100 protein-coding genes and 2 pseudogenes (2 of these 102 only partly in view) are annotated in these 115343 nt (G+C 70.6%); 60 read left to right on the top strand and 42 right to left on the bottom strand.

The window, feature by feature from the left end:
- The 13 genes from J3A75_RS04490 to J3A75_RS37200 form a co-directional block, all read left to right on the top strand.
- Positions 1-254 carry the 3' portion of a hypothetical protein gene (locus tag J3A75_RS04490; RefSeq protein WP_209650961.1) on the top strand. 151 nt of this gene lie to the left of the window's left edge, so 254 of the gene's 405 nt are visible here — the last part of the coding sequence; the start codon falls outside the window, past its left edge; its stop codon occupies positions 252-254.
- Positions 164-1117 (top strand): MipA/OmpV family protein, encoded by a 954-nt coding sequence (locus tag J3A75_RS04485; RefSeq protein WP_122160880.1) that lies wholly within the window; start codon positions 164-166, stop codon positions 1115-1117. The genes J3A75_RS04490 and J3A75_RS04485 overlap by 91 nt, the downstream gene beginning before the upstream one ends.
- A 325-nt stretch (positions 1118-1442) precedes the next feature.
- Positions 1443-1859 carry a MucR family transcriptional regulator gene (locus J3A75_RS04480; RefSeq protein ID WP_312892336.1) on the top strand — a complete coding sequence of 139 codons (417 nt, stop codon included), beginning with the start codon at positions 1443-1445 and terminating at the stop codon, positions 1857-1859.
- 328 nt (positions 1860-2187) lie between these two features.
- Positions 2188-2847 carry a response regulator transcription factor gene (locus J3A75_RS04475; RefSeq protein ID WP_122160881.1) on the top strand — a complete coding sequence of 220 codons (660 nt, stop codon included), beginning with the start codon at positions 2188-2190 and terminating at the stop codon, positions 2845-2847.
- Positions 2844-4139 (top strand): sensor histidine kinase, encoded by a 1296-nt coding sequence (locus J3A75_RS04470; RefSeq protein ID WP_122160882.1) that lies wholly within the window; start codon positions 2844-2846, stop codon positions 4137-4139. The genes J3A75_RS04475 and J3A75_RS04470 overlap by 4 nt, the downstream gene beginning before the upstream one ends.
- Before the next feature lie 92 nt (positions 4140-4231).
- Positions 4232-5008: a hypothetical protein gene (locus J3A75_RS04465; protein WP_122160883.1), complete on the top strand. Its 777-nt coding sequence runs from the start codon at positions 4232-4234 to the stop codon at positions 5006-5008.
- Between the two features lie 68 nt (positions 5009-5076).
- On the top strand, positions 5077-5484 hold the full coding sequence (locus J3A75_RS04460; protein WP_122160884.1) for a histidine kinase: 408 nt from the start codon (positions 5077-5079) through the stop codon (positions 5482-5484).
- A gap of 29 nt (positions 5485-5513) precedes the next feature.
- Complete coding sequence (locus J3A75_RS04455; RefSeq protein ID WP_238247516.1) at positions 5514-6296, top strand: hypothetical protein; 783 nt, start codon at positions 5514-5516, stop codon at positions 6294-6296.
- A 29-nt stretch (positions 6297-6325) separates the two neighbouring features.
- Entirely contained in the window at positions 6326-7105 is a 780-nt protein-coding gene (locus tag J3A75_RS04450) for a hypothetical protein (protein ID WP_122160885.1), read from the top strand.
- A 263-nt stretch (positions 7106-7368) separates the two neighbouring features.
- Positions 7369-9021, top strand: a complete 1653-nt coding sequence (locus J3A75_RS04445) for an anti-phage dCTP deaminase (RefSeq protein WP_209649735.1) — start codon at positions 7369-7371, stop codon at positions 9019-9021.
- A complete protein-coding gene (locus J3A75_RS04440) occupies positions 9018-9560 on the top strand; it encodes a hypothetical protein (protein ID WP_163006059.1) in 543 nt (180 codons plus the stop codon). The genes J3A75_RS04445 and J3A75_RS04440 overlap by 4 nt, the downstream gene beginning before the upstream one ends.
- 540 nt (positions 9561-10100) lie before the next feature.
- The gene (locus tag J3A75_RS04435; RefSeq protein ID WP_209649733.1) at positions 10101-12404 is read left to right on the top strand and encodes a hypothetical protein; all 2304 of its coding nucleotides are present in this window, start codon (positions 10101-10103) and stop codon (positions 12402-12404) included.
- Positions 12405-12586: 182 nt separating this feature from the next.
- Positions 12587-13699 carry a hypothetical protein gene (locus J3A75_RS37200; RefSeq protein ID WP_163006060.1) on the top strand — a complete coding sequence of 371 codons (1113 nt, stop codon included), beginning with the start codon at positions 12587-12589 and terminating at the stop codon, positions 13697-13699.
- A gap of 680 nt (positions 13700-14379) precedes the next feature.
- Here the strand turns inward: J3A75_RS37200 and J3A75_RS04425 are convergent.
- A complete protein-coding gene (locus J3A75_RS04425; protein ID WP_122160891.1) occupies positions 14380-15951 on the bottom strand; it encodes a MarR family winged helix-turn-helix transcriptional regulator in 1572 nt (523 codons plus the stop codon).
- Between the two features lie 64 nt (positions 15952-16015).
- Positions 16016-17326, bottom strand: a complete 1311-nt coding sequence (locus J3A75_RS04420; protein WP_122160892.1) for a hypothetical protein — start codon at positions 17324-17326, stop codon at positions 16016-16018.
- Positions 17327-17701: 375 nt separating this feature from the next.
- Between J3A75_RS04420 and J3A75_RS04415 the strand changes: the two genes are divergently transcribed.
- Positions 17702-18046 carry a hypothetical protein gene (locus J3A75_RS04415; protein ID WP_122160893.1) on the top strand — a complete coding sequence of 115 codons (345 nt, stop codon included), beginning with the start codon at positions 17702-17704 and terminating at the stop codon, positions 18044-18046.
- Positions 18047-18250: 204 nt separating this feature from the next.
- Here J3A75_RS04415 and gyrB read toward each other — a convergent pair whose 3' ends face one another.
- The 5 genes from gyrB to J3A75_RS04390 form a co-directional block, all read right to left on the bottom strand.
- Positions 18251-20695 carry a DNA topoisomerase (ATP-hydrolyzing) subunit B gene (gene gyrB, locus J3A75_RS04410; protein ID WP_012317341.1) on the bottom strand — a complete coding sequence of 815 codons (2445 nt, stop codon included), beginning with the start codon at positions 20693-20695 and terminating at the stop codon, positions 18251-18253.
- A 179-nt stretch (positions 20696-20874) separates the two neighbouring features.
- Positions 20875-21837, bottom strand: coding sequence for an aldo/keto reductase (locus tag J3A75_RS04405; protein ID WP_024827729.1), 963 nt, complete (start codon positions 21835-21837; stop codon positions 20875-20877).
- A gap of 5 nt (positions 21838-21842) precedes the next feature.
- Positions 21843-22487, bottom strand: coding sequence for an MBL fold metallo-hydrolase (locus J3A75_RS04400; RefSeq protein WP_012317339.1), 645 nt, complete (start codon positions 22485-22487; stop codon positions 21843-21845).
- Between the two features lie 89 nt (positions 22488-22576).
- Positions 22577-22960: a hypothetical protein gene (locus tag J3A75_RS04395; protein ID WP_012317338.1), complete on the bottom strand. Its 384-nt coding sequence runs from the start codon at positions 22958-22960 to the stop codon at positions 22577-22579.
- A gap of 65 nt (positions 22961-23025) precedes the next feature.
- Positions 23026-24693, bottom strand: a complete 1668-nt coding sequence (locus tag J3A75_RS04390) for an alpha-amylase family protein (protein WP_024827731.1) — start codon at positions 24691-24693, stop codon at positions 23026-23028.
- Positions 24694-24849: 156 nt separating this feature from the next.
- Between J3A75_RS04390 and J3A75_RS04385 the strand changes: the two genes are divergently transcribed.
- Positions 24850-27885 (top strand): penicillin-binding protein 1A, encoded by a 3036-nt coding sequence (locus J3A75_RS04385; protein WP_012317336.1) that lies wholly within the window; start codon positions 24850-24852, stop codon positions 27883-27885.
- A 28-nt stretch (positions 27886-27913) separates the two neighbouring features.
- Positions 27914-28975 (top strand): hypothetical protein, encoded by a 1062-nt coding sequence (locus tag J3A75_RS04380; RefSeq protein ID WP_063111006.1) that lies wholly within the window; start codon positions 27914-27916, stop codon positions 28973-28975.
- A gap of 13 nt (positions 28976-28988) precedes the next feature.
- Here J3A75_RS04380 and J3A75_RS04375 read toward each other — a convergent pair whose 3' ends face one another.
- A complete protein-coding gene (locus J3A75_RS04375; RefSeq protein ID WP_012317334.1) occupies positions 28989-29207 on the bottom strand; it encodes a hypothetical protein in 219 nt (72 codons plus the stop codon).
- 268 nt (positions 29208-29475) lie between these two features.
- Between J3A75_RS04375 and J3A75_RS04370 the strand changes: the two genes are divergently transcribed.
- A complete protein-coding gene (locus J3A75_RS04370; protein WP_012317333.1) occupies positions 29476-29724 on the top strand; it encodes a hypothetical protein in 249 nt (82 codons plus the stop codon).
- A gap of 175 nt (positions 29725-29899) precedes the next feature.
- Positions 29900-30538 carry a hypothetical protein gene (locus tag J3A75_RS04365; RefSeq protein WP_012317332.1) on the top strand — a complete coding sequence of 213 codons (639 nt, stop codon included), beginning with the start codon at positions 29900-29902 and terminating at the stop codon, positions 30536-30538.
- A gap of 15 nt (positions 30539-30553) precedes the next feature.
- On the opposite strand, the gene J3A75_RS04360 is transcribed toward J3A75_RS04365, so the two are convergent.
- Positions 30554-31132 carry a polysaccharide biosynthesis/export family protein gene (locus J3A75_RS04360; protein ID WP_024827735.1) on the bottom strand — a complete coding sequence of 193 codons (579 nt, stop codon included), beginning with the start codon at positions 31130-31132 and terminating at the stop codon, positions 30554-30556.
- 189 nt (positions 31133-31321) lie between these two features.
- Here J3A75_RS04360 and J3A75_RS04355 point away from each other — a divergent pair, with 189 nt between their 5' ends.
- Positions 31322-33535, top strand: a complete 2214-nt coding sequence (locus J3A75_RS04355; RefSeq protein ID WP_070998382.1) for a GumC family protein — start codon at positions 31322-31324, stop codon at positions 33533-33535.
- Positions 33536-33548: 13 nt separating this feature from the next.
- Here J3A75_RS04355 and J3A75_RS04350 read toward each other — a convergent pair whose 3' ends face one another.
- The gene (locus J3A75_RS04350; RefSeq protein WP_234741264.1) at positions 33549-34700 is read right to left on the bottom strand and encodes a GNAT family N-acetyltransferase; all 1152 of its coding nucleotides are present in this window, start codon (positions 34698-34700) and stop codon (positions 33549-33551) included.
- Between the two features lie 273 nt (positions 34701-34973).
- On the opposite strand from J3A75_RS04350, the gene J3A75_RS04345 reads away from it, so the two are divergent.
- Positions 34974-36035, top strand: a complete 1062-nt coding sequence (locus J3A75_RS04345) for a polysaccharide deacetylase family protein (RefSeq protein WP_029358503.1) — start codon at positions 34974-34976, stop codon at positions 36033-36035.
- A gap of 24 nt (positions 36036-36059) precedes the next feature.
- Here J3A75_RS04345 and J3A75_RS04340 read toward each other — a convergent pair whose 3' ends face one another.
- Both J3A75_RS04340 and J3A75_RS04335 read right to left on the bottom strand, forming a co-directional pair.
- Entirely contained in the window at positions 36060-36716 is a 657-nt protein-coding gene (locus J3A75_RS04340) for a DUF2155 domain-containing protein (RefSeq protein ID WP_012317327.1), read from the bottom strand.
- 128 nt (positions 36717-36844) lie between these two features.
- Positions 36845-37261: an NADH:ubiquinone oxidoreductase subunit NDUFA12 gene (locus J3A75_RS04335; protein ID WP_012317326.1), complete on the bottom strand. Its 417-nt coding sequence runs from the start codon at positions 37259-37261 to the stop codon at positions 36845-36847.
- A gap of 513 nt (positions 37262-37774) precedes the next feature.
- Here J3A75_RS04335 and J3A75_RS04330 point away from each other — a divergent pair.
- Complete coding sequence (locus J3A75_RS04330) at positions 37775-41506, top strand: vitamin B12-dependent ribonucleotide reductase (RefSeq protein WP_029358504.1); 3732 nt, start codon at positions 37775-37777, stop codon at positions 41504-41506.
- A 278-nt stretch (positions 41507-41784) separates the two neighbouring features.
- Here J3A75_RS04330 and J3A75_RS04325 read toward each other — a convergent pair whose 3' ends face one another.
- Entirely contained in the window at positions 41785-42180 is a 396-nt protein-coding gene (locus J3A75_RS04325; protein WP_070998381.1) for a tautomerase family protein, read from the bottom strand.
- Positions 42181-42304: 124 nt separating this feature from the next.
- On the opposite strand from J3A75_RS04325, the gene J3A75_RS04320 reads away from it, so the two are divergent.
- The 7 genes from J3A75_RS04320 to J3A75_RS04290 all read left to right on the top strand — a co-directional run bounded on the left by J3A75_RS04320 (position 42305) and on the right by J3A75_RS04290 (position 50867).
- Positions 42305-43189: a LysR substrate-binding domain-containing protein gene (locus J3A75_RS04320; protein WP_070998379.1), complete on the top strand. Its 885-nt coding sequence runs from the start codon at positions 42305-42307 to the stop codon at positions 43187-43189.
- 356 nt (positions 43190-43545) lie between these two features.
- Entirely contained in the window at positions 43546-43929 is a 384-nt protein-coding gene (locus tag J3A75_RS04315) for a tautomerase family protein (RefSeq protein ID WP_070998377.1), read from the top strand.
- Positions 43930-44207: 278 nt separating this feature from the next.
- Positions 44208-45419: an ABC transporter substrate-binding protein gene (locus J3A75_RS04310; RefSeq protein WP_012317321.1), complete on the top strand. Its 1212-nt coding sequence runs from the start codon at positions 44208-44210 to the stop codon at positions 45417-45419.
- A gap of 102 nt (positions 45420-45521) precedes the next feature.
- A complete protein-coding gene (locus tag J3A75_RS04305) occupies positions 45522-46394 on the top strand; it encodes a branched-chain amino acid ABC transporter permease (RefSeq protein WP_010682997.1) in 873 nt (290 codons plus the stop codon).
- Positions 46395-46432: 38 nt separating this feature from the next.
- On the top strand, positions 46433-48481 hold the full coding sequence (locus J3A75_RS04300; RefSeq protein WP_209649731.1) for an ABC transporter permease subunit: 2049 nt from the start codon (positions 46433-46435) through the stop codon (positions 48479-48481).
- On the top strand, positions 48474-49196 hold the full coding sequence (locus J3A75_RS04295; RefSeq protein WP_024827743.1) for an ABC transporter ATP-binding protein: 723 nt from the start codon (positions 48474-48476) through the stop codon (positions 49194-49196). The genes J3A75_RS04300 and J3A75_RS04295 overlap by 8 nt, the downstream gene beginning before the upstream one ends.
- Positions 49197-49511: 315 nt before the next feature.
- Positions 49512-50867 carry a hemolysin family protein gene (locus J3A75_RS04290; RefSeq protein ID WP_083374475.1) on the top strand — a complete coding sequence of 452 codons (1356 nt, stop codon included), beginning with the start codon at positions 49512-49514 and terminating at the stop codon, positions 50865-50867.
- Positions 50868-51303: 436 nt separating this feature from the next.
- Here the strand turns inward: J3A75_RS04290 and J3A75_RS04285 are convergent, their stop codons facing one another.
- A complete protein-coding gene (locus tag J3A75_RS04285) occupies positions 51304-51555 on the bottom strand; it encodes a hypothetical protein (protein ID WP_012317316.1) in 252 nt (83 codons plus the stop codon).
- Positions 51556-52340: 785 nt separating this feature from the next.
- Between J3A75_RS04285 and J3A75_RS04280 the strand changes: the two genes are divergently transcribed.
- Both J3A75_RS04280 and J3A75_RS04275 read left to right on the top strand, forming a co-directional pair.
- Complete coding sequence (locus J3A75_RS04280) at positions 52341-52598, top strand: hypothetical protein (protein ID WP_012317315.1); 258 nt, start codon at positions 52341-52343, stop codon at positions 52596-52598.
- Positions 52599-52742: 144 nt separating this feature from the next.
- The gene (locus J3A75_RS04275) at positions 52743-52994 is read left to right on the top strand and encodes a hypothetical protein (protein WP_012317314.1); all 252 of its coding nucleotides are present in this window, start codon (positions 52743-52745) and stop codon (positions 52992-52994) included.
- Positions 52995-53202: 208 nt separating this feature from the next.
- Here J3A75_RS04275 and J3A75_RS04270 read toward each other — a convergent pair whose 3' ends face one another.
- On the bottom strand, positions 53203-53487 hold the full coding sequence (locus J3A75_RS04270; RefSeq protein ID WP_012317313.1) for a hypothetical protein: 285 nt from the start codon (positions 53485-53487) through the stop codon (positions 53203-53205).
- A 318-nt stretch (positions 53488-53805) separates the two neighbouring features.
- Here J3A75_RS04270 and J3A75_RS36360 point away from each other — a divergent pair.
- Positions 53806-54015 (top strand): annotated as a pseudogene (locus tag J3A75_RS36360) (MOSC domain-containing protein); the annotation flags it as partial.
- Between the two features lie 88 nt (positions 54016-54103).
- Here the strand turns inward: J3A75_RS36360 and J3A75_RS04265 are convergent.
- Positions 54104-54544 (bottom strand): annotated as a pseudogene (locus tag J3A75_RS04265) (FAD-dependent monooxygenase); the annotation flags it as partial.
- A gap of 388 nt (positions 54545-54932) precedes the next feature.
- Here J3A75_RS04265 and J3A75_RS04260 point away from each other — a divergent pair.
- The 3 genes from J3A75_RS04260 to J3A75_RS04250 all read left to right on the top strand — a co-directional run bounded on the left by J3A75_RS04260 (position 54933) and on the right by J3A75_RS04250 (position 57564).
- The gene (locus J3A75_RS04260) at positions 54933-56555 is read left to right on the top strand and encodes an adenylate/guanylate cyclase domain-containing protein (protein WP_209649729.1); all 1623 of its coding nucleotides are present in this window, start codon (positions 54933-54935) and stop codon (positions 56553-56555) included.
- A gap of 227 nt (positions 56556-56782) precedes the next feature.
- Positions 56783-57397, top strand: coding sequence for a hypothetical protein (locus J3A75_RS04255; RefSeq protein WP_209649727.1), 615 nt, complete (start codon positions 56783-56785; stop codon positions 57395-57397).
- A 26-nt stretch (positions 57398-57423) separates the two neighbouring features.
- A complete protein-coding gene (locus J3A75_RS04250; protein ID WP_085985305.1) occupies positions 57424-57564 on the top strand; it encodes a LacI family transcriptional regulator in 141 nt (46 codons plus the stop codon).
- A gap of 26 nt (positions 57565-57590) precedes the next feature.
- Here the strand turns inward: J3A75_RS04250 and J3A75_RS04245 are convergent, their stop codons facing one another.
- Entirely contained in the window at positions 57591-58124 is a 534-nt protein-coding gene (locus J3A75_RS04245; RefSeq protein WP_012317310.1) for a TetR/AcrR family transcriptional regulator, read from the bottom strand.
- A gap of 167 nt (positions 58125-58291) precedes the next feature.
- On the opposite strand from J3A75_RS04245, the gene J3A75_RS04240 reads away from it, so the two are divergent.
- The 5 genes from J3A75_RS04240 to J3A75_RS04220 all read left to right on the top strand — a co-directional run bounded on the left by J3A75_RS04240 (position 58292) and on the right by J3A75_RS04220 (position 65133).
- Positions 58292-59452, top strand: a complete 1161-nt coding sequence (locus J3A75_RS04240) for an efflux RND transporter periplasmic adaptor subunit (protein WP_070998375.1) — start codon at positions 58292-58294, stop codon at positions 59450-59452.
- 25 nt (positions 59453-59477) lie between these two features.
- Entirely contained in the window at positions 59478-62636 is a 3159-nt protein-coding gene (locus J3A75_RS04235; RefSeq protein ID WP_070998373.1) for a multidrug efflux RND transporter permease subunit, read from the top strand.
- A gap of 117 nt (positions 62637-62753) precedes the next feature.
- Entirely contained in the window at positions 62754-64043 is a 1290-nt protein-coding gene (locus J3A75_RS04230; RefSeq protein WP_234741259.1) for an MFS transporter, read from the top strand.
- Positions 64044-64052: 9 nt separating this feature from the next.
- A complete protein-coding gene (locus J3A75_RS04225; protein ID WP_063111015.1) occupies positions 64053-64793 on the top strand; it encodes a phosphatase PAP2 family protein in 741 nt (246 codons plus the stop codon).
- A 172-nt stretch (positions 64794-64965) separates the two neighbouring features.
- Entirely contained in the window at positions 64966-65133 is a 168-nt protein-coding gene (locus tag J3A75_RS04220; protein ID WP_164891327.1) for a hypothetical protein, read from the top strand.
- Between the two features lie 18 nt (positions 65134-65151).
- On the opposite strand, the gene J3A75_RS04215 is transcribed toward J3A75_RS04220, so the two are convergent.
- Positions 65152-66933, bottom strand: a complete 1782-nt coding sequence (locus J3A75_RS04215) for a M23 family metallopeptidase (protein ID WP_245364374.1) — start codon at positions 66931-66933, stop codon at positions 65152-65154.
- Positions 66934-67634: 701 nt separating this feature from the next.
- On the opposite strand from J3A75_RS04215, the gene J3A75_RS04210 reads away from it, so the two are divergent.
- Complete coding sequence (locus J3A75_RS04210) at positions 67635-67964, top strand: CsbD family protein (RefSeq protein ID WP_012317303.1); 330 nt, start codon at positions 67635-67637, stop codon at positions 67962-67964.
- 613 nt (positions 67965-68577) lie between these two features.
- Positions 68578-68838 carry a hypothetical protein gene (locus J3A75_RS04205; protein WP_012317302.1) on the top strand — a complete coding sequence of 87 codons (261 nt, stop codon included), beginning with the start codon at positions 68578-68580 and terminating at the stop codon, positions 68836-68838.
- A 64-nt stretch (positions 68839-68902) separates the two neighbouring features.
- Here J3A75_RS04205 and bcsS read toward each other — a convergent pair whose 3' ends face one another.
- Both bcsS and J3A75_RS04195 read right to left on the bottom strand, forming a co-directional pair.
- A complete protein-coding gene (bcsS, locus tag J3A75_RS04200; protein ID WP_012317301.1) occupies positions 68903-69718 on the bottom strand; it encodes a cellulose biosynthesis protein BcsS in 816 nt (271 codons plus the stop codon).
- 162 nt (positions 69719-69880) lie between these two features.
- Entirely contained in the window at positions 69881-72310 is a 2430-nt protein-coding gene (locus J3A75_RS04195) for a response regulator (RefSeq protein WP_070998367.1), read from the bottom strand.
- Between the two features lie 435 nt (positions 72311-72745).
- On the opposite strand from J3A75_RS04195, the gene bcsA reads away from it, so the two are divergent.
- From bcsA to bcsN, 5 genes are read left to right on the top strand one after another with little or no spacing between them, the layout of a single operon-like run.
- The gene (bcsA, locus tag J3A75_RS04190; protein WP_209649723.1) at positions 72746-75130 is read left to right on the top strand and encodes a UDP-forming cellulose synthase catalytic subunit; all 2385 of its coding nucleotides are present in this window, start codon (positions 72746-72748) and stop codon (positions 75128-75130) included.
- A gap of 5 nt (positions 75131-75135) precedes the next feature.
- Positions 75136-77724 (top strand): cellulose biosynthesis cyclic di-GMP-binding regulatory protein BcsB, encoded by a 2589-nt coding sequence (locus J3A75_RS04185; protein ID WP_053620694.1) that lies wholly within the window; start codon positions 75136-75138, stop codon positions 77722-77724.
- Entirely contained in the window at positions 77721-78875 is a 1155-nt protein-coding gene (locus J3A75_RS04180; RefSeq protein WP_029358354.1) for a glycosyl hydrolase family 8, read from the top strand. Before J3A75_RS04185 ends, J3A75_RS04180 begins: the two co-directional genes overlap by 4 nt.
- Positions 78860-80869, top strand: a complete 2010-nt coding sequence (locus tag J3A75_RS04175) for a hypothetical protein (RefSeq protein ID WP_029358352.1) — start codon at positions 78860-78862, stop codon at positions 80867-80869. The genes J3A75_RS04180 and J3A75_RS04175 overlap by 16 nt, the downstream gene beginning before the upstream one ends.
- Positions 80866-81834: a cellulose biosynthesis protein BcsN gene (gene bcsN / locus J3A75_RS04170; RefSeq protein ID WP_070998365.1), complete on the top strand. Its 969-nt coding sequence runs from the start codon at positions 80866-80868 to the stop codon at positions 81832-81834. The genes J3A75_RS04175 and bcsN overlap by 4 nt, the downstream gene beginning before the upstream one ends.
- An 18-nt stretch (positions 81835-81852) precedes the next feature.
- Here bcsN and J3A75_RS04165 read toward each other — a convergent pair whose 3' ends face one another.
- The 5 genes from J3A75_RS04165 to J3A75_RS04145 form a co-directional block, all read right to left on the bottom strand.
- On the bottom strand, positions 81853-82182 hold the full coding sequence (locus tag J3A75_RS04165; protein ID WP_053620650.1) for a hypothetical protein: 330 nt from the start codon (positions 82180-82182) through the stop codon (positions 81853-81855).
- A gap of 88 nt (positions 82183-82270) precedes the next feature.
- Positions 82271-83782, bottom strand: a complete 1512-nt coding sequence (locus J3A75_RS04160) for a DUF2336 domain-containing protein (protein ID WP_070998363.1) — start codon at positions 83780-83782, stop codon at positions 82271-82273.
- A complete protein-coding gene (locus tag J3A75_RS04155; RefSeq protein WP_070998361.1) occupies positions 83779-84861 on the bottom strand; it encodes a lytic transglycosylase in 1083 nt (360 codons plus the stop codon). The genes J3A75_RS04160 and J3A75_RS04155 overlap by 4 nt, the downstream gene beginning before the upstream one ends.
- Before the next feature lie 89 nt (positions 84862-84950).
- Positions 84951-85580, bottom strand: a complete 630-nt coding sequence (locus J3A75_RS04150; protein WP_012317291.1) for a flavin reductase family protein — start codon at positions 85578-85580, stop codon at positions 84951-84953.
- An 11-nt stretch (positions 85581-85591) separates the two neighbouring features.
- Complete coding sequence (locus tag J3A75_RS04145; protein WP_024827764.1) at positions 85592-86155, bottom strand: nitroreductase; 564 nt, start codon at positions 86153-86155, stop codon at positions 85592-85594.
- Between the two features lie 153 nt (positions 86156-86308).
- Between J3A75_RS04145 and J3A75_RS04140 the strand changes: the two genes are divergently transcribed.
- Positions 86309-87226 carry a hypothetical protein gene (locus J3A75_RS04140; RefSeq protein ID WP_012317289.1) on the top strand — a complete coding sequence of 306 codons (918 nt, stop codon included), beginning with the start codon at positions 86309-86311 and terminating at the stop codon, positions 87224-87226.
- 31 nt (positions 87227-87257) lie between these two features.
- On the opposite strand, the gene J3A75_RS04135 is transcribed toward J3A75_RS04140, so the two are convergent.
- Positions 87258-88145 carry a DMT family transporter gene (locus tag J3A75_RS04135; protein WP_083374256.1) on the bottom strand — a complete coding sequence of 296 codons (888 nt, stop codon included), beginning with the start codon at positions 88143-88145 and terminating at the stop codon, positions 87258-87260.
- A 265-nt stretch (positions 88146-88410) separates the two neighbouring features.
- On the opposite strand from J3A75_RS04135, the gene J3A75_RS04130 reads away from it, so the two are divergent.
- Positions 88411-88809 (top strand): PRC-barrel domain-containing protein, encoded by a 399-nt coding sequence (locus J3A75_RS04130; protein ID WP_012317287.1) that lies wholly within the window; start codon positions 88411-88413, stop codon positions 88807-88809.
- Between the two features lie 77 nt (positions 88810-88886).
- Here the strand turns inward: J3A75_RS04130 and J3A75_RS04125 are convergent, their stop codons facing one another.
- Positions 88887-89129, bottom strand: a complete 243-nt coding sequence (locus tag J3A75_RS04125) for a hypothetical protein (RefSeq protein ID WP_029358344.1) — start codon at positions 89127-89129, stop codon at positions 88887-88889.
- A 290-nt stretch (positions 89130-89419) separates the two neighbouring features.
- On the opposite strand from J3A75_RS04125, the gene J3A75_RS04120 reads away from it, so the two are divergent.
- The gene (locus tag J3A75_RS04120; protein WP_029358342.1) at positions 89420-89914 is read left to right on the top strand and encodes an HD domain-containing protein; all 495 of its coding nucleotides are present in this window, start codon (positions 89420-89422) and stop codon (positions 89912-89914) included.
- Here the strand turns inward: J3A75_RS04120 and J3A75_RS04115 are convergent.
- A complete protein-coding gene (locus J3A75_RS04115) occupies positions 89851-90918 on the bottom strand; it encodes an alpha/beta hydrolase (protein ID WP_159392699.1) in 1068 nt (355 codons plus the stop codon). The genes J3A75_RS04120 and J3A75_RS04115 overlap by 64 nt on opposite strands.
- Positions 90919-91119: 201 nt before the next feature.
- On the opposite strand from J3A75_RS04115, the gene J3A75_RS36355 reads away from it, so the two are divergent.
- From J3A75_RS36355 to J3A75_RS04090, 6 genes are all read left to right on the top strand, one after another.
- Entirely contained in the window at positions 91120-91347 is a 228-nt protein-coding gene (locus tag J3A75_RS36355; protein ID WP_012317283.1) for a hypothetical protein, read from the top strand.
- A gap of 288 nt (positions 91348-91635) precedes the next feature.
- Positions 91636-92097, top strand: a complete 462-nt coding sequence (locus J3A75_RS04110) for a DUF2231 domain-containing protein (protein ID WP_070998357.1) — start codon at positions 91636-91638, stop codon at positions 92095-92097.
- Entirely contained in the window at positions 92094-93434 is a 1341-nt protein-coding gene (locus J3A75_RS04105) for a PQQ-dependent sugar dehydrogenase (RefSeq protein ID WP_063111020.1), read from the top strand. The genes J3A75_RS04110 and J3A75_RS04105 overlap by 4 nt, the downstream gene beginning before the upstream one ends.
- A gap of 40 nt (positions 93435-93474) precedes the next feature.
- Positions 93475-93681 carry a hypothetical protein gene (locus J3A75_RS04100; protein ID WP_029358337.1) on the top strand — a complete coding sequence of 69 codons (207 nt, stop codon included), beginning with the start codon at positions 93475-93477 and terminating at the stop codon, positions 93679-93681.
- A gap of 119 nt (positions 93682-93800) precedes the next feature.
- Positions 93801-94058, top strand: a complete 258-nt coding sequence (locus tag J3A75_RS04095; protein WP_012317279.1) for a hypothetical protein — start codon at positions 93801-93803, stop codon at positions 94056-94058.
- Between the two features lie 75 nt (positions 94059-94133).
- Entirely contained in the window at positions 94134-94292 is a 159-nt protein-coding gene (locus J3A75_RS04090) for a hypothetical protein (protein WP_164891328.1), read from the top strand.
- Positions 94293-94298: 6 nt separating this feature from the next.
- On the opposite strand, the gene J3A75_RS04085 is transcribed toward J3A75_RS04090, so the two are convergent.
- From J3A75_RS04085 to J3A75_RS04035, 10 genes are all read right to left on the bottom strand, one after another.
- Entirely contained in the window at positions 94299-94442 is a 144-nt protein-coding gene (locus tag J3A75_RS04085) for a hypothetical protein (protein WP_159392698.1), read from the bottom strand.
- 333 nt (positions 94443-94775) lie between these two features.
- Positions 94776-96464 (bottom strand): methyl-accepting chemotaxis protein, encoded by a 1689-nt coding sequence (locus tag J3A75_RS04075; protein WP_053620659.1) that lies wholly within the window; start codon positions 96462-96464, stop codon positions 94776-94778.
- Positions 96465-96723: 259 nt separating this feature from the next.
- Entirely contained in the window at positions 96724-97221 is a 498-nt protein-coding gene (locus tag J3A75_RS04070; RefSeq protein ID WP_043072984.1) for a DUF3617 domain-containing protein, read from the bottom strand.
- Between the two features lie 214 nt (positions 97222-97435).
- Entirely contained in the window at positions 97436-98704 is a 1269-nt protein-coding gene (locus J3A75_RS04065; RefSeq protein WP_043072983.1) for an MSMEG_0569 family flavin-dependent oxidoreductase, read from the bottom strand.
- Complete coding sequence (locus J3A75_RS04060; protein WP_012317273.1) at positions 98701-99915, bottom strand: MSMEG_0565 family glycosyltransferase; 1215 nt, start codon at positions 99913-99915, stop codon at positions 98701-98703. The genes J3A75_RS04065 and J3A75_RS04060 overlap by 4 nt, the downstream gene beginning before the upstream one ends.
- A complete protein-coding gene (locus tag J3A75_RS04055) occupies positions 99912-100907 on the bottom strand; it encodes a sll0787 family AIR synthase-like protein (protein WP_024827774.1) in 996 nt (331 codons plus the stop codon). The genes J3A75_RS04060 and J3A75_RS04055 overlap by 4 nt, the downstream gene beginning before the upstream one ends.
- Entirely contained in the window at positions 100904-101446 is a 543-nt protein-coding gene (locus J3A75_RS04050; protein ID WP_175654113.1) for an MSMEG_0567/Sll0786 family nitrogen starvation N-acetyltransferase, read from the bottom strand. Before J3A75_RS04050 ends, J3A75_RS04055 begins: the two co-directional genes overlap by 4 nt.
- Entirely contained in the window at positions 101446-102549 is a 1104-nt protein-coding gene (locus J3A75_RS04045; protein WP_012317270.1) for an MSMEG_0568 family radical SAM protein, read from the bottom strand. Before J3A75_RS04045 ends, J3A75_RS04050 begins: the two co-directional genes overlap by 1 nt.
- Positions 102503-103579, bottom strand: coding sequence for a Nit6803 family nitrilase (locus J3A75_RS04040; RefSeq protein ID WP_024827777.1), 1077 nt, complete (start codon positions 103577-103579; stop codon positions 102503-102505). The genes J3A75_RS04045 and J3A75_RS04040 overlap by 47 nt, the downstream gene beginning before the upstream one ends.
- 69 nt (positions 103580-103648) lie before the next feature.
- Positions 103649-104131, bottom strand: coding sequence for an MSMEG_0572/Sll0783 family nitrogen starvation response protein (locus J3A75_RS04035; RefSeq protein WP_012317268.1), 483 nt, complete (start codon positions 104129-104131; stop codon positions 103649-103651).
- 359 nt (positions 104132-104490) lie between these two features.
- Between J3A75_RS04035 and J3A75_RS04030 the strand changes: the two genes are divergently transcribed.
- Both J3A75_RS04030 and J3A75_RS04025 read left to right on the top strand, forming a co-directional pair.
- A complete protein-coding gene (locus J3A75_RS04030) occupies positions 104491-105930 on the top strand; it encodes a PLP-dependent aminotransferase family protein (RefSeq protein WP_070998353.1) in 1440 nt (479 codons plus the stop codon).
- A gap of 454 nt (positions 105931-106384) precedes the next feature.
- Positions 106385-107203, top strand: a complete 819-nt coding sequence (locus tag J3A75_RS04025; protein WP_209649721.1) for a hypothetical protein — start codon at positions 106385-106387, stop codon at positions 107201-107203.
- Positions 107204-107255: 52 nt separating this feature from the next.
- Here the strand turns inward: J3A75_RS04025 and J3A75_RS04020 are convergent, their stop codons facing one another.
- From J3A75_RS04020 to J3A75_RS04005, 4 genes are all read right to left on the bottom strand, one after another.
- The gene (locus tag J3A75_RS04020; protein WP_024827780.1) at positions 107256-107732 is read right to left on the bottom strand and encodes a bleomycin resistance protein; all 477 of its coding nucleotides are present in this window, start codon (positions 107730-107732) and stop codon (positions 107256-107258) included.
- 141 nt (positions 107733-107873) lie between these two features.
- Complete coding sequence (locus J3A75_RS04015; protein ID WP_244632900.1) at positions 107874-108671, bottom strand: hypothetical protein; 798 nt, start codon at positions 108669-108671, stop codon at positions 107874-107876.
- Positions 108672-108751: 80 nt separating this feature from the next.
- The gene (locus J3A75_RS04010; RefSeq protein ID WP_024827782.1) at positions 108752-110539 is read right to left on the bottom strand and encodes a glycosyltransferase; all 1788 of its coding nucleotides are present in this window, start codon (positions 110537-110539) and stop codon (positions 108752-108754) included.
- A complete protein-coding gene (locus tag J3A75_RS04005; RefSeq protein ID WP_070998350.1) occupies positions 110539-112236 on the bottom strand; it encodes a hypothetical protein in 1698 nt (565 codons plus the stop codon). The genes J3A75_RS04010 and J3A75_RS04005 overlap by 1 nt, the downstream gene beginning before the upstream one ends.
- 215 nt (positions 112237-112451) lie before the next feature.
- On the opposite strand from J3A75_RS04005, the gene tnpC reads away from it, so the two are divergent.
- The 3 genes in view from tnpC to J3A75_RS03990 are tightly spaced (at most 31 nt apart) and all read left to right on the top strand, a layout consistent with a single transcriptional unit that may run on beyond the window.
- Complete coding sequence (gene tnpC, locus J3A75_RS04000) at positions 112452-113732, top strand: IS66 family transposase (RefSeq protein WP_209649719.1); 1281 nt, start codon at positions 112452-112454, stop codon at positions 113730-113732.
- A gap of 31 nt (positions 113733-113763) precedes the next feature.
- Positions 113764-114759, top strand: a complete 996-nt coding sequence (locus J3A75_RS03995) for a glycosyltransferase (RefSeq protein ID WP_012317261.1) — start codon at positions 113764-113766, stop codon at positions 114757-114759.
- 31 nt (positions 114760-114790) lie between these two features.
- A protein-coding gene (locus J3A75_RS03990; RefSeq protein WP_070998348.1) for a glycosyltransferase crosses the window boundary here: on the top strand, positions 114791-115343 show its start. Its footprint extends 2651 nt past the window's final position; the window shows 553 of its 3204 coding nt (coding positions 1-553); its start codon is at positions 114791-114793; its stop codon lies beyond the right edge, outside the window.

The raw sequence follows: 115343 nt of genomic DNA, 5'->3' as shown, positions 1-115343 counted from the left end.
ACATGCCCGACTTGGACCTGACGCCTACCGTCATCCGCGGGCGGCGGTCCTGCCCGATCCCCGCGCCCGGGCGAAGTGCCGACTGCGCGGCCGCCGCACTCCGGCTCTGCAATGAGCAGGGCTTCCTGTCGGGCCAGGAGTTGGACATCGAATCCGGCCAGGTATGCAGGGGCACGCAGTTGGGTCTTTGGGGCGGACAACCCGGAACCCCGTGCAAGTCCAAGAACTGGATCACCGAGGCGGTCTGCTGGTAATGGATCGGCCTGCCCTCCCGCCGCGGTGCGGCCAGCGGCGTCTGGCCGCGTTCTGCCTCGTCGGCGCGTTCCTGAGCCGACCCGTCTCGGCCGCGGACGCGGGAAGCAGCTACGCGCTCCCGCCGGCCGGCGCACAATCGCGCATCGTCTCCCTCGGCGTGTTCTCCCTATACGGGCCGAGGTATCTCGGCGCGGAACGCGACGGGCCATTCGCATACCCGACGCTCGGCATCCGTCGTCCCGACGAGCCCTTCGCCCTCGATTCGCCTGACGACGGCTTGAGCTTCACGGTCCTTGATACGTCGCGTCTCAAGCTCGGGCCTGTCGCGAGCCCGCGCCAGGGTCGCGATGCGGGTGTCGACCGCCGCTTCGCCGGCCTCGATCACGACCCCTGGGCCATCGAGGCCGGCATCTTCGTCGACTATTGGCTGCTGCCGGACCGGTTGCGGACGCGCGCCGAGTTGCGCCACGGCCTGCGGGGACGGGACGGCTTCGCCCTCGATCTCTCCGCGGACCTGTTCGAACGAACCGGGCGGTTCACACTCTCCATCGGTCCTCGGCTGGGCCTGCTGGACGCCGCCCTGGCACAATTGCAGTTCGGGGTCAGCCCGGCCGCGTCGGCGCGCACGGGGTTCTTCGCACCTTACGCGGCCTCCGGAGGGCTGCAGACCGTCGGCTTGAGTTCGGCCGTCGCCTATGACTGGTCGGACGCATGGCGAACGACGCTATATGGGCGCTACGACCGCCTCGTCGGGGACGCGGCTGCCAGCACGATCACGCAGCGTCTCGGAGCCGTCGACCAATTCACGGCCGGGCTCGGGATCACCTACTCCTTTCGCAGCGACCTGCCATTCCTGCCGTGATGTCAGTGGCGGCCGGCTCGCAGACTGTTCTCGCCCCAGTCAGCGGCGCTGGACCGTCTCGCCCGGGACGGCGCCGTCACGTTCGCGAGCCTCGGTCGCACGGCTTTCTTGGCAATGACGTCTCGACCGCCACCACAGGTCCAAGTCAATCATCCCATAGCCTGCTCGACCGTATCTCAGCCGAAGATGGAGGCAGCATCGAGGGACGAGCTAGCTGCAGGTTTATGCAGCAAAATGGTGCAAAATAAAACTAACCCCCAATCATAGTTCCTGCCAGGCTCATCGCAAGCAGAAATACAGATTAACAGATCTTCCACTGTCGGGAATGCGCAAGATGCCAAGATTTCATCTCACAGACACCGAAGCGCGCACGTATTTCACAACCAGCATAGTTTGCGCCTATGTGCGAAACAATGCCGCCCCACCCCGTGAGTTGCCTCGCCTTATCGCATCCGTCCATTCGGCCTTGACGGGCTTGTCGAGGCCCGTCGGAACGGCGTTCGAACGGCCGCCGAAACGCTCGCCGGCGGAGGTGAGAAGTTCGATCACGCCGGATGCGCTCATCAGCTTCATCAACGGCAAGTCCTACGCGATCCTCAAGCGGCATTTGGCGAGCCATGGATTGACCCCCCGCTCGTACCGGGAACGCTACGGCTTGCCTGATGACTATCCCATGGTGGCGCCGCAGTATTCGAAACGTCGGTCGACGCTGGCAAAGGCGATCAGGTTGGGCCAGAGGTGAAACCATCCGAAAAAGATCGTCTGCGCCGCATTCACGGCGCGGGCATCTCCAGTAATGCGATTCCGGGTCGCCCAGCGCCGCCCCCCTGATCGGGGACGGCGCGGGGCGAAAGGCGTATCGGCGGTGCCGGCCCCCTGTGCGCCCGCGCACCGCTACCTCGGGCCCAGCCCGCGATGGTCCTTCGGTCGCCCGTTGAGCGGTCTTGCCGTCGATGATGTCGAGCTGCAGGCTGGACCGGTCCATGGCGGGGATCCGCACCCGTCGCGGCTAACCGAGCGGTGACGGCATGCACGCCGCCGCGAAGGTTCCGACACGAACGAAGCGACCGATGCGCGTGCTGCTGATTGAGGACGACCGCATGATCGGCGAAGGGCTGTCGCACGGCCTTGCCGCGGAAGGCTATTCCGTCGACTGGGTGCGCGACGGACCCACGGCCGAAACGGCGCTGCGGGTCGGCGGCCATGCCCTGGCCCTCCTGGACCTCGGACTGCCGGGCGCCGACGGCCTGCAGGTTCTCAGGTCCGCGCGGACGGCGGGCAACGACACGTCGGTGCTCATCATCACAGCGCGGGACGGACTCGACAGCCGCGTCGTCGGCCTCGACCTCGGGGCCGACGACTACCTGGTCAAGCCGTTCGAGATGCGCGAGCTGCTCGCCCGGATGCGGGCGATCCTGCGGCGCCGCGCCGGTCGGGCGACCGGGCGGCTCGTGGCCGCCGAGACAGAACTCGACACGGAGAGCCATGTGCTATCCCACGCCGGAACCGTCGCGGTCCTGTCGGCGCGCGAATACGCCCTCATTCACGCGCTCATGGAGCGACCGGGGCGCATTCTCTCTCGGGCGCAGATCGAGGAACGCATCTACGGGTGGGGCGAGGAGGTCGAGAGCAACGCGGTGGACGCCCTCATCCTCACGGTCCGCCGCAAGGTCGGCAAGGGCGTCATCCTCAACGTCCGCGGCGCAGGCTGGATGGTGCCCAAGCCATGAGGGCCGCCTCCCTGCGCCGCACGACGCTCGGCTGGATGACCGCCCTGCTCGCCGGTATCGGCTTGGCCGCGATGGTCGCGGCCTATAGCCTCGCGCGGATCGAGGCGGCCGATTTCCTCGATGGGCAGTTGCGGCAGGTCGCCCTCAACGCCGGTCCCGGCCTCCCGGATGCGGACGCGCCGCCCGCCGCCGACCAGGACCCGGAGGACCAACTCGCCGTCACCATCTGGAAGGACGGGCAGGTCCTGCGCGACGACCGCGGCGTCGACGTCCGCCATCCCGGCCGCACGGGATACGCGAACGTCGTCATGGGCGGCGAGCTCTGGCGCACCTACACGACCGCCAACGGCACCACGACGGTCCGGGTCGCCCAGCGCGACGTCGTGAGGGCCGAGTTCGCACGCAACGCGGCGCTCGGCGCCGTGGCCCCCCTGCTGCTCCTCGTCCCGCTGTCGTGGATCGTCGTCGGCTGGGCGATGAACCGGGCGCTCGGGCGGCTCGACGGCTTGGTGCATGACCTCGCCGGGCGCGGCGCCGCCGCCCAAGGCCCCTTGCCGACGCGCGGCGTGCCGACGGAGGTGGCGCCCCTCGTCGAGGCCATGAACGGGCTCATCCTGCGCCTGCAGACCGCTCTGGCCGCCCAGAAGCGGTTCGTCGCCGACGCGGCGCACGAACTGCGTACGCCGCTTGCCGCGATGCAGATCCAACTCGACTCCCTCGGCGGCCCTGCCAGTGGCGGGGGCGACGCGCGGCGTATGGCGCTGGCGGACGGCCTCCGGAGGGCGAACCGGCTGGTGGATCAACTGCTCCGTCTCGCCCGGCTCGACGACGGTGGCGAGGCCCGTCCTGCATGCGTCGCCCTCGGCCAACTCCTGCTCGACTGCGTCGCCGACCACGTCGTGCTCGCCCGGCGCAAGGACATCGACCTGGGCGTGCATATCGAGACACCCGCCACGCTTCACGCGTCGGAGGATGAGGTCCGCGTCCTGTTCGCCAACCTGGTCGACAACGCCCTGCGCTACACGCCGTCGGGAGGGCAGGTCGACGTCCGTCTGCTGAACCGGGACGGTGCGTGCGTCGTCACGGTTCGGGACACCGGCTGTGGGCTGCCGCCGGGAAGCGAGGACCGCCTGTTCGACCGCTTTTTCCGGGCCGCGCCACCGGACGTCGAAGGCACGGGGCTCGGGCTCGCCATCGCCCGCCGCATCGCGGAGCGCAACGATCTCGGCCTGACGGTCGAGAACCGGCGGGACGGCTGCGGGACCGTCGCAACGGTCAGACTGCCGACTTGAGGCGGAGCCCGCGGCTCCTTCGGACGAAGCTCATTCTGCCCTCATTCTGGCTCGCTATCACCGGCTCCGACCATGACGGACGGGAGACGGGGATGAGCGAGATCCAGCGCCAGGTCTTGAACAAGGTACCGGAGGTCACCGCGGCCTTCTGGGTCATCAAAATACTCTCCACGACCGTCGGCGAGACCGGCGCGGATTACCTCGCGGTGAACGTCGGCCTGGGTGCCGCGGCCACCACCGCCCTCACGGCCGGCCTACTCGCGGCCGTCCTCGCCCTGCAGGTGCGGGAGCGGCGCTATGTGCCATGGACCTATTGGTCGACCGTCGTCCTCGTCAGCGTGGTCGGCACGCAGGTCACCGACATCCTGACCGACAAGCTCGGCGTGAGCCTCTTCGTCAGCACCGGCGTGTTCGCGGCCGCCCTCGCCGCCGTGTACGCGCTCTGGTACGCGACCGAGCGGACGCTCTCGATCCACGCCATCGTGACGCGGCGCCGCGAGGCGTTCTACTGGCTCGCCATCCTCCTGACCTTCGCGCTCGGCACGGCCGCGGGCGACCTGGCCACGGAGGCGCTGGGGCTCGGCTTCAATCTCGGCGTCGTCATCTTCGGCACGATCCTGGCCGCCCTCGCCCTCGCCCGGCGCCTGGGCGCGAACCCGGTGACTACCTTCTGGCTCGCCTACATCGTCACGCGCCCCCTCGGCGCATCGCTGGGCGATCTGCTGTCGCAGGCACGGGAATACGGCGGCTTCGGCTTCGGCACGGCCTCCACCAGCCTCGTCTTCTTCGCCATCATCGCCGCCCTGGTGACGTCCCTGAGCCTTGTCTCCGGACGCCCGGGCGAGCCGACCGGACATCGGCGGGCCTGACCCTCCGCCGCCTCGCGCATCCCCATCCTCCAGTCCTTCCAACGCCGCACGACACGGACTCAACGACCATGCGAAACATCCTCCTCGCCGCCATCGCCGCGACGGTCATCGGCGTCACGGCCGCCCCCCTGGGCCTGCTGGCGATGCAGGACGCCGCCGTCGGAGCGACGCCTACCGCGATGGCGGCGTCGAAGCTCGGCGACCTCTCCAAGTTCCGGACCATCGTCGTCGACGTGAAGGCGATGGCCGACCGGGGCGACCTCGCCGCCGCCAAGGCGCGCATCAAGGACCTGGAATTGTCCTGGGACGCGTCCGAGGCCGGCCTGAAGCCGCGAGACGCCGCCGACTGGCACGTCGTGGACAAGGCCATCGACCGCGCCCTCGACGCGCTGCGGGCGTCGAATCCCGATCCGGCCGCCTGCCGTCGCGCGGTCGACGACCTGCTCGCCATCATCGACCAGACCCACACCGCCTGAGCCGGCCCTCGCTTTCCCACGGCAGCCCGATGCAACCGACCGAGCGACCCGGACACATCGAACCCGCCAAGGTGCCCGAAGCCACCGCCGGGTTTTGGGCCATCAAGATCGTGGCCACGACCCTGGGCGAGGTGGGCGGCAACGCCGTCACGTTGACGCTTGGCCTCGGCTATCTCGCCGGCACGGCGATCTTCGGATCCGCCCTGGCGGTGCTGCTCGCCGCCCAGGTCCGGGCGGACCGCTTCCATCCACTCCTGTACTGGTCCGTGGTCACCGCGACCACGCTCGCCGGCACGACCCTCGCCGACTTCTGCGACCGGTCCCTCGGCATCGGCTACGCGGGCGGGTCCCTGGTGCTACTCGGATCGGTCGCTGCGACCCTGATCCTGTGGAAGCGCGCGCTCGGCACGGTCGCCGTCGAGACGGTGCGATCCCCGCGGGCCGAGGGTTTCTACTGGGCCACCGTCATGTTCTCCCAAACGCTCGGCACCGCGCTGGGCGACTGGATGGCCGACAGCAGCGGGCTCGGGTACAGCGGGAGCGCCCTCCTCATCCTCGTCGCGCTCGCCGGGGTCACGGCCCTCCATCTGCGAACGCGCGTTTCCAGGCCGATGCTGTTCTGGACGGCGTTCGTCCTGACGCGGCCGCTCGGCGCCACCCTCGCCAACTCGCTCGACAAGCCGGTCGCTTCCGGCGGCCTGGGCATCGACGACATCACGATCTCCGGGCTCCTCGCGCTCGTCATGGCCGGGCTCGTCCTCCTCATCCCGCAGCGTGCCGGTCGCAGGGCGGCCTGCGCCGACGCGCCGTGAGGTTTCCCCTCGAACAAGGAGCAGGTCCGATGGACGACCGTCACGAACGCGCCCTAAGCAAGGTACCCGAGGTCACGCTGGGATTCTGGGTCGTCAAGATCCTGGCCACCACGCTCGGCGAGACCGGCGGCGACACCGTCACCATGACCCTCAATTGGGGTTACCTGGCCGGCACCGCCCTGTTCGCCGTGCTGCTGGTCGGGCTCGTGGTCGCCCAGATCATGTCGAAGCGGTTCCACCCGGTCCTGTACTGGTCCACGATCGTCGCCTCGACCACTTTTGGCACGACGATGGCGGACTTCGCCGACCGCTCGCTCGGCATCGGGTACACCGGCGGGTCGACCCTGCTCCTCGCCTGCCTCGCGGCCGTGCTCGGGCTCTGGTACGCGACCGAGGGCACCGTGTCGGTGGACACGGTCTCGACCCCCCGGGTCGAGGCGTTCTATTGGGGGGCGATCACCTTCTCGCAGACGTTGGGCACCGCGCTCGGCGACTGGCTCGCCGACACCGGCGGCCTCGGCTACGAGGGCGGCGCCCTCGTCTTCGGGGCGGCGCTCGCGGTGGTCATCCTCCTGTACTACCGGACCTCCGTTTCACGGGTCACGCTTTTCTGGGCGGCGTTCATCCTGACCCGACCGCTCGGGGCCACGGTCGGCGACTTCCTCGACAAGCCGGTCAGCGACGGCGGCTTGAACCTGAGCCGGCCCCTCGCCTCGGCGGTCATCGCGGCCTTCATCGTCGCCCTGATCGTCCTGCTGCCGCAGCGCGCGGGTCAGCATCCGGGCGTCGACGCACAGGCGTCGCCATGACCCGACACCTTTCCGCCGGAGCGCACGACGGCCAAGGATCGCATCACCCGCCCGCGTGACCGGTCCAATGAGGTCGGCTCCACGCTTCACGTTCGCACTTCAGCGTATGACCGGTTGGCCGTGGAGGGCAGAACATGTCGTCGGACGGAGAGGGCAGCGGAGACAACCTGGGATGGCCACTTCACAGCCCAGGGCCGCCGTGTCATCTCCGCGGCGTTCGATCAGTGCGACCGTGACCACGGCATTCCGAGAGTCGACCCCCAATGGCCGATGCAGCGACAGCCGGACGTTTGCCAACCGCGGCCGGCCCGCGCCCGGGCGAGACGAGCCAGAGCCTGCTTCGGAGCTTTCGCGCGAACGAGCTCTTCATCGCGGTCGTCGGACCGGGAGGTTCCGGGGCAGGCCGAGCCGCTCAGATCGTCAAGGAATTCCTTGAAACGCAGTCGGTCGGGGACGGCGGATACGAGGTCCGCATCGTCAAGGCGAGCGCAGAGATCAAGGCCTGGGCCAGGAACAACGGCCGCGACCTCGGCCCGGTTGGCGGTCGCAAGACGCTCGCCGGCGTCGTGCACATGCAGGATCTGGGCGACGCGATGCGGCTGGCCTTCGACGACAATGCCGCGGTCGCCCGCGCGGTCGTCGCGCGCATCCGCGCCCTCCGCGCGGAGGCGAGCGGCAGGCCGGAGGGCGAGATCGACGGGAAGCCTCGTGCCTACATCATCGACTCCCTGCGCCATCCTGCGGAGGCGCATCTCCTCCGCAGGATCTACCAGGACGCCTTCACGCTCGTCGGTGTCGTATGCGACGACGATGCCCGCCATGGCCGACTGACCCGGGAGCTGTTCGACTTCAACGACAGGGGCCGTCAGGAAACGCGCCGGGCGGTCACGGCCTTCATGGACCGGGACGGCGATGCGCCGGAGAGCCACGGCCAGCACGTCGTCGATACCTTTCACGAGGCGGATTTCTTCGTCGACAATTCGAAGGATGCCGGCGACGATCCGAAGAACACCGGGATGAACGAGCCGCTGCGGCGCCTGGTGCGGATCCTCACGGCGTCGGAGGTCATCCGGCCGAACGTCGCCGAGACGGCGATGCATCAGGCCCATTCGGCGCAACTGAGGAGCGCTTGCCTGTCGCGGCAGGTCGGGGCGGCGCTCGTGGACGCGAAGGGAAACATCGTCGCGACCGGCACCAACGACGTGCCCAGGGCGGGCGGAGGGCTTTACGGGACCGATCTCGACGGGGAGGCCTCCGACCATCGCTGCGCGTTCCGGCCGGACAAGTTCTGCAGCAGCAACCGCGAGCAGAACGAGATCATCGGCGAACTCATCGACAAGTACCCGGCCCTGGCCGAGGGGAAGGAGAAAGTGCGGGCGGTGGCCGAGCTTCGGCGCACGAAGATCGGCGGGCTGATCGAGTTCAGCCGGGCGGTCCATGCGGAGATGGACGCGATCCTGACCGCCGCCCGGACCGGCACCTCGCCGAGGGGATGCCGTCTCTATGTCAGCACCTTCCCCTGCCATTACTGCGCCCGGCATATCGTCGCCGCCGGGATCGATGAGGTGCAGTACATCGAGCCCTATCCCAAGAGCCGGGCGATCAGCCTCCATTGCGACGCCATCACGACGGCTGTGGACGGCTGGGAACCGCCCTCGGGCGTGCAGGGTTCGGGAACTGTCGTCCCCGCACGGCCCGGTGTTCCAGCCTCCACGGCCAACGCGAAGGTCCTGTTCCATCCGTTCGTCGGGGTCGCACCGAGGATGTACGCCCGCGCGTTCCTGAAGGACCGTGACTACAAGGACAAGCTGACCGGGGATTACCGGGTCGGCGAGCCGGTTTGGGGTGGTCACTCGGAGGTGCTGCGGGTACATTATCTGGATCTCGAATCGGGCCTGGGAGCGCTGCAAGCGTGAGCAAACCACTCCTCCGCCTCGTCGAGACAACATCCTGGGAGAGCGAGGGTTTTCCGGGGTCGTCGACGCCGGTGCGGCAGCTCTCGCTCTTCGACCATCGCCCCGTTCGCCGGGTTTCGTGCCTGCCCATGGCCGAGGTCCACGGCGTGACGTTCAAGCGTGCCGTTTTCATGAGCCCGCACGCGCTGGTGGTCGATGCCCGGCTCTACCCGTACTTCGATCTTCCCGGGTTGAGCAGACCGTCGGTCTTCCGACTGTTCGAAGACCTGTCATGCCGTTACCTGCACGTGCCGATAGACCTGCGTCCGCCAAGGGATCAGTCGGCCCGATGGCAGCGGCGACAATCCGTGCGGGAGGCGATGGCGCGTGTGGTCGGACAGGACGGCAATCCGATGCGGTCTTCGACCATCGTGTTGGTCAACCGCCTACCCGACGTCGATGTCCTCGACGAGACCCTGCGCGGCGTGGTCGGCGACGGGGACCCTATCTGGAAGGTTCAGCCTCACGACGCGCTCGCCCTCACCGGCAACGGCAGCTGAACTAACCGAGGCGCTCCGAAACGCGCTGGCCAAATCGTCTGAGCGATACCGGCCGGTGATGTCCGAAGCGGCTGCTCAGGCCCCCAAGGCCGGGTCATTGTCGCCACGGGGCTAGTCTTCGCATTCCAGGATGTGACGCCCGCACGACCCCGACGCCATACCGGTGCCGTTGCCCTAGCGAGCGATTTTCGACGCCCCCGTGGCGATGACGACCGGGGGGCGGGCCGAAACTTGGACTTTCCTCTCGGCGTATTCACGGCGGCTGCGGGACCTGGCGGTGCGGTCGGGGGCCGTGGTCCGGCACGTGCCGACCTGCCGGTTGATCGATGACGCGGTCGCCGCTCCGGATATTGGGTTGGGCTTATCCGAGATCCGCCAAGGCCGGAGGGCTTTCTCTCAACGCTCGCGCGACGTGTCGAAGGTCGGCGTACGGGTTCCTTGGTTTTGACCGCTCCGGGATTTTGACCGCATAGGGTGTGGACGGCCGCGCGGCAGGACGGTTGCGGCTCGTCTGGACGCGACCGCCGGGTATAGTGCGGCATGGCTTTCCGTCCCGGCGAAAGGGTCCGCCCGCAGCTCGCCCTGAACGCAATCCGCGTCCTGACGCCTCCGGGAACGATCCCGGCCTCGGTGGTCCCGTTCGACCGTGCGCTGCTCCACGCCTACCTCGACCGGTCGGAGAACGACGTGTTCGCGACGCGGCACGACGAGACGGACATGGCGGTCGTGCCCCTCACCGCCGGGGCGCACCTCCCGACGGACAGGACGGAACTGCCCGCGGCCGAGCACCTGCGGCTCGTGTCGGCTTTGACCCGAGAGGCGGTCTTCCGTTTGCTCGCGGCCTCTCCGGAGGCTGACCTCCTGATCCGCAGGAGACCGCCCACCGTCGCCGGCAAGAGGGAGAACGTACTCGCGGACGACATCGGCCTACCCGATTGGCTGAAGAAGCGGCTGGTCCTGGAATTCGACACGCGCATCCTGCGACCGCCCCGGGGCGATGCCTTCGTCGTCCTCACCTGCTCCAAGCGGCTGCGCACGATCATCGACGCGTCGTGTCGGACCCTCCTCGAACTCGGCGTGCCGCTGACCGGTGTGGCGGTCTCGTCCTGGCGCGAGGATCCCGACCCGAAGGTATCGCGGCGGCTCGCCTACGCGGGCCGCGTCGTCGAGGTCGGGCAGGATACGCTGACGCTGGACGATCATGGGGCAGGCCCGTCCGTCGTGTCGAGCGAGGAGGTCTTCCTCGAACCCACGCGCGCCAACTTCAACAAGGTGGTCGAGGTCATCACGCAAGGGCGTTCCGAGCGGGCGTTCAAGGCGGTCCAGAAGGCCGAGGCGGAGTGGCATGGCGGCAGGCGGACCATCGAGATCGTGCATGGGGTGCTCAACCAGCTCGGGAATCGGTCGATGAACCTGGCCGACGGCGTTCCACTCCGCCTGGAGGAGCTGATCGATCAGGCCGTCGACGCAGGCGCCTTCCCGCCCGCCGAGGCCGTCTGGCGGCCGAAGCTGTCGTTCGACCCTGTCCATTCGCCCGAGACCTCGAACAGCTGGAAACAGCAGAGCCTCGACCGCATCGGGCCGTTCGACCGGCAGACGTTCGAGCCGAAGAGGCCGCGCATCGCTGTCCTTCACGAGGCCGGTCGTCGTGACGAGGTCGCCGCGGCGATCCGGGATTTCCTGCACGGCAGGCCCGACATCGCGAGCGACACGGGTCTCGTTCCCCACGGCCGCGGGCTTCTCGGCCGTTTCAGGCTCGACGAGCCCGAGGTCCGTTACTTCGAGGCCGCCGGTCGCGGCGGCCCGGCCTATGCCGAAGCCGCGCGGGCCGCCCTGAGGGATGCGGCGGCGCGCGACGAGCCATTGGACCTCGCCATGGTGCAGGTGGAGCGGGCCCTGCAGGAACGGCCGCACGCGGATAGCCCGTACTGGATGAGCAAGGCGACGTTTCTCAAGCGGGACGTGCCGGTCCAGGCGCTCTCGACCGAGATGCTGGGCCTCGACGCGTTCGGGTACGCGAACGCGTTGGCCAACATGAGCCTGGCGACATACGCCAAGCTCGGCGGCGCTCCCTGGCTGCTGGTCGCGCGCTCGCCGACCGACCATGAACTCGTCGTCGGGCTCGGGTCGCACACGCTCAAGGAAGGCCGTCGCGGAGCCGGCGAGCGGTTCGTCGGCATCGCGACGGTCTTCTCCAGCCAAGGCCACTACTTGCTGGACGCCCGGACCGCGGCGGTTCCGTTCGAGGCCTACCCGGCCGCTTTGAGCGAGAGCATCGTCGACGCCATCGGGCGCATCGGTCGGGAGGAGGCTTGGCGTCCCGGCGACGCGGTCAGGCTCGTCTTCCACGCGTTCACGCAGCTCAGCCGGGAGACGGTTCAGGCCGTCGAGACGGCGGTCGCCGGGATCGGCGCGACGAACGTCAGCTTCGCGTTCCTGCACGTCGTCGAGGATCATCCGTTCACGATGTTCGACCGCGCCTGGCCCGACGGCAAGGGAGCGTTCGCGCCGGAGCGGGGGCAGGCGGTGCGGTTGAGCGAGAGGGAGTGGCTCCTCTCGCTGACGGGGCGCAAGGAGGTGAAGGCGGCCGCGCACGGCCTGCCCGGTCCCGTGCTTCTGCGCCTGCACGACAGCTCGACGTATCGCGACATGGCGGTCCTCGTGCGTCAGGCGTCGGATTTCGCGTTCCATTCCTGGCGGACCTTCGGGCCCTCCGGCCTGCCCATCCCACTCATTTACGCCGACGAGGTCGCCAAGCAGCTGTCAGGCCTGGAGCGGACGCCGGGTTGGGACACGGATGCCGCCGAAGGCGGTCGCATCATGAGGAAGCCGTGGTTTCTTTGAGCGACGGGCCCGGTGTCGCCGACGTCCGAGCCGGCCTCGCCGCCGCCTCCCGTGAAGAGGACGCGTCCCCCCTCGTCCGGGCCTTTCGCGCCTGGGTCCTCGGAGACGCGGATCCGCTGGGGGATCTCGCCGCGGCTGCGGCGACGGCCCTTGGGTTGCCCGGCGGGCGCTCCGCCGGGCACGTGGCGATCCTCGGCTACGCCGCGACCGATCCAAGCCTTGCCGGGACATACCGCGAGGCGTTCCGCGAAGGGGTCGCGTGGCTCGGGGCGCGAAGCTGGTTCAGGCCGCATCTGCCGCCGACCCTTGAGGCCGACGGCCTGTCCGGCCTCGGCCTCGCGCTGGGCGTGCACCGCCTGCTCGACCGCCGGGATGCCGCGTGGCTCGGCGCGCTGGTGGTGCGCGGCGCCGCGGCCGCCGGGCTTTCGGAGTTCAACCGTTCCCTGATGGTCGCGGCGGCACACAACCTCGAAGCGCCCGCGCGGCGCGACCTCGCGACGATGCTGCCTGAAGCGAGGGTCGCGCTCGCCGACCTCGGCATCGTTCCGGCTGACCCGGAATGCCGAGGGCCCGCTTGGCGCAACGCGTTGCGCTACGAGCCCGCAATGGCCGGCCCGGCGCAGGCGGCGCTGTGCCTCCGGGCCTTCGACGCCCTGTGCGCGACTAACATGCCGGCCCGCATCGGGCGCCTCGAACCAGGGGACGTCCTGCGGGTGCTGCGGGGCGTCGAGCGGTCGTTGCGGCTTTGGACGTGCGAGGAGCGACCGCGCACGCCCAGGTCGCGGCTTGTTCGTTGGGACATCGAGAACGAGTACCACGTCCAGAACATGCTCTGGGCGATTCTGGCCCCGCTTTTCCCGGACCTCAACGCGGAGGAGTACACGCCGCCGGTCGGGCACAAGAACCCTCGGATGGACCTGACCGTACCGAGCCTGGGCCTTGTCATCGAGGTGAAGTTCGTCCGTTCGGGCGTATCGTTCGCCAAGATCGTCGAGGAGATCGCGGCCGACGCGGCGCTCTATCGCGTGGACCCGAAATGGCGCGTGCTGATCCCGTTCGTTTGGGACGACTCGTTCCGCACGGAGGAGCACCCGAAGCTGATCGAGGGCCTTCGTAAGCTTGAGATGGTCCACGACGCGGTGGTGGTCCCGCGCCCCGGCAAGATGGGGAGGGATGCCGGGGACCGCATTCGTCCCGGGCGGACCGGGACCCGTCGCGCTTCGAAAGCGGGCGCACCCGGGATCGGCGTCATCTCGCGATGCTCGGATCCCGAAGCATCCGAGCCCCTGCCCTGACCGGGCAACCGGAACCCCGGGGCCTTACCGGATCTCGAACGGCCCTAGGCGGCTGCGAGCGACGGGAGCAGATGGACGAGCCGCTTGGATCTCTCCGGGCGGCTCGGAGGCGACCATTATCGGGACTCCCCGGGTGTCGTCCCAGGATATAAGCCCGGTTCTCCAGGATGTCCCGCCCGAACGCGGCGAGGCGGCTCTCGAACGCCTCCGTCAGGTCAGCCCGCCCGATGACGGCGTGGTAGTTCGCATCAGCCTTCCACCTGCCGAGCGGCTTGGCGATGTCGCTGAATGGCCCCCTCCCGAGCTCCTTATCGGACAGGGCGGACGGAGGCCGTCTCATCCAGCCCGCCGGGTTGTGCATCCCTCACCCCCGATACGTCGCGCCGCCCGGGCCTCGTTCCGGGTGACCATACCTGCCGTCCCCGACCGATTGGTGGATACCCATATGGAAGGGTCGGTTACCCGGATAGTAGGTCGAAGGGATGTCGCCGCCGCCGAATTCCAGGCCGGTGTAGAACCAACGCCCGTCCCCCTGCCCGAACATCTCCTGGGCCAACGTCGTCATCCAACTTACCACGTCGAACCATGACGAGGTCGGGTTGGGCCCGCGGGGGCGGCATGCGCCCCTAGGACCGGGACCAGGCTTGCCGGCACGGGTACAACGACCATGCCCGCGGGCCCTAATCCGACGCCTCCCGGGCGTGCTCCACCCCGCGCGGCACGCTCATCCGGAATTCCACGCCCCGGTCGTGCGAATGAAGGCCGGTGACCCGGACCTCGATCCCCGGCTGGGCCCAGGTCTCCGCGAAGGCATCCATCGCCGCCGCGTCGATCGGCGTGAACGCTCCCGACCGCGACCCTTGGCACTCCCGGGACGGATGACCGACCCCGTGGACCACGACGTTCCGGTCATCCCGATCGATGCTCAACTCCACCGCCCCACATGTGGTCAGCAGGAAATGGCTGAGCGGCTCGACCAGCGCCACGTAGTCGGCCTTCTCGGTGCGCAGCCACTCCGGATACTCCACCGCGACCTTCGCGTTCGTCAGGGCATAGGTCGACTTGACCACGTCCTCGAAGATGGCGCGACCGTCCAGGTGACCGAGGACGTGATACCGCGGCGACAGCATCCGCACGTCCAGGAGGTTGTCGAGCGCCTCCTTGATCGCCACGATCTGCCGATATGGCCTGTCCTCGGCCCGATGCGCGACCCGGGCCTTTCCCCAAGCCCCCGCGTGGACGAGCCTGGCCATGCTGCCCAAGCGGCCGACCGCACGCTCCCGGACGACCTCGACCGAGAGTTGCTGGCGTCGCAGGCGCTTCTCCGCCGCGGCGGCCGCAGCCTCCGCCTTGGCGAGCGTCTCCCGCAGCCCGGCCACCTTCGCCTCGCCGGCCGAGATCCGCATCTCCGCCTCGGCGAGCGCCAAGTGGAGGTCGCTGACGTCGACCCACACGGACGCCGTCCCGCCCTGGACTTCCCCGAACTCGACGCGACGGGCCCAACTCCTCTCGGCGGTCCGTACGTCCACCGGACCGGACCCGCGCGACACCGAAGCGGTCGCCACCTCGGCCGGCGTGCCGATGGCCTCCTCGAACCCGGGATTGGCGGCCGACAGGATCCCGTCGTCGGTCAGGACGCAGATCCCGATGCCGCGGGCCTTCCAGAGGGCCTCGGGCCGCACGTCGCAGGCCCTCCCCGCCAGCTTCGCCACGGCCGCCTTGCCGGCTTCCGTCAGGTACAGCTCGGCCTCCCGTCCCGACCTGTCGCGACGGACCAGCCCATGCCCCTCCAGCATCGTGAGCATGCGGGACAGGTTCGATTGACCGAGCCCCGTCGCCTCCAGGACCGCCGCCCGGCTCGTCGGCCCTACGTTCCCGGCCAGCAACCGCAGCACCTCCGCGACGTGGCGGCGCCCGAGAACCTCGTCGACCGGCTGCGCCTCCAGGAACCGGGCCGTGCGCCCCACCAGGTCGCCGAGCGCCGTCACTTGGTGGGCGACGGCTTCCGCCCCGCCCCGGCGCAGCAACACGCTCGCACGGCCGCAGACGTCGAGCCACTGAGCCGTCTCGGAGCCGGGCGTCCGATCCGAGACTAGGCGCCAGACCACCTCCTGGAGCGCCAGGTAGACGCCCCGGGCGAACTTCGGCGCGTCCTCGGCGAGAAGCTCCCTCACCAGCGCGAAGGCGTCCGACGGGCCGATCTCGCCGAGGGTGATCTCCTCCAGCCTTCGCTGCCTGAGGTCACCGCGCATGGGCATCTCCGATCTTTCACGAAGTTTCACATTGGAGCTTGCAACGCACAAGTCAACGCGGCGTCTACGTCAGGATCGGATAGACGCTGAAAGATTGTGAAACGACGAGCTCGGCTTCGGTACGCTCGACGACGCGCTCCGGGGCCGCCAGGACGAAGCCCAGACCCCCGTCGTCCCGCTTCGGATAGACCTGCTGGACCACGAAGCTCCTGGTGTCGAAGCTGACCTGGAGCTGATGGGCGGCGCTCAGGTGATCCCGCATGGTCCGCCAGTCGCCGCACGAAGGTATGATCATCCAATCCACGTCCAGCTCCGTCAGGACAGGCGTCGCCTTCTGGCAGAAGTCGAGGCACACGCCGAACCCGTACAGCCCGCGCCGGGTCACCAGGATCTCCAGCACCTCGCCCAGCTCGATCCGTTCGTGGCGCCCCTTCTCGTCGCGGTACGGGAAGAGCTTGCGGAACCGCAGGAGCTCCTCTCCGGCGGCGCCGTAGACGACCGCCTCATTCCAGGCGTCCTCCCCGTAGCGCTCGTGCCACGTGCCGGCGACGACGAGGTCGGGACCCGGCACGGCCTCCCCGGCGCGGTTCCACGCGGCCGCGGCGAGCGTCGCCGGCACGACCTCCCGCTTCTCCGGCATCAGCGTCAGTTCCGGGAAGACGTGGGCGAAGCACCCGCTGCGCGCGGCTTCGACGATGTCGGCCCTCACGATCTCCGGCGTCGGCCCGACCGCCTCGCGCGCCAGGAAGTGCCGCTCGTCGGCCTCGTCCTCCGGGAGCACGTCGAAGTCCGCGAACAGGGACGCCCCGAAAGACATGGCAGCGTCCTCAAGCCCCACACGGGGGTGAACGGTGAAGTGCACCGGCAGGCCCCTGATGACCTCCGGGATGATGCGGAAACGCAGCAGGGCCCGCCGGGTGAACGGCCGCGGCAAGGCGCCGGGCAAGTAGGCGGGCCGCCATGCGCTGCGCGGCACCGGGACAAGGAAAAAGCCCTCCCCGTCGGCCTCGTGGTGCCAATCCTCGTTCGGGTCCCGGACCGGCCGCCCGGTATCCATCTCGGCGATCTTCCGCTCGGCGGCGCGAAGCCAGCCGCCCAATCCGGTCAGCCGTTCCGCGTCGCTCCCGCACCCGCTCAGGTCCAGGGCACCCGGCGCCACGCCGCCGATGGCGTAGGCCGCGTCGCCCGCGGCCACGATGTCGGCCTCCGGCAGGGTCCCGTAGGCGCCTTGGACAGTCACCGGCGCGAGCGGCAGCAACGTCCAGGCGCGCACGAGCGCCTGCCGCCACGTGGCCGGGTCGTCGCCGTCGATGCCGAGGGCCGCCGAGACCTGTTCGATCTTGGCCAGCCAGGCCGCTCGGGTCAGGCTCTGCATGTGGGCCTCCGGCGGATGGGGGCCGGAGCGGTCGCTCGGGCGCGGGGATGCGGATGCGCGAACTGCGCCGTACGAGGAGGGGACATGTTCGGGCTGGGCGGTCGGGGGGAGCGCGTCATCACTGCGGCGGCAGCCGGCGTCAAGCCCGTCCGCAGCCGCGGCGGACCGCTCGCCATACGCGCTCCACCGTCGGGTCGCCGCGGCACCGTGGTGGGATGTCCTCGGCAGACCGACGCTGCCATTCCTGATCGATCCTGCTCACGGCGCGCCCGCGGCACCACTCGGGTGACGCACGGGATCCTCTATGGCCGCTCCGCCCTCCCCGGCCGGATTACCCTCCGATACGCGTTGGCTAACAGATGGAAGGAGCGCCGGGTGCTGCACGCCGCCTTCAACGTGGCCCTCATGCTGTACTGCCACGACAAGAAGTTGCCGCACCCCGGATTCGTCGTGTTGGACACGCCCCTGCTGACTTACCGCGAGCCGATGGACGAGAAGCATGGGGACTTGGCCGACGACGAACTCGCGATCAAGACGACCAGCCTCAACAAGCGCTTCTCTGCGCACCTTGCCGGGATCGCAGCCATCGGTCAGGTCATCGTGCTGGAAAATACGGACCCGCCGGCCGACATCGAGCCCCTCGGTGCTGTGACGACCTTCACCAAACGCGTCGGCGGCGACACGCGCTATGGCTTCCTCACAGTCGATTGGCCGCCCTGAAACGCCGCCCGGCTCTCACGGTGTGGGCGAGAACTGAACTACGCAAGCCGAGCCATCGATTGACAGTGGCGAACATCTCTGAATCAATGGCCTCGCGACCGCATTGCGAAAGCCGAACAGTCGCGAGGGACAGGCTTCTCAGTAAATCAGGACAAGTTACTCGTTCGTAGGGTCAAGATCTACTGAGAAATTACAATGCACGCCTCAAACGTCCAGATTCGCGACGCTCAGTGCGTTCTCCTGGATGAACTCGCGCCGCGGCTCGACGACGTCGCCCATCAGCTTCACGAACAGGTCGTCGGCGTCGGTGACGTCCTTGACCCTGACCTGCAGCAGCGAGCGCACGTCGCGGTCCAGGGTGGTCTCCCAGAGCTGCTGGGCGGTCATCTCGCCGAGGCCTTTGTAGCGCTGGAGCTGCAGGCCCTTGCGGCCGAAGGCCATGACGGCCTCGAACAGGGCCACCGGCCCGTGGAGCACGGTCTCGTCGGACTTCCGCATGAGCGTGGCCGGCTCGCCGTAGATCTCCCGGAAGGCGTCGGCTCGCTCGGAGAGGCGCCGGGCCTCCTGCGAGGTGATCAGGCCGGCGTCGAGGATCGAGACCTGGCGGACGCCCCGGAGTGTCCGGCTGAGGCGATAGCCGCCCTCGAACGACTCGCCCTGCCAGCCCCGCTCGATCTCGTCCGCGATGGCGTCGAGCCGGCGGGCGGTCATGTCGGCCAGCACCTCGGCCTCGCCCGCCCGCGACGCCGCCTCGGCATCGAAGGCCCCGGCGAGCACCGCCTGCTCGACCACGGAGCGGTCGTAGCGCGTGTGCAGGCCCTGCAGGATGCTCCGGAACGTCCGGGCCTCCTCGACGAGGCTCTTGAGCTGCGCGCCGGCGAATTCCGCGCCGGATGAGAGGCGCAGGACAGCGCCCTCGGTGCCCTGGTCGATCAGGTAATCCTCGAGGGCGCGCTCGTCCTTCAAGTAGATCGCCCGGCGGCCGCGCTCGGCTTTGTAGAGCGGCGGCTGAGCGATGTAGAGGTGGCCGCGCTCGATCAGCTCCGGCATCTGCCGGAAGAAGAAAGTCAGCAGCAGCGTGCGGATGTGCGAGCCGTCCACGTCCGCGTCCGTCATGATGATGATGCGGTGGTAGCGCAGCTTCTCCGGGTTGAAGCCCTCCCGGTCCGTGGAGGAGCGCCCGATCCCGGCGCCCAGCGCCGTGATCAGGGTGCCGATCTCGGCGGAGGACAGCATCCGGTCGGCGCGCACCCGCTCGACATTCAGGATCTTGCCGCGCAGCGGCAGCACGGCCTGGAAGGTCCGGTCGCGGCCCTGCTTGGCCGAGCCGCCGGCGGAGTCGCCCTCCACCAGCAGGATCTCGCACTTGGTCGGGTCGCGCTCCTGACAATCGGCGAGCTTGCCGGGCAGCGAGGCGATGTCGAGCGCGCCCTTCCGGGTCACGGTCTCGCGCGCCTTGCGGGCGGCCTCGCGGGCGGACGCCGCCAGGACGACCTTGCCCATCACCGACCGCGCCTGGCTCGGATTTTCCTCCAGCCACGTGGACAGGCCCTCGTTGAGGACGTTCTCCACGGCCGGGCGCACCTCGGACGAGACGAGCTTGTCCTTGGTCTGCGACGAGAATTTCGGGTCCGGCACCTGCACCGAGATCACCGCGGTGAGGCCCTCGCGGCAATCCTCGCCGGTCAGCGAGACCTTCTCCTTCTTGGCGATGCCCGAAGACTCGGCGTAGCCGGTGACCTGACGAGTCAGGGCCGCGCGGAAGCCGGCCATGTGGGTGCCGCCATCCCGCTGCGGGATGTTGTTGGTGAAGGGCAGGACCGTCTCGTTGAACGAGTCGTTCCACCAGAACGCGACCTCGACGCGGATCCCGTCGCGCTCGGAGCTGACGACCACGGGGCTGGTCATCCCGTCGATCGGCTTGCGGGAGCGGTCGAGGTACCGGACGAAGGCCTCGATGCCGCCCTCGTAATAGAGCTCCTCGCGCTTCTTCTCGGCGTGCCGGGCGTCGGTCAGGACGATGCGGACGCCGGAATTGAGGAAGGCGAGCTCGCGCAGCCGCTTCTCCAGCGTCGCGTAGTCGAACTCGATCATCGTGAAGGTCTCGGTCGAGGGCAGGAAGGTGACTTCCGTGCCGCGCCGGCCGTTCCCGGGTCCGATGACCTCCAGGGGCGCCACGGCGTCGCCATGGCGGAACTCCATCGCGTGCTCCTTGTCGTTGCGCCAGATGCGCAGGCGCAGCCACGACGACAGGGCGTTCACCACCGAGACGCCGACGCCGTGCAGGCCGCCGGAGACCTTGTAGGAGTTCTGGTCGAACTTACCGCCGGCGTGCAGCTGGGTCATGATGACCTCGGCCGCCGAGACGCCCTCCTCCTTGTGGATGTCCACCGGGATGCCGCGCCCGTTGTCGGAGACGGTGCAGGAGCCGTCGGCATTGAGGGTCACGGTGACGAGGTCGGCGTGGCCCGCCAGCGCCTCGTCGATGGCGTTGTCCACCACCTCGTACACCATGTGGTGGAGGCCTGAGCCGTCGTCCGTGTCGCCGATATACATGCCGGGCCGCTTGCGGACGGCGTCGAGGCCCTTCAGCACGCGGATGGATTCCGCGCCGTAGACGGCGGGCTCGGTCTGGGGGGTGTCGGCCATGAACTTCCTCGGGCAGGCGGGCCTGATCGCGGCGGTGGCAGATGCGCCGTCGGGCGCCCGCGCCTGAACTCTCGCTTGGTCCGCCTGATATAGGGGTTCCGCGTTGAGATTGCACGATTTTACGGGTCCGCGGTTGGCCCGTCCCGTCGCTTTTGTGACGCCCGCCGCTTAACGCTGCGTTAGCCCTCGATGCCGCCCGCGCTCGCCGCATCCAGGCGGTCGATCGCCTCGGGCGCGAGGGTCAGCCGGACGGCGCCGAGGAGCTCGTCGAGCTGCGCCACCGAGGTGGCGCTCGCGATGGGCGCGGTGATGCCCGGGCGGGCGATGATCCAGGCGAGCGCCACCTGGGCCGGGCTGGCGCCGCAAGCCTGCGCGACCGCGTCGAGGACGTCGAGCAGCGCGAGGCCGCGCGGGTTGAGGTACTTGGCCACCCGATTCTCGCGCGCGCGCCCCGCCGCGTCCCGGGCGCTCCGGTACTTGCCGGTGAGGAAGCCGGCCGCCAGGGAGAAATAGCCGATCACGCCGATCTGCTCGGCGCGGCAGAGCGGCTCCAGCTCGGCCTCGTAGCCGCGCTGGGCGAGGCTGTAATCCGGCTGGAGGCACTCGTAGCGCGGCAGCCCCGCTGAGGCCGCGATGCCCAGCGCCTCCGCGAGCCGCGCCGCCGTGTAATTCGAGGCGCCGATGGCCCGGACCTTGCCGGCCGTGATCAGGCGCTCGTGTGCCCTGAGGGTCTCCTCCAGCGGCACCGTCGCGTCGTCGAGATGCGACTGGTAGAGGTCGATCCGGTCGACCCCGAGGCGCCGCAGCGAGGCCTCGCAGGCCCGCTCGATATGGGCCGCCGAGAGGCCTTGGCCGGCCCCACCCAGATCCATGCCGACCTTGGTCGCCAGCACGATCCGGTCGCGCGCACCCGGCCGGGCCGCGAGCCACTTGCCGATCACCGTCTCGGACTCGCCCCCGACGTGGCCGGGGGCCCAGCGCGAGTAGACGTCGGCGGTGTCGATGAAGTCGAAGCCGCTCTCGACGAACCGGTCGAGGATCGCGAAGGACGCGGCCTCGTCGGCCGTCCAGCCGAAGACGTTGCCGCCGAGGCAGAACGGCGCGACCGTCAGGTCGGAGCGGCCGATGCGGCGCCTGTCCATGCGCGTCAATCCTGCAGGAAGGGGTTGGACACGCGCTCCGCGCCGAGGGTGCTGGTCGGTCCGTGGCCGGGAATGAAGGCGACGTCGTCGCCCAGCGGCAGGACCTTCTCCTTGATGGCGTGGATGAGCTGCTCGTGGTTGCCGCCGGGCAGGTCGGTGCGGCCGACCGAGCCCTTGAACACCACGTCGCCGACGAGGGCGAAGCGCGCGTCCCGGCTCACGAACACGACGCTGCCGGGCGAGTGGCCGGGGCAGTGGAGGATGTCGAAGGCGAGCCCGCCGACCGTTACGGCATCGCCCTCGTCGAGCCACCGGTCGGGTGTGACGGGTCGGGCGGCGCCGAGGCCGTAATTGGCCGCCGTCTCGGGCAGGGAATCGAGGAGGAACTTGTCGGCCTGATGCGGACCCTCGATCGGCACGCCGAGGCGCTCGCGCAGCTCGTCGGCGCCGGCGGCGTGATCGACATGGCCGTGGGTCAGCAGGATCTTCTCAACAGTGACGCCCTGCTCGCGGATCGCCGCCTCGATCCGGTCGAGATCGCCGCCGGGATCGACCACGGCGCCGACCTTGGTCGCGTCGTCCCAGATCAGGGTGCAGTTCTGCTGGAAGGGCGTCACCGGGATGATCCCGGCGCGTGGCGTACCTGGCATGTCGTCCCGCGTGTTGGCAGCGTCGCTCCCGACGCTCTCGGCCCGAGTCTACCGCAGAACGCGGGTGGGCGGCACCCTGTGCGAGACGCTCAGGCCACGTCGCCCCTGTGGCGGCGCAGGCCGTCGTGAAGCGCCAGCGTTTCGGTCATGCCGAGCGCCCGCGAGCTCCAGCGGGTCTCCACGGCGTTGACCTGCGTGAACCGGTCGTGGGACCGTCCGCCATAGGCCCCGAACAGGGTTTTCCCCGCCTCGACGGTCCCGTCGCCGCGCGCCGTCTCGTCCGGCCGGTCGATCCGGTAAGACGGCGTCGGCGATCGGCCGGTCACGCCGATCCGCACCCAGGCGTCGCCGTAATGCTTCTGGCACATCCGCATGGTGACGAGCACCTGGCGCAGGTAGTCCTCACCGTCGGCGAGGTCCGGCAGGACGTCGGCGATCGTCGCGTCCGGGGGGTAGTGCTTCGTCCGGGCCATGTCCCACCTCTCGGAGGTGTCCTACCGTGTCGGCCGGCCGAGGGCGAGCCGGGCCCCGGTTTCCCTCACGCCGGCCGCCGCTTCAGCAGCGCGTCGAGCCCGCCGACGCGGAACCAGTGGTAGCCGTACCCTTCCATGAACAGGCAGTGGCGGCCGTCCTCACCGACCTCGCTGCGCGAGCCGGTGAGCACGTCGACGAGGATGTCGTGCTCCGGATCAGGGGATCCCGACGCCATCGCGACCTCGACGGGCTCCGGCGCGAGGTTGTGGACGCACAGGATGGCGTTACCGCGCCATTCGTAGCGCAGTGCCAGGACCGAGGGGCGCCCCGTCTCCATCGCGACGACGTCGCCCCAGCCAATCTCCGGCGCCTCCTTCCGCTGCCGGATCATGCTCTGCATCCAGTTGAGCAGCGAGCCCTCCTCGTGGCGCTGATCGGCGACGTTCACGTGCGCGTAGCCGTAGGGCCCGTGATCGATCAGCGGCAGCACGGTCCGTTCGGCTGTCGAGAAGCCGCCCTGGTGCTCGCTCGTCCACTGCATCGGTGTGCGGGCGCAGTCGCGCTCGGGCAATGCCAGCTCGTCGCCCATCCCGATCTCGTCGCCGTAGCGCAAGACCGGCGTTCCCGGGAGGGTGAACATCAGCGAGTAGGCGAGCCGGATGCGGCGCGGGTCGCCCGCCAGCATCGGCGCGAAGCGGCGACGGATGCCGCGGTCGTAGAGTTGCATCCCCTTCTCGGGGCCGAAGGCGTCGAACACGCTCTGGCGCTGCTTGCCGGTGAGGCGCCCCAGGTCGAGCTCGTCGTGATTCCGCAGGAAGATGCCCCACTGGCAGGAGAGCGGACGGGGCTTCGTCTGCTCGATCGCCTTGACCAGGGGCCGGGCATCGTGGGCCGCCAGGGCGTAGAAGGTCGCCTGATTGACCTGGAAATTGAACATCATGTGCATGCGGTCGGCGTCGTCGCCGAAATAGTCGAGGTCCTGCTTCGGCAGGATATTGGCCTCGGCCAGGATGATGGCGTCGCCCTGGCGCCACTGGAGGAACTCGCGCAGGTCGCGGAGCATCTCGAACTGCTCGCGAGGCTTGCCGCCGACATGGGCGCCCTTCTCGGCGATGACGAAGGGCACCGCGTCCATGCGGAAGCCGGAGACGCCGAGCTGGATCCAGAAACCCATGATCTTCAGGATCTCGGCGAGCACCTCCGGATTGGCGGTGTTGAGATCCGGCTGGAAGTTGAAGAAGCGGTGGAAGTACCACGCCTTGGCCTTCGCGTCGTAGGTCCAGGTGGTCTCCTGCACGCCCGGAAAGACCATGCCCTCGTCGGCGGTCGCCGGCCGCTCCTTCGACCAGACGTACCAGTCGCGGTAGGGCGAGTCCGGGTCGGACCGCGCCGACTGGAACCACGGGTGCTGGTCGGAGGTGTGGTTGACCACGAGGTCGATGAGGACGCGCAGGCCCCGCTGCTTAGCGGCGTGCGCGAAGGCGACGAAGTCTCCGAGCGAGCCGTAATCCGGATCGACGCCGTAATAGTCGGCGATGTCGTAGCCGCCGTCCTTCTTGGGCGAGGGCTGGAACGGCATCAGCCAGACCGCGGTGGCGCCGAGTCCCTGGATGTAGTCCAGGCGTCGCTCGAGTCCGGCGAAGTCCCCGATGCCGTCGCCGTTGGCGTCCATGAAGGTGCCGACCGACAGGCAGTAGATGATCCCGTTCTTGTACCACAGGTCGTTGATCATGGGCCCCCCGGCGTCGTCGCGCCTGACGAACGTGGGAGCCGGCCAAAGCGTTGCCGTTCGGCGTCACCTTAAATCAGCCGCGTTGTGCACGCCCTGTTCAGGCGCGCTCCCGAAAGGTCCGCGCCCGCCCCGTCGCGTCCCCCGAACCCGGCCCGTATGAACGCCATCCTGATCAAGCTGTTCGCGACTGCCCTGACGCTGAGCCAGGTCACGACACGGCCGGACGCGGTCCGGACGCAGTTCGATCCCGCGACGGACGGCCCGGAGGTGGTGCGCCTGTTGCGCGACGGCTGCGCCCACATGCGCAAGGCGTTCGACATCGAGGACATCAATCTCGATGAGTTGATCACCACCGCGATGGAGGATCCGTCGACGGTCGCCGGGCCGGCCGCGCCGAAGATCCTGCACGGGCTCGATCTGAACGAGCTGAACACGAGCTACAAGCAGTTCTGCAAGGGCGAGAACCCGGCGAACTCGCCCTTCGACGCGAAGGCTGTGATCGAGTTCTACGACAACGCCACCAAGGACCTGCCCAGCGCCGAGGCCCTGCGCGACAAGGCCCTGCCGGGCATGACCCGGATCCTCGACGGCGCCGGCAAGCCCTTCGCGGAGGCGTCGGAGCCGAACGGCCGCCGCATCGTGGTGCCGATCACCGCCGTCCCGAACCTCGTGCAGAAGGCCTTCATCGCCGCCGAGGACAAGCGCTTCGAGACCCATCACGGCATCGACGAGCGCGGTGTGATCCGCGCCTTCATCGCCAACCTCGCCTCGCCGGGGCGGCCTGCGGGCGGCTCGACCATCACCCAGCAGGTGGTCAAGAACCTCTCGGTCGGCGACGACGTCACCTACGAGCGCAAGATCCGCGAGATGATCGTTGCGTCGCGTCTGGAGCGCATCCTCACGAAGCCGCAGATTCTCGGGCTCTACCTCAACGGCATCTATCTCGGCCGCGGCGCCTACGGCATCGAGATGGCGGCGCAGAGCTATTTCGGGAAGCCGGTGGGACAACTGACCCTGCCGGAGGCGGCGCTCCTCGCCGGCATGCCCAAGGGGCCGAACTTTTACAGTCCCGACAAGTATCCCGACCGGGCACGGGAGCGGCGCGCCTACGTGCTCGCTCGCCTCAAGGAAGAGGGCACGATCACCGAGGCCGAGATGAACGCGGCGATCAAGGCCGATCTCGGCCTGAAGCCGATCGAGACCGCGCGGCGCGATTCCGGCTTCTACGTGGTGGACTTCCTCAACCGGGAGGCCCGCACCTTCGCGGGGGTGGATTCGCTGACTTCCGGCTCCCTGACCGTCCGCTCCACGATCAACGCGGGCCTGCAGCGCGCCGTCGAGGAGGCCCTGCAGGACGGCCTCGCCAACTACGAGCGCGGCACCGGCCGGCAGGTCTTCACGGGGCCCGAACTCAACCTCGCCGACAGCGTCCGCCGGATCCAGGCCGCGACCCCGGCACCGGAGGCCTCCGCCTCGGCCGCGCCGGCCGTCACCGGCGCGCGGCCGGAGGCCGCGAAACTCGACGCCAAGCCGGACGCGAAACCGCGCCGCGGTGAGAGGGTCGCGGCCGTGCCGCAGAAGAAGCCGGCGTGGCTGCTGGCGCTGGAGAGCGCCCGTCCGGTGCTCTACGACGTCCACTGGCCGCTGGCGGTGGTACTGGAGACCGGCCGCGGCGGCACGAAGGTCGGCCTGGCCGACGGCCGCACCGCCTTCCTCGACCCCGGCATCGCCCGCGGAAAGCTGCAACTCTACGACGTGGTCCGGGTGAAGATCAGTGCCGGCAAGGGCGGCCCGCGCGCGCAGCTTCGCGTCCGGCCGACCGTCCAGGGCGCGGCCCTGGTGATGGAGAACCGGACCGGCCGGATCCTCGCGATGGCCGGCGGTTTCTCCTATCCGCTGAGCCAGCTCAACCGGGTCACCCAGACGGTGCGCCAGCCCGGCTCGACCCTGAAGCCGCTGACCTATCTCGCCGCGCTTAACGCCGGGCTGCAGCCGAACACCCTGGTGATGGATTCCGCCGTGACCCTGCCGCCGATCGGTGGGACCGGCGATTCCTGGTCGCCGAAGAACTACGAGGGCGGCGGCTCGGGACCCACGACCCTCCGGCGCGGCCTCGAATTCTCCAAGAACCTCGTCACCGCCCGGCTCCTCCAGGGCGGGATCGCCCCGAAGGCACCGGCGAGCCTGAAGCGGGTCTGCGACATCGCCCTCGAGGCGCAGATCTATGCCGAGTGCGAGCCCTACTATCCGTTCGTGCTCGGCGCACAGCCGGTGCGGATGCTCGACCTCGCGGGCTTCTACGCGGCGGTGGCCAACGAGGGCGCGCGTCCGGCCCCCTACGCGCTCGAGTCGGTCGAGCGGGACGGCAAGCCCCTCTACACGCACGCGATCAAGGAGCCGGTGCGTATCGCGTCGGCGGACCGTGTGGCCTTCTACCAGCTCAAGACCATGCTGCAGGGCGTGACCCAGCACGGCACCGCCGCGGCGCTCGCGAAGGTCTCGGCCTACGTCGCGGGCAAGACCGGCACCTCCGAGAACGAGAACGACGCGTGGTTCGCCGGGCTGACCAACGAGATCAGCGTCGTGGTCTGGGTCGGCTACGACAACGCCGACGGCACCCGCAAGACGCTCGGCCGCGGCCAGACCGGCGGCCACGTCTCGGTGCCGATCGCCTCGGCGATCCTGCAGGCGGCCTGGGCGAACGGCGTCGCCAAGACGCCGCTGCGAGGCCCCTCCCCCGAGGCGCGCCCGTTCATCGCCGACCTGCCGATCGACCCGCGCAGCGGTGTGCGGGTCGCGGGCGGCGGCTTCCTCGAGCATTTCCGCACCAGCGGCGACGGGCAGATGGCGGACACGCAGTACCGCCTCGTGCCCCGCGAGACGCTCTACGCCATGCGGCCCGACGCGCAGGACGGCGATCTCGCGGGCGCCGACGACGGCGCGAGCGTCGCCGGCGACTACTACGGCAACATGACCGGCGAGCGGCCGCGGGCCGACTTCCTGGATCCGTTCGGCGAGCGTCCCGCGCCGCGCAGCCGCCGCGCGCAGGGCGATGTGGATCTCTACGGGCAGGATCCCTACAAGCCGTGGCCGGGGCAGACGAGTCGCTCGCCCTTCGGCGGGGATGACGACGTGCGCCGCCCGCGCCGCCGCGATCCCGACTACCTGTTCGGCGAAGACCCCGGTTACTGACAGCCCTCCCCGACAGACGAGTATCCCGTTGCGCCAGCAGCTTCCCGCGGCCCTGGCGGCCGCCCTCACGGTCGCGCTCCCGGCCTCCTCGGCCCGCGCTCAGACGCCCGCCGCCAACACCGCCCCGGCGCCCGGGCCGGAGCGGATCAAGGAGGTGCCCTCCGTCACCGCCGTCGATCCGGCAGCGATCAAGCCGGGCCAGATCCTGTTCACCGACCACCGCGACAACCCGTCGGCGCCGGAGAACGGCCTGATCCCGTATCTCGACTGGCTGAAGGCGCGGCCGGCTGAGGCGGCGGCGCTCGCCCCCTATCCCGGCTACAAGGAGCCGGACTACACCGTGACGGTGAACGGCGTGACGAAGCCGCGGCACGAGACCCTGAAGGTCTACGTCGCCGAGGGACGCTTCGTCGTCCCGCGACCGCCCGAGGCGATCGACCTCCAGGCCTTCGCCAACCTCGCCTTCGTCCAGAAAATGGATCCGGCGATCAAGCACCACACCCTGGCGGTCGCCGACGTGACCCCCAACAAGGATCCGGCCGCCGCCTTCGCCAAGCGGCCCGACCGCGCGTGGTGCGAGGGCGCGGGCGCCTGCATCGAGTCGCGCTACGACCTGGAGGGCAAGCTGCCGCTGGGCGTGAAACTCGCCAACAAGCTGGAGGAGGGCTCGGCCAAGAAGATCGCCGAGTTCGTCTCGTTCCAGAGCGAGCTGCGGGTGCTCGGGCCGGACCAGGGCGACCGGCTCAGGGCGCTCACGAAGATCGATACCGCGGTGACCGGCGGCCTGGAGCAGACGATCTTCTGGGTCAACCAGATCCTGCGCTTCGGCAAGTTCCTGGCCGTGCTCCAGCCGATGCCGAACGACCCGACCAAGACGGTGGTCACCGCCTACATGGCGCTGGCGATCAAGGGCGACGTGCTCGACCGCAAGGCAGAGTACGCCCGCGTGCCCGTGCTCAAGAACCTGCTCCCGGCGCAGGTGCTGATGGGTAATTCCAGCTTCAACACCGGCAATTCCATCAGCGCCGGCCTGCCGGTCTACGCCCGCAACCGGATCGCCACCTTCGCGGACGCGCTCACCAAGCGGTGACGCGCCGCGCGCCTCACATTCCGCGGTTGCCGATCGTCGGCAGCGTCGGCTGGGTGTAGGCGCGGTTCACGTCGCGGCGGGTCTGCGTGCCGTTGGTGTTCCCGGACGCCCGGTAGTTGTCGAGGTTGAAGGTCTCGGCGAGGCCGCTGCGGGTATCCGGGCCCTCGCTGGTGGTGCAGGCGCAGAGGCCGCCGAGGGTCAGCGCGGAGAGGGCGAGAAGGGTCAAGCGCATCGTCGATCCTGAAAGCGGGCCGTGGCCGGGCCGTACCCGGCGAGGGCCGGACCGAACCCTCACGGGGCGTCTGGCGGCATGGTCAGCGCGGCGGAGCGTCCGTCAAGGTCGCGCGCAAGATGTAAATCGGTTCTGCCGTCTCCGATGCGCAGCGGCCACGGAAAATGCACCACACGCCGGGATTGCGGCGGATAGGGGCGGTCATTCGTGTTGAGTCCGGTCCTCTCCCCCTGGCGAATCCCGGTCGTTTCGGGCGACAACCCACGCGATGAGCAACGTCTTGCCCTTCCGTCCGCGCCCGACCGTCACGCGTCTCGCTCGCTGCGAAGTTGTGACCGTGGCCGGTGATCTCCTCGCCCTGCTGGAGCAGCTCGAGGATGTGAGCGCCCGCGCCGCCGCGATGGGGCGTCCGGCGATCGAGGTCGAGCGCACCGTGCAGCACCTCCTGGATGCGGTGAGCGCCGTCGAGCGCGCACTCGACTGCATCGGCGAGGGCGAGCAGTCGGCGCCGGGCTAGCCCGCGTTCTCCGCGCCCAAACGCGCCGCGATGGCGTCGTCGGAAGCGTCGAATCCTGCACCATCGGGCCACTGCCCGTCGTTCCTGAGTAGACGCTAAATCATCCGGAACCCTCCAGTACGCCTTGCGGTTGAGGGTCGGATGCTCACGTCGGGCGTCGGTTCCGGAGGGTGCTATGAGGCTTCGCACGAGCAGCTTGCTGGCCGTCATGGCGGCCGGCGGTCTCCTCGCCGGAACGGCGATGCGCGCCCAGGCCGCTGAGGTCGGCTTCCTCGAGATGCTGTTCGGCGCCCGGCCGCCCGCGCAGCAGGCCCAGCCGGCCCCTGCCCCGGCGCCCGCCTTCGAGGGCCGCGCCTTCGGCCGCCACGCCACCCCGCGGCTCGGGGCGGCGCGCCGACGTTTCCAGACCCGCTACGCGGCGCTCCCGCTCAAGATCCGCGTGAAGGAGCGGGAGATCAGCGAGCGCCAGACGCCCATCGACATGAAGGCCGGCGCGACGGCGGCGCTCCTCAAGGATGAGACGCTGCGGCCCGGTGACATCGTGGTTCTGAATACCGGTGCCCGGGTCTTCACCGGGAATCCCGAGAAGCGCCACGCGATCCGGGACTTCGAGCCGGTTCAGAACTCGCGCTTCGTGAGCCGGGGCACGCGGAAGGTCCTGGCGGGCCTGTTCACGCCGGTCGGTGCGGTGCCCGCGCAGGAGGCGCGTCGGATGATGGCGCGCGCGCGTCAGCCGATGCCCGAGGTGGCGACGCCGATCCCGGCGCAGAAGACCGCCATGCGGGTCATCAACCCGTGGCAGAGTGGCCAGTGACCGTCGGGGCGCCGCTCAGAAGAATCGTTCCTTGATGACGATCGTGTCACCCGGTCGGACCGCGTAGGTCATCGGCACGATCCCGGAGATCAGCGAGCCGCCTGCATCGCGGGTCAGGACAGCGTAGTCCCGCGCGGCCCGGGGGCCGAAGCCGGCCGCGATCGCGACCGCCGTCTCGACGGTCATGCCATTCACGAATGGGTACTGGCCGGATGTCGTGACCTCCCCGAGGATGTAGAACGGCCGGTAGGCGTCCACCTCCACGGTGACGTGCGGCTCGCGCACGTATCCGGCGGCCAGCTTCGTCTCGATCGCCTTGGCGGCCTGCGCGGTGGTCTGGCCGCCGACCTGCACGGTCCCGATCAGCGGCATGGCGATGCGCCCGGCGCCGTCGACCGCGTAGATGTTGGACAGGTTGTCCTGGCCGAACACGATCACCCGAAGCTTGTCGCCGGCCGCCAGCGTGTACCGCGCCGCGATCGAGCCCGTGCCGGTGGCATCGAGCTGATCGGTGCGGAAGCTCGGTCGCAGGCAACCGCCGAGCGCCAGAGTCGAGCCGAGTGCGAGGAGCAGAGCGCGCCGGTTCATCACCATCGCCGTCATGGATGCAGTTGCGGGATCATCTAGGCCGTTAAGGTTAATGAACCTTGATCGCCGTTCGGCCGGCATTGCCCCGCCACCGGTCCCCGCGCGCCTTAACTCTTGAGCAACCTTAACATCCACTAATGGCGGCGGGACGGCAGTAATGCCTGTTCGGTTTGTCTCCGCGTTCAGAGCGTCCGCATGTCCACGATCCGTCAGCGCTCGATCTATGCCGTGCCCGGACCCCAGCCGCGCGCCGAGGAAGGCCTCGGCCTCGCGCAGCTGCCGCGGATCCTGCGGCGCTCGATCGGCTGGATCGTCGGGCCGACCCTGGTGGTCGCCCTGGGCGCGAGCGTCTTCGTCAACGTGGTCAGCCCCCGCTACACCGGCGAGGCGAAGGTTCTCCTCGAGAGCCGCGACCCGGCCTTCGCCCGGACCGCGCAGGAGCGCGGCGACCAGCTCGCACCGATCGACGAGCAGGCGGTGGCGAGTCAGGTGCAGGTGGCCATGTCCCGCGATCTCGCCCGCGAGGCGATCCGCCGGCTCAAGCTCGTCGGCAACGCCGAGTTCGATCCCGGTGCGGGCAGCATCGGCGCGGTTCAGCGCGTTCTGATGATGCTCGGCATCGGCGCCAATCCTCTCGACCGCCCCGCAGAGGACCGGGTGCTCGACGCCTATTTCGATCACCTGCTGGTCTATCCCGCCGGCAAGTCGCGGATCCTGACGATCGAGTTCCGCGCGAAGGACCCGAAGCTCGCGGCCGAGGCCGCCAACACCATCGCGAAGCTCTACATCGGCTCGCTCGAAGCCGATAAGGTCGACACCGCCCGGTACGCCTCCACCTGGCTCGGCGGCAACATCGACGGGCTGCGCAACCGCGTCGCCGAGGCCGAGGCCAAGGTCGAGGCGTTCCGCGCCAGGAACGGCCTCGTGGGCAGCACCGGCGTTGCCGGCCGGCCGCTCAACGCCCAGCAGCTCGGCGAATTGTCGAGTCAGCTCTCCGCGGCGCGGAGCCTGAAGGCCGACCTCGACGGCAAGGTGAAGGCCATCAAGGATCTGATCAAGGACGGGCGCGCCTTCGAGATCCCCGACGTCGCCAACAACGAGGTGATCCGCCGGATCGTCGAGAACCGGATCGCCGTGCGCGCGCAGCTCGCCCTCGAGTCTCGGACCCTCCTGCCGGCCCACCCGCGGATCAAGGAGCTGAACGCCCAGCTCGAGGACCTCGACGCGCAGATCAAGGCCTCGGCCGAGCGCGTCGTGCGCACGATGGAGAACGATGCCAAGATCGCCGGGGCCCGAGTCGAGAGCCTCCAGGCCGCCGTGGACGGCCAGCAGGACGTCGTCGTCCGCGGCAACGCCAGCGAGATCCAGCTCCGGGCGCTGGAGCGCGAGGCGAAGGCGCAGCGCGAGCAGCTCGAGTCCTATCTCGGCCGCTACCGCGAGGCGGCGGCGCGCGACGGCGAGGCCGCGACGCCCGCCGATGCCCGCATCGTGTCCCGCGCCGTGACGCCCGAGCTCCCGTCCTTCCCGAAGAAGCTGCCGATCGTCGCCTTCGCGACCCTGCTGACGCTCATGCTGTCGGTCGGCGGCGTCATCGCCAGCGCGCTGCTCGCGGAGTCCGGCCGCCCCGCCGGCGACCGCGACGGCGACCCGGCGGACGATCGCCGCCGCCGCGAGCCGGTGCTGGATCGGCCGTCCTTCACCTTCCCGGAAGCGACGCCGGCCGCGCACTGGTCCGAGCCTCCGCGGTCGGCCGCCGAGACGGCGCCCGTCGCGCCGACGGCGATCCGCAGCGCCGACACGTTCGATCTCGCGCCCCTCGTCGCCCGGATCGCGGCGACGCCCCGGGCCCCGGAGGCGCAGGCCGGTCGCCGGATCCTGATCGTCGAGACCGAGGATCGACGCGGCGTCCCGACGCTTCCCGAGGCTCTGACCCGCGCCCTGGGTCGTGAGGGTAGCCTCGTCGCCGTCGACCTGAACCTGCCGCACGACGGTACGGCAGGGCTCGGCTTCTCCGACCTCGTCGCCGGCGAAGCCGCCTTCCTCGACGTGATCCAGGCACGCCGGGACAGCGGCTATCACCGGATCGAGGCGGGCTTGCAGGATTCCGCCGTCCTCTTCGACGAGTTGGATGCTCTGGCGCTGACCTTCGAGGCCATGGCCGAGGCCTACGACTGGGTGATCTGCCGGCTCTACGCCGCGCCGCGGGCCGTCGACCTCCTCGAGCTGGTCGCCGGTTTCATGGACAGCGTCGTCATCGCGTCGAACGCCGATGCCGAGGATCCGGCGCTGGCCGACCTGTACGCCTTGGCCGAGGAGGCCGGTGCGGGGCAGATCCTAGTGGCGCAGGATCGTGCCGCCGCATCCGAGGTCGCGGACGCCCGGGCGGAATTGCGCCTCAACGCCGCCTAGGCCGGGACGCCGGTCACGATCGGCGCAGAGTGCGGAGCCGTTTCAGGAGGGCGTAGAGGCGCGGGTCCCGCTTGATCCGCCGCTTCGTGCGGTTCAGGCCGCGGCGGAGCGCACCGTAGATCCGGCCCCGGAGGGTGACCGGAATGATCGTCTCGACGAGGCCGATCGTCTCGTCGCAGATGCTGGCTTTGTAGCGGGCCTCACCGACGCCGAGGTCGAAGCCCTGCCGGCCGCGCGCGGTCTGGTCGCGCACCAGGTGCTGGAGCAGCAAGTCACCGGGGCTGTAGCGAGCGATCTCGGGGTCGCCGTCGAACGCCGTCATCATGCCGCTGAAGCGCCGCTCACTGACGGCGCCGCCGAAGGTCGCGAGGACGCGACCGCTCTCGGCGAGGCACAGGGCGTACAGCTCCACCGCGGGTTCGGCGCCGGTCGCCGCGGCCGTCAGGAAGGCCCGGATCGCGGGGTCGGCGTAGGGGTCGGACACCCCCATGCCGGCGAAGCGGGCCGATTTCTGCGCGAAGAACGCCGCCAGCAGGCGCCCCGCCTCGTCGGCGGTCTCGGCGCGGCGGTAGGTGATCGCGCCGTGCGCCTCCACGAGGCGCTTCTCCTTGGACCGCAGCTTCTTGCGGGCATCCGCGCTGAAGACCCGGCGTACGGTTGCCTCAGGGTCCGGCCCGAGCATGAGGCCGTAGGCGTCGCTGGCCTCCGCCTCGCCGCTAGCGGCGAGCGGGTTCGCCGCCCCGTCCCACATCCGGGGCTGATGCTTCAGGGCGAAGGCGTCGATCCCGTCCGCGCGGCCGGCGCGGATCAGGGCCGCGACGATGCTGCCGGGCGCGATGGCCGCCGCGCCGCGGGTGGCGAAGAGCGGCAAGTGATAATTGGCGTGGGTGTCGCCGACCGTGCGCGCGAGGCGCAGGCCGTGCTCCCGCTGAAGCGTGAACGGGATGAGGATGCGTGGCCGGCCGTCCGCGTCCCGCAGGACCGCGACGCGCGCGCGTTCGGCCTGCCCCGTCGCCCGCAGGTAGGCGCCGATCCAGTCGAACCGCTGGTAGGGTGTGCCGAGGCTCGCCGGATCGGCCTCGAGGCGCCGCCAGAGCGCCTCGGCCGCGGCGAGGTCCGGCATGATCTCCGCGACGAGCCCCCCGGCGATGCGCGTATCGACCATGTCCGTTCCCGTTACTTGGACGCCGACCGCCATGACCCGATCTCCCGGGGACCGCTCACGGTCCCGTGGCGCCCCAACCCTGACGGGAGGCGACTGAACAGCCCGTGACTTCAATCGACGATGGTATGATCCCGGTGCCGGATGGTCCGGCAAAGCTCAGTCGTGGCTAATGACAGCTTGCGATGAGCGCCGCTGCGCGTGCTTTCGGGTTTGTTTACCCCGGCACGCCAAGGCTGTGCCGCGCTGGGCCTCGGGCCCGAACGGTTCAGGGCCATGCTGTCGTCGCGTGCCAAGCATCGGGTCTTCGCGTCGGGCTTCCGCGCGATCCAGGCGCTGGGGGCAGACCGCTGGCTCAGCCCCGCGGCCCGCGGCCTCGGCGTGATCCTCACGTTCCACCACGTCAGCCCCGACCCGGTGCCGGCCTTCGCGCCGAACCGGCTGCTCGGCATCACCCCGGACTTCCTCGACCTCACCCTGCGCGAGCTCGACGCCCGCGGCTTCGAGATCATCGGCCTGGATGCGGTGCCGGAGCGGCTGGCCGAGCCGGATTACGGACCGCCCTTCGCCGTCCTGACCTTCGACGACGGCTATCGCGACAACGTCGTGCACGCCCGTCCCGTGCTGGCCCGCCACGGCGCGCCGTGGACGCTGTTCGTCACCAGCGGCTTCGCCGATCAGGCCGGCCGGCTGTGGTGGGTCGAACTGGAGCGGGCGATCGCGCGGCTGGACCGGGTGCGCATCGAGATCGGTGCGCGGAGTCTCGACCTTCCTGCGCGCAGCCCGCAGGAGAAGGCGCTGGCGTTCGAAGCTCTGTACCGCGACCTGCGCCACGGCGACGAGGCGGACCTCCTCGAGCGGATCGCCGCCCTCTGCCGGCAGGCCGGCTTCCCGCCGGGGCGCCTCGCCGCCGATCTGTGTCTGTCCTGGGACGAACTGCGCGACCTCGCCGTCGACCCGGCCGTCACCGTCGGCGCGCACACGGTCAGCCACCCGATGCTGGCTAAGCACGCCGCCGCGTTCGCATCGCGCGAGATCGCCGAGGGGCGCGCGCGGATCGAGACGGAACTCGGCCGACCGGTGCGACACCTCTCCTACCCGGTCGGAGACCCGTCTTCCGCCGGCCCGCGGGAATTCGCGCTGGCGCGGGAGATGGGCTTCGCGACGGCGGTGACCACGCGGCCGGGCCACCTCTTCGCCGAGCATGCCGGCCATCTCCAGGCCCTGCCCCGGGTGTCGGTGAACGGCTGCCACCAGACGCGCGCCGCCCTCGCCGGACTGCTCTCCGGCGTCCCGTTCCTGGCCTGGAATCGGGGGCGTCGCCTCAACGTCGCCTGAAGCGACGACGCGCTCGCGACGGCGTCAGCGGAACAGCGCGTCGAACAGGTTCTGCGGCTGCTGCTGCGGCGGCGGGGCCGGCGCCGGGCCCTCGTTCGACGGGAAGAACTTGCGCGAGGGCTTCTGGCGGGGCTGCACCGGCACGCCGCGCGGCGCCTCCACGTCGACCTGGCCGTTGGCGTTGAGCTGCTGGGCGGTCTTGGTCGCGTCCTTGCCGGGGCGCTTCGCCTTCTCGGGCTTGGCCGCCACGGCCGGGACGTCCTCCTGCTCCTTGGCCTCGGCGATCACGTCGCTGCCGCCCTTACAGTCGACCAGCCACACGTCGTAGATCGGGTGTTCGATCGCGTGGAGGCCGGGGCTCGACGCGAACATCCAGCCGGTGAAGATGCGGCGGTACTTGTTGTCGAGGGTGACCTCGTCGACCTCGAGGAACGCCGTGGTCTTCGCGCTCTCGGTGGGCGGGCGCGTATAGCAGACCCGCGGGGTGAGCTGCAGGGCGCCGAACTGCACGGTCTCGTCGACCGCGACCTCGAAATTGACGATCCGGCCGGTGATCTTGTCGAGCCCGGAGAACACCGCGGTCGGGTTCTTGATCTTGTCGGCAGCGGCGGGGCCGGCGCAGACGAGGAGCGCGAGGCTCGGGGCGAGCGCGCGGCGTGCGAGGGCGGTGATGCGGCTCAAGGCTCGGACCCCTAGACGAGGGTGGCCGGCCGCGCCAACGGCTGCGCGGCGGACGATCGGGATTGGCCCGTCATGAACACCGGAACGGTGGCGGCAAAAGGGCGCCCGGCCCGAGGCGGCGCGCGGACCTACTCGCCCGGCGTCCAGGACACGTAGTCGCCGGTCGCTGCCGGCCGCTGGCCCCAGGAGAGCTGCGAGCCCGCCGGCCGGTACGCGTTCGCGGTGCCGGTCTGGTTCTCGATATGCGGCTTCTGCCACGCCTTCGGCTGGTACTTCTCCTCGCTCGGCGCGACGTCGACGTTGTGGCAGAGCCAGCCCCGCCAGCCGGGGGGCACCTTCGAGGCGTCGGCGTAGCCGTTATAGACGACCCAGCGGCGCTCCGAGCCCACCGAGCGGTCGATCAGCGCACCTTCCGCCTTGTAGTACTTGTTCCCGAACTCGTCCTCGCCGACGAAGATGCCGGTGCGCGCGGTCTGGAGCGCGACGGAGACGGTCTGACCGTTCCACCACGTGAAGATGCGCAGCAAAGTGTCCTTCAGCGCCATCGCCGGTCCCGGAATCGTGCCGCGCCGCGAGGGCGCTCGTCGGCGCCGTTATGGTGACCGCGCGCGTGCGAGTCCAGCCGCATGACGGAAGTGTCGCTGCCGGGCAACGCTCGACCGCGGTTTCGGCCCCCGGGTCCGGCTGTTCGCCAGGTCCGCTCCCTAGGGTTGTGAATCTAAAATTTTCCCGATCCGATTCCCGAAAGCCGGAAGGACACTTATCCCGGTCCGGGACGATATCCACAGACTTTTGCGAGCCGGCACAACATCTAGCGGGGAACAAGCCCGCCGAACACCACTTGTTGACGTGAGAGTGAAGGCGGCGGTAATCTCCCTGCATCGGTCGCGCCCCGCGGAAGTGGTGCGTTGGGCAGGGGCGACCGTTCCTAATTTTCGTTCGCGGGACCGGGGCACGTCTCTCAGCCGGGCGTGGTCGGCCGCGAATCCCACTATCGGGCTAGACCCCGCGTCGCGCGGGGCCGGGACGTTCGCGTCCCGTCGGGAGAGGTGTATTTCATGCGGTTCGAGCGTCGCTACACCACGGCCGGACAATCGCCCTACGCCGGGATCCCTTTCCGCAAGGCGCTGAGCGAGATCCGCAACCCGGACGGCTCGGTGGTGTTCCGCCTCGACGGCATCGACGTGCCGGAGAGCTGGAGCCAGGTCGCGAGCGACGTGCTCGCGCAGAAGTACTTCCGCAAGGCGGGCGTCCCGGCCCGTTTGCGCAAGGTCGAGGAGAACGCGGTTCCGTCCTTCCTGTGGCGCTCCGTTCCGGACGACGCCGCCCTGGCGGAACTCCCCGAGGACGAGCGCTTCGTCTCCGAATCCTCCGCCACACAGGTCTTCGACCGGCTCGCGGGTTGCTGGACCTACTGGGGCTGGAAGGGCGGCTACTTCTCCTCGGAGGAGGACGCCTCGGCCTTCATGGACGAGCTGCGTTTCATGCTGGCCCGCCAGATGGTGGCGCCCAACTCGCCGCAATGGTTCAACACCGGCCTCCACTGGGCCTACGGCATCGATGGACCGAGCCAGGGCCACTACTACTGCGACCCGCAGACTGGCGTGCTGACCAAGTCGGCGTCGGCCTACGAGCACCCGCAGCCGCATGCCTGCTTCATCCAGTCGGTCCAGGATGACCTCGTCAACGACGGCGGCATCATGGACCTGTGGGTGCGTGAGGCGCGCCTGTTCAAGTACGGCTCGGGCACCGGCTCCAACTTCTCGATGCTGCGCTCGGAGAACGAGAAGCTCGGCGGCGGCGGCAAGTCGTCGGGCCTGATGAGCTTCCTCAAGATCGGCGACCGGGCGGCGGGCGCCATCAAGTCGGGCGGGACCACGCGGCGCGCCGCCAAGATGGTGATCGTGGATATCGACCACCCGGACATCGAGGCCTTCATCGACTGGAAGGTGAAGGAGGAGCAGAAGGTCGCCGCCCTGGTGACGGGCTCGAAGGTCGTCTCCAAGCACCTGACGCTGGTGATGAAGGCCTGCACGCAGTGCGAGGCGGAAGGGGATGCATGCTTCGATCCGGAGCGCAACCCGGCTCTCAAGCGCGAGATCAAGGCCGCCCGCCGCGCCTCCGTGCCGGATTCCTACATCAAGCGCGTGGTGCAGTTCGCGCGCCAGGGCTTCACCAAGATCGAGTTCCCCGTCTACGACACCGACTGGGATTCGGAGGCCTACCTCACGGTTGCCGGCCAGAACTCCAACAACTCGGTTTCGCTGACCGACGACTTCCTGCGCGCCGTCGAGGCGGATGCCGACTGGCAGCTCACCGCCCGCACCACCGGGAAGGTCACCAAGACCCTCAAGGCCCGTGACCTGTGGGAGCGGATCGGCGAGGCCGCCTGGGCCTCGGCGGATCCGGGCCTGCACTTCAACACGACGATGAACGACTGGCACACCTGCCCGGCGGGCGGGCGGATCCGGGCCTCGAATCCGTGCTCCGAGTACATGTTCCTCGACGACACCGCCTGCAATCTCGCGTCTGCGAACCTGCTGACGATGTACGACCGGGAGACCAAGCGCTTCGACGCCGAGGCGTTCGAGCACCTCAACCGCCTCTGGACGGTGGTGCTCGAGATCTCCGTGATGATGGCGCAGTTCCCGTCGAAGGAGATCGCGGAGCTCTCCTACCGCTACCGGACGCTCGGCCTCGGCTACGCCAATATCGGCGGCCTGCTGATGACCATGGGCCTGCCCTACGATTCCGACGCGGGTCGGGCCCTGGCCGGCGCGCTCACGGCGATCATGACGGGTGTCGCCTACGCGACCTCGGCCGAGATGGCTTCGGAGCTCGGCACCTTCCCGGCCTACGAGGAGAATGCCGACGCGATGCTGCGCGTCATCCGCAATCATCGCCGGGCCGCGCACGGCGAGGCCGAGGGCTACGAGTTCCTGAACGTCGCGCCGGTCGCCCTCGACCACGCCAACATCCCGCAGGCGGATCTGGGTGACCACGCCCGCGCCGCCTGGGACCGGGCGCTGAAGCTCGGCGAGGAGCACGGCTACCGCAACGCCCAGGCCACCGTGATCGCGCCGACCGGCACGATCGGCCTCGTGATGGATTGCGACACCACCGGCATCGAGCCGGACTTCGCCCTGGTGAAGTTCAAGAAGCTCGCCGGCGGCGGCTACTTCAAGATCATCAACCAGGCCGCGCCGGACGCCCTGCGGGCGCTCGGCTACCGCGAATCCGAGATCGCCGAGATCGAGGCCTACGCGGTCGGCCACGGCTCGATGGGTCAGGCGCCGGGCATCAACCCGACGACGCTGCGGGCCAAGGGCTTCACCGACGAGAAGATCGCCGCGGTGGAGAAGGGCCTGAAGTCGGCCTTCGATATCAAGTTCGTGTTCAACCGCTGGACGCTGGGCGACGATTTCCTGACCCAGACCCTGAAGGTCCCGGCGGAGAAGCTGTCGGACCCGACCTTCGAGCTGCTGCCGTTCCTTGGCTTCTCTAAGAAGGACATCGAGGCCGCCAACACGCACATCTGCGGAGCGATGACGCTGGAGGGCGCTCCGGGCCTGAAGCTCGAGCACTACCCGGTCTTCGACTGCGCCAATCCGTGCGGCCGGATCGGCAAGCGCTACCTGTCGGTCGAGAGCCACATCCGCATGATGGCGGCGGCGCAGCCCTTCATCTCGGGCGCGATCTCCAAGACCATCAACATGCCGAACGACGCCACGGTGGAGGATTGCAAGGCAGCCTACCTGCTGTCCTGGCGCCTCGCCCTGAAGGCGAACGCCCTCTACCGCGACGGCTCGAAGCTGTCGCAGCCGCTCAATTCGGCCCTCATCTCGGATGACGATGACGAGGCCGATGAGGGGATCGAGGCCCTGATCCAGGCGCCGGCCGCCGCCAAGGCCGCCGCCGCCGCGGAGAAGATCGTCGAGCGGGTGATAGAGCGCGTCGAGCGAATCCGCTCCCGGGAGAAGCTGCCGGCCCGCCGGAAGGGCTACACCCAGAAGGCGGTGGTGGGCGGCCACAAAGTCTACCTGCGCACCGGCGAGTACGACGACGGCCGCCTCGGCGAGATCTTCATCGACATGCACAAGGAGGGCGCGACCTTCCGGAGCCTGATGAACAACTTCGCCATCGCGATCTCGCTGGGCCTCCAGTACGGCGTGCCGCTGGAGGAGTACGTGGAGGCCTTCACCTTCACGCGGTTCGAGCCGGCCGGCTTCGTCCAGGGCAACGACGCGATCAAGAACGCGACCTCGCTCCTCGACTACGTGTTCCGCGAGCTGGCAGTCTCGTATCTCGGCCGCGCCGATCTCGCCCATGTCAGCCCCGCCGAGATCGGCGGCACGGTGATCGGCGGCGGCGAGAGCGGCGATACGACCCGCGAGGGTCCGAAGCCGGCGCCGGCCTCCTCGGTCGTCTCCCGCGGCCTGCTGCGCGGCTCGGCCGACCGGCTCACCCTGATCCAGGGCGGCCCGGCCGGCGCTAGCCTCGGCGTGGGTGCGGCGAGCGCCGGACAGTCGGCTCCGGCCGGCGGTACGGTCCACGCGATCCGCGGCAGCGCGGCGCTGAAGGCGGAGCCGGCGACGGCTGGTCAGGCCGAGACGATCGCCGACACCCTCCCCTTCGCCAAGGCCGAGCGGAGCGTCGCCGACCGCCGCGCGGAGGCGAAGATGAAGGGCTACGTCGGCGAGGCCTGCCCGGAATGCGCGAACTTCACGCTGGTCCGCAACGGCACCTGCCTGAAGTGCGACACCTGCGGTTCGACGACAGGGTGCTCTTGAGCCCCTGACACTTCGAGCCTGAAGCGGCGGGCGAGCCATCGGTTGCGATGGCTCGCCCGCCGCGACTCGGTCGCTTCCGAGACCGCGAGCCTGCCGTCGCCGTCGGCGCAATCGCGGAGGGTGGCGCGAGATGCTCGGCGCAGCTGTGCCTCGCGAACGCGGCGATCGCGACCTCGACCGCGGCATCCGCGGGTGCGGCGGCGGCCTGTGTGAAGACCGCCGCAGTCCAGCCATCGAGACGGCATGCCTCCCCAACAGCGCGCGGCGCGCCGGTCGGGTCAGCGCACGTCGTTCTGGCTGTAGGACGCCAAGCCGTTGCCGAAGGACCACTCGTCGCGCGCGTTCGGCGACAAGACGATGAGCACGTCTTCCGGACGCAGGCCTGGATCGGCGACGAGGTTGTCGGTGATCGCCCTGTAGAGCGCCTTCTTCTGCGCCGTGTCCCGCCAGTTCCCCGCGACGATGTGGATGATCACCACGTCGTCCGTGCGGTGAAGCCCGAGATAGTCGGGATCGTAGATCAACTCGTCCGGCGCGTGCTGGTGGATGAGGTGGAAGCGGTCGTCGGCCGGTACGCCGTAGACGTCGCGCAGCCCGCGATGAACGCCGTCGGAGAGGGCGCGGATGTGCTCCGATGACTTGCCCTTTATGAGCGAGATCCGAACGAGAGGCATAGGTGACGGTCTCCAGCGAAGTCTCTCGGCACGATCCGGCCGGCTTGACGCCTCCCCCGATACCTGCCCATCATCGTCCGGAATATTTGAATTTCTGAAACTAAAACTTCCGTAAAACCGAACGATGGCCGCGCGCACCAATCTCGACATGGACGTGCTCAGAACCTTCGTGACCGGGTTCGAGCTCGGCAGCTTCGCCCGCGCCGCCGAGCGGCTGGGACGGTCGCAATCCGCCGTCAGCACCCAGCTCCGGAAGCTCGAGGAGCAGGTCGGGCAGCCGCTCGTGCAGAAGGCCGGACGCGGCCTCGCGCTGACAGCCGCCGGCGAGAGCATGCTCGGCTACGCGAAGCGGCTTCTGGAGCTCAACGACGAGGCGGTCGACCGACTGCGCGGAACGGAACTCGAAGGCTGGGCGCGGCTGGGCCTCGTGCAGGATTTCGCCGAGAGCTGGCTTCCGGCGGTGCTCAAGCGGTTCTCGCGGGCCTATCCGAGGGTGCGCATCGAGGTGCAGGTCGGGCTCGGCGCGCAGCTCATCGAGAAGACCCTGAAGGACGAACTCGACGTGGCGCTAGTCTGGGGCGACGGCGGCGGCGCCCCTCACGCGCAGCGGGTTGCGGACGTGCCGATCCGCTGGATCGGCCCGCCGGACTGGCCGGGTCTCGCAGGTCTCGGGCGGGAACCCGTTCCCCTCGCGGCCTTCGCCCCGCCGTGCACCTTCAGGTCTGCGGCCGTGTCTGCCCTGGACGCTCGCGGCCTGCCCTGGCGGCTGGTCTTCACGAGCCCCAGCCTCTCGGGCCTCTGGGCCGCAGCCGAGGGTGGCCTCGGCATTACCGCGCGCACCGCGGTCGGCCTGCCGAAGACGCTGAGCGTCCTCGACCCCGCCGCGACCGGCCTGCCATCCCTCCCGAACGCCGCTCTGACGCTCCATCAGGCGGAAGCCGAGCTGTCGCCGGCCGTCGCGCGCCTGACCGACATCCTTCTCGAAACGATCGGCGCTCACGTGGCGTGAGGCGGAGACTTCCTTCGCTCAGTCCTCTCCGTGAATCACGAATGTTCCCGGGGAATCGGGAAGCGCCGTCGTGACGGGTGTCAACGGAGAGACCGAACTTCGGTGGAGGTGATCCGTCCCAGCGCGGTCGCGGACCCGGATCGCGACGACGGATCGCGTATCGATCGGTTGGAAGGGGCCCGCTCGTTCGCCGGTGCACCGCTGTCAGCCCGCGTCGCGACGCTCCGGCTCGATGCCGTAGCGTTCGATTTTGCCGAAGTATCTCCAGAGAAATTCCGAATTTTCCGAACTCGACCTCTCAGCTAGACCTGCGTCGCGGACCGCTCGGGCGGTCTCGAACAGCGAGAGCGGCGTCCATGCCCTTCATCAACGTCAAAATCGCGGGCCGGCCGCTGGAGCGAGACCAGATCGCGTCGATCCAGGCGGGCATCACCAGACTGATGGTCGACATCCTGCACAAGGTCGGCCCTCTCGTCGGGGTGCTGGTCGAAGAAGTACCCCTGGCGGGATGGCGCGTCGGCGGCGAGCCGGTTTCCCGCGTCGCGCAGGTGGATGCCACCGTCAGCGCCGGCACGAACACGGCCGACGAGAAATCGCGCTTCATCGTCGAGGCGAACAGGCTTCTGAAAACTGTGCTCGGGGCCGATCTGACCGAAGTGTCCTATATCGTCATCCACGAGGTGCCGAAGGACAGCTGGGGATACGATGGGCTGACCCAGGCGGAGCGAGCGCGTTCATGAGCGAGCGCCCGAAGCGTGAGACGCCTCTGAGAGTAGATCACCCCGGCCGGCGGCGCCTCCATCACGTACGCCCTCCGCGCTTAATCCGCCGTCAGCGACGACCTGCCGTAAATTTGCTCACCTGCAGCTTTTCGGTCGTCCCAGACCGACAATCTGTATTAATCGTCTGGGATCCAGCAAAATGGTAGCTTGACGGCTCGACCTGAGTCGGGAGATCAGCCTTCCAGAGTGCCACGTCGAAGGGCACACCGCGCGTGCGGAATCTTGGAGAGGAAACGATGGTCTTCGCAGGTCGCGCTGCAGCCGCGGTGCTGTTATTGACGATGGTGTCGGCCCCGGCGCGGGCCGCGGACCCGATCAAGATCGGGCTGAGCGGCCCCTTCACGGGTGGGTCGTCTTCGATGGGTGTCTCGATGCGGGACGGCGCCAAGCTCGCCGCCGCCGAGATCAACAAGGCCGGCGGCGTGCTCGGCCGGCCGATCCAGCTCGTGGAGCGCGACGACGAGGCCAAGAACGAGGTCGGCGCGCAGGTCGCTCAGGAGCTGATCAACAAGGAGAAGGTGGTCGCCACCGTCGGGTTCATCAACACCGGCGTCGCGCTGGCCGCCCAGCGCTTCTATCAGGAAGCCGAGATTCCCGTCTTCAACAACGTCGCGACCGGGACGATCATCACCAACCAGTTCAAGGAGCCGGATTACGACGCGAACTACGTCTTCCGGAACTCCGCCTACGACGTGCTCCAGGCCGGACTGATGGTCGACGAGGCGCTCGCCCAGGGCCACAAGAAGATCGCGATCCTCGCCGACTCGACCAATTACGGTCAGCTGGGCCGCGAGGACATCGAGAAGTACCTCGCGACCAAGAACGTGAAGCCCGTCGCGGTCGAGAAGTTCAACATCAAGGACGTCGACATGACGGCCCAGCTGCTGAAGGCGCAGCAGGCCGGCGCCGAGGTGATCCTCGCCTACGGCATCGGGCCGGAGCTGGCCCAGATCGCCAACGGCATGGCCAAGCTCGGCTGGAAGGTCCCGATGATCACCAGCTGGCCGTCCTCGATGCAGAGCTTCATCGACATCGCCGGCACGAACGGCAACGGCGTGATCATGCCGCAGACCTTCATCGAGGATCAGACCCTGCCGAAGCGCAAGGCGTTCCTGGAGAACTACTACAAGACCTACGGCGTGACGAAGATCCCGACACCCGTGGCCGGCGCCCAGGGTTACGACTCGATCTACCTGCTGGCCGCGGCGATCAAGCAGGCCGGCGGCACCGACGGCGCGAAGATCCGCACGGCGCTGGAGAATTTGAACGAGAAGGTCGAGGGCGTCGTCACTACCTACGACAAGCCCTTCACCGCCAAGGACCACAACGCGATCTCGCGCAACATGGTCGTGTTCGGGAAGGTGCAGGACGGCAAGATCGTCTACGCGAAGGACGAGGACGCCAAGAACGCGGGCGTGGTCCGCGTCAAGGAGAAGTCCTCGAACTGAGGCCCGGTGAGGCCGCGCCTTCCCGGGCGCGGCCGCCGCTACGCAGCACGGTTGCGCGGCCCTCGCCGCGCGACCGGACGTCCCTCCGGTGACAGCGATCCCATGGAAATCCTGCTCCAGCTCATCGCCTCCGGCGTCGCGGTCGGCATGATCTACGCCGCCATTGCCTTCGGCTATCAGCTCACCTTCGCGACTTCGAAGACGCTCAATTTCGGCCAGGGCGAGGCCTTGGCGCTCGGGGCCCTGTTCGGGCTCACCCTGGTACCGTTCGTCGGCTACTGGCTGATGATCCCGCTGGTCCTGGTCTTCGGCTTCGCCCTCGGTGCGGTGGTCGAGCGCCTCGGCGTGCGTCCCGCCGTGAAGATCAAGTCCGAGTACGGGTGGATCATGGCGACCATCGCGCTCGGCATCATCTTCAAGAACGTCGCCGAGAACATCTGGGGTCGCGACGACTTGAAGTTCCCCTCCCCGCTCCCCGAGACGGCGCTGCAGGTCGGCGGCGTGCGCATCCTGCCGATGGAGCTGCTGATCGTCGCCGGCGCACTGCTGATGATGCTCGCGGTGGAGATCTTCAATCGCAAGTCGATCTGGGGAAAGGCGGTGGTCGCCACCTCCAACGACATCGACGCCGCCGGGCTGATGGGCATCAACACCCAGAAGGTAATCACCCTCTCCTACTCGATCAGCGCCATGACGGCGGCCTTCGCGGGCGTGCTGGTGGCGCCCGTCACCCTGACCGGCGCCACGATGGGCTCGGTCCTGGCCCTCAAGGCCTTCGCGGTGGCGATCATCGGCGGCCTCGAATCCGGCCTCGGCGTCATCGTCGGCGGCCTGATCCTCGGCGTCGCGGAGACGCTGACCGGCTTCTACATCTCGACCGGCTACAAGGACGTGCCGGGCCTGATCCTGCTTCTCGTCGTCCTCTCCATCCGCCCGGTCGGCCTGTTCGGCAAGGCCGTCATCAAGAAGGTCTGACCGTGACCGCCCGCGCAACCCTCACGGCAGCCTGAGCCATGGCGCAGACTCTCGCCCCCACCGACGCGCCGATCCCGGCCGCCGCCCCCAGCCTGTCGCGCCACATGGGCGTCCTCGGTGCCGTGCTGCTGGTCGTCGGCCTCGCCGTGTTCCCACACGTGGTCACGAGCTCGTACTACATCCACCTGATGGTGGTGATCGCCATCTACGCGATCCTGATCCTCGGGCTCGACATCGTGGTCGGCTATACCGGCCAGGTGAGCCTCGGCCATGCCGGACTGTTCGGTGTCGGTGCCTACTCGGCGGCGGTGCTGTTCCTGCACTTCAAGCTCGGGATCTGGTGGGGCATCCTGGCCGGGATCGGCGTGACCTCCGCCTTCGGCGTGCTGCTGGCCGTGCCGGCCCTGCGGGTGACCGGCCCGTACCTCGCCATGGTGACGCTGGCCTTCGGCACGATCGTCCAGATCTTCATCAATGAGCTGACGCCGCTGACCAACGGCCCGCTGGGCATCACCCTGCCCCCGGCCCGCGTCCTCGACTTCTCGCTCCTCGGCCTGCAGGCCCCCTGGGGCGCGGCCGGGCGCAAGCTCGAGTTCTACTATCTCGTCTGCTTGGCGCTGCTGGCCACCATCCTGGTGGTCAATCGGGTGGTGCGCTCGCCCTATGGTCGCGCCTTCGAGGCTCTGCGCGACTCGCCGATCGCCTGCGACTGCATGGGCGTGAGCGTCTACCGCTACAAGGTCTACGCCTTCGTGATCTCGGCGGCGCTGGCGGGCCTCGCTGGCGCGCTGTTCGCGTGGTCGGAGCGCTACGTGGCGCCGAACTCCTACGGGTTCGAGCTGACCGTGCTGTTCCTGCTGGCCGTGACGATGGGCGGCCGCAAGTCGCGGGCAGGGCCGATCATCGGCTCGGCAATCATCGTGATGATGCCGAACGTGCTCGCCGATATCGGCCTCGTCCGGATCATGGCGGGGATCATCGCCGCCGCGGCGCTGGTGGTGGGCGGGCTCGCCTTCCTGCGCCGCCGGGAGAACCGGTACGCCCTGTTGGTGCCGGTCGGCCTCTGCCTCGCCTTCTTCCCGGCGACGCTCGCGCTCGAATCCGTCACCGACTTCCGGCTGACCGTGTTCGGCCTGATGATCCTGTTCGTGGTCTACTACCTGCCGGACGGGATCGTGGGCTTCCTCCGCGAGAAGATCCCCGCCCTGCGCCCGGCCCACACCGCCGAGGGCAAGAGCCTCCACGCCGAGGGCGCGGCGCTCAGCGTGCAGAGCGGCGACCGGGGCGCCGACCCGCTCCTCTCCGTCGAGCAGGCCCTGATGCAGTTCGGTGGCCTCAAGGCCCTGGCGGGCGTCGACCTCACCGTGCGGCCGGGCACGATCCACGGCCTGATCGGCCCCAACGGCTCCGGCAAGAGCACGATGATGAACGTGCTCACCGGCATCTACCGGCCGACCGGCGGCAGCGTGACGCTCGCGCGCGGCCAGGGGACGAAGCGCCTCGACGGGCGCACGCCTTCCGAGATCGCCGCCGCCGGCGTCGCCCGCACCTTCCAGAACGTGCAGCTCTTCCGCGAGATGACGGCTCTGAAGAACGTGCTGGTCGGGCTTCACCACAGCTTCCGCGGCACCCTGTTGGACGCGATCCTCGGCACGCCCCGCCGGCGCCGGGAGGAGCGGGAGCAGCGCGCCCGCGCCATGGCGATCCTCGACTTCGTCGGCCTCGGCGCCCTGGCACAGGTGGAGGCGCGCAACCTGCCCTACGGCAAGCAGCGCCTCCTCGAGATCGGGCGGGCGCTCGCCCTCGACCCGGTGCTCCTTCTCCTCGACGAGCCCGCCGCGGGCCTGACCGCCCCCGACATCGCCGAGCTGACGGCGATCATCCGCAAGATCCGCGACGCCGGGATCACCGTCATCCTGATCGAGCACCACATGGATGTCGTCATGGGGCTCTGCGACCGCGTCAGCGTCCTCGATTTCGGCCACAAGATCGCCGAGGGCAGCGCCCGCGAGGTCCAGGCCGATCCGAAGGTGGTCGAGGCCTATCTCGGCAGTCCCGTCGCCGACGAGGAGATGACCCATGCTTGAGGTCACGGGTCTGTCGGCCGGCTACGGCCAGGTCGAGGTCCTGCACGGCCTCGACTTCCAGGTTCCGAAGGGTCAGGTCGTGGCGCTGATCGGCTCCAACGGCGCCGGCAAGACCACCACGATGCGCGCCCTCTCGGGCATGATCCGTCCGCGGGCGGGCTCGATCCGCCTGAACGGGCGCGAGATCGGCGGCCTCGACAGCCACGATGTCGCCCGGTTCGGCCTCGCGCACTCGCCGGAGGGCCGGCGGGTCTTCCCGACGCTCTCGGTCGAGGACAACCTGACGCTCGGCGCCTTCCCGCGGCTCACCGGCTCGCGCCCGAAGGGCGACGTCGCGGCCGACCGCGAGCGCGCCTTCGAGATGTTCCCGCGGCTGAAGGAGCGGCGCACGCAGCTCGCCGGTACCCTATCCGGCGGCGAGCAGCAGATGCTCGCCATGGGCCGGGCCCTGATGCTGCGGCCCGAGATCCTCCTGCTGGACGAGCCCTCGATGGGTCTCGCCCCGAAGCTCGTGGAGGAGGTCTTCCGGATCATCCGGCTGCTCAAGGCCGAGCAGGTGACGATGCTGCTCGTCGAGCAGTTCGCCATGGCGGCGCTCGGCGTCGCCGACCACGCCTACGTGCTGGAGAACGGGCGGATCCGCTTCCAGGGCCCGGCCCAGCAGATGCGCAACGATCCGGCCGTGCGGGCGGCGTATCTCGGCGGCAGCCACTGACACCGCGAGGGGCGGGCTCGTGCCGCGGGGCAAGGGCGCCCCGAGTCTCGGCGCGCGGGGATGAACCGATCCCCGGAGCCGGCGGGCGATGCCCGGCGCACCGCCGTCTGCGAAGCTCGAAGCCGCCTCGCGACCGGCCGCATCACCCCGCTGATAGGTGCGCTCTCGATCACCTGCAGGATCGGTCTGGGCCAGAGGCAGCCCGCCGAGGTGTCCCGGGGTTCGTCGGCGACAACGCCGAGGCCGCTCGGGCCCGGAAGCCCGTAGGCCGCGCGGCCTCTCTCCTGTACAGACCGTCGGGACGCGGGCGGCATGATGGCCACACGGGAGGTGTCGATTTTGGACGACGGTTGGGCGACTGCCTTAGGGTTGTTTGCCGTCCTCGCCCTGGTTCTGGCGAACGGCTTCTTCGTGGCAGCGGAATTCGCCCTGGTCGCGGTGCGCAGGAGCCGCGTGGCCGAACTCGTCGCCGAGCGGCGCGTGAACGCGAAGGCGCTGCTCTGGGCCACGGACCACCTCGACGCCCACCTCGCGGCGACTCAGCTCGGCATCACCATCTCGTCCCTCGCGCTGGGCTGGGTCGGCGAGCCGGCACTGGCCCACCTGATCTTGCCCGCCCTGACGTGGGCGCCGGACATGCTCTCCACGGCGGCCGCGCACACGGTCGCGGTGGTGATCTCGTTCGTCATCATAACGGCGCTGCACATCGTGCTGGGTGAGCTGGCGCCGAAGAGCCTCGCGCTCCAGCGCAGCGAGCGCACGGCCCTCGCGGTGATCCGCCCGCTCAGCGTATTCCTGTTCGTGTTCCGCCCGGCCATCCTGTTCCTGAACGGCCTCGGCAACGGCGTCCTGCGCCTCTGCGGATTGCAGCCCGGCCACGGCGAAGGTGGACACCACTCGACGGCGGAACTCAATCTCCTGGTCGAGGCGAGCCGCGAGGCCGGCCTCATCCGCGAGGCGCAGCAGGAAGCGGTCGAGCGCATCTTCCGATTGGGAGATCGGCGGGTCCGCGAGATCATGACGCCGCGCCACGAGGTCGAGTGGGTCGACCTCGACGGATCGCCCGAGGAGATCACGCGGGCGGTCCGCGCCTGCAGCCACGCCCATGTCTTGGTGAGCCGCGGCGGCATCGACGAGGTCGTCGGCGTGCTGCGCAAGCAGGATCTGCTCGATCAGATCCTCGACGGGCAGCCCCTCGACATCGCCGCCGCCATGCGGCCGCCGAACGTCGTCCACGAGGGCATGACGGTCCTCACGGCGCTGGAGAGCTTCCAGCGCAACCCCGTGCAGCTGGCGGTGATCGTCGACGAGTACGGCAGCCTGGAGGGGCTCGTCACGCAGACGGATCTCCTCGAGGCCATCGCGGGCGACATTCCCGAGATCGGGGAGGATCCGGCCGTGGTCGAGCGCGAGGACGGCTCGCTCCTCATCGACGGCATGATGCCGGCCGAGGACGCGTTCGAGCGCCTCGCCTTCACCGACCCGCCCGATACGGACGACTACACGACGCTGGCCGGCTACGTCATCTTCCAGCTCGGCCGCATCCCGGCGGCGGGCGACGCCCTCGTCGCGGAGGGTTGGCGCCTCGAGGTGGTCGATATGGACGGCCGTCGCATCGACAAGGTCCTGGCCACCCGATTGCCGGGGCGGGCGCTGACCGGGACGGCGTGAGCGCGGGTCGTCGGGTTGAGGAGGGTGCGGCGCTCGCCCCGTTAGTCCACCCGGCCGTCGCCTGACGATCAGCCGATCATCCGCTCCAAGACGCGCATCCAGATCCCGAGCGCGGGGTTCCCAATCAGGGCCCGCCCGAATCCTCACGCGGCGAGGGCCCGGAAGGTCGCCTGCGTGCCGGCCATCGAGCGGATGGCGTTCGAGACGACGGCCCCGTCGAAGTCCGAGCCGAGGCCGGAGCGGGTCTCGCCGAAGCGCTCGACGAGCGCCCTTTGCCAGAGGGCGTGCCCGCGCGGCTGGAAGACGGCCGAAGCGACGGTGCTCGCCTCGTCCCGTCAGCGTTTTACGACGCAGCGCTGGTGTGCAATCGTCTGGTCGACGCGGCCAGGCGAGGCTGGATGCTCCGGGCAGCACCGCCGCGCGAGCGGCCCGTCGCTCAGTAACGATCGTAGCGGTAACCGCCGTAGCGTCGCCCTTCGTAGAACCGCGCATCCCGGCGGCCGTACCCGCCGAATTCGTGCTGGCGGCGATAGCCGTGAGCGGGCGCCCAGGGTGGCGGGCCGCCGTGCCGGAAGCCGCGCTCCCCGCGGGCCCAGGGCGGATCGGCCATGGCGGCCGACGAGGACCCGAGAATACCCCCGGCCAGCGCCAGTGTGCCGAGGAGGATCAACGTTGGCGTGCGGATCATGGATGGCTCCCTCGTAGCGGGGATTGCCCCGCGTCAGTCCAGATACGGCGTCCGGCACCGAACCGTTCCCGGGCGTAACGAAGGCGTGGCTAAAGCCCGGCATTCCCGCGAGCAACGCTGCAGTATTCGGTATCACGCGAGACCGAGCGCAGATCCGGACCGCGGTCTACCCGCATCGCGATGCCCGAAACGCGCGTGCTGAGCGTGACTGCGTGCCGTCACGACAGCGAAGGTGGCGCGGGTCCCTGGAACGGTCTCGGCGAAGCTGCCGTGAGTGCCTCCAGAACAGGAGATGCGCGATGCCACGCTTGCCGATTATCGTCCTCGCTACCCTGGCTCTCGGGGCCAGCGCAGGCGCTACGGAACAGGGCGCATCGTCCACGTCTCCAGGCCGCGAGATGCAGCATCGTGGGCGCTTTGCCGGAAGCCCGGGTGCGTCCGGCTGCGCAGCCGGCCACGAGACGAAGTTCGGCGGAACGGAGTCGACCGGCTTGACCACGCAGAGCGGCGGCGGCGGGGCTGGCAGCCTCGGAAGCGACACGACCGTCACCCGTCGCTGACAGAGACTTCGTCCCGTCCGGAGCTTTCGGCCGGATGGGTTGGTCTGAGCAGAGACCGGTCATTCGAAGATGTCGAACACGCGTGGCCGAGCTTGGGCTCGGAACCGGGGCGCGGATGAACATGAATTTCGGATGAACAACACTGGATGATGAAAATTGCCCTCGATGGAACGCGATAAGTGCCTTCTGCATTTGTTGTTTGAAATCGTAACTAGAGGATTGATCATGAAAAAGCTCGTCATGACCTTGACTGCCGGCGCGGCGGTCCTGGGCGCCGCCTCCGCCGCTCAGGCTCACGAGTGGGGTAGCGGCTACGGCTACGAACCGGGTTACGGTCATTCCCGCGTGATCGTGCGCGAGGGCTACCGCGACGGCTATCGCGGCGTCCGCTTCGGCCACCGTGACTGGGATCGTCCGGGTGTTCGCGTGATCGAGCGTCGCGGGTACGGCTACGGCCACCACGATGGCGACTGGGACGACTGATCGGACTGGAACACAAGTGGCTCAGAGGGGCGCCCAGCCGGGCGCCCCTTCGTTTTTTATGGTCGCGATCGGTTCATCGCATGCAACGGTTTCCCGCCCCTTCGGCTTTCTGAGCGGTTCATCGACGCGAGGAACAGCATCACCATGCCGGTACGTCTGATTACGACCGCCCTGCTTCTGTCCGTGGCGGCCACGGCGGCTCTCGCCGCCCCGATGTCGGCCGACGACAAGGCGACGCTTCAGCAGCAATGCATGGGCGACTTTACGACCTTCTGCGGTGACATGCCGCCCGACGAGGGGGCCGAGACGCAGGCCTGTTTCGAGAAGAACATGGCGAAACTCTCGCCGGGCTGCCAGGGCGCTATTCAGAGCTACAAGCAGGGCAAGAAGGGCTGACCGAACCGACCGGTCGGAACTCGAAGACCGGAGCGGCTGCCCTCACCGGGGTGACCGCGCCTCCGCGCTGGGCGAACCGGCACGCCGTCGGCTCGTCTCGGTGCATGGGATCAGCCTCACGATGGTCTGACGGCGTTCCCGCCGCGCACGGAACGTGCCGGTTCGACCACGAGGGGTGCGGGGCGGCCCGAGCCGCCCCCGCTGTCTGTCAGTAGCTGTAGGACCGGCGCGGGTAGGCCTGGGGCGCGCCGTAACCGGTGTCGCGCGGCTGGACCCGCGAGCCGTACTCGATCTCCCTGCGCCGCGCCTGCCGGTTGGCGAGGTAGCGGCCGCCGAGACAGCCGGCGACGGCGCCGACGACGCCGCGCTCGGCCAGGTAATGGCCCGCCAGACCGCCGATGATCGCGCCCTTGATGCAGCCCTTCGCCTCAGCCGCGCCGACGCTCATGAGTGTCACGAGAGCGATGACGGATGCTTGTCCAATGATGCGCATGCTGATGCTCCTCTTCGATCCGGAAGAGAATGCACCTGCGACACGACCGTTCCGGCCATCGCCGAACCGCCGGATGATCCCCTCCAAGCATCGGAACAGGACGAGCCTCCATCGCACGTGCCTGCCTCAACGATCGCCCCCAGACCGAGGCCGCGGTGTCGCCGCGCTCCGATGAGATCAAGCAGCGAACCGGGACGACGCCGACCTTGCCGAGGGTGACGGCGATCGCGCACCTCGGCGGAACACCTGTCTCGCCCCTCGCTCCGGCGGATGCGGCGGTTGCCGCGGAGCCCCAGAGCCTCGTGGAGCCTCTAGGGACTGTCGCAGAAGCCGGCCCGGCAAGCGTCCGACCTCCGCTACCGTGGCGACTCTGATAAGACGCTCCATCCGTATCCGCAGGACAATCACGCCGCCTGGGCCTCGGAGATCGGCGATCATCCGCCGCGCTCCCCACTGGGCGCTCTCGGCGAGAACGTCGCGGCGAAAGGCTGGACCGAGCGATACGTCTGTATCGGCGACATAGCCTGTGTCGGCTCCGCCCCACCTGCAAGTCAGCCAGAGGGCGCCGGACCGTGCTGTGGGCGCCGTCGCAGCCGACGACGTGGCGGAAGCCCGCCTCCGCGACCGCTCCGCCGTCATCCTGCAGTCGCACGCGGACACCGGCATCGTCCTGCTCCAGGGCGGTCAGGCGCAGGCCGCGCTCGACCCGCAGGCCGCAGCGCTCCAGGTGGCGGGTCAGGACACGCTCGGTCTCGGACTGCGGAAGTCCGAGCGACGCGTAGGGCAGGTCCAGGGGCGGACTGAGCGCGTCGACCGGCGGCTGGCCGTAGAGAACCGTGCGCAGACCCGTGAGCCAGAGACCCGCGTCGATCATCTCGCGGGCAAGGCCCATGTCCTCCCAGACTTCGAGGGTGCGCGGGGTGACCCCGATCGCGCGGCAATAGGGCGACGGCTGCGCCGCGCCGTCGACGATCCGGCAGCGCGCCCCGTGCCGGGCGAGTTCGCAGGCGAGTGTCAGGCCGACCGGTCCGGCCCCGACGATCAGAACATCCGCCATCGCACCCTCCCCGGGTCGACGCTGAAGCGACACGGTTCTCCGTCCGGTCCCGCGTCCTCGCGATCAGACAGTCGAGGCGCCGACTATAGGGGCCGTTCGCGAAATCCCATGCTGGGAGGGCCCGGAGCGATCTGAGCGAACCGGACGACGGTGTGCCCAGCCGGCGGCGATCGGCCTGGCGCCAGGTCTCGGTGTCCGGCGCGGCTGTCCATGCGCAGCACGACATCTTGTGGTTGATAGACTCTGTTGACTTCATGTCCCACAGACACTGAATTGGCGCCGCGGTCCGCGTTTCGGACGGAAAGTAAATACGTCCCGGCAAAGAATTGCCTGTATATGGAAGGAGCCAAGCAAGGGGCTATGTGCTGGTGCCTCGGGGTTGTGGGTGATGTCGGGTTTTGACGAGTCGGTCGCGCGCCAGCAGCGATTCATGGGGCCGCTCCTCGTGGCGGCGATCCTGTTCGGCCTGGTCGGGCTGCCGGTCGCGGTGTGGCTCGACCTGCGCGGCCTGTCCGAGCGCATGCTCGCCACGCAGGCGATCGAGACCGGCCGGATCATCGATCAGATGCGCAGCTTCTACGCCAGTGACGTGGTCCAGGCGGTCAACGCGGCGACGGGCCGGGTCGAGACGCGGCACGATTACAAGGGCGTACCGAACGCGATCCCGATCCCCGCGACGCTCTCCCTGGAGCTCGGCGAGCGGATCAGCGGCGGGGACGGCTCGGTGAAGTATCGCTTCGTCTCCGATCTCCCTTTCAAGGACCGCAAGCCGCACGATCTCGACGCGTTCGAGGTCCAGGCGCTGGCGGACCTCCGGGCCCGTCCCCAGACCGGATTCGTCAGCGAGACGACGGGATCGATCTTCGATCGGCAGGTGCGCATCGCGGCGCCGATTCGCATGGAATCCGCCTGCGTGCGCTGCCACAATGCCCATCCCCTGAGCCCGAAGACGGACTGGAAGGTCGGCGACGTCCGCGGCATCCAGGAGATCGTCCTGCACCAGCCGATCGCCGCCAACGTCTTCGCCTTCAAGTACCTGCTCGGCTACTTCATCCTGGCGGCGCTCGCCGGCACCACCGTCCTGCTGCTGCAGGCGCGACAGTCGCGCCTCATCGACCGGATGAATCGCGAGCTGACCGAGTCCAACGGCTTTCTGGCGTCGGTCTCGGTGCAGATCGCGAAGTACATCTCGCCCCAGGTCTACAAGAGCATCTTCAGCGGCGAGCGGGACGTGTCGATGGCGACCGAGCGCAAGAAGCTGACGATCTTCTTCTCCGACATCAAGGACTTCACCGCCACCACCGAGCGCCTGCAGCCCGAGGAGCTGACCGCACTCCTCAACGAGTACCTGACCGAGATGACCGCCATCGCGGTCAAGCACGGCGGCACGGTGGACAAGTATATCGGGGACGCGATGCTGGTCTTCTTCGGCGATCCGGAGAGCCGGGGCGTCCGCGAGGACGCGCAGGCCTGCGTCCGGATGGCGATCGAGATGCAGACGCGCCTCGGCCAGCTCAATGCCCGCTGGCGGCGGTCCGGCATCGAGCGCCCGTTCCAGGCGCGGATCGGGATCAACACGGGCTACTGCAACGTCGGCAACTTCGGCAGCGACGAGCGGATGGACTACACGATCATCGGCGCGGAAGCGAACCTCGCCGCCCGCCTCCAGGCGGCCGCGATGCCGGGTGGCATCACCCTGAGCTACGAAACCTACGCGCTGGTGAGCGATATCGTCCAGGCGAGCCCGCAGGAGCCGATCCGCATGAAGGGCATCAGCCGCGAGGTCGTCCCCTACGCCGTCGAGGGCGACCTCACCGCCGAGGCGACCGAGACGATCTTCTCCGAGCACGCCCGGGGGATCGACTTCTACGTCGACGTGGACGCGCTCGAGTTGGAGGGTGCGGCGCGGCTCCGGAAGCGCCTGCTCGATACCCTCGCCGCCGTCGACCGCCGGATGATCGGCGCGGGCGCCCCACCGGAGGCCGGCCCCCGGCCCTCCGCGGCCAGCTGACGTCCGGCCAGCGGTCACGAGCTGCCAGGTCCCCGCGAGCCTCACGAGGGAGAAGAGATCAACCGACGGTTTGGCGCCGACCACGGAGGTGTCCGGTATGTTTCTGTGGCGCAATGGAAATCGGGTCTGATCCGGATCGTCGATGTTCTGGCGCTTCGGTGGCAGCCGGAGCCCCGGGTTGATCTGGATCCCCGGATCCAGCTCCATCATGGCCTGCTCGGGATCTCGTGGACCGGTCCCGGCGCGCTCCGCGTCCGGGCGATGCTGGACAGGGCGAGCGGGCCGCAGGCTCGCCTCTCGAAGACGACAGCGACCGCGTCGAGCGGCCGGCCCGCGAAGGTGCCGGTCTACCGGGCGCCGATCTCCAGGGAGGGCTCCCCGACGGGCCGGCCCGATGTGCCGGCCATCGCGACGCGGAGCGGCGTCAGGCCACAGATCTCCCCGGGATGCGGCCGCCACACGATCTGGTCGAACCGGGCTATGCCCGAGCGGCCGAACCGGATCATCGCCGACAGGCCGCTGAGCACCGCGGCACGCCCGGTCACAACCCGCGTCGGATCGACAGTCTGTTCGGATCGTCGAATTCGGCCGCGCAGGAGCGCCGCGCCGCCTATCTGGAGGCCATGGGGCGGCACGGTCTGGCGTTGCAGGTCCGCAGTGTCGCCCCGAACGCGGCGGCCGCGAGGGAGGAGGCAACGCGCTGGCTCGAGGAGCCCGGCCAGCCGGTGGCGCGCGTCGTCCCGAACGGGCTCATCCCGACAAGCGCCGTGCGGGCGGCCAAGGCCGTGAACCTCGTGCTCCCGCGCCACCTCGCACCTGCCGGCTTCGGCAACGAGCCCTGACCGAGTTCGCTGGGCCGGCCCTCACCGTGATCGAGCAGCCAGTCGCCGAGATCGGCACCCAGGCGATGCGCCTGCTGTTCGAGGGGATCGAGCGGCCGGATCAGCCGGCCCGGGAGGTGTTCCTCAGCGGCAGCCACCTTGCCCGCGAGTCTAGAGCGGTGCGGTGACGGTCGTCGCTCCGGATCCCGGAGGTTCAGAGGAGCGCGAGGATGTCGTCGAAGACGGCGTCCCATTGGCCCTGGTCCAACGCCACGAGGCCGAGACTGCGCAGGAAGAAGGCGCCCTCGGCGGCGAAGAAGGCCGCGCGGGCCCTCCGCTCCGCCTCGGAGCCGGGTTCGAGGCGCGTCAGCCACGCCGCGTACCAGCCGCGCGCCTGCTCCCGATGTTTCGGCGATTGCAGCAAGCTCACGAGCATGCCGGCGATCTTGGTCTGTGTGGCCTCGTCGATCCGTGCCGACGCCGTCACGTAGCCGCGCACGTGGTCCACGCGGGTCCCGTCGGCCGGTGTGTGGCGGGCGACCTCCGCGTCGAAGCCCGCCAGCCAGCGGTCGGCCATGGCGGCGACCAGATCGTCCTTGCTGCCGAAGCAGTATTGCAGGCCACCCTTGGTGATCCCGGCCGCCCGCGCCACGGCGTCGAAGGTCAACGCCGTCGCCCCCTCCTCGCGCACGATCCGCTCGGCGATGTCGAGGACCTTGTCCCGGTCGATGCTCCGCGGCCGCCCCATCCAGACCTTTCCCCTTTTCAATCCATACGGATGGAATTAAACAGCCGGCCGCCAAGGCGCAAGCGCCGGAGCGGCGCGACACCCTCGTGGCGCCGACGCGGGCCGGATTTCAGGGGCCGGCGGACCGGTGTGCCGGATCCCGCTCAGTGGAAGGAGCATTTTGGTCCATGTCGATCTCGACCGCGCGCGGCTTCCGGCGCCCGACCCTCGTCGCGCTCGTGGTGAGCGCGTCGCTGAGCGGCTGCAAGCCCGCCGCCACCGACACGGCCGCGGTCGAGACGCCACCGCCGGACGTGTCGGTCGCGACCGTGACGCCCGCGACCGTGCCGCGCCTCTTCGACCTGCCGGGGCGCCTCGCCTCGACGCGGGTGGCGGAGGTCCGGGCCCAGGTTTCGGGCATCATCCGGGAGCGCGCGTTCGAGGAAGGCAGCCTCGTCGAGAAGGACGACGTCCTCTTCCGCATCGACCCGGCCGTCTACAAGGCCGAGGTCGACGCGAAGGCCGCGTCCCTCGCCCGAGCCGAGGCGTCGCGGGTGCAGGCGCTGAAGCAGTCGGAGCGGACCGAGACGCTGCTGGAGCGGCAGGCGGCCAGCACCGCCCAGCACGACGTCGCCGTCGCGACCCTGCGACAGGCCGAGGCCGACGTGGCGAGTGCCAGGGCGCAGCTTGACCGGGCCCGGATCGACCTGGACTTCGCCACCGTTCGAGCACCCATCGGCGGGCGGATCGGGCGGGCGCTCGTGACGGAGGGCGCGCTCGTCGGCCAGGGCGAGGCGACGAAGCTCGCGGTCATCCAGCAGGTCGACCCGATCTTCGCCGACTTCAACGCCTCCGCGTCCGATTACGGGTTGCTGGCGGACCGCGGTGGGGCCGGAGGCGCCGAGGTCCGGCTGGTCCACGCGGACGGCACCCTGCACACCGATCCCGGCAAGCTCCTGTTCTCGGACGTGAGCGTCGATCCGGGCACCGGTCAAGTCAGCCTGCGCGCCGCCTTCGCAAACCCGCGTCTCTCCCTGCTGCCCGGCGCCTATGTTCGGATCCGCGTCGCGCGCGGGGTGCAGCCGGGCGCCGTCATCGTGCCCGCGCAGGCGATCCAGCGCTCCAGCGCCGGCGAGGCCCAGGCCTTCGTGGTCGGCGCGGACCGGGTGCTGGCCCTGCGGCCCCTGCGCACCGGCGCGATGACCGAGGTCGGCTGGATCGTCGAGGACGGGCTGAAGCCCGGCGAGACCGTCGTCGTCGAGGGCTTCCAGAAGATCCATCCCGGCCTGGCGGTCAATCCGGTGCCGTGGGCGGGCGGCCGCACGGCCACCGCCGCCCCGCAGCCCTGACTCCGTCACGCAGGCTCGACCCGCCATGACCCGCTTCTTCATCGAGCGCCCGATCTTCGCCTGGGCGATCTCCATCTTCATCGTGCTGGTCGGCGCGATCTCGATCGTCTTCCTGCCGATCTCGCAGTACCCGGACGTCGCCCCGGTCACGATCCAGACGACGGCCATCTACCCGGGCGCGCCGCCCGAGCGGCTCTACGACGGCGTCACCCGGATCATCGAGGAGGAGCTGAACGGCATCCCCGGGCTGATGTACTTCGAGTCCACGAGCGACACGTCGGGGCAGGCGCAGATCCTCGCGTCCTTCGCGCCTGGCTCGGACCCGTCGAGAGCCACCGTGGCGGTCCAGAACCGCATCAAGCGCGTCGAGGCGCGCCTGCCCCGGGCGGTCACCCAGCAGGGCATCATCGTCGAGGAGGCCAGCACGAGCTTCCTGCAGTTCGTCGTGGTCAGTTCCCGCGACGGATCCCTGAGTGAGAGCGATCTCGGCGACCTCGCCGCGCGGCGCATCCTGGGCGAGCTGCGGCGCGTGCCCGGCGTCGGGCGCGCGACCCTGTTCTCGTCCGAGAAGGCACTGCGGATCTGGGTCGATCCGGTGAACCTCGTCGGGCTCGGCATGGTGCCGGGCGACGTCACGGCCGCGGTCCAGGCGCAGAACGCCCAGGTCGCCTCGGGGACCGTCGGCGCCCAGCCGGCGGCGGAGGGCCAGCGCATCGCCGCGAACGTACTGGTCAAGGGCCAGCTGACCACGGTGGCCGAGTTCGCCGAGATCGTGCTGCGCGCCAACCCGGACGGCTCGCTCGTGCGCCTGCGCGACGTGGCCGAGGTCGAGCTCGGCGGCCAGTCCTACGCGATGCAGACTCGCCAGGACGGCCGCCCGGCCGCCGGCATCGGCATCCAGCTCGCGCCCGGCGGCAACGCCCTCGCGGCCGCGACCGGCGTGAAGGCGCGGATCGCGAAGCTCCAGCGCACGCTGCCGGCCAATGTCAGCGTGACGGTGCCCTACGACACGACGCCCTTCGTCGAGGTGTCGATCCGGAAGGTGCTGATGACGCTCGCCGAGGCGATGGCGCTGGTCTTCGCGGTGATGTTCCTGTTCCTGCAGAACATCCGCTACACCCTGATCCCGACCATCGTCGTGCCGGTGGCGCTGCTCGGAACATGCGGCGCGCTGCTCGTCGCCGGCTTCTCGATCAACGTGCTGACGATGTTCGGCATGGTGCTGGCCATCGGCATCCTCGTGGACGACGCCATCGTGGTCGTCGAGAATGTCGAGCGGATCATGGCCGAGGAGGGGTTGCCTCCGACGGCGGCGACCCGCAAGGCCATGGGCCAGATCACCGGCGCCATCGTCGGAATCACCGCGGTGCTGATCGCCGTGTTCGTGCCGCTCGCCTTTTTCCCCGGTTCGGTCGGGGTGATCTACCGCCAGTTCGCGGTCAGCATGGCGACCTCGATCGCCTTCTCGGCCTTCCTGGCGCTGTCGCTGACGCCCGCGCTCTGCGCGACGCTGCTCAGGCCCGTCGAGGCCGGCCAGGGCCACGCCGAGAGTGGCTTCTTCGGCTGGTTCAACCGCCGGTTCCAGGCTGGCACGCGGGCCTACCGGTCCGGCGTCGCCGGGATGCTGCGCCGGCCCGTGCGAGCGCTCCTCGTCTACGCGGCCCTCGTAGCGGCCCTCGGCTGGGGCTACCTGCGCATGCCCACGAGCTTCCTGCCCATCGAGGACCAGGGCTACGTCATCGTCGACGCGCAGACGCCACCGGAATCGGCCGCGGGGCGCACCCTCGACGTGGTCCGGCGGATCGAGGACCATTTCGGAGCCGAGCCGGCGGTGGCAGCGCGGACGACGCTGCTCGGCTACGGCTTCTCGGGCCAGGGCCAGAACGCCGCCATCGCCTTCGTCACCTTGAAGGACTGGGCGGAGCGCGGTCCCGGCAACGGCGCCGAGGCGGTCAGCGCCCGGGCCAACGCGGTGCTCGGCGGCCTGCCGGACGCCATCGCCATGGCGCTGTCGCCGCCGGCCATCGAGGCCCTGGGCAATTCGAGCGGCTTCGCCTTCCGCCTGCAGGACAGGGCGCAGCAGGGGCAGGCCGCACTGGCCGCCGCGCGCGACCAGCTGCTCAAGGCGGCCCAGCAGAGCCCGATCCTCCAGGGCGTCTACGTCGAGGGCCTGCCGACCGCCCCGCAGATCGAGCTGACCCTGGATCGTCAGAAGGCGAACGCGCTCGGCGTCACCTTCGCCGACATCAACGACGCGCTCTCGACGAGCCTCGGCTCGGCCTACGTGAACGACTTCCCGAACCAAGCGCGCATGCAGCGCGTGATCGTGCAGGCGGAGGCCGGGCGCCGCATGAGGGCCGAGGACCTGCTCGACCTCAACGTGCGCAACGCCAAGGGGCAGATGGTGCCGCTCCAGTCCTTCGCACGAATTGCCTGGACGATGGGGCCGTCGCAGATCGTCGGCTTCAACGGCTACCCGAGCATCAAGATCTCCGGCAGCGCCGCGCCGGGCTACGCCAGCGGCGACGCCATGGCCGAGATGGAGCGCCTCGCCGCGCAATTGCCGCCGGGCTTCGACTTCGCCTGGACCGGTCAGTCGCTGCAGGAGAAGCTCTCGGGCAGCCAAGCGACCTACCTGCTGGCCCTGGCGCTGGTCTGCGTCTTCCTCTGCCTCGCGGCGCTCTACGAGAGCTGGGCCATCCCGCTGGCGGTGCTGCTCGTGGTGCCGACGGGCGTGGTCGGGGCGATCTTCGCCATGCTCGTCCGCGACATGCCGAACGACGTCTATTTCAAGGTCGGCCTGATCACCGTGATCGGCCTGACCGCGAAGAACGCGATCCTGATCATCGAGGTGGCCAAGGACCTCGTGGCGCGGGGCCGCCCCGTCCAGGCGGCGGCGCTGGAGGCCTGCGAGCTGCGCTTCCGGCCGATCATCATGACTTCGTTCGCCTTCATCCTCGGCGTCGTGCCCCTCGCGGTCGCCAACGGCGCGAGCATGAACAGCCAGCGCGCCATCGGCACGGGCGTGCTCGGCGGCATGGTCACCGCGACCGTGCTGGCCGTGTTCGCCACGCCGCTCTTCTACGTGCTGATCGCCCGGGCCATGGGCGCCCGCACCGCCCCGAGTCCGGCGGATGGCGGCGCGCGGGCGGGCGCCCCAGGAACGCCGGAGACGTCGCGCTGAGCCGCGTTCGCGGCGACGGGCCCTCCCGGTGACCGTCCGGGAGTGGGCCGCCCCCTCCGGGCCGGCGCCCGGTGCCCTAGGTTGGCTGAAAAGGGAGCCAGCCGGTTGACGCAGGACATGAGCGAGCGAGGAGGGACGGATCCGGCCCCGCGGGAACCGTCCGTCGCCCGAGCCCTCGATCTGCTCAATCTCCTGCTCATCGACGTCAATGGGGCGATCAAGCCCTATCTGAACGTGTACCTCTTTGTGCATCGCGGCTGGGACGACGCCGCGGTCGGGCTCGTCGGCACGGTGTCGGGGATCGTCGGCATCGCGGCGCAGACGCCGATCGGGACCGCCATCGACGCCGTGGGCGACAAGCGGCGGATCCTGCTCGGGGCGCTCGTGGCCCTGTCACTCGCCACCGTGCTCGTCGCCGTGGCGCCGCACTTCTGGCCCGTCCTCGCCGCCTCCTGCGTCCTCGCCGCGGTCGGCGGGATGCTCAGCCCGACGATCGCGACGCTGACCCTCGGGCTGTTCCCGGCCGGGAAACTGCCCCGGCGCTTCGGCCGCAACGCGGCCTTAGAGCGGACAGGGAACGTGGCCATCGCGGGACTGATCGGCCTCGTGGGCTGGCTGTTCCCGGACCGCGCCGTCTTCCTGCTCGTCCCGGCCTGCGCGATCGTCTCCGCCGCAGCGCTCTACGCGATACCCCGCCGGGCGATCGACGCGCGGCGGGCCCGCGGGGGCGGCGAAGGCGGGGCGGACGCGGCGCCGACGCGCTGGCGGACGCTGCTGACCTGCCGTCCGCTGATGGTCTTCGCGGTCTGCGTGATGCTGTTCCACTTCGCCAACGCGCCGCTGCTGACGCTGGTGGCGCAGGAGATCGGCCAGACCCGGCCGGACTGGTCGTCCGTCATCGTCTCCGTCTGCATCATCGGCGCGCAGGCGGTGATGGTGCCGATGGGCCTCCTCGTCGGCCGCCTGGCCGAGCGCTGGGGCCGCAAGCCGCTGCTGGTGATCGGCTTCGCCGCCCTGCCCGCGCGGGCCCTGCTCTATCTCGTCTGGCGCGACCCGTTCTGGCTCATCGCCGTCCAATGCCTCGACGGCGTCGGCGCCGGGCTGCTGAGCGCGGTCAAACCCCTGGTGATGGCCGACATCACCCGCGGAACCGGCCGCTACAACGCCGCCCACGGACTGATCGGGACCCTACAGGGCGCGGGCGCGGCGCTGTCCTTCGTCATCGCCGGGAGCCTCGTCCAGGCGGCCGGATTCCACGCGGCCTACCTCGCCTGCGCCGCGGTGGCCGTTGCGGCGCTCGCGGTGCTGGTGCTGCTGATGCCGGAGAGCGCCCCCGACGCGCCGCGCGGCAGCCCGGGCGCGTGGCTGCGGGGTCTCGTGCCCGGCGGCGTGTCGAGAGGCGCGTAGGGAGGAATCATGAGGCGTCGAATCACCGGTGCGGAGCGCCGCGCGCGGGCTGCCTGCCTCGCCGGTCTCGTCGTGTTCGCCCTCCCAGCGGTTGCCCCGGCGGCCGCCGGCACCCTGCACAGCACCTACATCGACCCGGAGGTGCTGGCGCTGCAGCGGGTCTTGCCGCCGCCGCCCGAGGCGGACTCCGAGATGCAGCGGGCGGATCTTCGGGCTGTCGAGGCCGCCGTCGGTGCCCGCACCCCTGACGACGAGCGCCGCATCACGGCGAACCTGCCCTGCACGCTCGACCGCTTCACCGAGGTTCTTGGACCGGCCTTCACGGCACGGGCGATGCCCGTCACCGCCGCGCTGATCGAGCGCGTGTTCCAAGACGGCGAACTGGCCGTGCTCGCCGCCAAGACCGCCATCGGCCGGCCACGTCCCTACACGCTCGAGCCCGATCTCGCGACGTACGGGCACCGCTCCGACAGCACGTCCTACCCGAGCGGCCACGCGACCTTCGGCCACCTCGCGGCGACGGTGCTGGCGCAGCTCGTCCCGGCCAAGCGCCGGGCCCTGTTCGCGTTCGCGGTCGGCTACGGCGCCAACCGGATGATCGCCGGGACCCATTTCCCGTCCGATCTGGAGGCCGGGCGGATCGCCGCGGCCGTGATCGCGGAAGCACTGCTGCGCGATCCCCGTTTCCAGCAAGATCTCGGGCGCGCCAGGGCCGAGATCGCGGCGGCCGGCGCCGCCTCCGCGCGATGACGGCGAGGTTGCTTCGGCCGGATCACGAAGGCGGGAGGCGGGTTGCGAGGCCGCCCGACGCCGTTATTTCCCGCCGGCACCGCGTTTCTTCCTCGAGAGACGCGGGCCGCGCTCGCGAATTCCGGAGACAGGCCGTTCGGCAACCGAACCTCGGACAGCAGGAGTTCCCGCCATGCACTACGTCACCAAGGAGAAGGCTGCCGACGGGCACTTCATGGTCAAGGTCGCTGGCCGCGCTGTCACGGAGACGTGCGAGAAGCGGCAAGCCAAGCGCCTCGTCCGCGCGATCCGCGGTCTGCGGCGCCTGAAGAAGGCCAAGCGGCGGGCACAGGCCGTCTGACTGGCGCGGACGACCGGCTCAGAGCGGCAGTGCGGACATCGCCAGGGCTCCGTGGTGGCGAAGTGTGTTCGTGGCCGCTACCTGCCGCTCGAAGGCCGTCATCAGCTTGGCCGATACCCCCTGGCTGTCGGGCAGGCGGATCGCCATCGGATCCAGGAAGTGGCCGTTGACGCTCACCTCGTAGTGGACGTGGGGCCCCGTCGAGAGCCCGGTCGAGCCCATATAGGCAATCACCTGCCCCTGATGGACGGCGGCGCCGGCCTGAACGCCGTGCGCGAGCCGCTGCAGGTGATTGTAGGCCGTCACGTAGCCGTTGGCGTGGTGGATCTCGACGCGGTTGCCGTAGCCGCCGCGCGGACCCGCATACGCCACCGTTCCGTCGCCCGTCGCCATGATCGGCGTGCCGGCCTTGTTGGCCCAGTCGACGCCATTGTGGAAGCGGGCGTAGTGCAGGATCGGGTGAACGCGCGTGCCGAACGGCGAGGTGATCCGCCCCTCCGCGATCGGCATGCGCATGAGGAACTTGCGGAGCGAGCTGCCCGTCTCGCTGAAGTAGCTGGCCGCCCCGGCCTCGGGCGCCTCGAACCGGTAGGCGCGGTGTTTCACGCCGTCGAGCGTCAGGGCAACGTAGCGGACCTCGGGCGGTCCACCCGCCTTCTCGCTCGGACTGAACAGCACCTCTAGCCGGTCGGACGGGTTGACCCGGTGCTGCATGTCCAGGCCGAATGCGAAGATTCCGACGATGCGCTCGGCCAGGATGCCGGGCAGTCCGTTGCGCAGGACCGCCTCGTAGATGCTCCTGTAGAGGGTCGCGCCGGAGCCGTCGCCATCGTCGCCCGTACGCGCCGCCGCGAACTGCGCGGACGGCGGCGCGACCGTGACGAAGCCGCCGGAATCCCGTTCCGCGACGATCTCCTCGACGCCCCCCGCGCCGTAGAGCGTCACGCGGTTGATCTGCCGCGCGGACTGGCCGGCGCGCGACCGGATGAGGAGCAGGTCCACATGCTGCCCCTCGGAGAGGCCGGTGCGGGCGTGGTCGCTGAAGGCGGCGAGGATGGCCTTCACGCGCGCGGGCTCGGCGCCGTTCGCCGCCAGCGTGTCGGCCAGGGTCTCGCCGCGCTTGAGCACGACGTCGCGGGTCTCGGTGAGGCTCAGGCCGGAGGCGGGCTCGGTCTCGGCGAGGTCCGTGATGTTCTCCGGAACGACCCGCACCTCGATCGCGTGAAACGGGTCATGGCCCGCATCCGCGCCGGCGGCCTTCGCGGCCCCGTCGTCCGGCGCGGCGACCAGGATCTGGGAGAGCTGCCTCTGCGGCGCGAACGGCACGGCGATCCGCGAACCCGCCTCCCGCGCAACCTGCGCCCGCGTCTCCACGAGAGCGGTGACATCCTCGTCGCTCAGGCAGGGCGCGTCGTCCGGGACCGGCGCTCCCGCGAGACCGGAGCGCGTGATCGTGACCATGGTGCCGGACGGATCGTCCTCCGGTTCGTCGGAAACCGCGGCGACCTGCCCGTCCTCGGCGAGCTGGCGCGTGGGATCGAAGGGCGGGATCTGCCCGTCGACCTCGTCGCCGGACGACAGGCTGGTCACGAGCCGCACGAAGGGCTGGGTCCGGATGATCTCGCGCGCGCCGACTTGGTGAGCCACCGGCGCGGAGAACTCCTCCCGGTCCGAGGCGACGAGCTGGTGCCGTACGAGGCGGTCGCCGCGCCGTCCGGCCACACCCTGCCCTTCCGCCACCTGGGCGGGACCCTTGCGGAACGTCGGCGGGGCGGGCCTGAGATCGGTGTCCACGGACATGCGGAGCGCCGCCCCCATCAGGGCCGCGCCGCAAGTAGCGATCAGAGAGCTGGCGCAGAGCCAGCGCCGATTCAGGCGTCGCCGGTCGAGCGGCGTCGCGCCGTCAGCCGGCGGCGCGGCAGCGCTGCTCAGCAGGGACCGGTGCAGTATGGGCAGCTCGCCGCGCGGTGCTCGTCCGCCCTGGTTCATCCGGTCCCCTCACACTCAAGCTTGCCGCTTCGGCGGTGAGTGCGGCCTGAATGAGGCTGCGGAACGCGCCTGACGCCATCGTCCGCCGGCCATGCGCATGCCTGGGTTTCCCGGTGCTCGGGTCCACGGCGCCACGGCCTGGCCTCGCCTCCGACCGGGTTGAAGGCAGCGGATTCCGGGACGACCGCCGCGCACGCGGCCGGGGGCGCCGAGCCCCCCCCCGACGGGTCCAGGACCAGCCGCACGAGGTCTCGGAAGTCGCGATGCCGGACAGCCCGACGGGGCGAGTGATCGCCGCGCGTCGCGTCGACGGCACAGCGACGGCCCGTGAGCGACGAAGTCGTCGCTTCAATAGGCGACGGAACGGGGGCCCCAAGCGAATCGACCGGTGATCGCGAGCGATCTCGGGAACGGGCGGAGGCGACCGCTGTTGCCCCAGTCGCCACAAAGGGATGGGTGTTCGGCCGCCGCGGCTCCGACACCGGTCCGCGACGGATTCGGAGAGCATGGCAATGGTCGACACCGACAGGATCACGGGCGCCGCACGCGAGCTCGGCGGCAAGGTACAGGGCGCAGTCGGCGACGCGGTCGGCTCGAACCGACACTCGGTCGAGGGGCGCCTGCGCGAGGCGCAAGGCACCGCCGAGACTCTCTACGGCCAGGCCAAGGACGCCGTGCGGCACGCGGCCGACGAGGTCTCGGACCGGGCTGCCGAGGCCTACGACCGGAGCCGGCACGCCGCGTGGGAAGGCCATCAGGCATCCGTCGCGTGGCCTCACGCCTCCCTGATCTTGGCCGGTCTCGTCGGCTTCGGGCTCGGCTTCCTGGTCAGCCGTCTCTGACGCCGATCTCCGCGCGCCGCCGTCGGCTCCGCGTCGAGGGGATAGCGGCGCGCGGCCCTGTCCGAGATGGTAGCGCCGTTCGCGATCGGGTTGGGACCGAGGCCTTGGCCGAGCCCCTGCCGTCTGTGGCGCGGATGCCCCATCGCCTGCGGGGCCGGGACAGGGTGAGGGATCAATTCGTGCCGAAGGAGGATGGCCTGATCGAGCCCGCGACGGCGCGCGATCGGGAAGCGTCTTCGCTCCGACCCCAGCCCTCTCCCTCACGCATGAGGCACGGCGCGAATGCCTCGACCGGGGTCGCCGGCTTTCCATTCCGTTGCGACAGGATCGGAAGCGGCTTTAGCGGGCGCAGGCACATCTCTCCTACTCCCAAGTCGCCCCTTCGGAAGCGCCCCTCAACGCCGCTCGGACGATCTTGCCGGTGCGGCGTCCGCGCCGGCCTCCGGCGCAGGGACAGATCGGGGCTCGAGCAAACGTCGGCGACAGCCCGCGAGAACCTCGGACCAGGTCCGAGATTGGGCCGGCCGTATCCGCGCCTGTATGAGTTCTTGTTCCGATATGGAACAAAGTTCTTGGCGCTATTCTCGCTTTTGACACCGCTCAGAGGTGTCTAATGCATCAGTTTATCGGCCTATTCGCCATCTTCGTGACACTGGCTGGAGTGCTCCACACCTGGGGCGTGCCGCGCTGGGCGATCGCCGGTCTGTGCCTGATCGGTCTCGCCGGCGCGTCCGCCACGCTCATCGGCAGTCAGCCCAGGGTGGCCCCGTCGCCGATGTCACGGGTGAACGCGCTCAACGACGCGATGCAGCCGGTTTTCGAGGGCGTCTGGGACCCGCTGAGGCCCGGCCGCCTCCTGACGACGTCGCGGTAAGGTCGCCGGTCAGCGCGGTCGCAGTGGCAGCGCGCGGGTCGCTCTCGAGAGCCCGCGCATCACCCTAGAAGGTCGAGCGCGCCTCGATGCTGGAATAGTAGCCGGAGCCCTGCACCCGATCCCGGACGTACCCGGCGGCCACCGACATCTGGACGGGTCCGAAGCGGACGCCGGTCAGATGGGCACCGATGCGGTACTGGCGGAAGAAGTCGTCGCCTAGGAACAGCGCTTCAGGCCCGATATAGACGCCGTCCGCGAGCATGTAGCCCACACGCAGGCGTGAGTAGTAGGCGTTGAATTTGGTCGAGTAGGAGCCGTAGGCCGAGATCATGGTCCGGTCGGTCGGCGTCGCGTAGAAGTTGCCAGCGACCTTGAGCCCGACGCCCGTACCGACGACCGGGTTGCCCGGGTCGGGGATGGACAGCTGATTGCTGCGGACGTTGAAGCCGATAAATCCGGCGAGAGCGGCGTCCTTCCAGACCCACTCGTAACCCGCCTGAAGGGCGCCTTCCTGCTGGTAGCCGGTCACCCGCGTCGCGACGGACCTGCCGGGATACGAGTAAGTTCCCCCGATGGCGTCGACGCGGACCCGCAGGCCGTCCCGGGTGGGGGAGCCGTTGGGTGCGGCGGTGACGGTCACGGAGCCGAAGGCCGAGCTGTTCGACGTGACGCTGGTCGATCCGTCGACCGCGACGGCCCAGCTGTCGTCGACCGCCTGCTGCGAGGCACCCGTGTACCAATCGGCGCTCGCCCCCCGGGCCGGCAGGTCGGCGGCGGTCGCGTGCGTGACCGATGCGGCGGCGCAGGCGCACGAGAGAGCGAGAGCAGTCGTGAACGGCGTGAAAGGACGTCGGGCAGTCGGTTCCGCAGTCCCGCCCATATTCGCCGGCTCCGTTCAGGTACGATTTACGCTTTAACCAACACTCGGCGACAATGGTTAACATCCGATTTTGTGGTGACTGCTTCTCGATATCGGCGGCGTCATCGAGGTCGGGCGACGCGCGCTCGCGAACCGCGCGTGGCGTGCCGGAGCGCGCCGCGGTCAGGCCGCGCGGGCGCGGCTCGCCGCGGCGTCGAGGACGACCTGCAGGTCCTCGTTGCGGAAAGGCTTGTCGATCCGCAGGAAGGCGTCGGCGGATTGCGGCAGCTGGCCGTGCGGGCTGGCGAGGATGATCCGAATCTCCGGATACCGCTCGACCACCGTGGCGGCGAGCTGGAGGCCGGCCATCACCGGCATGGATTGGTCGACGATCATCGCGTCGAAGGCGGGGTCGCGGGCGAGAATCTCCAGGGCGTGCGCGCCTGAGGCGGCCTGCACCACCGCGTGGCCGAGATCGGCGAGCACCTCGGCGACGCTGGCCCGCACGAGACCGTCGCTCTCGACGAGCAGGATCTTCAGGCCCGCCGCGCGGGCCGGCGGGAGCTTGGCGACGGCCGGGGACGCGGCGGGCAGCCAGAACTCGGCCAGGAAGGGCTCGGAGTCGGTCCCGTCGCGGATCAGGCGCCAGAGGCCCCCGCTCTCGGTCACGAGGGCGGCGGCCGACGTCAGGGTCGGTCCGGTGCCGGCCGGCAGCGGCGCGGCCTCGGGGCGGCGACCGCTACTGACGAGCACCCGCACGTAGGATGCAAACGCCGCCTCGGCGCCCGCGTCCTCGGGCGCGCCCTCGACCGCCGCGATGGCGAAGCCGGCGAGGCCGGCGTCGCGGATATGGAAGGCCAAGTTGAGGAGCAGCAGTTCCAGCACGCGCTCGCTGCACAGGACGGGCGGCAACCCGGCGGGGATGCGATTGAGGACCGGCATCTCGCCGAGGGCGTTCGCGGCCAGGAATGGCAGGTAGCCTTCGAAGGTGGTGGCGAGGTCGGTCTCGGCCAGGGTGATGCTGGTCTCGTCGCCGCGCACGAGGTGCAGCATCCGGCGGGTCAGCGCCGCGCCCCGGCGCGCGCCGGCCGTAGCCCGCGCGACGAGCCGTTCCTGCTCCGGCGCGAGGGCGTGGCGGCGCGTCAGCAGCGTGAGATTCGTCAGAACGACGGTGAGGACGTCGTTGAACTCGTGGACGATGCCGTCGGTCACCCGCCGCAGAACGAGATTGCGGCGCGGCTCGACCTGCTGCGGCAGGGGCGCCGCCTCGCCGCCCGGGAGCTTGCGCATGAGGGCGAAGAGCCGTCGGTCGCCCCGGGCATCGGCGAGGCTCAGCAGCCTCACCTGAACCTGCTGCTCCGGCCAGTCGCGCAGGTGCAGGACCACGTCGTGCGGGCCGTCGGCTCCCAGGGCGGCAGCGCGCGCCCGGTCGAGAACGGGGCGGTCGTCGGCAACGAAACAGGCGGCGAACGGGGCGGCGGACGGGTTTCCGTCGCTGCCGAGCGCGGTCCGGGCATCCAGGAGGGTCCGGCCGGTGTCGGGATCGATCTCGCAGCAGGCCCAGCCGGAGACCGCCTCGAAGGTTGTCAGCCGCGCCTTGAGCCGCGCGACCTCGGACCCGGCACCGGCCATCATCAGCCCGGCGCTCCGGCGATGACCCGCGAGGACGTCCGAGAGCGCCGCGAACTCGCCGATCCACGGCAGTGGCGCCTCGGATTCGCCCGCAGCTGTCCCGCCCTCCCCCTTCATGAGGCGGCGCAGCGGTCGCGTCAGCCGCTCCCCCGCGACGTAGCCGAGGGCCGCCGCGCAGGCCACGAGGACGAGGCCGATGCCGAGCATCCGCCAGTCCGGCGGCGCGGTCCGCGCCGCGCCGGAGGGGACGGCTTGCGCTGTCACCAGCCATCCCGGGGAGCCGATCTCGGCCGCGACGCGCATCGGCGTCGTGGCCGAGGCGCCCGTTGTCCGGAACGGGCTCGGGGTCCCGGAGAGAACCCGACTGTCCGGGGTGGCGACGAGGAACGCGAGCGTCTCGGGCAGCGCCCCGGCGCGCCGCACGTCCTCCTCGACCTTGGTGAAGTAGCTCGGGTCGGCGTCGAGGCGCAGCAGGCCGTCCTGTCCGCGCTCGCCCAGCGCGACGGCCGCCCCGAACGGCGCGTCGGCCTCCGTACCGTCGCTGACCACGATGACCCCGGCCGCGCGGCCGCGCAGGAACCAGGTCTGCCGCGCGACGCTGCTGCCGATGCGGTGCTCGTCTCGGGCCGCCAGCACGGTGCCGTCGGGCGCGACGAGCACCGCGTCCCGGTAGGCCGGGTTCAGGGCGAGCCACGCGCGCAGGCGCGCGGCGCGCTGGTCGGCGGAGAGCAGGCCGTCGTCGTCGCGGAGCGTCAGAGCAGCGTTGCGCGCCTCGCCCACGGTCTGCCGCAGCCGCGCCGCGATGGCGGCGACGTAGGCGCGCGAGGCCGAGTCGACCATCTCCTGCGGGGACGAGGCGGTTCCGGGTTGGGCGGCCGGCACCACGATCAGGAGGGCGGCCGCGAACCCCGCCGCGGCGGCAATCGCCACCTGCAGCGCGTTGAGCAATCCGAGGGAGATCTTCAGCGGCTTCGCGGTCATCCGTACGCCCGGGGGTCGGTCCCGAGCGAGGCTCGATTTTCGTTAAGGGTCGATTAAGGCCCGCGGCGCACCGAGACGGCGGCACCGGGTCCAGGCCCAGCCGGCCGGCCGGAACGCCTAAATCGCAACGACTATTTGTGGCGCTCTTCCTCGCATGCGCCGGGCCATCACCGATTATCGAGAAGTTTACGAACGGATCGTTAATGTATTCAGCGTGGCGGCGCGTCTCAAGTCCGCTGCTGCAGCCAGATCCACTTCGTGACGCCGGCTCCCGACTGGGCTGGCCGCATTCCTTAGTTAGCTGTAATTTTCGATCAAGTGCATCTTGCCGGATATTGCGAATGGGTTTGTTCATTGACCTTCGTCGCTGTACAAAGCCGGCCTTAGAGCCGTTGCACCTCGATCCGAGGGTTTGTTGGCCCGGGAGGCTGTAGCGTGAGGCAGGCGTTGCGTTGGCTGGCCTGGGTTGGGGCGACAGTCGCCAGCCTCGCCTTGCTCAGCCAGCCCGTCGGGACGCAGGCCCAGCTCGCCATGAGCCTCGCCGCCATGGCGGTGATGATCGTGCTGTGGGCGGTGCTCGACGGGCCGCGAACGCGGTTCGTCTTCATGGCGCTCGGCAGCCTCGTGGTGCTGCGCTACATCCTGTGGAGGCTCACCAACACCCTGCCCTTGCCGGGCGACCCGGTCAGCTTCGGGTTCGGCCTGATCCTGCTGGTGGCCGAGCTCTACTGCGTCTTCATCCTGTTCGTCAGTCTGATCATCAACGCGGACCCGCTGCGGCGCGACCCGCCGCCGGCGGCCCCGGCGGCCGACCTTCCCACGGTCGACGTGTTCGTGCCGAGCTACAATGAGGACACTTCGATCCTCGCCATGACCCTGGCGGCGGCGCGGCAGCTGAACTACCCGCCCGACAAGCTCACCGTGTGGTTGCTTGATGACGGTGGCACTGACCAGAAGTGCAGCGATGCCGACCCGGCCAAGGCCGCGGCGGCGCGCGCCCGCCGGGGCGAGCTGCAAGCGCTGTGCGACGAGCTCGGCGCCCGCTACCTCACCCGCGCCCGCAACGAGCACGCGAAGGCGGGCAACCTCAACAACGGCCTCGCCCAGGCCCGGGGCGACCTCGTGGCGGTGCTCGACGCCGACCACGTCCCGTTCCGCTCGTTCCTGACCGAGACCGTCGGCTACTTCGCGCAGGACCCGCGCCTGTTCCTCGTCCAGACGCCGCACGCGTTCCTCAACCCCGACCCGGTCGAGCGCAACCTGCGAACCTTCGAGCGCATGCCCTCGGAGAACGAGATGTTCTACGCGGTCACGCAGCGCGGCCTCGACAAGTGGAACGGCTCGTTCTTCTGCGGGTCGGCGGCCCTGCTGCGGCGCACCGCTCTCGACGAAGCCGGCGGCTTCTCGGGCATCACCATCACGGAGGATTGCGAGACCGCTTTCGAGCTGCACTCGCGCAATTGGACCAGCGCCTACGTCGACAAGCCGCTGATCGCCGGCCTTCAGCCGGACACGCTGGCGGACTTCATCGGCCAGCGCTCGCGCTGGTGCCAGGGGATGTTCCAGATCCTGCTCCTGAAGAACCCGGTCTTCCAGAAGGGCCTCAAGCCCATCCAGAAGATCGCCTACCTCTCCAGCATGACCTTCTGGTTCTTCCCGATCCCGCGGCTGATCTTCATGTTCGCGCCGCTGCTGCACATCTTCTTCGACCTGAAGATCTTCGTGGCAAGCGTGGACGAGTCGATCGCCTACACGCTGACCTACATCGTCATCAACCTGATGATCCAGAACTACGTCTACGGCAAATTCCGCTGGCCGTTCGTGTCGGAGCTCTACGAGTACATTCAGGGCGTCTACCTGGCCAAGGCGATCGTCTCGGTCATCGCCTCGCCGCGCAAGCCGACCTTCAATGTCACCAACAAGGGCGCGACCCTCGACCACGACCATATCTCGTCGCTCGCCCTGCCGTTCTTCCTGATCTACCTGCTCCTGATGCTCGGCTGCGCGGTCGCGGCGTGGCGCTACCTGTACGAGCCCGGCGTGACCAACCTGATGCTGGTGGTCGGGCTCTGGAACTTCTTCAACCTGCTCACCGCGGGCGCGTCGCTCGGGGTCTGCGCCGAGCGGCGCCAGCTCGAACGCACGCCGTCGCTGGCGATCGATCGCCGCGGGGTCCTCAGCCTCTCCGGGCACAGCGTCGACGTGGCGATCGAGCGGGTCTCCGCGGACGCCTGCACCCTGCGCCTCCTCAGCGGCGCCCTCGATCCGGGTCTCACCCGCCCGCCGCTGCGGGGCGCGCTCAGCGTCGAGCCGACGGCCGGGGCACGCCGGGCCGCGCCGCTGCCGGTCCATCTGGAGCATGCGACGCGCGACGGCCCTGAGCTCGTCATGCGGGTGAATTTCGGCACGCTGGCGGTTCGCGACTACCCGGCGCTCGCGGGCCTCATGTACGGCGACGCCGAGGCGATGCGCCGTTTCCAACTGCGGCGGCGGCGGCACAAGGACATCCCCACCGGCACGCTGCAATTCGCGTGGTGGGGTCTCGTCGAGCCGATCCGCGCCCTGCGCTATCTCCTGGCCAGCCGGCGCCCGCGGCCCGTCGAGATCGAGGAGGCTCCGGTCTACGACGCGCCGTCGGCGGCCGTCGCCCCGACGCCGTCCGTCCCGGCCGCGGCGACGGCCGGTGCGGCGCCGACACTGCCCACGGCCGCCAAACCCACCGACGTCGAGAGCGGGGACGACTGGGTCCGCCTGATGATGGATTACGAGAACGAGCGCACCCTGGCCGAGCTTCGCGGCCGGCGCACGAGCGCGGCGTGACGGCGATGGCGACCCGGCTGCGCCTCCCCGTGCTGGGGCTGCTGGTCTGTCTCGCGAGCGGGCCGGCCCTCGGCCAAAGCTTCCTGGGCACGGGCCCCGCGGAGCGGCTGACGGTCCCGCCCAGCGGCAACGCCCTGCGCGCGCCGTCCGAGGATGGGGCAAGCCCCGCGCGCCGGCCGGACGCCGCGGCGGCGGAGCCGAAATCGACGCCGCGACCGCCCGAGCCGCCGCGGGCCGCCGCGCCGCAGACGGTGCCGCGCGCGGTGATCCAGTCGACGATCGCGCCGGCGCGTCGGCTTCCGTCCGGCCCGCGCGGCTTCCGCCTGACCGGCGAGGAGGATTCCCTGCGCTACCCGGTCTACCTCACCGACGCGCAGACGCGGGGACCGGTGAGGCTGCGCCTCTCGTATCTCTCGGCGATCTCGGTGGCGCCGGAGAGCTCCGAGCTCGCCGCCTTCGTCAACGGCGCGAAGGTCGGCTGGACCCGCATCCAGGCGCCCGGCGCCGTGAAGGTGGTGGAGTTCGCCATTCCCGACGGCGTGCTGAAGGCCGGCTTCAACGCCGTGACCTTCACCGCCAGCCAGCGCCACCGGGTCGACTGCTCGGTCGGCGCGACCTACGAATTGTGGACGCAGATCGACCCGTCGCGGTCCGGCCTCGTGGTGGGAACGGCGACCGACATGGACGTCCGGTCACTCGCTGCCGCGGAGCCCGACGAGAGCGGCGCCCTGCCGATCCAGGTCATCCTGAATGAGCGTCCGAACCTGGCCCGCCTGGAGCGCATGATCGAGGCGGCGCAGGCCCTCGCGCTCGTGGGGCGGGTCGCCCGGCCGACCGTGACCTTCGGGCCGCCCCTGCAGGGCCGCAACGGCATCAACCTCGTCGTCGGCACCGCCTCCGAGATCGCCGGCGTCGAAGGCGTCTCCGAACTCGGCCCGATCACCGGGCCCCGCCTCGCCATGCTGCCGACGCGGCCGAACACTCCGCCGACCCTGGTGGTCACCGGGGCCCGCGATGAGGACGTCCGTCAGGCCATCACCAATCTCGCCGTCCCGGCCGACACCGGGACGCCGAACGGGCTGAAGGCGGTGCAACTCTTCCGCGGCTACATGGTACAGGGCGGCGAGAACCTGACGCTCGACCGGCTCGGCGCGACGTCCCGCGAGTTCTCGGGCCGGCTGCTCCATGTCGGCTTCGCCCTTCGCTTTCCCGGTGATTTCGTCCCGGCCGATTACGGCAAGGTCATGCTGCACCTCGCTGGGGCGTACGTGGCCGGGCTCTCCTCGGACGCCCGCATCGTCATCGACATCAACGGACGCAACGCGGCCAGCGTCCCGCTCCCCGACGCGCGCGGCGAGGTGTTCGACGACAGCGCGATACCCCTGCCCTTCAGCCTGTGGCGTCCTGGGGTGAACCACGTGGAGATCTCGGCGCAGCTGCCGAACGCCGCCGACCAGGTCTGCGACACCCTGAGCCCCGCGGCCAAGCAGGCGCGCTTCCTGTTCCTCGACCGCTCCCGGATCGAGATCCCGCACTTCGCCCGGGCGGCGCGCAGCCCCGACCTCGCGGCGATCAAGGGCGGCGCCGTGCCGTTCGTCGTCCCGGGACGGCGCCCGCGCCTCGTGCTGCCGACGCCCGACCGCGACAGCGCCGACGCGGCCGCGACTCTCGCGGCCCGGCTGGCCATGGCCGCCGAGCGGGTCATCGATTTCGAGGTGGTGACCCAGCAGCAGGTTGCGTCCGATACCAGCCAGCTCGTCGTCGCGCCCGCCCGTGCCCTCGACCCCGCGCTCCTCGAGGCGGTCGGTTTCGATCCGCAGCAGGTTCAGCGAGTCTGGGAAGGCCGCGCCGATATGGTCGCCACACCGGGCCAGTTCGGCCCCGAGGGCGTGCTCACCCTCGATCGCCTGCGTCGCAACCTGCCGATGCGCTGCGCCCTGCCCACCCTGATCCCGCAGGTGCGCCCGGCTCAGCCCGCTCAGGCACCGGCGTCCCAGAGCGAGGCGAGCGCCGCGCCCGCGCCGACCTCGGCTACCGTCCCGGCCACCGCTCCAGGCTCCTCCTCGGACCGTGAGCTCATCGACCGCTGGGAGGCGTCGACGCGCGGCTCGCGCCAGATCTGGGCCGCCCTCGACTCCGTCTGGAACGAGATCACCGGGACGGCGCGCTCCCTGCGCCAGACGGTGACGGCGCAGGTGAAGCCGGACGAGACAGTGGAGGTCCCGGCCACGGCCTCGCTGCTCATCGCCGAGGGTCCGCCGGTCCAGTCGAGCAACACCGTGATCGTCACCGCGCCGAACGCGTCCCTGCTGAAGGCGTCCGTCTCCTGCCTCGTCGACCCCGTGGTCTGGGCGAGGCTCGGCGGCAGCGCCGCCTTCCTCGACGCGTCGAACGGCACGCTGGTGACGTCCCGGTCCGAGCGGATCGAGATCGTCGAGACGCAGCCGCGATCCCTGGCCAACCTGCGCCTCGTGTCCGCGGCGTGGCTGTCGATCAACACGGAATACTACGTCGGCATGACCCTCGCGATGGCCCTCTGCCTCGGCCTCGCGACCACGAGCCTCGTGCGCAACGTCGGCAGGAAGAACTCATGAGCCGCCGCGACCGCGCCCCTCTCGCCGCGGCCTTCCTCGTCGCGGCGATGCTGCCCGCGGCCGCGGTCTCGACGCAGGACGAGCCTGCCGTGCCACCGAGTACCGCGCAACCGGGCACGCAGCCCGCTCAAACCGCCAGGGCGGCGAGCCCCGGCCTCGCCGGCAAGCTCGGCAATGACGCCGCATGGCGCGCCTACCGCTCCCGGTTCATCACCGATCAGGGTCGCGTGGTGGACACCGCCAACGGTCTGATCAGCCACAGCGAGGGCCAGGGCTACGGCATGCTGCTCGCCGTGGCGGCGGGCGACCGGGTCAGCTTCGAGCGGATCTGGGGCTGGACCCGCGCCAACCTGATGGTCCGCGGCGACGAATTGCTGGCGTGGCGCTGGTCGCCCGACAAGCGGCCGGCGGTGAGCGACATGAACAACGCCACCGACGGGGACATCCTCGTCGCCTGGGCCCTCACCGAGGCGGCCGAGGCCTGGAACGAGCCGAGCTACCGCACCGCGGCCCGTCGGATCGCCATCGAGTTCGGGCGCAAGACCATCCTGTTCCGTGACCCGCACGGGGCGCTGCTGCTCCCCGCGGTCTCGGGCTTCTCGGCCCGCGAGCGCCCGGACGGCCCGCTGGTCAACCTCTCCTACTGGATCTTCCCGGCCTTCCCGCGCCTCGCCCTGGTGGCGCCGGAATACGACTGGGCGGCCCTGACGCGCAGCGGCCTCTCCCTGCTGCGGCAGTCCCGCTTCGGTCCGAGCAACCTGCCCACCGAGTGGATCTCCGCCAAGGACGCTCCGCACCCCGCAACCGGCTTCCCGCCCCTGTTCTCCTACAACGCCATCCGCGTCCCGCTCTATCTCGCCTGGGCGGGGCTGGTGCGGCCCGACGACCTCGCGCCGTTCCAGGCCCTGTGGTCGAGTTCTGACCGGGAGCGGCTGCCGATCGTCGACACCGGCGACGGGCGGAAGGTCGAGTGGCTCACCGAGGCCGGCTACATGGGGATCCCCGCCCTGGTGGCCTGCGCCCTCGACGGCACGCCCTTTCCGGAGGATGCCCGGGGCGACATCGGCAACCAGAACTATTATCCGGCGACCCTGAGCCTCCTCGCCCTGACCGCGGCCCGCATGCGCTACCCGTCATGCCTGAAGTCCTGAAGGGCCCTCCGCCGGCCCGGGTGCGACCGGCCGCCCCCTGCCTCCTACTCCTCGCGCTCGCCGCCTCGCCGGCCGCGGCGCAGGTCGACGCGCGTTCCGGACAACCGCCGCAGCCCTCCGCCGCGCCGACGCGGACCGAGCCCCGGATCGTCTACGGCGACGGCCCGCGCGCGCCGGCGATCCTGGCCGACCCGGCCACGTCCCGCACGACCAACATGGTCGACGAGAGCGCGCTCCGCTACTACGCGGCCCAGAAGCAGACGGCGCGGATGAAGGCCGAGATCGCCCGCCTGAAGCGTCTCTATCCGGGCTGGAACGAGCCGCCGGACCTCGACGCGCTGCAGCCGAGCCCGCCCGAGGAGGCGCCCCTGTGGGATCTCTTCACCGCGGGGCGGTTCGACGACCTCCGCACGGCGATCGCCGCACGCCGCTCGATCGATCCCGCGTGGCAGCCCTCCGAGGAGCTGGCGCGCAAGCTTCGCCGGGCCGAATTCCGCTCCCGGATCACGGCGCTCACCGGCAAGGAGGCCGACGCGATCATCGACCTCTACCGGGCCGATCCCGGCGCCCTCGACCCCCTCGACGTCCAGAGCATCTGGACGGTCGCGGACGCCCTGGGCGATTCCGGCTCGGGCGACGAGGCGTTCGAGCTCTATAAGTCGATCCTCGACGGCAGCGCCGATTCCGGGGTGCGCCTCGCCACCATCCAGAAGGCGATGGCGCATCTGCGCATGGCGCAGGCGGAGCGCCTGATCGAGATGGGTCACCGCGGCGCGAACGGGGCCTCGGAGTTCGACGCGATCCGCCTCGACATCACCCGCGCGCGGATCGCCGCCTTCCTGCACGAGGAGAGCGCCGAGACCCCGTCCCCGGCCGATCTCGCGGCTTTCCAGGCCGTCGCGCGCAAGAGCGGAGATCCGAGCCAGACCAGCCTGCTCGGCTGGTACGCCTACAAGCGCCGCCAGTTCCGGGAGGCGCTCGAGTGGTTCAAGCAGGCGATCGCCCGGGGCGGTGACGCCATGGTCGCCCACGGTCTCGCCCTGACCCTGCGCCAGCTCGACATGCCGCGCGAGGCCGAGGAGGTCGCTTACGCGTGGCGCGACCGGTTCGTTGGCAACGAGCTGCTCTACATCGACATCCTGGAGCAGAAGCTGACGTTGCCCCGTCCGCCCGCGATCGAGCCGGCGCGCATCGCGCGCTACGCCCAGGTCGTGACGGCCTCCACCTCGGGCGAAGGCGCCCAGGGGCTCGCGTGGTACGCCTACAATTCCTGCCAGTTCGACACGGCGCTGGAATGGTTCCAGCGGGCCGTCGCCTGGATGCCCAGCGAGGGAACCGTCTTCGGCTACGCCCTCACGCTGCAGCGGCTGAAGCGGCAGCGGCCCTTTTTAGAGGTCGTGAACCGCTACGACGGCCTCTTTCCGAAGGTGGTCGACCTGCTGTTCCGCGAGACGACAGGCGGGCCGCCGCTGCCCTGCGAACCCGCGTCCTCGACCGCCGCGGCCGCGCCCGGGCGGCACGCGGCTCCCGCGACGCGTGCCGAGACGCCGACGGCCAACCGGGTGCCGCGGCCGGACCTGCCTTCGGTCGCGGCGGACACCAAACCGCTCGCCGTCCAGCGCGGCGAATTTCCCCTGGCGGTCTCCTTGGAGAACGCGCTCCGCTACCCGCCGCCGGGGCTCGTGCGCGCCCTGGCCGAGCCCGTCCCCGCGGGGACCTACGTCCGTGAGCCCGCGACCCAGGCGCCGCCCCTCGTGGCCCGGCGCGTACCCGGCGCGGGGCCGATGCCCTACGAGCGGTTCGGCTACGCCCTGCTGCCCGACTATCGTGGCATCGATAAACCGGAATTCCTGTCGCCGCCTGCCGCCGGGACCCTGTGGCAGGACCAGCAGGCCGAGCGCGGGCGGTCCGAGAACTCGGAAGGGAAGCGGTTCCAGATGCCCGGCCGCTCGGCCTACGACACATCCGCCACGACCGAGCGGACCACCCCGTGAGGCGCGCGGCGATCCGCTCGGTCCGGCTCTTTGCCGTGGCGTGGCTCCTGCTGCCTGCCGGCGCGCGGGCGCAGACGGTGCCGGTCCTGACGCTGCCCGGCGCCGGGGCGCTGACCGCGGTGATCGAGACCCGCGAGCGCGACGGGTTCGACCAGCGGTTGCGCTACGCCGGCGGCGACGGTCGCAATCACGCCGAGATCGCCCTGCGGCGGGAGACGGCGGACCTGCTCCTCGCCTTCCCGCCGCGGCTGGCCAAGCCCAGCGAGTTCGGGATCGCGGGTGAGATCGCCGTCCGGTTCCCCGGGCAGGCGATGACGGTGCGGCCGCCGCTCCGGAACGCCTACGGCCCGGTGGGCATCGCGCTGGGTACCGACTGCCTCTACGCGTGGCAGTGGATCGGGGGCGGCCGCGGCGCCGCTGTCGCCGGCGGGCAGCCGCCCGCTCTGTTCCAGGCGGAGCCGACCGCGCGCCGCGCGATCTCCCTGCGGATCCGGCTGTGCCGCACCGCCGACGCGAGCCTCGGGGACCTCGTGCGGTCGGTGGAGAGCCTCCGGATCACCTTGCCGGGCACCCGCCCGCCGCCGGCCGTCGTGCGCGAGCGGCCGCGCCGGGCCGTGCCCCGAACCGTCGTCCGGCGCCCGAGCCGACCGGCCGCGGCCGAGGCGCGGAAGGACGAGGCCCCGCCGCCCCGGGCGCCCGCCGCGCCACCGCCGCAGACGCCGGTGGCGCCGCCCGTCGCGCCGCCCGTCGCACCCCCTCCCAGCGCCGCGACGCCGGATCAGAAGCGGTACATCGTACCGCCAACCCCCCAGGCCCCCGCGGCGGTCCTGCCGGAGCCGGGCGGCCAGCGCTACATCACGGAGGGGAGCGGCAGCGGGATCGCGCCCAAGCCTGCCCCGGGGCAAGCCCCCGGCGAGACGTTCTTCCGCGACCTGCCGCCGGAGGCCTATCGGCCGCCCAATTGAGCCTGCCGGACTGCGTCATCAGAGCACGAAACGCCCCAGCTCGTTGGCCGGGAAGGTGCGGAAGCGCCGGTATCCGCTCTGCACGGCCTGGGCGACGGCCGCGATGCCCTCGAGATCGCCCCGGTCGGCCCGACGCGAATCCTCTTCGGTGAGGACGAGGCCCACCGTGATCGAGACCGCGCCGATCGCGACCGGCACGGCGAGAACGTGGCGGCCGGTCTGACCGTCGGAAGCGGCCACGTCGACCGCGTAGAGGCTGAACCGGTAGGCGCGCTCCGCGATCAGCGTCCGTGCCGCCGCCAGGACGTAGCGCGGCTCCGCTCCCGGGAGCCGACGGTATCGGGACATGTCCGGTGCTATCACCCCACCGCGAGACCTGACGTTGCTGGACGGGACGCGGGGCTCGGAAGCCCCCGTGCGGCCGGCGCCGCGACGATCAGGCGGCGATGCGCTCCGGCTTGTCCGCGCTCGCGTCGGGCTCCGGCTCCGCGCGGCCTTGGCTGGCGCGGAAATGATCGAGGAGGCTGTCGCCGAGGCCGTCGAGCACGAGGTCGGTCGCGGCCTGGACCTCCGGGTCCAACCCCTCCGGGCGATACCAGGCCAGGATCTGTTCGGGCAGCGCGTCGAGGATCGCGCCGACCGGGTTGACCGGCTCGACCTCGGGCGGGACGTCCGCGGTTTCGGGGACCGCGACGACGAGCGGGGCTTCCGTATCGGCCTCCTTCGCGAAGGCGGTCGAGCGCTGGGTCTCCAGGGCGGCGCGCCACGCGGCGTCGGCGGCCTCGGCCTCCCGGCGGGCCGTCTCGCGCGCCAGCGCCTGGGCGGCGATGGCGCGCGCCACCTCGCGGGCCTCGTCGCGCGCCGCCTCGGCCTCGTAGCGGTTGAGCAGCGCGATCACCGGATGCATGTCCGGATCCGACAGGTCACCGCAGGCCGCGATGGCGGACTCGATGAGGCGCCGGGACAGGCCGGTCCCGCGAACGGGGGCCGCCTCGCGGACGAGATCCTGCCACGCGGACAGCGCCGCCTGCATCGCCGGCAGGAGCGCGCCGGGCAGCCCGGCGCGGTCGTGCAGGTCGGCAAACAGGCGCGGGTCGCGCATGGCCCGGGCGACGCCGGCATGATCCTGGCCCGACAGGTCGGCCAGGGCGGCCAGGGCGAAGTCCGTCCGGCCGGACAGCACGGCGCGCAGGATCAGGCCCGCGGTCAGCTGGCGGGTCGCGCGCAGGTGCGTCACCAGCCGCGTGACGGCGGCCGCGCCGAAGCCGTCGCAGGCCTCGAGCGCCACCCGCTCGCCGGCCTCGCGGCTCATCCGGTCGCAGCGCTCGGCGCCGAGCCAGGCGCGGTCGGTGACGAACCCCGTCAGCGCCCGCGCCACCGCGATCCCGAGGGCGTGGCGCACTTCCGGAGGCAGGTCGGCGCGGGTGAGGAGTGCCTCGCGCAAGGCGGCCTCGTCGCCCCGCCGCTCGATCATGCGCAGCATCCGGCCCGCGGTGATCTTCGCCGTCGGATTGGCCGCGAGCACGACCAGCGTGTCGGTCTCGCCGATCTCGGAGAGCGCGCCCGCGACCGCGTGGGACAGGTGGTGCCGGGCGGCGATCACCGCGCGGGTCGATTCGTCGCCGAGGGCGGCCGCGTCCACGAGGTCGGCATCGGTGAGGACCGGCGACCGCGCGAGCACCGGCCGCGCCACTTCCGGAACGTCGCAGGACAGGGCGACGACCAGCGGCCGCGGTGTCCGCGCCGAGGCGGCGCAGGTCTCGGCGAGCGCCCGGCGCACCCGGGGCGACGGGTCGTCGAGGAGCGCGAGCAGCGCGGTCTTGGCCTCCCAGGCCGCCTCGGCGCCCAGGTCGCCGTACAGGTAGGTCCGGGCCAGCGTCGCGGTCGCCTCGGCCCGGCGCTCGGCCGAGGCGTCCTGAGTCCAGGCCAGAAAGTCGCGGATGATCATCGACCGCTCCGGGGCGCGAACAGGCTGGTCCTGTTGCCGGACATGGACGCTGCGGCCGCGAGTTCCGCGGGTCGGCGGGGCGGCAGCGGCGGATTGAGGAGGGCGGCGCCCGGCGGCGTCGCCGGTTCGCTGAGGGCGCCCGTGACGTCGGGCTCCACGGCGGCGACGCGCGGCGGCGGTTCCGAGTCGGAGCGCGGGAAGTAGGTGGGCGCCGCGTGCTGCACCGGCGCAGCGCCGTTGCGCGCCTGCCAGAGTCGGGCCGCGGCGTCGGAGGCCGCGCCGCGCTGGTCCGTCTGGAAGAGGCTGCGCAGATCCGAGGTCCCGCCGAAGGCGGTCGCCGCGCTGGCGTAGGCCGACACGGCATGCGGCGCCGCGGCGCCGTCCTGGCGCAGGCCGGTCAGGTCGGTGGCGGCGGCGCCCTGGGCCGCCGCCGCGAGGCTGGCATAGAGTTCGGCGGCGCTTCGCGGCCGGCCGGCGCGGTCGTAGAACAGCGCCCGGTTGGCGCCGGCCGCCTCCGGCAGGTCGAGGGCGGCGGCGCGCTCCGGAAAGGCGCGGGCGGTCGAGATCAGGGCGGCCGCGCCCTTCGCGCCCAGCACGTGCGCCGCGTAGAGATCGCCCGCGGTCGGCTCACGGCCGAGGGCGCTCGTGAGGGCGTCGGCGTTCTGCTGAGTCAGGGCGCCGGCCAGCGTCGCGGAGATCTTGGGATCGCGGCGCAGGTCGAGGATCGCCTGCCGCTGGCTCGCGTCGGGCACCGTGTAGGTGCCGTCCGACTGCCGGGTGATGGCGTCGGCCTGCGCCTGCAGCCCGAGCCGCGGCCCGGCATTCTTCATCACCCCGAGCCAAGTCTGCTCGATGAACTGGAACAGGCCGGTGGCCGAGGAGGTCCCGGCCTTGGCCGCGGGATCGAGGGCGGATTCGCGCCGCGCCGTGGCGAGGAGATAGTCGAAGCCGACGCCGCTCGCCGTCGCCCCGTCACGGATGGCCTGGACCACCGGCCCGGAGGCGGGCGTGCCCGGCAGCGCCCGCGCCTGGGGCGGCGGGTTCTCCGGTGGGCTCGACGGCGTGGTGAACAGGAACATCCGGGCGGGCACGGTGCTGGAGACCGCCCGAACCTGCGCCCGCTATGGTAAACAAGTCCTCAATCGGCCGCGCACAACCGGTTCCTGTTTCAGGACCCGGTGAACTCGCCCGCGCCCTTCGGCCGGCGCATCTGGAAGCGCGTGTCGGCGGTCGCGTGGAAGTAGTCGAAGTATCCGCCCCGCATGATCGGATGCATCGCCGCCGTATCGACCATGCCGTCCGTCACGAAACGTTCGTCGACGTAGATCGACACCACCTGTCCGATCACCAGGAAATTCTCCGCCTCGCCGCCCCCGAGAGGCACCAGCGGCACGGTCTGAAGCCAGCGGCACTCCAGAGCCGCCGGTGAGGCGGCCACACGCGGCGGCCGCACCTTCCGCGAGGGGGCGGTCTCCAGATTGGCGAAGGCGAACTCGCTCGTTCCCCGCGGCAGCGGCGCCGAGGAATCGTTCATCCCGTCGCGCAGGTCCCAGGTGGCGAGGCTGCAGACGAATTCCCGGCCCTCCTCGGCGAAAGTCATCGCGTCCTTCCGGCCAGAGGACGAGAACGCGACCATATTGTCGGCCACGGCGTTGAAGAACGAGTAGGGCGCGAGGTTGAGCGCGCCGTCGTGATTCATGGCGCTGATCCAGCCGATCGGACGCGGCGCGACGATGGCCTTGAGCGGGTTGTGCGGGAGGGCGCGCGCCTCGCGCGGCAGGTCGAGATCGTAGTGCACGGCCGGTCCCTTCAGAGGTAGGTGACGATCTCGTCGAGCGCCGGCCGCGGCCGGTCGGAGGGCACCTCGCGCGCCCGGCCGATATGGACGAAGCCCGCGAGTTTCTCGGTGGGCGCGAGGCCGAGGGCGTCGAGGACGCGGCGGTCGTAGGCGAACCATTCGGTCAGCCAGGACGTGGCGAAACCGGCGGCGTTCGCGGCGATCAGGAGGTTCATGGTCGCGGCGCCGGCGGAGAGCACCTGCTCCCATTCCGGGATCTTCACGTGCGGCCCCGCCCGCGAGACCACCGCGATGGCGACCGGAGCGTGGGTCAGGCGGGCCCGTTCCTGGGCGAGCCGCTCGGGTCCGGCGTCGGGATTGTCGGCCGCGAAGGTCGCCGCGATGACCTCGCCCACCTTGGCCCGGGCGTCGCCGGCGATGACGATGAAGCGCCAGGGCGCCAGCTTGCCGTGGTCGGGTACGCGCGCGGCGGCGGTCAGGATGGTGTCCAGCTGCGCCCGGTCTGGCCCGGGCTCGTCCAGCAGCACCGGCGGCACCGAGCGGCGGGTCTTCAGGAGATCGAGGGTGGCGGTCATGCGCTCCGTCCCGGTATCGCGTCCCGACCGGGATGTGGCATGCGCGGGCCGCCTGTGGAAGAGCGGCCTTGCCGCCGCCATGGTCGGGGGTCAGAGGCGGACCCGGACGATCCGGTGTCGCGACCGGCGTGACGAGCAGAGAAGGGCCGACCGATGCGCATGAGGCTTGCAGCGACCGCGCTGGCGATTCTCGCCGCCGGCCCGCCGGCCGCGCGCGCGCAGCAGGACCCGTTCCAGAACCGGCTCGGCGGCGCTCTGCCGTCGCCGTCGATCACCACCCCGAACCTGCCGCCGTCTCTTCCCCCCGCCGAGCCGGAGGCGCAGCTGTCCCTGTCCGCGCTCCTGTCGGGCCCTGGCACGGCCCTGCGCCAGGGGCTCGCGTGGCGGATCTACGAGGATCGCGGTGACGGCACGCGCCCGTCGATCGTCGCCCGCTCGACCGAGGCCGAGCCGCACTTCACCCTCGCGCCGGGCGCCTACGTGGCGACCGTAACCTACGGTTTCGCGAGCGCGTCGAAGCGGATCGTGATGGGCGGTCAGCCGACGACCGACACGCTCCGGGTGGCCGCAGGCGCCCTCAAGCTCGCGGGCGCGGTGGGCGACCAGAAGATCCCGCCCGGGCAGGTGACGTTCTCGGTTTTCGTCCCGGTCGGGACCAACTCCGAGGGCCGGCTCGTGCGCGCCGGCATCAAGACCGGCGAGCTGCTGCGCCTGCCGGAGGGTACGTATCACGTGGTCTCGACCTACGGTGAGTCGAACGCGATCCAGCGCGCGGACCTGCGCGTCGAGAACGGCAAGGTCACGGAGGCGACGCTCAACCACCGCGCCGCGACGGTGACCCTGAAGCTTGTGGCCGCTCCCGGCGCCGAGGCCTTCGCGGGCACCGCCTTCTCGGTCCTGACCCCCGGCGGTGACACGATCCGCGAGGCGATCGGCGCCTTCCCACAGGTGACTCTCGCGGAGGGCGACTACGTGCTGATCGCCCGCCACGACGGACAGGTCTACACCCGGGAGTTCAAGGTCGAGAGCGGCCTCGACCGCGACATCGAGGTGGTGGCCAAGTCCGGCTGACGAGGGCCGGCCGACGGCGCCCGGCCCGCTCTCAAGCGAAGCGCCGCGCCAGCGCCACGCAGGCCGCCACTGCCAGGGCGGCGCCGATCATCGCGGGCTCGATCCGCTCGCCCAGGATCAGCGCGGCGACGCCGAGGCCCAGGAAGGGCTGCAGCAGCTGGAGCTGTCCGACCGACGCGATGCCGCCGCGCGCCAGAGCCCTGTACCAGAACACGAATCCGATCAGCATGCTGAACAGGGCGACGTAGCCGAGGCCCGCCCAGGCCGGCAGCGGGATCGCGGCCAGCTCGGCAGGCCGGAGCAGCAGGGCGAGGGGCAGGCTGACCGGCAGCGACAGGACGGTGGCCCAGGCGATCACCTGCCAGCCGCCCAGCCTGCGGGCCAGGACGCCGCCCTCGGCGTAGCCGAGCCCGCAGAGCAGGATCGCGGCCAGCATGAAGGCGTCGCCGGCACAGGGTGGTCCGTCGAGCCCGCGCGCGGCGAAGCCGACCGTCACCAGCGCGCCGGTGATCGAGAGCAGCCAAAAGATCGGCGACGGCCGTTCGCCGGAGCGCAGCGCACCGAACAGGGCGGTGGAAAGGGGCAGCAGGCCGACGAAGACGGTGCCGTGCGCGGCGCCGACCGTCCGTAGGGCCAGGGCGGTGAGGAGCGGGAAGCCGACCACGACGCCCGCGGCCACGATGGCGAGCGCCGGGAGATCGGTTCGACGCGGGCGGGCCTGTCGGAGCGCCAGCAGAGCTGTTGCGCCGGCGAGGCCCGCGAGCGCAGCCCGGGCCGCGCTGAGGAACAGCGCGTCCATGCCGGTCAGCGCGAGGCGTGTCGCCACGAGCGAGGCGCTGAAGATCGTGACGCCGATGAGGCCGTCCACCCAGGCGCCGGTCGCCGATCCGCGCCTCGTCTCGAGCACTCCTCCCGCCACGGTGTCTCCTCCCGACCTCTGCGAGTCCCGGCATGCCGTCCCGGGGTAAGGTCGGCCAGGAACGATCGGTGCGCAGTCGGGCGATCTGTCCCGGCCGATCTTCAATACAGTTGCCGCTTCGCCCACGGCGTGGCCGCGTTGCCACCCTGCCCGCGCACCGGGCGAAGGTTCCATGTTCCGCGCATTAACATTTCCGTGTTGTCGCGGAACGATGCGATCGAGGCGACGATTTCCGAGCACCCATACCGGGCCATTGGAGTTCACTATGCGCCGCCTCGTCCTCGCTGCCCTCGCATCCGCCGCCCTCGCCGGCCCCGCCTTCGCCGCCAACGAGGCGCCCGCGACGGTCGCGCCGAAATTCGAGACCGTCCCGCAGGACGCGGTGCTCAGCTACAACCTGATCGGCCTCAACGTCACCGACGCGCAGAACAACACGGTCGGCGAGATCAAGGACCTCGTGATCGATCACGAGAAGCTGGCCGGATACATCGTCTCCGTCGGCGGCTTCCTCGGTATGGGCGAGCGCTACGTCGCGGTGGCCCCGAGCTCGATCGCGATCGGCTACGACGCCGACGCCAAGAAGTGGAAGGCCATTATCGGCGCCAGCAAGGATCAGCTGAAGGCGGCGCCCGAGTTCAAGTACGAGGGCAAGTTCAAGCGCTGACGCTCACCAACGCCGCGGCCGGGCGCAGTGCCCGGCCGACCCAGCGGTCCCGCGGCCCCGACGCGGCGCGACCGCGCCTAGAGGGGTGTGTCGAGGGCCTGACGCGCCAGCCGGGCGACCAGGGCCTCCCGCTTGGCCTGACGCAGCACGATCCGCGCCGCGGCTCGCGCGTTGGACGCGCGCAATTCGGCCCGCGGACCGCCGTCGCGCAGGGCCCGCCACGCCAGCGCGCGGAACCACCGGACGTTGGCCAGCGCCGCCGCCCGGCGGCTCAGCGGCCCACCGACATCCAGCGGCTTCTCGAGTGTCCCGGACATCATTGTCTCGATCCTGAAGCGCGACCCGCCGCTTGTCCGATTACGGAACAAGAGATGGCGATTCCACGGGAGCTGGGCAATAGTGTTGCCAACGTGAACTTTTGAATCGACAGCGAAGACTGCGCATCCACGAAATGTGGTAAGCGCGTCGCCACGAAGCGTACGGCGTCACGGCGCCGCGCGGCGGGCGCGGCGGCCGGTTGAGCGGGAACGCCGCGGCGGGCGGGCGAATTCCCGGAGCGGAAGGCCGGCGCGGCGTAGCTTCGGGTCGGTCGTTCTGGGGAGCCGGGTGCGTGCCGACGATCTTCGATGCCCATACCTTCGCCCTCACCGCGCATGCGGGCCAGCTCGACAAGGGCGGCGAGCCGTGCATGCGGCACTTGGAACGCGTCGCGAACGCCGCCCAGGCCCGGGCCGGTCACGCCCGACTCATCGACGGGCTCGACATTGACCCGATGCGAGTCATGCAGGCCGCGCTCCTGCACGATGTGCTGGAGGACACGCCGCGCACGGCAGCCGACCTCCGCGCCGCCGGCTTCGAGGCGGACATCGTCGAGACGGTGACGCTTCTCACCAAGCCGCCGAGCCGGACCGCCTATTCCGAGCGGGTCACGGCCCTGATCGCCGCCGGCAATTTCGCGGCGCTGCTGATCAAGATGTCCGATACCGAGGACAACCTCTGTCCGAGCCGGATCCCGCCCAACGCCGCGTTCCTGCGCGAGCGCTACGCCACGGCGTTCGAGCGCCTGAAAGAGGCGGCCGCAGCTTCGGGGTATACAGGTCGCTGACGGCGTGCGTCGGACGCGCTGACACGACGTCGGATGAAGGCGCCGGCCTCGTCGAGGGCGCGGGTCGCCTCGGGGATCGGCGCCCCGACGAAGACGTGGCACTGGCCGGGATACCGGTACAGCGCCACCTCGCGCCCCGCCCGCGCCAAGCCGTCTGACAGGCGCAGGGCATCCGGATGAAGGATGTCCCGCGTGCCGGTGACGATCGCCGTCGGTGGGAGCCCCTCGAGGGACCCGAACAGCGGGCTGATCCGCGGATCCGTCAGCGGCGTGCCGCCCGCCCAGAGGCGCGCCGCCTCCCGGCAGCCGGGCACCGCCAGCATCGGATCTCGCGGCGCGATGGCCGCCACCCCGGGATCCGAGAACGTCAGGTCGAGCGCGGGTGAGAACAGCAGCAGACCTGCGGGGAGCGGCTCCCCCCGCGCGCGCAGCCGCTGCGCGATTCCGAGGGACAGGCAGCCTCCCGCCGAATCGCCCGCGACGATCAGCCGGTCGCGCGCCTCAGCGCCGATCGAGCCCAGGAGCTCCTCGAGGAACGCGTAAGTTTGGCGCCAGGTGCTCTCGGGCGCCAGCGGGTAGCGCGGGAGGATCACCCGGGCACCGGTGCGCGCGATGAGGGCGTCGACGATACGCCAATGCGGACCGAGAACGTCGAACACCCAGGCGCCACCGTGAAGGTAGAGGATCGTGATGCCCGAGCTTCCGCCGCGCGGGCTGACCGTGATCACCTCCGCGCCGTCCAGTAGGTCGGTTCGGACGCTGCGCTCGCGGCGCTGCCAGAGGGTCGGCCGTGCGGGCTCGATCCGCCGGTGCCGGGCGATCTCGCGCCGCAGCCCCTGCGCGTCGCGCGCCCTGCGCTTCATGCCGCACAGCGGCAGCGCCACGTCGTTCACCAGCTTGGCACGGACGCTGACCCGGGAACGCCGGGCCCAGGCGACGAGGCCGACGGCTGCGAGCGTGACGGCTCCTGCCGTCAGCGCGGCGACACGCGACGAGCCGTCCAAGAGAATCCTCCTCTGCGCCGAACCCGCCGCTTTAATGAACGGCGGATCGGCCTGTTCCCGAGTCCGAACGTACCGCCGCGGCACCGCTCCCGCAGGAACACCGTCGGACCCGCAGGGTTGGCCAGACATCGCCGACCGGTTTCGTGCCGCGCGGATCTTCGGAGAGACGGCCAGCGCGGCGGGCGCATCAGCAGGAACGGTATGAGCACATCGAAGAAGACCCCCGCAGCCGACCGTCATCACGGCGGACCGGGCAGCAGCCATCAGGATGCCACGAAGCCGCACGACGCGGCGGAACACGGGCCCGCGCCGGGAAGCCCGACCAACGACTCGAAGTCCCACGTCTCCGGTGGGGGCGGCGAGCGGGACAGCCACCATACCCACAGCACGAAAGGCCGAGCACCGGATCGCGCCGATCGATCGCACTGACGCGGGAGCGGCGGGCATACGGCCTGGCGCACGCCCGTGACCGCAGGCGTCAGCGGAAGCGCGTGCAGATCGGCGAGCGGGCGTTCCGGCAGATCGGGCCGGGCGGCTCTGCTTTAACCACCGCCCATCCCTCTGCACAGGTCGTCGACAGAACGACCTCATACCGACCGACATCGCTCGGCCACGCGAGAGCGTAGGACCTCGCCTGGCGGCCGGAGCCGGGAACATTCGGCTCCGGCCGCCGGTACATCCTGCATCGAAGCAGCTCCGTCCGCCGAGGATCCCGGCTTGATCCCGAAGACCCCGCAAGCGACGGCCCGAATCGCAGGTCACCCCATCCACGTGATGCTGGTCCCGATCCCGGTCGTCTGCTTCGTGGGGACGCTGGTGACCGACATCGCCTACTGGCTCACGGCCAACATGCAGTGGGCGAATTTCTCGGCCTGGCTCCTCAGCGTCGGCCTGATCGCGTCGACCTTGGCCGCGGTGGCGGGGCTCATCGACTTTCTCGGCGATCGCGGTATCCGCCGCCTTCGGCCGGCCTGGATCCACGCCGCCGGCAACGCGGTGGCTCTGGTCCTGAGCCTCATCAACGTCTTGGTGCACAGTCGCGACGCCTACACGTCGGTCGTGCCGACCGGTCTGATCCTGTCGACCGTCGTCGTGCTGATCCTGCTGGTCACTGGCTGGAGCGGCGCCGCGCTGGTGCACCGGCACGGTGTCGGCATGCGAACGGAGGAGCCGGCATGATCCGGCGCGTCCCGCTCCTCGTCGCCGGCGTTCTGCTTCCGCTCGCCGCCTGCGGGCCCGATCCCATCGACCCGCAGACCCAGGTCGGACCGAACCCGCCACTGCCCGATCTGCATCAGTACCTGCTGCCGCCGATGCACGTCTCGAGCGCGGTCGGCTGGAAGGACGGCGAGACGCCCGAGGGCGCATCCGGGCTGCAAGTGAAGGCCCTCGCAACGGGCCTGAAGAACCCGCGCTCGCTCCTCGTCCTGCCCAACGGCGATGTCCTGGTGGCGGAGAGCGGCGGCCCGACGCCGCCGATCAACCGGCCCAAGGAGATCATCATGGGCTGGCTCGAGCGGAAGTCCCATTCCGCGGAGACCCCGGGTCAGCGCATCACCCTGCTGCGGGATGCCGACGGCGACGGCGTCGCCGAGCAGCGGACCGTGCTGCTCGACAAGCAGAACGCGCCCTTCGGCATGGTGCTGGTCGGCGGCGACCTCTACGTCGCGGAGACCGACGCGGTCGTGCGCTACCCCTACAAGTCCGGCGACACCGCGATCACCGAGCCGGGCGTGAAGCTCGTGGACCTGCCGGCGGGCCGCATCAATCACCACTGGACCAAGAGCCTGACCGCGAGCCCGGACGGCTCCAAGCTCTACGCCGGCGTCGGATCGAACAGCAACATCACGGAGAACGGGCTGGACGAGGAGAAGGACCGGGCCGCAATCTGGGAGATCGACCGGACATCCGGCGCGCACCGGCTCTACGCCACGGGCCTGCGCAATCCCAACGGCCTGACCGTCGAGCCGCAGACCGAGACCCTGTGGTGCGTGGTCAACGAGCGCGACGAGCTCGGGCCCGACCTCGTGCCCGACTACATGACCTCGGTGAAGGATGGCGGCTTCTACGGCTGGCCCTACAGCTACTGGGGCAACCACGTCGATCCGCGGGTGATGCCGCAGCGTCCGGACCTAGTCGCCGCCGCACTCATGCCCGACTACGCGCTGAGTTCGCACGTGGCGCCCCTGGGAATGACCTTCTCCAGCGGCGCGGGTCTGCCGCAGGCCTATCGTGCCGGCGCCTTCGTGGGCGAGCACGGCAGCTGGAACCGTGAGCCGCTGAACGGCTACAAGGTGGTCTACATCCCCTTCGAGAACGGCCGGCCGGCCGGTAAGGCCCAGGACGTGGTGACCGGCTTCCTCACGGATGACGGACACGCTCGCGGGCGCCCGGTCGGGCTGGCGATGGACGGTCACGGCGCGCTCCTCATTGCCGACGATGTCGGCGGCGCCGTGTGGCGCGTCACCGCCTCCGGCTCGCAGATGCGGGCCGAGCCGGCCCCGATCGTCCACTGACCCGGACCGCGATCGAGACGTCAGTGCTGGAGAAGTGCCGATGACGCCATCGACCCGTTCACCCGCCGCGATCAGCGACGAGGGGCGCCACGCCCGCGATCGCGGCGATCCGATCACCGCGAACCCCTATCCGCCGGACTCGGAGGCGTGGGCCACCTGGGATCGGGGCTACCGGATGCCGGACGAGCAGGCGCGTGTAGCTACCCCGGCGGCAGTCCGGCCGGACGCGCCGCCGGAGGCATCCTGATCCGGCACCCGCGCGGGCGCGTCGAAGACGTGGCCGGAACAGGCGCGGCGGCGTGCGGTTGCCCGGATGACCGGTAACGGCTCCGCGAGCGCGATTGCCGGACCAGAGGGAGATCCGCCATGAAGCTCACGAGTCTCGCCATCGCCGCCCTTCTCGCGGCCGCCATCCCCGCAGCGGCCGCGGAGAATACCGGCGGTGCGACCAGCCGGTCGGGCACGGCCAACAGCACCGGACCGAGCGATGCGGGGTCCGGCTCCACGCCGGGCGCCGCCGGGAGCGGACCGTCGACCGGCTCGATGAGCCGCTCCGGCACGACGAACAGCACCGGCCCGAACGATGCCGGATCCGGTTCCAAGCCGCCGGCCGGCAGCCGCTGACGGGACCGCGTCACGGCGCGAGCGGCGCTGTCCCGCCCGCGGACGGGCGCCGCTCACACGCCGCAGGGAGGATCCATGACGGTAGGAACGCGCATCGCGCTCGCCGGGCTACTGCTGCTCAGTCTCGCATGCTGCGATGACAAGCAGGCCCAGAACAGCACGCCGACCAAGCCCGACTCCACTAAGATGGAGCCGCAGACCGACCAGTCGGCACCGAACACGCAGAAGCGCTAGGCGCGCTCACGCTCGGATCGCATTTGCGCCGGTCTCGGGCGTGCCGGTATTCGAGCTCGCGGGCGGATCGCCGGACGGGTCGACGATCAGCGGCACGGCCGCGCCGAAACCGAGGGCGGCCTCGACGACGGAAGTCAGGAATCGATTCATCGGCCACCTCCCTCCCGCATCCCGGGGCGCCGTCGCCGGACGGCGGCGTCCCGGGATGCGGTCTTCATCCGCTTCGCACCCGCCGTCTCAGACGAAGTGCATCGGGAGGGCGCGGTCCAGGATCTCGACGTAGGTGCCGGCGAGAACCGCGACGGTGGCGGCGGCAGCGGCAGCGGCGAGGGTGAAGCGGGCAACGCGGGTCATCGAAGTCTCCATCAGGTCCGCGACTGTGTTCGCGGTATGACCCTGATGTAAGCTCAAGCTTTCCCCGCCGAGGTGCTGCGGCACACCCCGGCGATTGACTATCGAGCGCTGCCCTCGTCGCGCGGCGCGTCAGGCCGCGCGCACGGTGGCGAGGAACCGTCCGACCTCGGCCGACAGGTGTTCGGACTGGCGAGACAGCTCGGAGGCGGCGCCCAGAACCTGGCTCGCCGCGGCGCCGGTCTCCTCGGCGGCACCGGCCACGCCGGCGATGTTGCTCGTCACCTCGCCCGTGCCCTGCGCGGCCTGGGTGACGTTGCGGACGATCTCCTGCGTCGCCGCACCCTGCTCCTCGACGGCGGCCGCGATCGAGGTGGCGACGCCGTTGATCTCGCGGATGCGCCCGGTGATCGTCCCGATGGCGGAGACCGCCTGCCCGGTGACGCCCTGGATCCGGCCGATCTGGGTGGAGATCTCCCCGGTCGCCCGGGCCGTCTGCTCCGCGAGGGCCTTCACCTCCGAGGCCACCACCGCGAAGCCGCGGCCCGCCGCGCCCGCGCGGGCGGCCTCGATCGTGGCGTTCAGCGCCAGGAGGTTGGTCTGACCGGCGATCGAGGAGATCAGGCCGACCACGTCGCCGATCTTGGCGACGGCGGTGCTGAGTTCCTGCACGAGGGCCCCGGTCTCGTCCGCCTCGCCGGCGGCGGAACGGGCCAGCTCGGCCGAGCCCTGGACCTGACGTCCGATCTCCTGGACCGATGCGCCGAGTTCCTCGGCGGCCGCCGCGACGGTGCTGACATTCGAGGCCGCCTCCTCGGCGGCGGCCGCGACCGCACCGGACTGCGCCGAGGTCTGCCCCGCCATGGCCGACATGGAGCCGGCGGTGGCCTGCAACTCCGTCGCGGAGGCGGAGACTTGCCCGACGATGCCGCCAACCGCGGCCTCGAAGCTGTCGGCCATCTGGCGCATGCCGATCCGGCGCTGCTCTTCGGCGGCGAGGCGCGCCTGGGCGGTCTCGGCCTCCAGCGCCTTCATCTGGACGAGCCCCTGCTTGAACACCGCGACGGCGGACGCGATGGTGCCGATCTCGGTCTTCTCGCCCTGGTACGGGATCTCGGCCGACAGGTCGCCGGCGATCAGCGCCTGCATCGGCCGCACCACCGAGGCGATGCCGCGGGTGACGCCGAGGACGATGATCACGCCCGACAGCACCGAGACAGCCACGGCGAGACCGATGGCGACGAGGCTCAGCGTCCAGGTCTCGTTGAAGATCGCGGTGCTCTGAGCCTGCGCGGCGTCGGCGCCGGCGTTGTTGATGGCGATCAGCTTCTCCAGGGCCTTGGACGCGGCGCGACGCGGGATCAGTCCCTTCGTCTCGTAGAGCTGATAGGCCTCGGCCTTCTTCCCCGCCCGCGACAGGTCGACGACGTCGTTGCGCACCGTCTTGAAGGTCTGGGACTCCTGGTTGAACGCATCGAAGAGCGTCCGCTCGTCGGGGGAGCTGATCAGCCCCTTGTAGACGGCGATCCGGTCGGCCAGCTTCCGATCGAAGCTGTCCATGTCCTTCTCGATGGTGGCGAGCAGCGCCGGATCGGTCGCCTGTGTGTGACGCAGCAGGAGACCGCTGCTGCGTGCGGTGAGCGTGTCGATCTCGCCCAGCGCGCGGATGCTCGGCATCCAGTTCGTATCGATCTCGACCGCCTGCTCGCGGAGCTTGCGCGTACTCATGAGCCCGAGCATGCCGAGTCCGACCACGAAGACGGTCAGAATCGAGAATGCGACCACGAGTTTTGTGCGAATTGAGACACTCTGTAGCGACACGGCGGCCTCGCGGCAGCCGAATAGAACAATTCTGCGGCTGCAGGGCGCACGATTAGCCGAATGTATTTAATATCCCATAAATTGAGCTTGCTCGCCGGCGTGGGCCGGCGCCGGCCTCGCGGCATGGATCCTCGCCGCGGATCGGAGCCACTCGGACGCCGTGGCGCGCGCCGCAGAGATTAGGACGGGGTGCGACGCGCGTGCGGCGTGTGCGGAGCTCCCACAGCCTCTCCCACGCCCGACGAGCCTGTCGAGACGCCTATCGGGGCGCCGGCTGGGGCATCTTCACGATCTTGCCGTCGGGCAGGATGATGTCGCCGGGGCTCTGTCCAGCCTCACAGGGACCGATATAGGTGGCGTCGATGACCATCTGGCGCCGCATGGGCTCCTTGGCGTTCGGCAGGCCCGTCAGCGTCGTATCCACCTCCATGTGGATCTTGCTGTTGAAGTCACCGGTGATGACGGTGTTGCCCGCGGCCGAGATCGGGCCGAGCTTGCACTCCGTCTCGCCCTTGTAGCCGGTGCTCGTCTTCACGATGGTGCGCTTCGAGCAGTTCTGCCCACCGCCGAACGCGGCCTGCGCGATCTGATCGGTCTTCTCATCGATGCATTGGCGCGCCGTCGTGTTGCCGTCGGTCGAGGTGGTCTTGCTCTCCCACAAGCCGGCCTTGCGTGCCGGCAACGTTTCGGCGGATGCCGCGCCGGTCATCACCGATAGAGCCGTCGCGATCCCGACACCGACGATACGTCCTCGCATGGATAATTCCTGGGTCTCCGCGGCTCAGACGCCGCAACGGCGCTTGGCTAACCGATGCGATACAGGCGAACAAGCCGGGATCTGAACGAGGTACGACGCCGAACACTGGATCCCAACGGCGCTTCGGTGCTGCGGATACCCCGCATGTCCGGCCCGAATAGCCGCAATATCTGCGACGCGCGCCGGCGCAACTTTGCCCCGACGAGAACCCGGCTCACACCGCCCGCTTCAGACCGACCGCGCCGGCGCCGAGACGCGCCTGGATCACCTGCACGATGTACTCGGCGTCCCGGCCGACCGCGCCGAAGCGCCCCGAACCCCAGGTGTTCAGCCAGGGCAGGCCGACGAAGGAGATGCCCGCCTCTTGCGTGACGCCGCGCCGGTGCTTCGGCCGCCCGGCGCCGTTGAACACGGACGCGTCGAGCCACCGGAAATCCGGCGCGAAGCCGATGCACCAGACGATGCTGGTGATGCCGGATCCTTCGAGGGGAAGCGCGGTGACGGGCTCGCCCGGCTCCCAGACCGGGCTGTAGGGCGCCTGGACAGGCGCCGCGATGCCGGCCTCGGCGATGTAGGCGTCGATGGCCGCGTTGATGCCGTTGTAGGTCCGGTCGGCTTGGTCGAGCGAGCGCCGCAGGTTGTCGCGGAAGCGGAGCGCGCCGTCGGCGTAGTCGTCGAGAATGCCGTGCAGCGCCATGCCCTCCAGGGCGAAGCGGCGCAAGTCGATGTCCCGGCCACCGTCGCGACCAGTCACGTAGTGGTTGGTGTTGTCCCGGACGCCGTCGCGCAGCGGGTGATCGTCGACGGTCTTCTCGTAGTAGCCCATGTCGGCGAGCCACGCGACGACGTCGCGGCCGCGGTAGAATCGGGCGCAGCGGGGCGCGTCGCCGACGGCGAGGTGCACCTGCCGACCGGCGAGATGCAGGTCCTCGGCGATCTGCGCGCCGGACTGCCCGGAGCCGACGACCAAGACCGCGCCGTCGGGCAGTTGCGCCGGATTGCGGTACGCGTTCGAGTGAATCTGGGTGATCGCGGGCGGAAGCCTCTCGGCCAGGCGCGGGATGATCGGCGTGTGGTAGCCGCCGGAGGCCACCACGATCTCGTCCGCGGTGTAGTCGCCCTCCGAGGTCTGGACCGCGAACAGACCGTCGTCGCGCCGCGCCACGCGCGTGACCGCCACACCCTCGCGGATCGGCGGCCTCACCTTGGCGACGAAGGCTTCGAGGTAGGCGACGATCTCATCCTTCCTCATGAACCCGTCCGGATCCGGTCCATCGTAGCGGTGGCCCGGCAAGTCGCACTGCCAGTTCGGCGTGACGAGGCAGAACGTGTCCCAGCGCTGCGTCGCCCAGGTATGCGCGGCCGTGTGCTTCTCGAACACGAGGTGCGCGATGCCCCGCTGCTTGAGGTGGTAGCTGACCGAGAGGCCGGCCTGCCCCCCGCCGACGATGGCGACGGGAACGTGACGGGTCGTGGACGTCATGGCTCCAACTCCGTGAGGGCTGCCGGACCGGCGAGAGACTGGGAGCGCCCGGCGGCCGCGCCGCGGGCGCACCCGGCGTAGGCGTCGAGGTGGCGCGCGGCGCAGGCGCGCCAGGAATGGGTGGCCGCACGCGCCAGCCCCGCCGCTCGCAGGCGGGCGCGGGTCCGCGGCTCCAGCGCCGCCGCCATGGCGTCCGCGATGGCGTCCGGGTCGGCGGGATCGACGAACAGCGCGTCGGTCGGCGCGAGGTACTCGGTGAAGGGGGGGCGGTCGGAGACGATCGCGGGCGTTCCGCAGGCCATGGCCTCAAGCACGCACAAGCCGAACCCCTCCGTCCACGACGGGAAGGCCAGCAGGTCCGCGGCTCGGTAGAGCGCCGGCATGTCGGCCTGCGGGACCGGGCCCGTCGCGACGACCGCGAGGCCGCGACCGACCTCGAGGCCCGCGGCGGCCAGGGCCGCGCGGCAGCGGTCGCGATAGGCGGCGTGGTCGAGGAGCGAGGCGCCGCCGGCGACGACGAGCTGCGCGCCGGGGTGGCGCGCCCGCAGGCGCGCGAAGGCCCCGACGATGCCGAGCGCGTTCTTGCGCGCCTCGAAGCCGCCGACGCTCAGGATAATGGGCCCCCCGCCGAGACCCCACCGGTCCCGGAACGCGGCGTCCGCCCCGGTCGGCGCGGGCCGGTAGACCGACAGGTCGACCCCGTTGCCGACGATCCCGGCCTCCGCGCCGAGCGTGTCCCGGATCCAGTCGGCCCAGAGGCGGCTGACACAGAGCAGCCGATCGGCCTCGCGGATCGCGCGGTCCTGCCACGACGCGAGCACGGGATCGGCGAAGCTGTCGACGTGATGCACGGTGCGGACGAAGCCCGGGATCAGGCGCCGGTGCCTGAGCGTCGCGAGGGCGTTGCCGCCGATCCCGTCATGGGCGTGGAAGACGTCGAAGTCGCAGGCGGCCGGCGTCGCGAAGTGGCGCAGGTAGTCGTGGATGCGGGCCCGCACGAGATCGACCGTCGCACCCTCGACCGGCTCGGCCGCCACCGCCACCGTGGGACAGGCCGCGTCCCGGTAGAAGCCGCGGCCTGCCGGGTCGGGCGCGTGCACCACCGCCTCGTGGCCGAGGGCGCACAGGGCCTCGGCGAGCGCGAGGCTGTGGGCGACGCCGCCGCGCGGGTTCGTGGAATGGGTCAGGATCGCGACGCGCAGGCCCGTCACGGCACGGCCTCCGCTCTTTCGCGGCCGCAGCCGGTCAGCGCGTCGGCAGCGAAGTCCCAGACGACGGCCTCGTCGCACGTCCGGTCGCGCACCCGGGCGACCCGGCTGCCGTCGAGGCGCCCGATCTGCGCCGCCGCGATGCCGCGCGCGGCGAAGCGCGCCACCACGGCCGCCGTGCGGTCGGGTCGGACGCTCACGAGGTAGCCGAAGCTCGGGAAGGCGTTCACCCAGCGCGGCAGCGGGACGTGGTCGGGACGCGGGATCGCGTCGAGGTCGATGACTCCGCCCACCCCCGAGCACTCGAGCAGCATCAGCGCCGTGCCGACGATGCCGGCCATGCTGATGTCCTTCGCGGCGTGGGCCAGGCCGTCCTCGGCGAGGCCCGGCAGCAGCGCGAGGTCACCGCGCAGCCGCGCGCCCGGCGCGCCGGTGGAGGCGTCCCAGTACGGGTGCGGGTCGCGGAAGCGCCCGCGCAGGTCGATGGCGGCGACGAGGTCGTCGCCGGGCGCGGCGTCGAAGCTCGTCAGAAGGCGCGGCCCCGCCCGGCCGAGCACCGCGACCGCGAGGTTGCCGGCGGCCGCGCGCGTGTTGGTGTGGCCGCCGACCACCGGGACGCCGTAGAGCGCGGCGGCGTCGGACAGGCCGGCCAGGACCGGATCGGCGGCCGCTCCATCCGGGCTCCAGAGGGCGTCGACCACGGCGAGCGGGCGGCCGCCCATGGCGGCGACGTCGCTCAGGTTGACCATGATCCCGCAGTAGCCGGCGAAGTAGGGGTCGTCCGCCACGAAGCTGTCGAGGAAGCCCTCGATGGCCAGCAGGAGGTGCCCGTCGCCGTCGGGGATCGCCGCGCAGTCGTCGCCGACCGGCACGGCCGCGTGCCGGCTTCCGAGACCGAGCCGCCGCACGACCGCGTCGATGTCGCGCTTGTGGCCGACCCCGCGGGCCTCGCGGATCTGGCGGGCCAGCGCCCGTGTGTCGACCGCGGCGGTCACGCGGCCCTGCGGAAGGTGAGGAGCCCGTTCTCGGGATCGTGCATCGGCGGGTAGGCCGCGAGATCCGCCTCCATCAGGCGGTGGGGCCGCCCGTGCAGGTCCAGGGCGTCGAGGCTCTCCCAGTGCAGGGCCTCGAACAGCGCGACGTTGCCCTCCTGCACGTGCGCGAGGAAGCGGGTGCAGCCCCGCGCGCGGGCCGAAGACACCGCGACCCGGATGAGCCCGGTCCCGAGGGCGGCGGCGCTGCGGAAGGGCTTGGCGACGGCGAGGCGCGAGCCCCACCACGTTCCCGGACGCGCGCGGTCCTCGTGGATCCGCACGGTGCCGACGACGGCGTCCGCGTCGCCGCCGAGCGTCGAGAGGGCGCAGATCGGGAGGGCGTGCGCGTCGATCGCGTCGCAATCGTCCTCGGCGAAGATCCCCTGCTCCGCGCAGAAGACCTGCCGGCGCAGGGCCGCGCAGGCGCGCCGCTCCCAGGGCGCGACCGCGAACTTCACCCGGAAGTGGCTGGGCCGGTACGGCGGCACGGGGTCGAACATCACGCCGCCCCGCCCGCGCGCTCGTAGGTGGAGAGCGCCGAGCAGGCGCCGCACCGCCCGCAGCCGGCCTTGATGTCGGCGGAGCGCAGGTCCGCCCGGCCCAGCATCTCCGCGAGCGGCTTCAGGACGGCGTGCATGAAGTCGGGCCCGGGGGCCGGATGGCTCTCCAGCGGCGTGCCGGAGATCGGCACGAAGGGCACCACGAACGGGTAGACGCCCATCCCGATCAGACGGTCGGCCGTCGCCAGGATCGCGTCCGGCGCGTCGCCGAGGCCGGCGAGGATGTAGGTGGAGACCTGGCCGCGCCCAAAGACCGGCACGGCCGCCGCGAAGGCGTCGAAGTAGCGCTCCAGCGGCACGCTCGCCTTGCCGGGCATGATCCGCGCCCGCACCTCGGGCGTGACGGCCTCCAGGTGCATGCCGAGCGCGTCGACGCCGGACGCCCGCATCCGCTCGAACCAGCGGTCGTCGTCGGGCGGCTCGCACTGGGCCTGGATCGGCAGGTCGACGGCGGCCTTCACCGCGAAGGCGCTCTCGCACAGGATCGCGGCGCCGCGGTCGGTAGCGTTCGGCGTGCCGGTGGTCATGACCATGTGCTTCACGCCGTCGAGCAGCACGGCGGCGCGGGCGACCTCGGCGAGCTGCTCGGGCGTCTTGCGCGCCACGGTCCGCCCGGCGGCCAGCGACTGGCCGATCGAACAGAACTGGCAGGTCTTGGCGCGGCTCTGGTAGCGGATGCAGGTCTGCAGCACCGTCGTGGCGAGGACGTCGCGCCCGTGCAGCACCGCGATCTTCGCGTAGGGCACGCCGTCGAAGGTGGAGAGGGCATAGAAGCGCGGGCGCCCCGGGAAGGTGACGCGGCCGACCACGACGCCCGCGTGCTCGATCACCGCGATCCCGTCCGCGTCCGGCGGGCGCACGAGGAAGGGCGAGTCGAAGGCGGCCTCGGTATGGACCGGCACCATCACGGTGCGGCCCGCGATGGTCATCGCCTTGTGATCCGACGGCCCGGCGCCGCCGCGGCGGCTCGGCGCCCCGGCGCGGCTGTCGGCGAGCCTAACGCCGTAGGATTGCAACGCGTTGATCAGGCGCTCCGTCGGCATCCCGATGAGGCCCGTCGGGACCGGCGGGGACGCGCGACGACTCGTCGGAAGCGGGCTGCTGCTCATGGTCGAGGCTCCGGTGGGCGGGCTGCGAACGGGCCGGCCGCTGCACGGAGGCGGCCGGGCGGTCGTCGTGGAGCAGGCTGAGGAGTTCGGGCCGCGCGTAGTGGCCGACCGAGTCCATCATCCGCTTGCGCTTGGTCACCAGCGCGAGGTCCATGTCGGCGATCAGGATGCCCTCGCCCGGCCCGAGAGGATCAGCGAGGTGCTTGCCCTCGGGCGACACGATGGCGGTGCAGTTGCCGCCCCGGCAGGCGCCGCGCAGGCGCTCGTCCGGGCAGACCTGCGCGACCTGCTCGTCGGTGAGCCAACCCGTGGCGTTGACCACGAAGCAGGCCGCCTCCAGGGCGTGGTGACGGATCGTCACCTCCATCTGGTCGGCGAAGATCTGGCCGACCAGGGAGCCCGGGAACTGAGCGGCGTGGATCTCCTCGTGGCGCGCCATGAGGGCGTAGCGGGCGAGCGGATTGTAGTGCTCCCAACAAGCCAGCGCCCCCACGCGGCCGACTGCCGTCTCGACCACGGCGAGCCCGGCGCCGTCGCCCTGACCCCAGATCATGCGCTCGTGGTAGGTCGGTGTGATCTTCCGGCGCTTGAGCTTCAGGGCGCCGTCCGCGTCGAAGATCAGCTGCGCGTTGTAGAGCGAGCCGTGGTCGCGCTCGTTCACGCCCAGCACGATCACCGCACCGTGGCGCCGCGCGGCCGCCGAGACCGCCTGCGTCACCGGGCCCGGCACGGCGACCGCGCGCTCGTAGAGTCGCAGATGCTCGGGCCCCTGGAGCGCGGGCGGAAGGACGAATGAGAAGTAGGGGTAGTAGGGCAGGAAGGTCTCGGGGAAGACCATGAAGCGCGCGCCCTTGGCGGCGGCCTCGTCGACCGCATTGAGCACGCGCTCCAGGGTGCCGTCCGGGCGGTCGAGGTCCGGCGCGATCTGGACCGCGGCAGCCCGCACGATCTGCGTCTCTGACATGGGTGGTCCTCCGGCTGAGCCGGCGGCCGCGCGCGTCCCGCGCGGCCGCCGGGAGCGTTAGCGCGGTCGTCAGACGGTCCAGGTGTCGATGATCACCGCGTTGTCGCGCTTGTGCAGGAGGATGCAGTCGAGCACGTCGAGGGGGTTGATCATGCGGATGCCCTCGATGAAGGCCGCCTCGCCGTGCCCGTACAGGGCCTGTGTCGAGAAGCGGCAAGCGTAGACCTTGCCGCCTTCGGCCATGAACTTCTCGAGCTGGTTGTTGAAGTTGAGATGGCCCGGGAAGGCCTCGTCGCCGAGCCGCGGGAAGCCCCGCTGGACACCGAGGGTGATGCCGGGGCCGTAGAGCAGGATCGAGGTCTCGAAGCCTTTGCGCTGCAGGCGCGTGGCCTGGAGCAGGTTGACGAGGCCGATCGAGCCCTCGAACGCGACGGTGTGGAAGGTGACGAGCGCCTTCTGACCCGGTTCGGCCTTCACGTCCTCGAAGACCTTCTCCTCGTAGTCGACCAGAACGTCGCCCTTCTTGTGCGGCTCGCGATTCACGGCAGGCATTGCTCACGCTCCTCGGTGATCTGGACCGCTGCAGTCGGCGCTGCGCGCGATCAGCCGAGGCAATGGCAAGCGGTGTGCCAGAACAGCGCGATCATGGATCCAGTCAATGCGTCGCCCTGCGATACATACAATATTGCGATCAATGGACAGTCGGCGACCGGCGAAGATCTATTTCCTTTCGCACATTTCATCACCAAGTCGTGCGCATGCCATGGTCAATCGACGCCTGTTTCGGCGTCGAATATTGTACGCATTGAACGGATCGTATGAGCCGTGACACGCGATGCGGCGCCCGGTACGGTGCTTGCAAGCCATACAATCGATCATTGATCGCTTTTCACGACGCGGGTGCAGGACGGATGAGGGCGAGCGGGCGGGGAGTTCGGTTCGTCGATAGGGGCGGCGCGGACAATGTCTGGACGCCCGACCTCAAGCGCTGGGGCAAGCCCCATTACCTCGCTATCGCGGACGCGCTGGCGGACGATATCCGGACCGGTCACCTGCTGCCGGGCACGCGCCTGCCGACCCAGCGCGCGCTCGCCGCCACGCTCGACCTCAACTTCACGACCGTGTCCCGCGGCTATGTCGAGGCTCACAGGCGCGGCCTGATCGAGGGGCGGGTCGGCCGGGGCACCTTCGTGGTCGACCCGGCGGACACGACCCGTCCCGCTGAGGCCGCGCACGCCCGGCGGCCCGGACCGGTCGACTTCACCATGAACCTGCCCCCGGAGCCCGACCTGCCGGGCCTGCAGGCCCGCATGCGGTCGTCCTTCGCGGAGCTGTCCGGCAATCTCGCCGACCTGCTGCGCTACCAGGGCTTCGGCGGGACGGAGGCGGACAAGGAGGCCGCGCTGCGCTGGCTCGGGGGTCGCGGGATCGTCGCGGCGCGCGAGCGCCTCCTGATCTGCCCGGGCACGCACAGCGCCCTCTCCAGCATCCTGGGACAGGTCGCGCAGGCCGGCGATACCATCTGCGCCGAGCGCATCACCTATCCGGGCATCCGGACCCTCGCGGCGCATCGGGGCCTGCGCCTCGTCGGCCTGCCGATGGACCGCCACGGGATCGACCCCGACGCCTTCGCGGCCGCCTGTACCCGCGGCGCGCCGAAGGCCCTCTACCTCAATCCGCTCCTTCAGAACCCGACCACGGCAACCCTATCCCGCGCGCGGCGCGACGCCATCGTGGCCACAGCCCGCCGCTACGCGGTCACCATCATCGAGGACGACGCCTACGCGCGGATCTGCCCGGCACCGCCGCCGAGCTTCGCCGAACTGGCGCCCGAGATCACCTACTACGTGGCGGGCGTCGCGAAGTGCCTGGGCGCGGGGCTCCGCCTGGCCTTCCTGGTCGCGCCGAACGCGCGGGCCGCCCTGCCCCTCGGCGATGCCCTGCGCGCTGCGACCGTGATGGCGTCGCCGATCTCGACCGCGCTGACCACGCGCTGGATCGTGGACGGGACGGCGGACGCCATCGTGGACTTCGTCCGCGCCGAGTCGGCCGCGCGCCAGAGCCTCGCGGCCGCGCTGCTGCCCGCCGAGGCCTACGTCGCGGACCCGCACGCCTTCCACATCTGGATCACCCTGCCGGCTGGATGGACGCGCTCGGCCTTCGCCAGCCAGGGCCGCGCGGCGGGTCTCGGGGTGGTCGGCAGCGATCCCTTCTGCGTCGCCGGAGCGCCACCCGAGGCCGTCCGGCTCTGCCTCGGAGGCCCCTCGACCCGACAGCAGATCGCCCACGGCCTGGAGAGACTGGCCCACGCCCTGGACGGCTCGCCGGCGCTCGCCTCGACCTACATCTGAGCCGCCCGGCCGCGTTCCCACGCCCAAGGATCGTGGTCGGCAGAATCTTTCCGGCGTGTCGCGTCCAGCTCGCGTCGCGCGGGCGGTGCGCCGAGCTGGCCGTGAAGATCCGAAGTCCTATCCGGCGGATCGGTGTTGCCAAGCGCCACGGAAGGTACGCCGTGGCCGGCTCTCAGCGCCGAAATCCGTGCTCTCGACTGCACCAATCTCGGTCATTGAAGTCGAGAATTGGGTGAAAGTCTATCGCGATCGCAAAACACGGCCGCCCGCTGCGTCGGGACCATCGCGGGCGGCACGGCGGCGGTCGCGCGGGCCGACGAGCAGGTCGCCCCGTCCGGTTTCGTAAGCGCGGATTCGCGAGCCGGCCGCTTTGGCCGGGACCGGTCGCCCGTGATAGCGAGGGCGCGGCTCCGATGCCGACCCGGGTCGGCGACGCGACGCGCGGGAAACGACCTTGGCGGCGATTTGGCTGACGGCCCTGATCCGGGCGCTGACCTCCGGGACCGTGGTGGTGCTCGCCTCCGTCCTGGCCGAATGGCTGGGGCCGGTCTGGGGCGCGCTCGTCGTCAGCCTGCCGGTGTCGGCCGGGCCGGCCTACGTGTTCATGGCGATGGAGCACGACGCCGCGTTCGTCGCCGGGGCGGCCCTCAACGGCTTCGCGGCGAACGCCGCGATGGGCCTGTTCCTGATCGTCTACGCCCACCGGGCGGCCGGTCGCGACATGATCGCCACCCTCGGGCCGGCGATCCTGGCGTGGCTCGCGGCGGCCCTGCCGGTCTCGGCGCTCGCGTGGACGCCGACGACCGCGTTCCTGCTCAATGCCCTCGTCTACGGGGCCGGCGCCGTCTCGACCCGGCACGTGGTGCGCGCGACCCTTGTGCGGAGCGCCGTCGTCGCGAGGCCGCGCCCGCTGGATCTGCTCATCCGCGCGAGTGCCGTCGCGCTGTTCGTCGCGGCCCTGCTGGCGCTCAGCACCGCCCTCGGTCCTGCCCGGACCGGGGTGATCGCCGCCTTCCCGGTTACGATGACGAGCGCCTTCGTCATCCTTCATCGCCGAATCGGAGGCGCGGCGATGGCGCGCTTGGCGAGCGTCGCGATCCGCGGGGTGTTCGGCTTCGGCCTGACCCTGCTGACGCTCCACGTGATGATTCAACCGTTCGGTGCCGCGCTCGCGCTGACGGTCGCGCTCCTCGTCTCGCTGGTCTACTCGGCCGGACTCCTCGTGGTTCAACCCCGTCCCGGCCGGCAGGAGCCGAGCATCGTCACGCGCTGACGCGGCCCCTGCGGCCGCGACGGTGCCGTCTCCCGGTCCGGACGGGCGGGGGCTACGCGGGTTCTCGGTGACCGAGATCCTCGGCGAGGCGCACGAGGTACCCGTCGGGATCCTGGACGAGGAATTCCCGCTGGCCGCCCTCGACCGGACCCGTCCGGTACCAGGCCTCCCGCGGCGCCTCGAACAGCGGCCATCGCGCGCCGGCGAGCGCCGAGAGGATCGGATCCAGCCGATCGACCATGATCTGGAAGTTGACCCCGCGGCCGCAGGGCGGATCCAGCGGGCCCGTGCTCCAGCGGCCGTTGTGCTGGCACAGCATGATCTGCGCGCCGCCTCGCGTCAGATAAGCGAAGCGCGCGGCCGGTCGATCGTAGGCGACCGTGAAGCCGAGCAGATCGCACCAGAAACGCAGGCTCACATCGAGGTCCCGGACGCTCAGCTCGGGGGTCAGGGCGGCGAATCCGCCCTCCGGGGGCTGACCCGTACCGGGAGAGCGAGCGCGCGCGATCGGGTCGGTCAGCGGTTCCATCGCGCCGATCAGGCCACGCTGGAGAGACGATGGTCAAGGCGCGGGCAGGCGGTGTCGTCCGCCGCCGGCGCGCGCGCCCCGCCCGTCGACCGGGCGCCGTCGACGGTGCGCCGGCACCGCCGCCGCGTTGGCCGGATCGCCTCAGAGCCGACCGGCCTCCGTCTGCAGGGCCCGCTTGCGCCAAGCCGTGAGGAGCGTAGCGAGCGTGTCGGGATCCAGTCCATAGTTCTCCGGCAGCACCGCGTTGCGCCCGATCAGGCGACGGTTCATTGCCCCGAGGCGGGTCGTGATCGCGCTCGCGTCGTCGAACGTGACGAGACGTTGGCCCGAGCCGGCCGCGGCGACCGCCGCGAATTCGCTCACGTCATGCCACCGTACGCGCCGCGACCGGCCCAACTGCACGACGGTGAATCCGGTCTCGTCGAGGTGCAGCGCCGAGCCGCGGATCGCCGTGAGGATGAGGACCGGGACGCCTCCGAGGAAGAGCACGACACCCGGCCACAGCAGCAGGTGCATCGTGGTTGAACGCGTCTCGTGCAGCAGGATCCAGAGCGTCACCCCGCCGAAGCCGGCGGCCATCAGGGCGAGGAACAGGAGTCTCCGCAACGAGGCGCGCAAGGTCACTGGGCCAGGAAACTGGGCCGCCAGTGACCCCGCCGACCGGCTCTCCGATTCGAGGAGGTCCGGCCGCAGCTGCCAGACGGCGACGGCCGCGCAGACGCCGAAGAACACCGTCGTCGCGACGCCGCCATCCGCGCCGGTGACGATCATCCCGAGACCGGCGGCGACGAAGAGGAGGCTGATGCCGAGCAGCACGAGGTTCCGGCCGCGGTCGCCGCGCGCTTGTTCCAACACGAACGCCATGTCCTCCCGCGAAACCCGTGGCCTGCCGTCGCCACCGGATTCCGGAAAGCGACCATATCGGAGCGGGTCCGGCAATTCCCGGTCCTGCGGAGGCTGTCGCCCCGCAGCCTCTCGCGCTTCGCGCCGATCTCACACGCCGCTCCGCGAGGCCGCACTCACGCGCGCCGTGCCGCGTCGCCGTTCGCGCCCAACATCGCCAGCACCTGCGCGGCCCCCTCCTCCGGGGCGATGCGGGACGTGTCGAGGAGCGGCAGCCGCAGCTCCTCCGCGAGCGTCCGGTAGCCGGCGATCCGGTCCTCGGTCATGTGCTCCGACGGGTTGGGGACGCCGCGCGCGACCATGCGGGCGATGGTGGTGGGACGGTCGGCCCAGCACATGACGGTGAACGGGCGCGGCTCCCATCCCGGACGATAGGCCGGCGACAGGAGCTGCGAGGCGGTGAACCAGTGCCGATCGAAGACGACCGGTCCCGGCGGCGCGTTGGCGATCGCCGCCGCGACGGCCGCGTGCGCTACGTCGTCGGCGAGCGCGTGCTGCCCCGTCCGGGCCAGATGGACCAGGATCGCGCCGACCTGACCGCTGAAGGGATTGAGCACTGTCGCACCGAGCGCCTCGGCGACGCGACGCGCGATGCTCGACTTGCCGGAGCCGTCGAGCCCGTCGACCGCGAGCGCGATCCGCGATGCCTGGGCGGCCTTCTGCTGCGCCCGCGTCAGGTTCGAGGGGTAGATCCGGCCCTCCCGCCGGCCGTGCTCGAGGTAGTGCAACTGCCCCTGCCACGCGTGCTCGAACAGCGCCGCGAGGTCCGGATGCAGCCGGATATAGCCGAGCGCGTCGAAGTCCTCCGGCAGCGCCCCGTCCCGGCGGGCGAGGTCGGCGAGGCGCAGCACGGTCTCGCGGGGCGGCGTGCCGGACGGGCGCGCCGCCGTGGCCCGGTCGGCCCGCAGCGCGATCGCCTCTGCGACGGCGGCGAGCAGCCCGTCCGCGTAGGTGTCCCAGTCGAGCGCCCGGATCCGCGCCCGTCCCGCCTCGGCGCGGGACGCGGCGGCGGCGGGATCGGTGACGATCCGGTCCGCGGCCAGCGCGACGGCGGCACCGAGCGCCGCGTCCGGACCGTCCGGCACCACCAGGGCGGTCACGGCGTCCTCGGCGAAAGCCAGCGTGCCGTGCACGGTCGTGACGAGCGGCGTGCCGCAGGCCATCGCCTCCGCGGCCGGGTTGCACCAGCCGGCATGCGCCTCCGCGCTGCAGAACGCGTCGAGCCCGTGGTACCACGCGGGCAGGTCGGCCTCGACCAGCGGCCCGTGGACGACGAGGCGGCCCGAGGCCACCAGATCGGCGCGCGCGCCCACGAGCCCCCAATCCGGCCGTCCGAACCAGTGCAGCGCCCACGCGTCGCCGAGCCTGTCGAGCGCGGCGAGCTGCGCGGCGGGGCGCTTGTTGGCGATGCCGCCGAGCCGGTGCCGCGCGCCGCGCGCCGGCCTCGAGACGGGCGGCGCGAACAGGCCGGCATCGACTGCACCGACGAGTCGGCGCCACGGCAGGCCGAGGGCGTCGAGGGCCGCATCGTCCCAGTGGGCGTTGTTCGCCACGACGAGGTCGGGCGCGAAGGTCCGCGTGACGCGCGCGTAGGCGTCCCGTCGCGCCGGGGCGTTGAGGAAGTGCTGAATCCGGGCGCCGAAGTTCGGGGCCCGCAGGTCCGCGAAACCCTCGATCGTGGCATCCGGGAAACCGCCGCCCGGCACCATGACGGCGTCCCAGCTCTCGCGCGCGGCTTCCTCGGGGTGCAGGACGCGGTGACGCGTCTCGAACCCGTCCTCGCCCGTGCCGAACGTGAGGAAAGAGAACGTGTGCCCGCGACGCGCGAGCACGCGCCCGACCCGCTCGAAGCGCAGGAGGCCGCCCGTCAGCGCGAGGTGGTCACAGGCCACGAGCAGCCGCATCACGGGGTCCCTCTGAGCAGGCGCAGGAGGCGAAGGGGCAGACGGCGCCCGTAGGCGGACGAAGCGCGGCGGGCGTCGAGCGTGTTTTGGAGGTGGTCGCGCGCGCGGTGCAGTTCGGCCGCGTAGGCGATCACGCGGTCGGTGCGACGGGCGCTCTCGCACTCGGTGTCCGCATGCGCGGCGGCGTCGGCGGTGCGCGCGGCGCGCAGGGCCGCATTCTCCTCGCGCAGCCGGGCGATCTCGGCGGACGCCTCGACGAGCGCCGCGCGCGGATTCGCGCCGCTGCGGGCCGGACCGCCGGCCGGCAGGCGCGTCGCCGCCGCCCAGCCCAGACCGCGCTCGATCACGCGGTCGCTGACGATGGACTGGAACCGGCTCTCCCGGGCCAGCCGGTCGGCGAGCTGCGCATCGTCCAGGGCGTATCCGAGCCTCGGCAACAGGGTGCGCAGGGCGTCCAGCAGGATCAGGCCGGACCCTCCGCCGGGCCGCCAGTCCGGCGCGTCGGTCAGCGCGTTGACGAGGCCGCGCACGGCGAGATGACCCGCGTCCAGAGGGACGCCGAGGTCCCATTCCAGGTCTATGAACGTCCGGTTTGTACCCGAGACGAGGTTCTTCGGGATCGCGTCGAGCGCCCGTGCTGGGAGGAACGTGTCCGGTCCCATCCGCGCCCCGGCCGCGAAGCAGCGGGAGACGGCCTCCAGCCACGTCCCGGCCCAGGAGGCGACCGCGTCCGGGCACCAGCCCTCCCGCGCGAGCCGCGCCTCGAGATCCGCCGACCAGAGGGAACCGGGCGCGTAGGTCTCCGATGGCAACAGGTTCGTCACCCCTGCGACCGCGGCGGGAAGATCAGGGTTCACGCGCGCGCGGCGCACCGCGATCCGCGACCCGGCATCCGCGAAGGTCACCAGACGCTCGAATTCCGGGCGGCGGCGCAGTCCGAGGTGGATCGCCAGCCGGTCATCCGGCGGCAGCGGCGCTTCCGACGCCGCGACCGCGAAGGCCGGCGCCAGATCGCCGGTGAGCCCCAGATCCGCCACCGGCCCCCAGGCGCGCCGGGGCGAGAAAAGTGCGCCCGCGCAGGCTGCGGGTTCCGGGCCGGCTGCGCCGATCGCGAGCATTCCGGGGTCGAACCCACCCGGCCGCGCCAATCCGCGCTCGGCGACGAGGCTCAGGGGTCGCCCCTGGTCCGGAAACGGGAACCACCAGTCCTGATGGACCAGGCCGCGGGCCCCCAGGGACCGCTTCAGACCTGCCCGCGTCGGCAGCCGGGCGCCGTCGGATCGGGGGCGCCCTTCGAGGCTCGGGAAGCCGCGTTCCCCCGCCGTCTCGGACCCCGAGGCGAGGCCGTGGAGCGACAGCGCGTTGTCGACGACGAGGATCAGCCGCCCGCCGGGTCGCAGCCGCTCCTGAGCCCAGGCGATCGTCGCGTCGAGCGCGCACCCGCCCCCGTCGTCTCGTCGGAACAGGAGACCCAGCAGAACGACGGCATCGAAGCGCGTCGAGGCCGGAAGGTCGGCGCCATCCGCCGTGTGGACCACCGCGGCGGTGGGTGCCCAGCGCGCCCTGCTCCCCGCGTCGGGCCTCGGTCCCACCAGCAGAAGGCTGCCGGTCAACCACGGCAGGAAGGGGTGCAGCACCTCCGCGCACGGCTCACCCGGTGGGGTCGGCGCGCCTATTGCCAGTTTATCCCGTTCCATACTTCCTAATTGCCAACAGTAGACTGCCCGGAATTTCCCGCGCGACAGGAGAGTGGGGGAAATTAATGTCCGAAATGGACACGCGACAGTTGCGTGTCTACTTACAATTGGCGTTAACCTGCAAACAAAACTGGCCTGTCTCGCCGAGGTCAATAGGGATGAATGTAATTACCCACGCCCTTGCGCGGGACGGATTTCGCTGATTCTCTCGTGAGATGGGCCGCAGCGAACTGGAACGGCTGAGCCGCGAAGAGCTGATCGAGCTGGTGCTGCGGCTGCAGCGGCCAGAGAAGACGTCGCGCACCTCGTCCAAGCCGCCCGCGACCGATCGCAAGGAGCAGCGGGAGCACTCCAAGCCCGGCGGCGCCAAGCCCGGTCACGAGGGTCACAGCCGCGTCGTGAGCGACGATCCCGATACGCTCGTCGAGCATCGTCCCGAGGCGTGCGCGTGCTGCGGCGCCAGCCTGCACGCCGCTCTTCCGGCAGAGGTCGTCAGCGTCGCCGAGCAGATCGAGCTGCCCGCGGTGGCGCCGATCGTGACGCAGCACCGCCGGCTCGCGGTCCGTTGCCCGCGCTGTGGGGAGCGGGTGGTCGCACCGGTGCCGGAGGCGGCGCGCGGCACGCCCTTCGGTCCGCGGCTGCATGCGGTGGCGACGTACCTGAAGACCTTCCAGGCGCTCTCGTACGAACGGTTGCAGGCGGTGCTCTCCGACCTGTTCGGCCTCACGCTCAGCCAGGGCGGGCTGATGAACCTGCTCCGCCGCGCGCAGGGCTGCTTCCGTCCGGGTCGCGACGCGGCCATCACGACCCTGCGCCGGGCTGAGGTCGTCGCCTGCGACGAGACCGGCGTGCGCATCGAAGGCTCGAACGCCTATCACTGGCTGTTCCACTCGGGCGACGCGGTGGTGCACACGCCGTCTCCGACGCGCGGTGCTGTCGTGGTGCGCGAGATGATGGACGGACACCGACCGGCGGTATGGATCTCCGACCGCTACACCGCCCAACAGGGCCATGCGGATAAGCACCAGACCTGCTTGGCGCATCTGGCCCGCGATGTTGCCTACGCCGTCGAGGTCAGCGACGATCCCGTCCCCTGGCGCCTGCAACTCTGGCTACAGAGCGTGTTCGCCCTGGCCGAGCGCGTCACAGACTTGGCTGCCTCGACGCTCTCGGCCAAGCGCCGGAGCCTGGATCGGCAACTCGGCGCTATCCTGGCCACGCCGAGCCGCTGTGATCTGACCCGCGACCTGCAGGCCAAAATCAGCCGTGCGCGCGATCAGCTCTTGGTCTTCCTCGCCTATCCCGGAAAGGTCGAGCCGACGAATAACGGCTCCGAGCGGCTGCTGCGTCCCGCTGTCGTGCAGCGGAAGGTGACCAACGGCTATCGCGCCATGTGGGCGGCCGAGGGCGAAGCCGCCATTCGCACCGTCGTCGACACCGCCCGCATCACAGGCAGCAGCCCCTTCAGCACCATCCTCAAAACCACCGGCGCTTGAACCCTGCCATCATAGGCCTGGGTAATTACGGATGAATTTCGTCAGCGCGATCTCGTTGGCCGGGCCGCACGTGCTGGTCACGAGCACCTTCCCCGATGCGCTCAATCGAAATCCCGGGATCCGGAGCGATCTCGCCGAGGGCTTTGCCGAACTTCTCGGTGCTGAGCGGGTCGCGCAGACGCCTCTGGAACTTGCGGACGCGGCAATCCGCGCGTCTCGCCCGGATGTCGTGGTCGCGGTCGGAAGCCTCGTGCCTGACCTGGCGGATCTGCGCGCGCTTCGCCGGGCGGTGGACGCCGTCGGTGGCGTGCTGATCTTCTGGCTGACCGATGACCCGTACGAGTTCGACTACGCCTTCAAGGCGGAACTCTACGCCGACATCGTCGTGAGCAACGATTCCTGGGCGGCGCAGCATTACCGTCACCCGGACGTCCATCACCTGCCCCTGGCGGCCGCGCCCAACCGGCACTTCCGACCGATCGTCCCGGTCGCGGAGCGGGAGACCGTCCTGTTCTTCTGCGGCGTCGCCTACCCGAACCGTATCGCCCTGATGCGTCGGATCGACGATCTCCTGTGCCGCCACGTCGTGGAGATCCTGGGCGCCGGGTGGCCGGACACGCTCCGGTGCGCGGTGAACCGCCGCCTCACGCCGGCGCAGATGGCCGACTACGCCGCGGCGGCCCGGCTGACGCTCAATATCGGCCGCGACCTCGACGTGGCCAATCGCCGGCTGTCGCTCCCGCAGGCGACGCCGGGGCCGCGGACCTTCGAGGTCGCCCTGTCGGGCTCGGCGCAGGCCTTCTTCGTCACGGGCCTGGAAGTCTGCGAGCATTTCGAGCCGGATACGGAAATCCTGCTGGTGGACGGCGCGGCCGACATCGCGCGCGCCATCGAGCGGTCGCTCGACGAGCCCGCCGCCATCGAGGCGATCGCGCGCCGGGCGCAGGCGCGGGCGCTGCGCGACCACACCTACCGGCACCGGGCGGCCCGCCTGCTCGATCTCAGCCGCCTGACGGTCATGGCCTGATCACGTCGCCACAGAGCAGACCCGACCGACCATGTCCGACCTGTCGATCCTGTTGCTGGACACCGAGCCGCAGACGCACAACCGCTACCTCGTGCTCGCCATCGCGGACGCGCTGCGGCGCCATCCGGCGGTCGGCCGGGTCCAGGTCGGCGGGCATGGCGATGCCCTGGTCACCTTCGTCGAGCAGGGCCTCGACACGCTGATCGCGTTCGGCGGCGCCCGCGCGCACGCGCCCCTCGTCGGGCGGCTCGCGGGGCTCGCCCGCACCAGCGTGCTCTGGACCACGGAGGATCCGTACGAGCGCGAGGCGAACGTGCGCGGGTCGGCGGCCTTCGATCTGGTCTTCACGAACGACCGGGCCACGGTCGCGGCCTATGGAGGTCGGGCCAACCACCTCGCGCTGGGCGCCTCGTCGCTCTTCCACGATCTCGCGGTGATCGAGGACGACGCGCGCTACCGCTACGATCTGCTCTTCATCGGAACGGCGTGGCCGAACCGGGTCGCGACCCTGAACGCGCTGTCGGCGAAGCTGCCGCGGGACGTGAAGTTCAAGCTGGCGCTGCCGTGGAACGAGCATATCGGGC

Origin of the sequence: Methylobacterium sp. PvP105 (genome assembly GCF_017876975.1) — a bacterium.
GTDB lineage: Bacteria > Pseudomonadota > Alphaproteobacteria > Rhizobiales > Beijerinckiaceae > Methylobacterium > Methylobacterium radiotolerans.
This window is presented reverse-complemented; position numbering and strand designations above follow the sequence as displayed.

Coding starts and splice junctions, on each gene's coding strand:
- J3A75_RS04485 (WP_122160880.1), top strand. CDS start 164: ATGCAGGGGCACGCAGTTGGGTCTTTGGGGCGGACAACCCGGAACCCC.
- J3A75_RS04480 (WP_312892336.1), top strand. CDS start 1,443: ATGCGCAAGATGCCAAGATTTCATCTCACAGACACCGAAGCGCGCACG.
- J3A75_RS04475 (WP_122160881.1), top strand. CDS start 2,188: ATGCGCGTGCTGCTGATTGAGGACGACCGCATGATCGGCGAAGGGCTG.
- J3A75_RS04470 (WP_122160882.1), top strand. CDS start 2,844: ATGAGGGCCGCCTCCCTGCGCCGCACGACGCTCGGCTGGATGACCGCC.
- J3A75_RS04465 (WP_122160883.1), top strand. CDS start 4,232: ATGAGCGAGATCCAGCGCCAGGTCTTGAACAAGGTACCGGAGGTCACC.
- J3A75_RS04460 (WP_122160884.1), top strand. CDS start 5,077: ATGCGAAACATCCTCCTCGCCGCCATCGCCGCGACGGTCATCGGCGTC.
- J3A75_RS04455 (WP_238247516.1), top strand. CDS start 5,514: ATGCAACCGACCGAGCGACCCGGACACATCGAACCCGCCAAGGTGCCC.
- J3A75_RS04450 (WP_122160885.1), top strand. CDS start 6,326: ATGGACGACCGTCACGAACGCGCCCTAAGCAAGGTACCCGAGGTCACG.
- J3A75_RS04445 (WP_209649735.1), top strand. CDS start 7,369: ATGGCCGATGCAGCGACAGCCGGACGTTTGCCAACCGCGGCCGGCCCG.
- J3A75_RS04435 (WP_209649733.1), top strand. CDS start 10,101: ATGGCTTTCCGTCCCGGCGAAAGGGTCCGCCCGCAGCTCGCCCTGAAC.
- J3A75_RS04425 (WP_122160891.1), bottom strand. CDS start 15,951: ATGCGCGGTGACCTCAGGCAGCGAAGGCTGGAGGAGATCACCCTCGGC.
- J3A75_RS04420 (WP_122160892.1), bottom strand. CDS start 17,326: ATGCAGAGCCTGACCCGAGCGGCCTGGCTGGCCAAGATCGAACAGGTC.
- gyrB (WP_012317341.1), bottom strand. CDS start 20,695: ATGGCCGACACCCCCCAGACCGAGCCCGCCGTCTACGGCGCGGAATCC.
- J3A75_RS04405 (WP_024827729.1), bottom strand. CDS start 21,837: ATGGACAGGCGCCGCATCGGCCGCTCCGACCTGACGGTCGCGCCGTTC.
- J3A75_RS04400 (WP_012317339.1), bottom strand. CDS start 22,487: ATGCCAGGTACGCCACGCGCCGGGATCATCCCGGTGACGCCCTTCCAG.
- J3A75_RS04395 (WP_012317338.1), bottom strand. CDS start 22,960: ATGGCCCGGACGAAGCACTACCCCCCGGACGCGACGATCGCCGACGTC.
- J3A75_RS04390 (WP_024827731.1), bottom strand. CDS start 24,693: ATGATCAACGACCTGTGGTACAAGAACGGGATCATCTACTGCCTGTCG.
- J3A75_RS04385 (WP_012317336.1), top strand. CDS start 24,850: ATGAACGCCATCCTGATCAAGCTGTTCGCGACTGCCCTGACGCTGAGC.
- J3A75_RS04375 (WP_012317334.1), bottom strand. CDS start 29,207: ATGCGCTTGACCCTTCTCGCCCTCTCCGCGCTGACCCTCGGCGGCCTC.
- J3A75_RS04370 (WP_012317333.1), top strand. CDS start 29,476: ATGAGCAACGTCTTGCCCTTCCGTCCGCGCCCGACCGTCACGCGTCTC.
- J3A75_RS04365 (WP_012317332.1), top strand. CDS start 29,900: ATGAGGCTTCGCACGAGCAGCTTGCTGGCCGTCATGGCGGCCGGCGGT.
- J3A75_RS04360 (WP_024827735.1), bottom strand. CDS start 31,132: ATGGTGATGAACCGGCGCGCTCTGCTCCTCGCACTCGGCTCGACTCTG.
- J3A75_RS04355 (WP_070998382.1), top strand. CDS start 31,322: ATGTCCACGATCCGTCAGCGCTCGATCTATGCCGTGCCCGGACCCCAG.
- J3A75_RS04350 (WP_234741264.1), bottom strand. CDS start 34,700: ATGGTCGATACGCGCATCGCCGGGGGGCTCGTCGCGGAGATCATGCCG.
- J3A75_RS04345 (WP_029358503.1), top strand. CDS start 34,974: ATGCTGTCGTCGCGTGCCAAGCATCGGGTCTTCGCGTCGGGCTTCCGC.
- J3A75_RS04335 (WP_012317326.1), bottom strand. CDS start 37,261: ATGGCGCTGAAGGACACTTTGCTGCGCATCTTCACGTGGTGGAACGGT.
- J3A75_RS04330 (WP_029358504.1), top strand. CDS start 37,775: ATGCGGTTCGAGCGTCGCTACACCACGGCCGGACAATCGCCCTACGCC.
- J3A75_RS04325 (WP_070998381.1), bottom strand. CDS start 42,180: ATGCCTCTCGTTCGGATCTCGCTCATAAAGGGCAAGTCATCGGAGCAC.
- J3A75_RS04320 (WP_070998379.1), top strand. CDS start 42,305: ATGGCCGCGCGCACCAATCTCGACATGGACGTGCTCAGAACCTTCGTG.
- J3A75_RS04315 (WP_070998377.1), top strand. CDS start 43,546: ATGCCCTTCATCAACGTCAAAATCGCGGGCCGGCCGCTGGAGCGAGAC.
- J3A75_RS04310 (WP_012317321.1), top strand. CDS start 44,208: ATGGTCTTCGCAGGTCGCGCTGCAGCCGCGGTGCTGTTATTGACGATG.
- J3A75_RS04305 (WP_010682997.1), top strand. CDS start 45,522: ATGGAAATCCTGCTCCAGCTCATCGCCTCCGGCGTCGCGGTCGGCATG.
- J3A75_RS04300 (WP_209649731.1), top strand. CDS start 46,433: ATGGCGCAGACTCTCGCCCCCACCGACGCGCCGATCCCGGCCGCCGCC.
- J3A75_RS04295 (WP_024827743.1), top strand. CDS start 48,474: ATGCTTGAGGTCACGGGTCTGTCGGCCGGCTACGGCCAGGTCGAGGTC.
- J3A75_RS04290 (WP_083374475.1), top strand. CDS start 49,512: ATGGCCACACGGGAGGTGTCGATTTTGGACGACGGTTGGGCGACTGCC.
- J3A75_RS04285 (WP_012317316.1), bottom strand. CDS start 51,555: ATGATCCGCACGCCAACGTTGATCCTCCTCGGCACACTGGCGCTGGCC.
- J3A75_RS04280 (WP_012317315.1), top strand. CDS start 52,341: ATGAAAAAGCTCGTCATGACCTTGACTGCCGGCGCGGCGGTCCTGGGC.
- J3A75_RS04275 (WP_012317314.1), top strand. CDS start 52,743: ATGCCGGTACGTCTGATTACGACCGCCCTGCTTCTGTCCGTGGCGGCC.
- J3A75_RS04270 (WP_012317313.1), bottom strand. CDS start 53,487: ATGCGCATCATTGGACAAGCATCCGTCATCGCTCTCGTGACACTCATG.
- J3A75_RS04260 (WP_209649729.1), top strand. CDS start 54,933: ATGTCGGGTTTTGACGAGTCGGTCGCGCGCCAGCAGCGATTCATGGGG.
- J3A75_RS04245 (WP_012317310.1), bottom strand. CDS start 58,124: ATGGGGCGGCCGCGGAGCATCGACCGGGACAAGGTCCTCGACATCGCC.
- J3A75_RS04240 (WP_070998375.1), top strand. CDS start 58,292: ATGTCGATCTCGACCGCGCGCGGCTTCCGGCGCCCGACCCTCGTCGCG.
- J3A75_RS04235 (WP_070998373.1), top strand. CDS start 59,478: ATGACCCGCTTCTTCATCGAGCGCCCGATCTTCGCCTGGGCGATCTCC.
- J3A75_RS04230 (WP_234741259.1), top strand. CDS start 62,754: ATGAGCGAGCGAGGAGGGACGGATCCGGCCCCGCGGGAACCGTCCGTC.
- J3A75_RS04225 (WP_063111015.1), top strand. CDS start 64,053: ATGAGGCGTCGAATCACCGGTGCGGAGCGCCGCGCGCGGGCTGCCTGC.
- J3A75_RS04220 (WP_164891327.1), top strand. CDS start 64,966: ATGCACTACGTCACCAAGGAGAAGGCTGCCGACGGGCACTTCATGGTC.
- J3A75_RS04215 (WP_245364374.1), bottom strand. CDS start 66,933: ATGTCCGTGGACACCGATCTCAGGCCCGCCCCGCCGACGTTCCGCAAG.
- J3A75_RS04210 (WP_012317303.1), top strand. CDS start 67,635: ATGGTCGACACCGACAGGATCACGGGCGCCGCACGCGAGCTCGGCGGC.
- J3A75_RS04205 (WP_012317302.1), top strand. CDS start 68,578: ATGCATCAGTTTATCGGCCTATTCGCCATCTTCGTGACACTGGCTGGA.
- bcsS (WP_012317301.1), bottom strand. CDS start 69,718: ATGGGCGGGACTGCGGAACCGACTGCCCGACGTCCTTTCACGCCGTTC.
- J3A75_RS04195 (WP_070998367.1), bottom strand. CDS start 72,310: ATGACCGCGAAGCCGCTGAAGATCTCCCTCGGATTGCTCAACGCGCTG.
- J3A75_RS04185 (WP_053620694.1), top strand. CDS start 75,136: ATGGCGACCCGGCTGCGCCTCCCCGTGCTGGGGCTGCTGGTCTGTCTC.
- J3A75_RS04180 (WP_029358354.1), top strand. CDS start 77,721: ATGAGCCGCCGCGACCGCGCCCCTCTCGCCGCGGCCTTCCTCGTCGCG.
- J3A75_RS04175 (WP_029358352.1), top strand. CDS start 78,860: ATGCCTGAAGTCCTGAAGGGCCCTCCGCCGGCCCGGGTGCGACCGGCC.
- J3A75_RS04165 (WP_053620650.1), bottom strand. CDS start 82,182: ATGTCCCGATACCGTCGGCTCCCGGGAGCGGAGCCGCGCTACGTCCTG.
- J3A75_RS04160 (WP_070998363.1), bottom strand. CDS start 83,782: ATGATCATCCGCGACTTTCTGGCCTGGACTCAGGACGCCTCGGCCGAG.
- J3A75_RS04155 (WP_070998361.1), bottom strand. CDS start 84,861: ATGTTCCTGTTCACCACGCCGTCGAGCCCACCGGAGAACCCGCCGCCC.
- J3A75_RS04145 (WP_024827764.1), bottom strand. CDS start 86,155: ATGACCGCCACCCTCGATCTCCTGAAGACCCGCCGCTCGGTGCCGCCG.
- J3A75_RS04140 (WP_012317289.1), top strand. CDS start 86,309: ATGCGCATGAGGCTTGCAGCGACCGCGCTGGCGATTCTCGCCGCCGGC.
- J3A75_RS04130 (WP_012317287.1), top strand. CDS start 88,411: ATGCGCCGCCTCGTCCTCGCTGCCCTCGCATCCGCCGCCCTCGCCGGC.
- J3A75_RS04125 (WP_029358344.1), bottom strand. CDS start 89,129: ATGATGTCCGGGACACTCGAGAAGCCGCTGGATGTCGGTGGGCCGCTG.
- J3A75_RS36355 (WP_012317283.1), top strand. CDS start 91,120: ATGAGCACATCGAAGAAGACCCCCGCAGCCGACCGTCATCACGGCGGA.
- J3A75_RS04105 (WP_063111020.1), top strand. CDS start 92,094: ATGATCCGGCGCGTCCCGCTCCTCGTCGCCGGCGTTCTGCTTCCGCTC.
- J3A75_RS04100 (WP_029358337.1), top strand. CDS start 93,475: ATGACGCCATCGACCCGTTCACCCGCCGCGATCAGCGACGAGGGGCGC.
- J3A75_RS04095 (WP_012317279.1), top strand. CDS start 93,801: ATGAAGCTCACGAGTCTCGCCATCGCCGCCCTTCTCGCGGCCGCCATC.
- J3A75_RS04090 (WP_164891328.1), top strand. CDS start 94,134: ATGACGGTAGGAACGCGCATCGCGCTCGCCGGGCTACTGCTGCTCAGT.
- J3A75_RS04085 (WP_159392698.1), bottom strand. CDS start 94,442: ATGAATCGATTCCTGACTTCCGTCGTCGAGGCCGCCCTCGGTTTCGGC.
- J3A75_RS04070 (WP_043072984.1), bottom strand. CDS start 97,221: ATGCGAGGACGTATCGTCGGTGTCGGGATCGCGACGGCTCTATCGGTG.
- J3A75_RS04065 (WP_043072983.1), bottom strand. CDS start 98,704: ATGACGTCCACGACCCGTCACGTTCCCGTCGCCATCGTCGGCGGGGGG.
- J3A75_RS04050 (WP_175654113.1), bottom strand. CDS start 101,446: ATGTTCGACCCCGTGCCGCCGTACCGGCCCAGCCACTTCCGGGTGAAG.
- J3A75_RS04045 (WP_012317270.1), bottom strand. CDS start 102,549: ATGCCGACGGAGCGCCTGATCAACGCGTTGCAATCCTACGGCGTTAGG.
- J3A75_RS04040 (WP_024827777.1), bottom strand. CDS start 103,579: ATGTCAGAGACGCAGATCGTGCGGGCTGCCGCGGTCCAGATCGCGCCG.
- J3A75_RS04035 (WP_012317268.1), bottom strand. CDS start 104,131: ATGCCTGCCGTGAATCGCGAGCCGCACAAGAAGGGCGACGTTCTGGTC.
- J3A75_RS04030 (WP_070998353.1), top strand. CDS start 104,491: ATGAGGGCGAGCGGGCGGGGAGTTCGGTTCGTCGATAGGGGCGGCGCG.
- J3A75_RS04020 (WP_024827780.1), bottom strand. CDS start 107,732: ATGGAACCGCTGACCGACCCGATCGCGCGCGCTCGCTCTCCCGGTACG.
- J3A75_RS04010 (WP_024827782.1), bottom strand. CDS start 110,539: ATGCGGCTGCTCGTGGCCTGTGACCACCTCGCGCTGACGGGCGGCCTC.
- J3A75_RS04005 (WP_070998350.1), bottom strand. CDS start 112,236: ATGGAACGGGATAAACTGGCAATAGGCGCGCCGACCCCACCGGGTGAG.
- tnpC (WP_209649719.1), top strand. CDS start 112,452: ATGGGCCGCAGCGAACTGGAACGGCTGAGCCGCGAAGAGCTGATCGAG.
- J3A75_RS03995 (WP_012317261.1), top strand. CDS start 113,764: ATGAATTTCGTCAGCGCGATCTCGTTGGCCGGGCCGCACGTGCTGGTC.